We start from the raw sequence: 110,165 nt of genomic DNA, 5'->3' as shown, positions 1-110,165 counted from the left end.
GCTGGTCCTCAGCGGCTGGACTCCCGCCGCTCCCCGGGCAGGCCTGGCTGAAGAACTCAGCGATCGCCCCCAGCAGTTCAGCGCTCGCGAGCCGGACAGGCCGGTAGGGCCGCAGCGGCCAGATGGCCACCGCCAGCAGGGTGGCCCAGGCCCCTCCGGCCAGGTAGAGCAAGGAGAAGGACAGGGCCTTGGCTGGATCGGGACCGGCCACATTGATGCCGATCAGGAAGCACCAGGCGGTCACCAGACCGATCAGGGCACCGGCATTGCCGTAGAGCGAGAGCAGACCGCAGCCCAGCCCGACGGCGAACATGGCCGGCACGCACAGCCAGGGCCAGGTGGCCAGGCCGATCCCCCCGCCGAGCGCCCCGGCGCCCAGGAGGGAAGCGCAGGCCATCGCCGTTGCCCTGGTGCGGTAGGCGCCGCCCGTGTCGGCCATGTTCACGTAGAGCCCCCCCAGGGCCATCCAGATCAGGGCGGGCTCATGGAGCAGCGCGGCCGCCAGCAGCGGCAGCACGCTGGCCACGGTGGTGCGCAGGCCGAGCCGGAGGTTGGGGCCGATCCGCGGTGCCGCCAGCCAGGCAGCGGGGAGGGGAGGCGCTGCAGGCATCGACGCAATCCGGCCGCAGGCCCGACCGTAGGGCGGTTGTCAGCTCCGGGCGTGCTTGCCAAGCGGCAGGGCCAGCGCGGACGATGGCGCCATCCCTGTCTCACCTGCCCATGGCCACCGAACGCAGCTTCATCGCGATCAAGCCCGATGGGGTCCAGCGGGGGCTGGTGGGCGAGATCCTGGGCCGCTTTGAGCGCAAGGGTTTCAAGCTGGTGGGCCTCAAGCAGCTCACCCCCAGCCGTGAGCTGGCCGAAAGCCACTACGGCGTCCACCGCGAGCGCCCCTTCTTCGCCGGCCTCGTCGACTTCATCACCAGCGGCCCGGTGGTGGCGATGGTGTGGGAAGGCGACGGTGTCATCGCCAGTGCCCGCAAGCTGATCGGCGCCACCAAGCCCCTTGAGGCCGAGCCGGGCACCATCCGTGGCGACCTGGCGATCAACATCGGCCGCAATGTGATCCACGGCTCCGATGCTCCGGAAACGGCCGTCTTCGAGATCGGTCTCTGGTTCAGTCCCGAAGAGCTCAGTGACTGGACCCCCTCCGACCAGAGCTGGCGCACGGAAGGCTGAGTCAGCCAGGTTCGCCAGGGCTTGCCAGGCTGGGGGGACTTCGCTCTGTTCCTTTGACGATCGCCGCCCGTTCGTTCAGGTTGGCTACCGCCCTTGGGGCGGGGATCATCGCCGTTCCACTGCTCAGTCGGGCCCAGACCCCGAAGCCACCCGGCCCTCGCATCGTTGATGTGGCGGCCAGGCCGGCCTTCACCCGCGCGGTGGGACGGCCCGAAGTGATGGCTCAGCCGGGGCAGTTGCTTGCCCCCGGCACGGTGTTGCGCACCCAGAGCCCCGGCCGGCTGCAGGTGCGCATGGCCGATGGCCGCAGTTTCCGCCTCGGTGGTGACGCCGAGTTACGTCTTACGGGGCAGGAACTGGACCTACGCCGGGGTCAGATCATCGCCTGGGTCAACCCTGGCCAGAAGGGCCAGGCGTCACCCCTGCGCATCCGCACCCGGGTGGCCACCGCCTCGATCGTGGGCACCACCGTCTTCATCGAAGCCAGCCCCGACAAGGTGTTGTTTCTGAGCTGGGAAGGTCGCGTCAAGGTGGACACCGACACCGGCAAACTCGTCCAGCTCAAGGGCGGCCAGGTGATGGCCAAGACCGGTGAGCGCTGGGATCTGCCCCGCCGGCTCACCCCCGAAGAGGCCCGCAGCCGTCGGGCCCGTAATCCGTTGTTCAGCGCGTTCACCACGCCCATGGACACCCTGCCGTTGATCGATCGTCAGATTGACGGGCTCAGCGCAACCCCCGCCGCCCCCCGGTGAGACGGCCGCCCCTGTGGGGTCTGGCGCTGCTGGTGCCGCTGCTGCTGGCCCTGCCGGCCCTGCGGAGCTCCCCGGTGGGCGTGGCCCTGGTGGCGGCTGATGCCGCGATCGGGACCCAGTTCTTCAGGCTGCGGGGCGTGCGCCCTTCGGCGTCGTCCCTGGTGGTGTTGGCGGTGGACGGCGATTCGCTCGCCCTCGATCGCCTGCTGGGCCCCCAGGAACGCCGGCGCTCAGCCCTTTGGCGGCGGATGGGCCCCTGGCCCTGGCCCCGGGCCCTGCAGGCGGAGCTGGCGGCGGCGGTGCTGGAGCGGGGCGCGGCGCGGGTGGTGTTCAACGTCGTGTATGCCCAGCCCAGCCGCTTCGGCGCCGCCGATGACCGGGCCTTCAGCGATCGCCTTGCCCCCTGGCGCGATCGGGTGATTCTGGCCTCTGCCTACGGCCGCCAGATGCAGGACGGGGTGGAGCGCGCCCAGCTGGATCGACCGATTTACGCCTTCCCGCGCACGGGTCTGACCACCCTGCTGCAGAGCCCCCAGGGCCTCACCGATTCCATCCCCGGATCGGAGTGGCTGCGGAACAACCTGGAGTCGTTCGCTCCGCCCCGCCCTGACCCCCTGCCGTTCGTGGCCGCGGGGCGGAGGCCGCCGCCTCAGCCCCTCGGCATCAATTACCCAGGCCCCGCCGGCGTGGTGAGCAGCGTGCCGGCCTGGCGGGTGTTGGAGCAGCCCGCGGGTTTCTGGCGCGGGCGCACCGTGCTGCTTGGGGCGACGGCCCCCGAGCTCGGGGGCCTGCAGGAGACCGCTTTCGGTCCCCAGAGCGGCACGGAGGTGCAGGCCGCGGCCCTGGCCAGCGTGTCCGCAGGCGTGGGCCTCTGGCGGCTGGAGCCCACGCCGGAAACCCTGCTGCTGCTGGGCTGGGGCGTGACCACGGCGTTGCTGCTGCGCCGGAGCCCCAGCGCCTCCGCCGTCCTGGCGGCGGGTTGGGCCCTGGCGGCGGTGGCCCTGGCGCTGGGGGGGCTGCTCTGGGCCCAGGCGTTCCTGGTGCTGCCCTGGGCCGCCTTGATCGCCATGCCTCTGGTCGCGGGGTCGGTGCGTGGCGGGGGGCAGTGGCTCAGGGAGAGCCGCGAGCGTGCCTATCTGCACCAGGTGCTGGCCCGGCGCATCTCCCCCACCCTGCTCAAGGACATCCTGCGCGAACCGGGGCCGCTCTGGACCCAGGTGGGGGGGAGCCGCGCCGATTGCGTGGTGCTGTTCACCGACCTGGTGGGATTCACCCCCCTGAGCGCCCAGTTGGAGCCCCCGGCCCTGTTCGCCCTTCTCAATAACTACTTCGAAGCGATCGCCACCGCTGTGATTGAGGAGCAGGGGCTGCTGGACAAGTTCATCGGTGATTCGCTGATGGCGGAGTTCGGGGTGCCCCGCAGCCGCGGTGATCGGCAGGAGGCCCTGGCGGCCGCCCGCGCTGCCCTCGCCATGCGCGCCAGCCTTGGGGCTCTCAACGCCACGTTGGAGCGTGACGGCCGGCCGACCCTGCGCCAGGGCATCGGCCTGCACTTCGGTGAGGTGATCGCCGGAAATCTGGGCTCCTCCCAGCGTCTGGAGTTCACGGTGGTGGGCTCCACTGTGAATGTGGCCAGCCGGCTGGAGGGGCTCACCCGCCGTTTCCCGGAGCATTCGATCCTGATCAGCGGTGAGCTGCTGGCGTTGCTGGGGGAGCGGGCGGCGGTGGTGCCCCTCGGGGCGCACACGGTCAAGGGTTGGCCCACGCTGCTGGAGGTGTATGCGTTGGAGGGGCTGCGGCCCGAGAGGTGAGGGCCCGCCGTTGGGGCTTGTGGGCCGGGGCCAGAATGGCGACCCTGGCCTGGTTGACGATGGATGCTTCCGCACAGCGCCACTGGGCCAGCCCGGGCCATGCGTCAGCTGAAGCCGTCCTGCTGGGGCTGGTGCTGGCGGGGGGGCTGGCTTTGGGCACCGGCCCGGTCGCCCGCGCTGCCGAATCCGCCACGGTGCAGGAGATCCTCGATGGCAATGAGCTCTACATCGATCGCAAGCCGGCACGGGTCAAGGAGAAGGCCAGCACCCCCCAGCAGGTCAGCACCGGCGACAGCCGCGGACAACTGGCCTTCGCCGGCGGTGCCGCGGGCCGGCTGAACCGCTTCTCCCAACTCCGGCTCGGCGCCAGCTGCTTCCTGCTCGACAAGGGGCAGATCCTGGTCTCCGGCAAACAGAACGGCTGCACCAAATCGTCGCGGATGAGTGTGCGTGGCACCAACTACGTCATCGAGGTCTCCGAGAGCGGCGACGCCGAGCTTTCGGTGCTTGAGGGTTCGGTGGAGGTGGCCCCCAGCCGCGATGGCGAGCCCACGGGAGCCGCTCCCACCGTGGTGGAGGCGGGCCAGAAGGTGCGTCTTTCCCCGCTGGGGGTGGTGTTGGCTTTGCTCAAGCTCTCACCTTCCGACTACACCAATGTCCTCAACGGGCCCCTGTTCAAGGGATTCTCCACGACCTTGCCCGGGTTCGGATCCCTGGAGAGCTACATCCGCAGCTCTGTGCCCGGGGTCTCGATCCCCGGCGTACCTGGGATCCCGCTGGTTCCCTCCTTGCCCAGCTTCAGCCTGCCGCGCTTCTTCTGATGGTCATCCTGGACGGTCCAGGACCGGCGGGCTCAGCCTTCGCACGACCTGAGCACCCGCGATGAAGCGCTCCGCCGTGGTCGTCCTGGCTTCCGGTGCGATCGTGCTGCTGGTGGGGGGCCTTGCCGGCTGGCCTCCGGGCCCGTGGCGCAGCTGGGAGCGGGGGCTCGAGAACCAGTTGGTGCGCTGGCGGGGTCCGCGTCAACCGCCGAGGTCGGTGGTGGTGGTGGCGATCGACGACGCCACCCTGCAGCAGGGGGCCTGGTTTGAGGGGCACCGCGCCGCGCCCGCCTGGGCCCGGGGCATCGGCACCCTCCCCTGGCCGCGGGCCAGCTACGGCCAACTGGCCAGCCGATTGCTGGAGGCGGGCGCCCAGGCGGTGGCCCTCAACGTGGTGTTCGAGGGCTCCAGCAGCCGCGGGTTCGCCGACGACACCGCCCTGGCCCGCTCCCTGGCCTCGCAACGCGGCAAGGTGGCCCTGGCCGCCGAGATGCTCGAGCCCCAGGACGCCCAGGTGGGCAGTGGGCTCACCCTGGTGCGACCGGAGCGTTTCATCACCCCCGCCGGTGGACCGGGCGCCCTGGGGCTCACCAACACCCTGCCCGCCCAGGCGGGTGATCCCGACCGTCACCCGGAGGCCTACGGCCGCGGTCTGCTGCCGGCGAACGGCCTCAGGCCCCAGCCGTCCCTCGCGGCCACGCTGCTCCAGCTCGGGGGGCGCCCCTCCCGCCAGAACGATCCCGCCATGGCCCTGGATTTCTACGGGCCTGAGGGCACGTTCACCCGCCTCTCGGCCTGGGAGGTGCTGGATCCGGCCCGCTGGACCCGCCATCCCCTTCGGGGCTCTGTGAAGGATGCACTGGTGGTGGTGGGGCCCGTGGCCTCCCAGGGGGAGGCGGGCAACCCCACTCCCTTCGGCAACCTCTCCGGCCTGGAGCTGTTGGCCACCGCCACCGCCAACTCCCTGGCTGGAGAGGGCCTCGCCCCCTGGCCCACGGCGGCCCCCTGGCGGGCGCTGCTGGCCCTGGCGCCGGTGCTGCTGGTGGCCGCCCTCGGCTTCTGGCGCGGCGGCCTCGGCTGGCGCCTCGCCCTGGTGGGGGCCGCCCTGGCGCTGGTGGCTGGCTCCAGCTTCCTCGCCCTGCAGCGCAGTCACCGCTGGCTGCCGCTGCTGGCGCCCGCCTCCGGCCTGGTGCTGCTCGGGCTGCTCTACGGCGGTGATGCCTACCTGCAGGAGGAGCGGGAGCGGCGGCGCCTGCGGCGCACCTTCGAGCGCTATGTGGCCCCCAGCGTGGTCGCGGAGATCCTCTCCGATCCCAAGGCGGCCGACGGCATCCTGCGGGGCCGGGTGCTGCGGGTGACGGTGCTGTTCTCGGATCTCAAGGGCTTCACCCAGCTCACCCGCCAACGCACCCTCGACGGCCAGAGCGAGCTGCTGGTCAGCCAACTCAACGAATACCTGGGGGAGATGGTGGAGGTGATCACCGCCCACGGCGGCACCGTCGACAAGTTCATCGGCGATGCGGTGATGGCGGTGTTCGGCTCCCCCGTGAGCCGTGGTGAGCAGCAGGAGGCCCTGGCGGCGGTGCGCTGTGCCCGGGCGATGCGCGAAGCGCTCGAACGGCTCAATGGGGGGTGGGCCCAGCGGGGCATCGAGCCCTTGGGCAACGGGGTGGGGTTGGCGACGGGCGATGTGGTGGTGGGGCAGATCGGCAGCCCCCGCCGCCTCGATTTCACGGTCATCGGCGACACGGTCAACCTGGCCAGTCGGCTCGAGGGGCTCACCCGCACCCTGGAGGTGCCGGTGCTCTTCGATCAGGTCACCGCTGACCTGGTGCAAGGTGAGCTCACCCCTGAATCCAGGGGAACACCGCCGGTGAAGGGCATGGGGCCCACGCCGGTCTTCACCCTGCCGGCCTCCCCACCTCCGGCGCTCAGCTGAAGCGGTCCCAACGGAACGCCTCCAGCAGGGTCCGATCCACCGCCTCCAGCTCATCCCCCAGCAGCCGGGCGGCGATCAGCTGGGCGGTGATCGCCGCCAGCAGCACACCATTGCGGTGGTGGCCCGTGGCCAGCTCCAGCCCTTCAATCGGGCTGGCCCCCAGCAGGGGCCCCTGGTCGGGGGTGCAGGGGCGGAACCCCCACCAGCGCTCCATCGGCGGCCACTGGGCCGCCGATGGCAACAGCGCGTCGATTCCCGCCTGCAGCAGCCGCTGGCCGGCCGGGGTGAGGCCCTCAGCGAAACCCGCCTCCGGTTCACTGGTGGCGCCCACCACCAGCAACCCGTCGTCGCGGGCCACCAGGTAGGTCCCGGGGCCGAACACCACCCGCGCCAGGGCCCCGATTGGCCCCTGCAGTGACAGCATCTGGCCCTTCACGGGAAACACCGGCAGCTCGCTCAGCAACCGGGCGCTCCAGGCGCCGCAGGCCAGCACGGCCTGGCCACAGCGCAGCACCTGCTCATCCCCTTCCGCCCGCCGCAGCCGCACCCCCGTGAGCCGGGGGCCCGTGGCCTGGGCCTCCTGGTGCAGGTCCAGCACCTCGGCACCCTCCTGGAAGGCCACCCCTTGGGCGCTGCAGGCGCGTTCGAGGGCCCGCATCAGCTGGCGGCGGTTGTCGATCTGGCCGTCCTGCTCGAACAGCAGGGCCGCCTGGAAGCCAGGCCCGATGCCGGGGATCTCGCGCTCGAGGCCATGGCGATCCAGGGGCGTGCCGAGGGCGGCCGTGGGGTAGGCATCCCGCTCGTTGGCGCTGGCGAACGGCACGACGATGCCGCAGGGCCGCAGGCCGCAGCTCAGGCCGCTGTCGGCTTCGATCTGCTCCACCCAGGCCGGAATGGCCTCCAGGCTGCGCTGGCCCAGCGCCAGCAGCGCCCCGCTGAGCCCCTCCGCATGGGGCGCCAGCATCCCCGCCGCCACGAAGCCCGCCGCCTCGTTGCGGCGCCGGCTGAGCACGCTCACCGCCTGGCCGCGACGGGCCAGCTGGTGGGCGATCGCCAGCCCCATCAGCCCCCCTCCCAGGATAAGGATCGGTTCGCCCGCGGCCCCAGTCATGACGACAAGCTATCCACCCCATGGCCGGGGCTTGGCCGAGCTCATCAGTCTTCGGCTGGTCCCCGGCGACGACCTGCGTGGCGCCCTTGAAGTCCTGGTGCGGGAGCGCGCGATGGCGGCGGCTTGGGTGGCCTCGGCGATCGGCAGCCTCCAGGGATTGGTGGTTCGTCCCGCCGGCAGCGACCGGGCCCTGCAGCTGGCAGGCCCCTGGGAACTGCTCAGCCTCCAGGGCAGCCTGGGTTCCGGTGGCGTCCACCTGCACCTCACAGCCGCCGATGCGGAGGGCCATTGCCGCGGCGGCCATCTGCTGGCGGGCAACGTCATCCGCACCACCGCCGAGATCGCCCTGCTGCTACCTGGGGCGGTGCGCTTCGAGCGTCAGCTTGATCCCGCCACCGGCTACCGGGAGCTGCTTTTCGAGGCTGCTGCCTAGGATCGACGGCTAGCGATGGGAGCGGAGCGGTATGGCGTCGGCGATCGGCCACGAGGGCTGGGAGGCCGTGATCGGCCTGGAAACCCATGTGCAGCTGGCCACCGCCAGCAAAATCTTCTCGGCCGCCTCCACCAACTTCGGCGACGAGCCCAACACCCACATCGATCCGGTGGTACTGGGGCTGCCCGGCACCCTGCCGGTGCTGAACCAGAAGGTGCTGGAGTACGCGGTCAAGGCCTCCCTGGCTTTGAATCTGCAGGTGGCCGAGCACTGCAAGTTCGACCGCAAGCAGTACTTCTACCCTGACCTCCCCAAGAATTACCAGATCTCCCAGTACGACCGGCCGATCGCCGAGGAGGGCTGGATCGAGGTCGAGGTGGCGGAAAAGGGCAAGGACACTTATCTCAAGCGCATCGGCATCGAGCGCCTGCACATGGAAGAGGACGCCGGCAAGCTCGTGCACGCCGGCAGCGACCGCCTGGCGGGTTCCACCCATTCCCTGGTGGACTACAACCGCGCCGGTGTGGCGCTCGCTGAGATCGTGTCGAAGCCGGATCTGCGCACAGGCCGGGAGGCGGCGGAGTATGCCTCCGAGATCCGCCGGATCATGCGTTATCTGGGGGTTTCCGACGGCAACATGCAGGAAGGCTCCCTGCGCTGCGACGTCAACATCTCCGTGCGTCGCGGGCCCGATGAACCCTTCGGGGTGAAGGTGGAGATCAAGAACATGAACTCCTTCTCGGCCATCCAGCGGGCCTGTGATCACGAAATTGCCCGCCAGATCAAGGCGATCGAGGCAGGGGAGCCGATCGCCCAGGAAACCCGCCTCTGGGATGAGGGCAAGCAGCTCACCAAAAGCATGCGCAGCAAGGAGGGGGCCAGCGACTACCGCTACTTCCCCGAGCCTGATCTCGGCCCGATCGAGGTGACGCCCCAGCGGCGAGAAGCCTGGCGCGCCGAATTGCCGGAGCTCCCGGCCGCCAAGCGCCACCGCTACGCCGAACAACTGGGGCTCTCCATCTACGACGCCCGGGTGCTCACCGAGGAGCGGCCGATGGCGGAGTACTTCGAGGCCGTGGTGGCGGCCGGCGCCGACCCCAAGGGGGCAGCCAACTGGATCACCGGCGACATCGCCGCCCATGTGAATGCCCACCGCCTCGCCTACGGCGATCTGCCCCTGCGGCCCCAGCAGCTGGCTGAGCTGGTGAGGCTGATCGAGGGCGGCACGATCAGCGGCAAGATCGCCAAGGAAATCCTGCCGGAACTGTTGGAGCAAGGCGGCTCCCCCGCCGCGATCGTCGAGGAACGGGGGCTGGGGATGATCAGCGATCCTGCGGCGATCACGGCGATCGTCGAGGATCTGCTGAATGGCCATCCAGAAGAAGTGGAGGCGTTCCGTGGCGGCAAGACCAAGCTCCAGGGCTTTTTCGTCGGGCAGCTGATGAAGCGCACCGGCGGCAAGGCCGACCCCAAGCTCGCCAATCAGATCCTGGTGGCCAAGCTCAAGGGCTGAGGCCCAGCGCCCGCTCCACCTGAACCTCCAGGCCCCCGGGCGCGCCCCGGTTGTCGATCACCACGTCGGCCCGCGCCCGTTTGCGCTCCAAAGGCCACTGGGCCGCCAGGCGGGCCTCGGCCTCGGCGTGGCTGAAGCCATCGCGGCTGATCAGCCGCTCCAGTTGGTCCTTTGGTTCGCAGTCCACCAGCCAGATCTCGCTGCAGAGCCGCTCCAGCCCCGCCTCGAACAACAGCGGGACCATCAGCACCACCACGGGCTCAGCCGCCAGTTCAGCCAGTTCGGTTTCGAAGCGTCTCCGCACCGCCGGATGCACCAGACCCTCCAGCCAGGCCCGCTCGGAGGGGTCGGCAAACACGATGCGCCCCAGGGCGGCTCGGTCTACCCGCCCAGGTTCGCCAGCGGCCACGGGCGAGCCGTAACGCTCCGCCACCGCTCGGGCAGCGGGAGTTCCGAGAGCCAAGGCCTCCCGGGCATAGAGATCGGCATCAAGCACCGGCAGGCCATGCCGTTCGGCCAGCAGCCGGCCCACGGTGCTCTTGCCGCTGGCGATGCCGCCGGTCAGGCCGAGGCGGCGCTGGGGAAGGGCAGCCGCAGGCGGCATGGAGACACGAAAGCCAGACCGACCATCCCCATCATGAACTCGACAGACCCGGAGGCGATCGGTAAGGTCCAAGCCGCCGACGCCATGAACCTTGCAGCTGTTCAGTGCCTGGCCCGAGCGTCAGGCCCATCTCACCCGCTGGGTGCTGCTGCTGGGCTGGCTGGGGTTGATCGTCTCGCTGCTGATCCCGGACGTCGACCCCTGGCCCTTCGACATCAACCACTGCGGAGCGCTGCTGGATTGCCACACCCATGAGGGCAATCAGATCTTCTGGGGCCTGGTGGTGCCCAGCGGCCTGTTGATCCTGGTGGTCCTCAGCCATGAGGTCTGGCGCCGGATCTGCCCGCTGGCGTTCATCTCCCAGGTGTTCCGCGCCCTGCACTGGCAGCGCACGGTGCCGGGCAAGGGGGGGCGCCGGGAGGTGGTGAAGGTGGAGGCCAACTCCTGGCTGGGCCAGCACCACGTGCAGTTGCAGTGGACTCTGTTCATCGCCGGCCTCAGCCTGCGGCTGCTGGTGGTCAACAGCAGCACCCTTGGCCTGGGGCTGTTGTTGCTCACCACCCTGGCGGCGGCCCTGGTGGTGGGTTGGGCCTACGGCGGCAAGGCCTGGTGCCAGTACGTCTGCCCGATGGCGCCGGTGCAGACGATCGTCACCGGCCAACGGAGCCTGCTGGGCAGTCCCGCCCACATGGACACCAGTTCCAAGATCACCCAGTCGATGTGCCGCACCTACGGCGAGAAGGGCAAGCTCCAGAGCGCCTGCGTCGCCTGCCAGGCCCCCTGCATCGACATCGATTCGGAGCGTGCCTATTGGCAGACCTTCAGCGGCAAGCGGGGTCTCGACTGGGCCTGGTTCTCCTACCCGGGCTTGGTGCTGGGCTTCTTCCTGCTGATCCGCGCCGAATCCCGCGAGGGGGTGGATTATCTGCGCACGGGCCTATGGGCCTACGACGCCCGCCATGTTGATGCGATCCTTCAGCCCCTGCAGCTGTGGGGCTTGAACACGCTGCTGCCGCGGCTGCTCTCCCTGCCGGCGCTGCTGGTGCTCGCGGGAGCTGTTTCGGTGGCCCTGTTCTCCTGGCTGCAGCGGCAGCTGGAGCGGCGGCTGGTGGCCTTCGGGGAGCGGGCCGGAGAACGCGCCCTGCAGCGCACCCGTCTGCTGGCCACCGTTCTGGCGGTGAACATCTTTTTCTGGTTCGCGGACCCTTCCCTGGGGGCACTGGGGGGCAAGGGCGGTCAGCTGATCCGCTCCGTGGTGCTGATCGCCAGCGGCATGTGGCTCTACCGCGGCTGGTCCCGGGACAAGGCCACCTACACCCGCGAGAGCACCAGCGCCAGCCTGCGCAAGCAGCTCGAAAAACTTGTGCCTGAACTGGACGCCGTGCTCGAGGGGCGCTCGCTCCAGGAGCTCAGCGCCAACGAGGTGTTCACCCTCGCCAAGGTTCTGCCCGTGCAGATCAGCGCCACCAAGCGAGGGATCTACAGGGAGGTGATGTCCGATTTGTTCGACAGCGGCCGGCTGGACCGGGCCGCGGCCCTGGTGCAGCTGGAGGAGCTGCGCCAATCCCTGGGGCTGGTGGAGGAGGACCACCACGTGGCCGTGCGCGAACTGGCGATCACTGACCCGCGCATCCTGCAACTCGACTATCGCCAGCGGGAGATCCGCAGCCTGCGCCAGGAGGCCGCCGCCGAGGCGATCGAAGATCTGCTCGAGGCCAGCCGCACCCTCGATCTCAGCGCCGCCCTTGCGTCCCCCAGCCACCAGGAAGGGCTGGAGCGCATCCGCTCCGATTTCGTGCTCGACGAGGCCAGCTGGGGTGAACTGCTGGCCCGCTTCGGCCCGACGTCGGCCTACTCAACGCAGCGCCTCGAGGAGGAATGGGAGGAGCTGCGCGCCCAGCTTGCCGCCCGCGCCAGCCTGGAGCTTGCGGCCGCCACTGACCCGCTGATCCGACCCCTGTTGCCGGTGATTGATCGGCGCCTCACTAGCCTGTTCGTGGTCATCTGGCCCAGCCTTTCCCCCTTCGGTGACGACGACCCGCTGGTGCAGCGGTTCGCGGCGCTGCTGCCCCTGGCGCCTCCTTCAGTGCTCAGCCAGCTCCGGCGCCGGGAAGAACGCCTGCTGCTGGAGGCCGGGCATGCGGCCGGCAGCCTGGATCCCTTGCCCGAGCCCGCCGAAGCGCTCGAAGCCCTCTGGCTTGATCCCGATCCCGACACCGCCCTCTGGGTGCTGTGGGTGCAGGATCGGCGCGCGCCGGTGCGGGCCGCCGCCCTCCGCCGTCAGCCGCGGGTGGGCTTGCCGGACAGCCCGGCCCTGCGCCAGTTGCTGGCAGGGGTCGATGTGCCCCACAGCGAGCGGCTCACCCAGCTGCTGCAGGTCCCCTTGGGGGCCGACCTCTCCCCGGCGGCCCTGTTCAGCATGTTGCGCTGGGGGGACCAGCGCCGGCTGGAGCCGGGTGAGGTGCTGTTTGGCGTCGGCGATCAACCCGACATCGTCGCGATCCTGCTGGAGGGCCGTTGCGAGGTCTACCGCGACGACGGAGTGGGCAATCCGATGGCCCTGATGGCCCAGATCCGCGTGGGCGAGCCGATTGGAGAGGTGGCGTTCTTCACCGATCACCCCCGCCGTGCCCAGGTGCGTGCCGGCGCCGAACCCGCCACGGTGCTGGTGTTCACCGCCTCCCATTTCGAGGAGCTGCTCGCCCAATCGACTGAGTTCAGCCGCAGCCTGTTGCAGCAGTTGTCGCTGCGGTTGGAGGATCTGTACGCCAAGGTCGGCCCGGCCAGTGTGTCCCGCTGAGGGGCGCAGCGCGCCCCTCAGCGGCGATGCACGAACCGTGCCCCGGCAGGATGGCACCAGCGTGATTTGGCCCTTGGTGTCCTTCCCCAGCCCCTGGCGGTCCATCGGCGGCGGTGTCACGGCGCCGGCGGGGTTTCTGGCGGCCGGCTCCACCGCCGGCCTCAAGGCCTCCGGCAAGCCGGATCTGTCCTTGCTGCTGGCACCTGTTGGGGCCGTCTGCGCCGGCAGCTTCACCACCAACCGGGTGCGGGCCGCCTGCGTGGATCTCTGCGCTGGGCGATTGGTCGCCAGCGGTGGTCGCGCCCGGGCGGTGCTCACCAACTCAGGCCAGGCCAACGCCTGCACGGGATCGCGGGGCCTGGCCGACAGCCTCACGGCCACGGCCGAACTGGCCCGGCGCCTGGGACTCCAGCCGGCCGAGGTGCTGCTCTGCTCCACCGGCGTGATCGGGGTGCCGATCCCGATCGACACCCTGGTGGCGGGCCTCGATCCCCTGGTGGCGGCCCTGGGCCCCGAGGGCGGCGCCGCCGCCGCCACGGCGATCCTCACCACCGATCTGACGAACAAGCAGATCGCCCTGGAGGCCGACCTGGGCGGTCGCCGGGTGCGCCTCGGCGGCATGGCCAAGGGCTCCGGGATGATCCATCCCCAGATGGCCACGATGCTGGGCTATCTCAGCTGCGATGCCGGAGTGCCGGCGGATCTGTGGCAAGGGATGGTGCGGCGGGCGGTGGAGCGCTCCTTCAATGCGATCACGGTGGACGGTGACACCAGCACCAACGACACGTTCCTGGCCTTCGCCGCTGGAGCACCCCTGCCACCGGAGCAGTTCGAGGCCCTGGAGGCGGGCCTGACGGCGGTGTCCCAGCACCTGGCCCGCGCCATCGCCCGCGATGGTGAAGGGGCCACCTGTCTGATCGAGGTGCAGGTGGAGGGTGCCGCCAGCGACGCCGACGCCCGTGCGATCGCCCGCATCGTCTGCGGCTCATCGCTGGTGAAGTGCGCCGTGCACGGCCGCGACCCCAACTGGGGCCGGATCGTGGCGGCGGCGGGCCGGGCCGGGGCCGCCTTTGATCCGGAAGCGGTGGCCCTCTGGCTTGGGGCGCATCAGCTCATGGCCCGCGGTCAGCCCCTCGCCTTCGATCGCCCGGCGGCTTCGACCTACCTCAAGGCCCGGGCCGCCGGTGCCTACTTGGGTGGAAGCGGTCCCGGCGGTGACACCGTGCTCATCCGGCTGCGGCTGGGAGAGGGGCCCGGTGCCGGTGCCGCCTGGGGCTGCGACCTCTCGGATCAATACGTGCGCATCAACGCCGACTACACCACCTGAGGCGCTGGAGGTGGGATCGTCCGTCGTGCCTGGTTCCTGGAGATCACTCAGCCGATGCTTTGGTGCTGAGAACTGTCTGGCAATTGGGCTCGTTGGAGATGGCCCACTCGAGCAGGTAGGCGGCGAGATTGCTCAAGGACCGACCCTGTTCCCGGGAGATGGTAATCAGTCGCTCGTTGACACTTTCGGGAATGGTGATGCTGATGCGAGCGGGCGCTTTGAATTGGGTGTTGTGCCCAACGCGCGACTTTGCCATATCCTCCTCGCTTGCTTCGTTTATTGACCTTAGTTGGCTGGGGCACATTTGCCTGTGGGCTCGGTAGTCGGATCCCCGCCATCAGTGCGCAAGGCGGCAGGCGGCTTCAAGGCTGTGGCTGCGATCTCCGGTAGCTGGGCTATTCCCGGGAGAACGAACCCAACCACAACGACAGGACCAGGAGGGCCTTTGATGTCCCAGGGCTGGGGCAGGATGGTGCAACCTTCCCCGTCCCATCGCCCCACCGCCCGATGGCCCAGGCCCGTGTCGCCCCCACCCGCGTCGCCCGCCCAGGGAATCCCTGGATCGGCCCGCTGGTGATCGGGCTGTGTTTCTCCCTCGGGTTTGGTCTCACCCAGCGGTTGTTGGCCCTGAGTGAGACACCATCCCTCGATTTGGGCCACCGCTTCGACACGCAGCCTTTCCCCGGCACCAGCCTTGAGAGCCTGCGCATGCGTTACGGCAGCGCCAACGAATCACTGCGGGGCGATCCCAATCCTCCGGCCAAGCCAACTCCCACCGAGGGTCTTCCAGGCCCCCTGCCTGGGGCCGACCCCGCCAGCGGTGCAGCCGATGCCCTTGCTCCTAGTGGGGCGGTCCCGAGCGACCCGGCCCCCGGCGAGCCCGCCCCGGTCAAGTCGAAGGTCCCACCCGCCAACGGTGCAGAAGGAGAGGTTGCCCCGCAACCCTCTTCGGAGACCCCGGAGGCCCCCCCCCTGCCTGAGGCGGTGGCACCGGCCCGCTGAGCCCCGGCCACTGGATCCGATCTGCCACAGTTTGGCCAGCACCGCAGGACCTCGATGAGCGCCCCGCAATCCCTGCTTCAGGCCACGGTCAACCGGCTCTCGGCACGGCTTCAGAGTGGGATCGGAGATGTACTGGCCACCCTTGCCAGCTTGGCGGAGGCGGCGCCAGAGCGCCTGCAGCAGGAGTGGACCTTGTTTGTGGAGGAGGTGGAGCAGGAGGCCGAGCGGCTCGAACGTCGTGAGAATCCTGAGGCCACCCCAGCCGCCAGTCCCGGCAGCAGCCCCCCTTCGAGCGCCTCCGGCGCCGAGGCTGCCAGCACGGGCTTCGCTGGCGCAGGAACGGCAGCTCCGGGCAGCCCCCCCAGCACCCAGGAACAGATTGATGCCCTGCGGGCCCGGGTGGCCGGACTCTCCGGGCGGCTTGAGGAGCGGCCTTGATCACCCTGGTGCGGCGTCGGCTACGGGAACTGACCCGCAGCCTGCAGGTCTGGTGGGTGGTGGTGGTGATGGTGGTCGGTCTCTGGTGGGACGCGATCCCCTGGACCTACCCCGGTGGTGTGGATGACGAGCGCCGCGCCCAGCGTCAGCGCCGCCGGGCCCACTGGCTCACCGCCCGCCTGCTCGGTCTGGGCTCGGCCTTCATCAAGCTCGGTCAGCTGCTCTCGGCCCGTCCCGATGTGTTGCCTGCCGGCTATGTGGAGGAGCTGTCCAAGCTCCAGGACCAGGTTCCGGCCTTCCCCTTCGCGGTCGCCCAGGGGCTGCTGGAGCAGGAGCTCGGCGAGCGCTGCGCCGAGATCATCGATCTGGAGAGCGAGCCCCTGGGGGCCGCCAGCCTCGCCCAGGTGCACCGGGCGAGCCTGCGCAGCGGCCGCCAGGTGGTGCTCAAGATCCAGCGTCCTGGCCTGGAGCGGCTCTTTCGCCTCGATCTCGACATTCTCCAGCAGGTGGCCGCTGTGCTCCAGCGCCACCCCCGCTGGGGAGCGGGCCGTGACTGGGTGGGTATCGCCCAGGAATGCCGTCGGGTGCTGGTGCGCGAGCTGGATTTCCGCATCGAGGCTGAGCATGCGGCCCGGTTCCGCCAGCAGTTCCTCGATGACCCGCTGATCAACGTTCCGGCGGTGATTTGGGAGTTGAGCACCCGGCGGGTGCTCTGCCTCGATTACATGCCTGGAATCAAGATCAACGACCGTTCCGCCCTGGTCGAGGCGGGAATCGATCCGGCCGCCGTAGCCGAGCGGGGGGCGGCCAGCTACCTGCAGCAGCTGGTGCGCTATGGCTTCTTCCACGCCGATCCCCACCCCGGCAACCTGGCGGTGGCCGCCGATGGGGCCCTCATCTACTACGACTTCGGGATGATGGGGCAGATCTCCCAACGGCTGCGCAACCGCCTGGGGCGCATGGTCCGCGCCGCCGCCGCCCGCGATGCAGCCGCCCTGGTGGAGGAGCTCCAGGCAGCCGGGGTGATTGCCACCGATGTGGACCCCGGACCGGTGCGCCGCCTGGTGCGGGTGATGCTCAACGATGCGCTCACGCCGCCCTTTTCCAGCAACGTGATCGAAAAGCTCTCCGGCGATCTCTACGACCTGGTCTATGGCCAGCCGTTCCGGTTGCCGGTGGAGTTGATCTTCGTGATGCGCGCCCTCTCCACCTTCGAGGGGGTCGGCCGGAGTCTCGATCCCGCCTTTAGCCTGGTGGCGATTGCCCGCCCCTACCTGCTGCCCCTGATGTCCGCCAGCGGTAACGGCCCCAACGACTTCATCAATGAGCTGGGTCGCCAGGCGGCGGAGGTGGGCAGCCGCGCCCTGGGTCTCCCCCGGCGCCTTGAGGAAAGTCTGGCCCGGGTTGAGCAGGGCGACCTGCAGGTGCAGATCCGTGCCGGCGAAACCGACCGTCTCCTGCGGCGGCTCGCCGTCAGCCAGCAGTTGGGTGGGCAGTCGGTGCTGCTCGGCGCCCTGGTGGTGGCTGCTTCGGTGCTGGGCACCGGTGGCCGTCCGGCGTTGGCCGTCCTGCCGCTGCTCGCGGCCTTGCCCGTCGGCTACGGCTGGATTCGCCTGCAGGGAAGATTGCGCCGGGATGCCCGCCTGGAGCAGTTGCCCGGCGCCCGGCGCTGATCAGGCCTTGCCCCGGGGGCCCCTGTCTTCGACACCGGCGTAGACCGCCTGGCTGCCCAGCTCGTCTTCGATGCGCAGCAGGCGGTTGTACTTGGCGACCCGCTCGCTGCGGCTCAGGGAGCCGGTCTTGATCTGGCCGGCGCGGGTGGCCACTGCCAGATCAGCGATCGTCGTGTCCTCTGTTTCGCCGCTGCGGTGGCTGATCACGCTGGTGTAGCCGGCCCGGCCGGCCAGGTCGATCGCCTGCAGGGTTTCGGTGAGGGAGCCGATCTGATTGACCTTGATCAGGATCGAATTGGCGGTTCCCTGCTCGATGCCCCGTTGCAGGCGGCTGGTGTTGGTCACGAACAGGTCGTCACCCACCAGCTGCACGCGGCTGCCCAGCCGCTGGGTCAGCAGGGCCCAGCCCTCCCAGTCGTCCTCGGCCAGGCCATCCTCGATCGAGACGATCGGGTAGCGGCTGACCATCGCCTCCAGCTGATCCACCAGCTCGGCGCTGGTGTAGCTGCCACCGCCGAAGGCGTAGCGGCCGTCTTTGTAGAACTCGGTGCTGGCCACATCCAGGGCCAGTGAAATCTGATCGCCGGGGCGGTAGCCCGCCTTCTCGATCGCGGCCACGAGCAGATCGCCACCGGCCTCATTGCTGGTCAGATTCGGTGCGAAGCCGCCCTCATCGCCCACGGCCGTGGATAGCCCCTGCTCATGCAGCAGCCCCTTGAGGGTGTGGAACACCTCGGCGCCCATGCGCAGGGCCTCCCGGAAGCTGGAGGCACCGTGGGGCACCACCATGAACTCCTGGAAATCCAGGTTGTTGGTGGCGTGGGCACCGCCGTTGATCACGTTCATCAGAGGCACCGGCAGCAGGGTGGCCAGCGGTCCCCCCAGGTAGCGGTAAAGGGGCAGGCCCACGCCTTCGGCCGCGGCCCGGGCCACCGCCAGGCTCACCGCCAGGATCGCATTGGCCCCGAGGGCGGATTTGTTGTCGCTGCCGTCAAGCTCGATCATCGCGGCATCGACGGTGCCCTGGTCGGTGGCACTCAGCCCGCAGAGGGCCGGGGCGATTTTTTCCTCGATGTTGGACACCGCCTTGGTCACCCCCTTGCCGAAGTAGCGGCTGGGGTCGCCATCCCGCAGTTCGTGGGCCTCGTGGGCGCCGGTGCTGGCGCCGCTGGGCACGATCGCCATGCCGCGGGCGCCTCCCTCAAGCAGTACCTCCGCCTCCACGGTGGGGGTGCCGCGGGAATCAAGCACCTCGCGGGCCACCACGGTGTCGATGACGAGATCGAGGGAGTCGAACACGAATGCGTTTCGTTGATGGTGGCGATCTTATGGGCCGCCCCCATCCGTCCATTTGTGCCGGTTGGCACGGATCTCGGCCGGCGGCTCAGAATGGCCCTGCCCCACTCCCTGACCATGCGACTGCTTCACACCATGTTGCGGGTGGGGGATCTGGAACGCTCGCTCGTTTTTTACACCGATCTGCTCGGCATGCGCCTGCTCCGCCGCAAGGATTATCCCGGCGGCCGTTTCACCCTGGCCTTCGTGGGCTATGGCGAGGAGCGCGACACAACCGTGCTGGAGCTCACTCACAACTGGGACACGGCCAGCTACGAGATCGGCAGCGGCTACGGCCACATCGCCTTGGGGGTGGACGATATCCAGGCTGTGTGTGACCGGATCCGCACCAAGGGCGGCAAGGTGACGCGGGAGCCTGGTCCGATGAAGCACGGCAGCACCGTGATCGCCTTCGTGGAAGATCCCGATGGCTACAAGGTGGAACTGATTCAAATCTCCCCCCGGCCCGATGCGGTCTGACCCTTCCCCCCCGGGCAGCCTCACCAGCGAACCGGATCGCTTCAGCGACGCCGCCTGGGACCTGCTGTTGGCCAGCCAGGACCAGGCCCGCCGTTGGCGCCACGGCCAGCTTGACGTGGAGCATCTGCTGCAGGTGCTGTTCAGCGATGCACGCTTTGCCAGCTGGGTGGACCCGTTGCCGATCGATGTGGATCAGGTGCTTGATCGCATCGAGGCCTTCTGCGCCGAGCAGCCCACCGGAGGCGGCGATGAGCTGTTCATCGGTGAGGCCCTTGAGGACTTACTGGAGGCGGCGGATCGCCGCCGGGGCGGCTGGGGGTCGCGCCTGATCGATGGGCCCCATCTGCTCTTGGCGCTGCTGGAGGAGCCTCGGCTGGGGGCCGAGCTGCTCGCCGCCGAGGGCCTTCGTGAGGAGAGGCTGCTGCGGCAGCTGCGGCCTGGGGCGCCCCCGCGCCCCCCCGCGATTTCCCCGGTGCCGGCCCCCGGGAACGAAGCCAAGGGCCCTGCGGCGCCTCATCGCCCTCGGGCTCAGCAGCAGCGCAGCGACGACGACGACTGGATCGACACGACCCCCGCCGCCCCGGCCTTGTCCCGGTCCCAGCCAGCCGCCCCGCCCCCGCTGGCCGGCCCTGGCGCCATCGCTGCCCCCCCGGACGGAGGGCTCACCCTGGAGCGGGATCCTTCGCCCCTGGAGCAGTTCGGCCGCGACCTCACCGCCGCCGCCCGCGCCGGTCAGCTCGATCCGGTGATCGGTCGCGACGCCGAGATCCGCCGCCTGATCCAGGTGCTTTCACGTCGGGGCAAGAACAATCCGGTGCTGATCGGCGAGCCCGGGGTGGGCAAGACCGCCATCGCCGAGCTGTTGGCCCAGCGGATCGTGGCCGGTGAGGTGCCCGATTCGCTCAAGGGCCTGCGCCTGATCAGCCTCGACCTGGGGGCCCTGATCGCCGGCGCCAAGTTCCGCGGCCAGTTCGAGGAACGGCTGCGCAGTGTGCTGGCGGAGGTGAGCGACCCCGATGCCGGCGTGGTGCTGTTCATCGATGAGCTGCACACGGTGGTCAGCAGCGACCGCTCCAGCGCCGATGCCGGCAGCCTGCTCAAGCCGATGCTCGCCCGCGGCGAATTGCGCTGCATCGGCGCCACCACCCCCGCCGATTACCGGCGCACGGTGGAGAAGGATCCCGCCCTCGACCGCCGCTTCCAGCAGGTGATGGTGGGCGAGCCGAGCCTGGAGGTGAGCATCGACATCCTGCGAGGGCTCAAGGAGCGCTACGAGCTGCACCACGGCGTCACGATCAGCGATGGGGCGGTGGTGGCCGCCACCCGGCTGGCGGCCCGCTATATCGCCGACCGCTGCCTCCCAGACAAGGCGATCGACCTGATCGATGAGGCCGCCGCCCAGCTCAAGATGGAGGTCACGTCCAAACCCCAGCTGGTGGAGGACGCCGAGCTGGCGCTGCGGCGGGTGGAGCTGTCCCTGCTGGCGGCGGAATCGGCACCGATGGACGAGCGCCTGGTGCTGCAGGACCAGCGCCGGGAGGCCCAGGAGTGCCTGGGGGCCCTGCAGGAACGCTGGCAGGGGGAACGGGAGCAGCTGGCGGAGCTGCGGGAGCTCCAGCACCAGGACGAGGACCTGCGTCACGCCATGGCAGAGGCGGAGCGCGATGGCGATCTCGAGGAGGCGGCCCGGCTGCAGTACGACCAACTCCATGGGGTTCAGCAGCGGCGCCTCGCCCTGGAGCAGGCGATGCTCGACGACCAGCGCTCCGGCCAGTCGCTGCTGCGGGAGCAGGTGGAGGAGGGTGACATCGCCGATGTGGTGGCCCGCTGGACCGGCATCCCCGTGCAACGGCTGCTGGCCGGGGAACGCCAGAAGTTGCTGGAGCTCGAAAACCGGTTGGGGGAGCGCGTGATCGGCCAGCCCGAAGCGGTCACCGCCGTGGCGGCCGCGATCCGTCGCGCCCGGGCCGGGATGCAGGATCCGCGCCGTCCCGTGGGCTCGTTCCTGTTCCTCGGCCCCACCGGGGTGGGCAAGACTGAACTGGCCAAGGCGCTGGCGGCAGCCCTCTTCGATGAACCCGAGGCCCTGGTGCGTCTCGACATGAGCGAGTACATGGAGCGGAATGCCGTCGCTCGCCTGCTCGGGGCTCCGCCGGGCTACGTGGGCTATGAGGAGGGTGGCCAGCTCACGGAGGCCGTGCGCCAGCGCCCCTACGCGGTGCTGCTGCTCGATGAGGTGGAAAAGGCCCACCCCGAGGTGTTCAACGTGCTCCTGCAGGTGCTCGACGACGGCCGCCTCACCGATTCCCAAGGCCGCACGGTCGATTTCCGCCACACGGTGGTGGTGATGACCAGCAACCTGGCCAGCAGGGCCATCCTTGAGCACGCCCGCGCCGGCGGCGACAACCATGCCGAGCGCCAGGCCCAGCTCGATGCCGCCGTCGAGCAGGCCTTGGCCAGCCAGTTCCGTCCCGAGTTCCTCAACCGCATCGACGAGGTGATCCGCTTCCGCCCCCTGCGGCCCGAAGACCTGCAGCGGATCGTGCGCCTGCAACTGGCGGAGCTGGCGCTGCTGCTGGCGGACCAGGGGTTGGAGCTTGAGGTGGATGAGCCGGTGGTGGCCCGCCTGGCGGAGCAGGGTCACCAGCCCGAATACGGCGCTCGGCCGCTGCGACGTCTGTTGCGCCGCCAGATCGAAAACCCCCTGGCCACCGCCCTGCTCGCCGAGACCTTCAGCGGCGCCAGGGGCGTGCGCGTGCAGGCCGCCCCTGAACCTGCGGCGCCGCTGCTCTTCACCCCCCTGGCTTCGACCCGTGGGGACGTCCGGTAGGGTGATCGTTTGCCGGTACGTTTGATCGCACCGGTGCGCCAGCGCCTGTGACTCTCCAAACGCCCGAAGACACGGCTGAAACCACCGCCGCCCCAGCTGCACCAGCAGCGAAGACCGGTCCAGGCGGCTTCGCCGCCGCCACGGTCGAGGAGTTGCGCAAGGTGGTCTGGCCCAGCCGTCAGCAGCTGTTCAGCGAGTCGGTGGCCGTGATCTTGATGGTCAGCCTCTCGGCGGCCACCATCGCCGCCGTCGATCGCTTCTTTGGCTGGGGGTCCCAGCAGATCTTCCGCTGACCCCCCGCCCGCTGCTCCCCCTCCGCTGCGCCTCCCCGATCTGAACACCGTGTCCGAAGCCGAACTCGCCACCTTTGATCCCACCTCGGGCGCCGAGACCCCTGGGGGGGCCGCCGCGCCGGGCCCGGCGATCGACCTGAGCGAAGCCTCTGTCGCTGCCGGCACGTCGGAGGGCAAGAAGGCCGTCGCGCGCTGGTATGCCGTGCAGGTGGCCTCCAGCTGCGAGAAGAAGGTCAAGGCCACCCTGGAGCAGCGGGCCGTGACCCTCGGAGTCGACAGCCGCATCCTTGAAATTGAGATTCCCCAGACCCCGGCCGTCAAGATCAAGAAGGATGGCAACCGCCAGAGCACCGAAGAAAAGGTGTTTCCCGGCTACGTGCTCGTGCGCATGGTCCTCGATGAGGACACGATGATGGCGGTGCGCAGCACCCCCAACGTGATTAATTTCGTGGGGGCCGAGGAGCGCCGCGCCACGGGCCGGGTGCGTGGTCACATCAAGCCCCGCCCCCTCAGCCGCACCGAGGTGGACCGCATCTTCAAGCGGGCCGCCGAGAAGAAGGCCGTGGTCAAGGTCGACCTCACCGAGGGCGATCAGATCCTCGTCACCGCCGGTCCGTTCAAGGACTTCCAGGGCGAGGTGATCGAGGTCTCCGGCGAGCGCAGCAAGCTCAAGGCCCTGCTCTCGATCTTCGGCCGGGAAACCCCGGTCGAGCTGGAGTTCGCCCAGATCAGCAAACAGAGCTGAGTCCCAGCGGCCGCCTCCCTGCGGAGGGTGGCCGTCCATCGCCCGCCGTGGCCCCTGGCTTCGGCGATCCGCAGACCGTCCCGACGTCCCCCCCGGGAGTCCCCGTCCCCCAGCCCAGCCGATGGCCAAGAAAGTCGTAGCCGTGATCAAGCTGGCCCTCAATGCCGGCAAAGCCAACCCCGCACCGCCCGTGGGCCCCGCCCTCGGCCAGCACGGGGTGAACATCATGGCGTTTTGCAAGGAGTACAACGCCCGCACCCAGGACAAGGCCGGCTATGTGATTCCGGTCGAGATTTCGGTCTTCGAAGACCGCAGTTTCACCTTCATCACCAAGACCCCTCCCGCCTCTGTCTTGATCTCCAAGGCGGCCGGCATCGAGAAGGGTGCCGCCACCTCCGCCAAGGGTTCGGTGGGTGCCATCAGCCGCACCCAACTCGAGGAGATTGCCCGCACCAAGCTGCCCGATCTCAACACCTCCAGCCTGGAGTCCGCCCAGCGCATCATCGAAGGCACCGCCCGCAACATGGGCGTCGCCATCCGCGACTGAGCCCGAACCGGTCGGTTCCGGCCACCGATTCAGCACCGTTGTTCCACCCATCCACCCCACCGGGGGAGACCGCCCAGCGGTCGTTCGCACCCCACTTCCCCGCCATGCCGAAGATTTCCAAGCGTCTGTCCGCCCTTCAGAGCCAGATCGAAGACCGCGCCTACACCCCCGAGGAGGCGCTGGCGCTGGTGAAGGCCACCGCCACGGCCAAGTTCGACGAAACAATCGAAGCCCACGCGCGCCTGGGCATCGATCCCAAGTACACCGACCAGCAGCTGCGCACCACCGTCGCCCTGCCCAACGGCACCGGCCAGACCATTCGCATCGCCGTGATCGCCCGCGGTGAGAAGGTGGCTGAGGCCAAGGCTGCCGGCGCCGATCTCGCAGGCGACGACGAGCTGGTGGACGCCATCGCCGGCGGCCAGATCGATTTCGACCTGCTGATCGCCACCCCGGACATGATGCCGAAGGTGGCCAAGCTCGGCCGGGTGCTCGGCCCCCGGGGCCTGATGCCGAACCCCAAGGCCGGCACCGTCGCCACCGACCTGGCTGCGGCCATCAACGAGTTCAAGGCGGGCAAGCTGGAATTCCGGGCCGACCGCACCGGCATCGTGCACGTGCGCTTCGGCAAGGCCAGCTTCAGCGTCGAGAAGTTGCAGGAGAACCTCAAGGCCCTGCAGGAGACGATCGATCGCCAGAAGCCCAGTGGTGCCAAGGGGCGTTACTGGAAGAGCCTGTACCTCAGCTCCACCATGGGTCCCTCGGTGCAGGTGGACGTCAACGCCCTGCAGGACATCAAGCAGGAAGGCTGAGCTTCCGCTCCAGCCACTTGAACAGCAGGGAGGCGCTGGTGGTCATCACCAGATACACCAGCGCCACCGCGATGTAGATCTCAAACGCCCGGTAGGTGGTGGCCACCATCAGTTGCCCCTGCCGGAACAGTTCGTCGAATCCGATCACGGCCGCCAGGCTGGTGTCCTTGATCAGGGTGATGAATTCATTGGCCAGCGGGGGCAGCACGCGCCGGATCGCCTGCGGGGCGATCACAAAGCCCATCCGCTCGATCGGGCTGAAGCCGAGGGCATCGGCCGCTTCCCACTGACCGCGGTCGATCGATTCGATGCCGCTGCGCAGCACCTCGGCCAGGTAGGCGGCCACGTTGAGGCTCAGGGCGATCACGGCAGCGGGCAGTCGCTCGATCGTGAAGGCGATGCTGAGGCTCTGGATCAGCGCCGGCAGCCCGAAATAGATCAGGAACAGCTGCACCAGCATCGGTGTGCCGCGAAAAAAGTCGATGTAGACGCGGCAGAGGCGGTGGGCCATGGGCCACGGTGCCTGCAGCAGCATCGCCAGACCCGTGCCGCCGATCAGGCCGAAGCTGAACGACAGCAGCGTCAGCAGCAGGGTGATGCCGGCGCCCTTGAGCAGGTGTTGGGCCAGTTGCGCCAGCTCCAGCCCCGCCTTCGGCGCGCTGCTCCGCTGCAAGGCCGGCGCCGTCAGCGGCAGCAGCGGCGGTTCGGCTCCGAGCCATTGGCGGTAGATCCGGGCATAGCGCCCGCTCTCGATCAGGTCGCCCAGTGCCCTGTTGATCGTCGCTTCCATCGGGGAGCCGGCGGGCAGGGCGATGCCGTAATGCTCGGTGCTGAGGCGCTCGCCAACGATGCGCAGGCCGGTGAGACGGGCTTGCCGGGTCGCATACAGAATCGCCGGTACATCACTCACCACGGCATCGGCATTGCCGTTGGCAAGCTCCTGCAGGGCCAGCGGGGTGGAATCGAAGTTGATCACCCGCGCACCCGGCACCTCGGCCGCCGCGATGGCCCCGGTGGTGCCGATCTGCACGGCGATGCGGAGTCCCTTGAGCTGCTCGCGGCTGGAGGGTTGAGGTCCGTTGTCCCGCACCACGATCGCCTGGCCAGCCTCGAAGTAGGGGCGGCTGAATTCAATCGCCCGGGCGCGCTCGGCGGTGATCGTGATGGCGCTGATCGCGGCGTTGATGCTGCGGGCCTGCAGCGCCGGAATGATGCCGTCGAACGGCAGCGCCACCAGTTCGATCGGATGGCCCGCCTGCTGGCCGATCGCCTCGATCAGATCAACATCGAAGCCGCGGATCGTGCCGGTGGCGTTGTCGCGGAATTCGAACGGGGGAAAAGTGGGATCGGTGCCCACCTTCCAGAGGCTGCCCAGCCCTGGGGAAGCAGCGGCGGGAGCGCTGGCGGCCCGGCCCGGAAGCGCTCCCGCCGCCAGGGCGCTCAGCCATCCGGCGAGGAGCAGCCCCACGGCCAGCCGAACGAGACGGCGGTGCCGACGCCCGATGCACTCGATACTGAACCAGGGCCGCCTGCTCATGGCCTGCGCTGCCTGCACCTCTGACACCCGATGATCGCCACATCAGCTGCAGAACCCATCCTGCAGTGCATTGATCTGCACAAAAGCTATGGCGAACAGGCCGTGCTCAACGGCGTGAGCACCCGCGTCCAGGCAGGCGAAGTGGTCTCGATCATCGGACCTTCGGGCTGCGGCAAGAGCACCTTCCTGCGCTGCTTGAACCGGCTCGAGGACTTTGAGCGGGGCCAGCTGCGGGTGCTGGGCCGCGACATCGCCGGCGGTCCGCTGGGCTGGCGCCAGCTGCGCGCGCTGCGCCTTCAGGTCGGCATGGTGTTCCAGCAATTCAACCTCTTCCCCCACCTGACAGTGCTGGAGAACCTGGTGCTGCCGCCGCGCCGGGTGCTGCGGCTGCCCCTGGCCGAATGCCACGACCGGGCCCGGCGCCACCTCGCCCAGGTCGGCCTGGCCGAGCGGGCCGGCGCCTATCCGGGTCAGCTCTCGGGCGGTCAGAAGCAGCGGGTGGCGATCGCCCGCAGTCTGTGCATGAACCCGGAGGTGATGATGTTCGACGAGCCCACCAGCGCCCTGGATCCGGAGCTGGTCGATGAGGTGCTGCAGGTGATGCGCCTGCTCGCCGAAAGCGGCATGACCATGCTGGTGGTCACCCATGAGATGCGATTTGCTCGCGAGGTCTCGAGCCGGGTGCTGTTTTTCAACAACGGCCGGATTGAGGAGCAGGGCGCTCCTGAAGCCGTGTTCGGCGCCCCCCGCAGCGAGCGGTTGCGCAGTTTCCTCAGGCGCCGCTAGGCCCCGAGAGCCTGCCGGCAAGCGCTGAGGTAGGGTGATCCACTGGCTTCGGCCAGGAGGGCCCGCGCCCGACCCCAGACAGCAGGTGAAGCCAGGTTCCCCCTTCATGGCGGGAGCTGCCGGATTCATAAATCCTGCCGAGGTGAACGCGAAGGATCTTGCTCTCCACGGCCCCCGGCACTCCGGTGGGCCGGGTCCAGCCGGTCCCGCGGCCTCGAGGTATGGCTGCCGCATGACGCGGCTGCCTCTGGGCCGCGGTCCCAGCTTGTTCCCCCGATCCGTTCCAAACCTATGGGCCGCACGCTGGAGAGCAAGCAACAGATCGTCGAAGAGCTCAAAGGGCTCCTCGGTGAGGCCGACATGGCACTGGTTCTTGATTACAAGGGCCTGACCATCAAGGAGATGTCTGATCTGCGGACCCGTCTGCAGGCCAGCAACGGCATTTGCAAGGTGACCAAAAACACCTTGATCCGCCGGGCCATTGATGGCAACAGCGCCTGGTCGGAACTCGATTCCCTGCTCACGGGCACCAATGCCTTCGTCCTGGTCAAGGGCGATGTCGGTGGTGCCGTCAAGGCCGTCCAGTCCTTCCAGAAGGACACCAAGAAATCGGAAGTCAAAGGGGGCCTTTTCGAAGGCAAACTTCTGTCCCAATCCGAAATCAAGGCCATCGGTGAGCTGCCCTCCAAGGAGGTGCTTCTGGCGCAGATCGCAGGTGCGATCAACGCCGTCGCCACCAAGGTGGCCATGGGAATCAACGAGGTTCCGGCCGGTCTTGCCCGGGCGCTCAAGGCCCACGCCGAATCAGGCGAGGGCTGATGTGCTGCACCGGCCCTGCCGGAGCAGCCCCCAAGAGTTCGACCGATCCCCCTGTTCCCCAACAGATCTGTTGCTGATCCCCCCTAACCATGTCCCCGAAAACCGACACCATTCTCGAGTCGCTCAAGGAGCTTTCCCTCCTCGAGGCCTCCGAGCTCGTTAAGCAGATTGAAGAGGCCTTCGGCGTTTCCGCGGCTCCCGCCGCTGGCGCTGTGGTGGTGGCTGCCGCCGCCGCCGCCGAGCCCGTCGAAGAGCAGACCGAATTCGACGTCATCCTCGACAGCTTTGATGCTGCCGCCAAGATCAAGGTCCTCAAGGCCGTCCGCGAGGTCACTGGCCTCGGCCTGGGCGAAGCCAAGGCCTTGGTGGAAGCCGCTCCCACTCCCATCAAGGAAGGCATCGCCAAGGGCGATGCCGAAGCGATCAAGAAGGCTGTGGAAGAAGTCGGCGGCAAGGTCACCATCAAGTGATCCGGCCCGACGGGGGCCCCGGCCCCCGTCAATCCTTCCTGTTGTCTTCGCCGGCCCTGTGGGGCCGGCTTTTTCATGGCCGCTCTGGCCGGCCCCAACCCGACCCAAGCCGGGGGCTTGGCAGGGGCAGGCGTTTCAGTGGGTGGGCTGTGCCCTGTCGGGTGGCTTGGCGACTCGCCCCGCCCGCAGCCCTGCCGGGTCTTTGGCTCGGGCCTGGCCTGGCGTCGGGCTGGGATCGTTGGCCACATGGAGCGCCGCTTCTGCGGACGGACAAAAAAAAGCCCCGCCAAAGGCAGGGCTCTGAGATTGGAACGATCCTGGGAGTCTGTCCTCGTTTCGACCCCGGGAGAGCGTTCTGCACTCCTCACAGCCCAGACCTTAACGGCAGGGGATGGGGGTGTCGATCGGGAATCGGACGCTGTGGCAACTGTCCTCGGGTCCGGTGGCCTCACTCCCGGAACGGGATCACCCTCAGGGCGATGGGGCCGCTGCCATAGCCCCCTCGGCTCTGGCTCCGTCCTGCGCCGCTCGCGCTCCCTGGATCGGATTCAGGGGAGTCCGAGCGGGTCAGCAGGGTCCGGGGTGGGGCCGCATCCCCCCTGGTGAGCTGGGCAAGGTTGGCGTCGCTGGCGAAGTAGATGTGATTGAGGGTCTGGCCGCCGTAGACCCTGCGGCGCAAGTGCCAGCCAGGTTCCAGGGCGATTGCCGCGAAGCCGTCCCGGTCCCGGCGTAGCACCGAGCCCCTGCCCAGGAGCAGGTCCTGGCGGCTGTCGGGCGAAGACCCGAGGAGCTGCAGCTCCTGTCCCATCTGGCGCAGCTGCAGGCGGTAGCGGCTCGACAAATCCACCTCACCCACCCGCAGGGAATAGCCGTTGCTGTCGATGTAGCGGCTGCAGATGCCGCTGTAGTCGAAGCGGGTCAGGGCCGCGTCGATCAGGCCATCGGAGCGCTGCTGCCAGCAGGCGGGCGCCGGCCGCAGCTGCTCGAGCACCATGAGGCTCCAGTCGGAGCGGGCCACGGGCTTGGCCAGGATCGCGAAGCGGCTGACCTCCACGGGCCGGCTCTCGAACAGAGCGGCGGCCCGGGCCGCCGGCACCAGGGCGATGGGGGTGAGGACCAGTGTCGATCCAGCCGCCAGAAGGGCACCAAGGCCCAAGGTCGCGAGGTAAGTTCGCTGCATGCGAGGGACTCCCCTGGTCGAGATCGAAAGCGCGTTCTACCGAACTTTTGTGCCCGAGCCCAGTGGCGGCTGATCTGGCGCCGGTGGTGACGGCCGCCTGCGATGGCGCCTGCAGTGGCAACCCCGGCCCCGGCGGTTGGGGGGCCTTGCTGCGCTTTGAAGATGGCAGGGTCTGGGAATTCGGAGGCCGCGAGGCGGCCAGCACCAACAACCGCATGGAGCTGAGAGCGGCCCTGGCGCTGCTGGAGGTCCTCCCCGATCTGCCCCGGCATCCCAGCTTTTCGATTCGCACCGACAGCCGCTACCTGATCGACGGCTTCAGCAAGTGGCTCAACGGCTGGAAGCGCAAGGGCTGGCGCACAGCCTCGGGAGGCACCGTGCTCAACCGGGACCTCTGGGAGGCCCTCGATCGGGCTCGCCTGCCCGATGTGCCCTTCGTTCATGTCAGGGGCCACAGCGGCGACCCCGACAATGACCGCTGCGACGCCATCGCCGTCGCTTTTTCCCGCGGCGGACGGCCGCCCCTGGCGGGGCCCGGCGGCGCCGGCAAAGGCGGCGAGGCGGCATCCCTGGACCCGGTCAAGGCCTCGATCCTTTCGGTCTCAAGCGCTCGCGCATCAGCCGCAGGGACCGCCCAGGTTCCTGTGACGGCTGCCCCCGACCGGGCCGCCACCGATGGCGACGACGACGCCCCCGTGGAGCCAGCGCCACGCCCGCTGCAGGACCTGCTGAGTCGGCTTGAGCTGGCTGATCGGCTGGCGCGCGGGGGCTATGGCCTGAGTGCCATGGAGCTGGCCCAGCTGGTGGAGCAACCGCTGGCCAAGGTGCAAGCCCGCCAGCGCTCCTGGCACTGGCGGGACTGGCAGGTGCGCCCCCAGGGCGACGGCCGCTGGCGGTTGGTGCGGGAGGGCTCCGATGGCTGAGCTCCCCCCCCCGGATCTTGGGCCGGCGCCGGCAGCGCTGCTCCCCACCGAGGCGTTGTACCGCCGCTGGGTGGGTCCTCTTTTGGCCCGTGATGACGGCGCCGATGCCGAACAGCTCAGCGCGATCACCCTGGCGGCCCTGGGCCAGGCAGCCCTGCGGCGGAACTGGCCGATCGTGGCCGGCAGCCTGGCGGGGCTGGCTTCGGAGCTCCAGCGCCGGGACCCCCGCCTGGAGCAGACCCTCTTCGGTTGCCGCTTTGCCAACCCTTTGGGGTTGGCGGCTGGTTTTGACAAGAACGGTGTGGCGGCGGCGATCTGGCACCTGTTCGGCTTCGGTTTTGCCGAGGTGGGCACGGTCACCTGGCAGGCCCAGGCCGGCAACCCCCGGCCGCGGTTGTTCCGGCTGGCGGCCGAGCAGGCTGCCCTCAACCGCATGGGCTTCAACAACATCGGCGCCGAGGCGGTGCGTCGCACCCTCGAACGCCAGCAGTTGCCGCCGACGGGCCAGCGCCCGGCGGTCCTGGGGATCAACCTGGGCAAATCCCGGAACACCTCCCTGGAGCTGGCCCCCGATGACTACGCCTCGTCCCTCGAATGGCTGTCATCCCTGGCTGACTACGCCGTCATCAACGTCAGTTCCCCGAACACCCCGGGGTTGCGGGAGCTACAGGAGGAGGTGCAGCTGCGGCGATTGGTCGAGCGGTTGCGGCGCCTGCCCGCCTGCCCACCCCTGCTGGTCAAGATCGCCCCGGACCTGGAGGATGACGCCATCGATGCCATCGCCCGCCTGGCCTACGAGGAGGGGCTGGCCGGTGTGATTGCTGTGAACACCAGCTTGAACCGGCTCGGTCTGGAGCAGCGCCGGTTGGCCCAGAGCGGACGCACCCTGGCGGAGGAGGCGGGGGGGCTGAGTGGTGCTCCGTTGCGGGCCCGGGCCCTGGAGGTGATTCGGCGCCTGCGGGCCACCGCCGGTCCCTCGTTGCCTCTGATCGGCGTGGGCGGGATCGATTCACCCCAGGCGGCCTGGGAGCGGATCACCGCCGGTGCCTCGCTGGTGCAGCTGTACACCGGCTGGATCTACCGGGGGCCGGTATTGGTGCCGGCCATCCTTGAGGGTGTGTCCGCGCAACTTGATCGCCACGGATTCAGACAACTTGGTGAAGCGGTCGGCAGTGGGGTTCCCTGGCGCTGAATGACCGATACCCTTTAGTCACATTTGGTCGCCCTGGGTTTTGGTGCTCTCCGGTGTCCAGGATCGAATCAAGCCGCTGAAGGCCTGGCTGTTCCCACCCAGGGTTCTGCTGGAACTTGAGGATCGCTGGCTGACGCTCTCCGCCTTCCCCTCCCGTGGCAAGGTGCATCGGGCCACGGTGCTGCAACGGGTTCCCCTGCCTGCCGGTTCGATCGTGGCCGGCGAGCCCCGCCGCAATGAGGCCATCGGTGATCTGATCGGTGATCTGCTCCTGGAGCACGGGCTCAATGGGGCCCGGATCGTGGCCACACTCCCCCACCAGGCCACCCAGTGGCGATTGGTGCAGTGGGCGACTCCCGGCTGGCCGGCGAATGCGGAAAAGGAACTTGAGGATCTCAATCCAGATCTGGGCCTGTCCTACCCCCTCAAGACGGCCTATGTGACCTTGCTGCCCCTGGGCCGCTCCGATTCCAGGGATCCCGCCAGCTCTCTCCTGGTGACCGTTCGGCGCGCGGCTGTGCAGGCGTGGATCGATATCTTCACCCTGGCCGGGGTGGAGTTGGAGCGGCTGGAGTCGGCCCAATTGAGTGAATGGCGGGCCCTGGACCCTCTTTTGAAGCGCGTTCCAAGCGGCGGCTTGTTCGTTCAGGTGGATCTCTACGAGAGCGGTAGCCGTGTGGTGCTCTACTCCAACGGTGTGCCCGAATACGAGCAAGCCCTGCCGGTGGCGGGCCGTCCGGTCCAGGCGGATCTCAACAGGGAGCTCGTTCAGCGGGTCGAAGCGATCGTTCGTTATTGGCGGGAGCAGGAGCCTGGTCTCACCTCCGTGCAGCTGGGGCTTGTCGGAAGCTATGCGGAACGGCAGGATCTTGTCGATTTGTTCCGTCGTTCAGAGGCTTGGAGCTTGGAATCGGTGGATGTCTTCAAGCTTGGCTGGATCGTTCCACCAGGGACGGGCGGCGAGACCCCCCTCCCCAATGGTTCCCAGTTGTTGAGGGTGGCAGGTCTGCTCCAGGAGGAGATCAACCCATGACCCGATCGCCTGGTTCGGTTGATCTGCTGCGCCAACGGCGCCTGGAGTTGGGGTTGCCCGAGCGCCCCGAGGCTCCACCCGATTTGTCTCGACTCCTCGTCCTGGGGGGCCTGGCCGGAGCTGGCCTTGTGCTCCTCTCGCTTCTGGTTTGGCTGGGTCTTCGCTTCCGACTTCAGGTGCTGCAAGCCGAGGTGGCTCAGCTTGCAGATGTCCCTGCCCAGGTTCAGGGAATGAAAGGAGCGCTTGCGGCGTCGATCGGGCGCGTCAAGACCCTGAAGACGGCCAACAAGGGATTGACCGAAGGTCTGGTGGGTGTGCGATCAGGCTCGGCCTTGCTCACCCAGCTAGCCATGATCACCCCTGCTGGGGTTCAGCTCACCAACGGCGATGTGCAGGGCAACAGTCTCACCCTCAAGGGCGTTGCGGCCGATCCGCAGGCGTTCCGCCGAATCAATGCTCTGCAACTCCAGCTCGCCAATGCACCGATGTTTGAGGCAGGCGGCATTGAAGTGGTCAAGGTGAGCCGTGAGCCGGCGCCCGCGTCTGCCCAGGCCCCTCCAGGTTCTGCCCCACCCACCAAGGTGACCTTTGAGATGAAGGCTGAGTTCAGCCCGGCGGCCAAGTCCTCCAACCTCGCTGAATTGCAGCGGCTCGGGGCCGAGGGTATGGCCCAGCGCATGCGTGTGCTCGCCCGAGCGGGGGTGCTGCCATGACCAATCTGCAGGCAGGGGCATCAAGCAACACTGGGATCACGGGCATTTTCACCCGTGAGCGGTTGCTGGTCGGAGTTCCGGCTGTCATCGGCGGCGTGGTTGCTCTGGGTTTTCTTGGATTGGCGGTCGTTCCTCTCTGGCAGCAGGTACAGAAGGATCAGCAGCAAGTTGATGATCTTCGTCAGCAGAAAGAGTCGCTTCCGCTGCTCCGCAATCAACTGGCGGTACAGCAGACCAATGAAGAAGAGGCCAATGCCTTGAAGACCAAGCTACTGAGTTTGATTGCCGGCAGTGGCAGCATGAACACCTTCTTGGCCCAACTCAGCGCTGAAGGACTTCGCACTGGAGTTCAACTCGATGCTTTTGAGCCGATTGCAGTGGCTGCCCCTCTAGCTGCCACCACACCGGCTACCCCTCCTGCTCCAGCTACACCTCCGCCTGCGGGTCAAGCGGCTCCTGCTGCCCCCCCGGATCCTTTGCTTGCCCCAGGGATTCAGAAAACATCCCTGTTAATCGGCGCCAGGGGTCGCTACCCCCTGGTGCTGGCCTTCCTACGCCGGCTTGAGAGTTTGGGGCTCCTGGTGGTTCAGAGCGATCTCGTCCTTGGCCTTGAACCAGAACAGCCCACATCAAGCCCGTCTGCTGAAAGAGTCGCGCCACGGACGACGTTGAAGTTGAATGTGGCGCTCTATTCCAAGGCTCCTGAGCCTTCGGGAGGTAAAAAGCCTTGAATTGCTTCTCTCGCGATGGTTTATCAATCCGTTCAGCGGTACGATCCGCAGGTCTTGGAGGTTGTCAGAGTGGTGGTAGCTGTGGTTAGTCAGCGTTGGTTTCGTTGGGTGGCCGCCACCGCCGTGCCCGTTCTGCAGTTGGGCGCCCCCGGTGGCGCTGCCTTGGCCCAGGCGGTTCCGCTCACCGTTCAGTCTCAACCAGCGGCGCAAAACCTGGTGCTCAAAGCCCGGCGGCTGAGTGATTCAGTTGAGGTGTTGATCGAAGGCACGGGCCCGGCCCCGGTCCTGCAACAATCCAACAGCGGTGGTCTTTGGTTTGGTCAATTGTCCACCAGCCAGCCCTTGCGGCTGGGGGCTGGATCCCAACGCCTGGCCTTGCCAGAGGCGGGGATCGAATCGATCACTCTGCAGGGATCGGGTGGCAGCTATCAGATCCAGGTGAAACCGATGGGGGGGGCTCCTCTGGCGCGGCCACTGATCAGCGCCGACGGCCGCAATCTGCTCCTCTCGTTCTCCGCGAATCCCCTGGCTACGACCGTCACCGGACGGCTCGACCTCAATACGCCAGGGCGGGTGCCCCAGGTGGCCTTCGCTCCGCCGCTCCAGCCGCGGGCCGTTGCTCCACCTCTCGGCGATATGGCGGTGGGAAGCATGGTTCTGAGGAATCGCAGTTTTGTGAATGTGAGCGGACCTCGAGTCACGTTGACCTTGCGTAATGCCCCAGCCAAAGATGCACTGATGGCTTTGGCCCAGTTGGGTAATTATGGATTCGTCTATGTCGAAGGCCAGTCCAGTGGATCTGGTCTTGCTGGAGCATCAGCGGCAACGGCGGCTCTGCCCCCGCCGTCCGTTTCCATTGCGTTCCGCAATGAAAGTTATGCGCGTGCGATCAACTCTGTGCTCCTGGCTTCTGGTCTCCAGGGCAAGCTGGAAGGAAGCATGATTTTCGCGGGCCCTAATGTGGCCTCCAAGACATTCGGTTCTCAGATTTCCAAGATCTACCGCTTGAATCAGGCCTCGGCAGGATCAGCTGCCGATTATCTTGCAAGCCTAGGCGCAACTATTAACAAGGTTTCCGTCATTACAAATACCGTGTCCCAGGGTACATCTCAGGCCAATCAAGTCGCCGGAGGTGCCTCCACACAGCAAACTCAAACCCAGGAAGTCACCACGACAGAAACGTACGGTGCCAGTACTGGGCCCCTCAAGGGTCTAACGGGAACGACAGACTCCCGGCTTCAGACCATCACGCTTGTCGGCGATTCTGGGTTGGTGTCTGTGGCCGAGAACTACTTGCGCCAGCTTGATCTACGCCAGCGACAAGTTGCCTTGTCAGTGAAGATCCTGGACGTCACGCTCGACAACGATGCGGCGATTCAGAATAGTTTTGCCTTCCGCTACGGTAACAACTTCATCGTCAATGACAATGGCAAATTGCTGGGTGCCTTTGGATCTCAGTTGCCTCCCACTTCGAACGATTTTCGCCGGGGTGTTCCTGACGATCTCACGCAGGAAGTTACCTCAGGCACTGCTGCGGCCCCGGGAACAATCACGACCACTGGCACCAACCTCCCTGGGCTCAGTACGACAACCACAGGTTCGGTGAATGGTGCCCCCGTCAGCGGAAATCAGATTCTTGATGCCTTTCGCCGCAATCCCGGGGTGAACTTCCCCCGCGACAACTTCTACAACTTCATCCAGGCGAGCATCCAATCACAAACCACCAAGGTATTGGCCAGCCCAACTCTCATTCTCAGTGAAAATCAGGATGAACTGCGCGGAGGTGCTGAGACGGCTGCCACCTTGGCCACTGCCGGTGGATCCAGCACCGGTGGATCTTCCAGCGTAGGCGTTGCCAGTATCGGTCGACCGAGGGCTAACGAATCCTTCATCACCGTGGGTGAGCAGGTGATCACGAACTTCACCGTCACCGTGGGCACCAACGGCAACGGTAACTCCTGTCAGCCTCAATTTGGTATCGCCGGCTTAACTTTCGGTGCCCGGGTTTCTAAAATTGATGACAATGGCTTTGTGACCTTCTCCCTTTCACCTCAGGTCTCCGCGGTGACGAAGCAGCAGCCCGTTCAGGGTTGTGGGACGATCGACATTCTTTCGGTCCGTCGTCTGGATTCAGGCAGTTCCCGTGTGCGGGATGGTCAGACCCTCATCCTTACCGGTGTGATTTCTGATTCGGATACCCAGACTGTGACCAAGTGGCCAATTCTTGGAGATATCCCATTGATTGGACAATTTTTCCGTGCATCGAACGGATCCCGAAAGAAGCGCGAACTTGTGATCCTTGTTACTCCTCGAATTATAAATGATACTGAAGGAGGAACTTTTGGCTATGGTTACAACCCATCAACTCCTGAGACTCGTCAGCTATTGAGTTCGCCGTAACGGTCCATGGGCCGCTTCGCTTAAGTGCGTCTTTCTGGGGGTTCCTTCTCAGATGGCTCCCATCGCTTTAACGGCGAGGGGAGCGATGAATTGAAAGGCGGCCATTGCGCCCCCCAGTAGCTGGGAGCCAAGCCCATTTCCGCCTTTGCCTCCTTTCTTCCCGTTGAGCAATTCCGCTGAAGCTTTCTTCAGTTGCTCGGCTGGTTCTTTGTCTCCAGCCTGTTCGTAGAGTGTTGCGGCATAGGCGAAGTCCTGGGCGGCCAGTTCGTTTTTGCCCAGTTCAACCCGACTGATTCCCCTGGCCACCCAGGAGAGCGCTGCATCGGGCTGCTTGCGGATGGCGTCGCCGAAGAAACGCTCCGCCTCCGGGTACCGGCCTTGGATCGCCGAATCGGCTCCGGCGTTGTGCAGAGCGGCGTAGCTCTGGGAGGCGCTCGACACCCCCACCGCCTTCTCCCAGTGGGTGCGGGCCAGCGCATCGGGGTCGAACAGCGCGTCGCTGAGGTCGGACGAGCGCAGATCCGTTCCTTGCAGGAGCGCACCCCTCAGGTCGGCACCCCGCAGGCTCGCCCCGGCCAGACTGGTGTAGCTGAGGTCGGCGCCGCCCAGCTTGGCTCCATCGAGGCGGGCTCCACTCAGATTCGCCCGCTGCAGCTTGGCCTTGCGAAGGTCGCCATCGCGCAGATCTGCCTGCACCAGATCGGCGTCCTGCAGTTTGCAACCCACGCAGCTCCGGCTCTCCAGCAGCCGGATCAGTTGGGTCTGATCCGCTGCCTGGCCTGGGCCGGCGGCCAGGCCACCGACCAGGGTCAGGCTGATCAATGGGAGAACCTTGCTCATCGCTGGCGTGGAAGCTGCCAGTGTTCTAACCAGCTCGGCTGCAGGCGTCGAATCGCCGTTGCCAGGTCGTGGCCCGGCTGTCCTTTGCGCCGGGCCGCGCGTTGTCGTTGCCCCGGGGGAGCAAAGCGCCGTTCGCTATAGCGACGCTCGAGTTGCTTCAACGGCGGCGTCAGGCTCGGATGCCGCTCCCCCACCCGCGCGCAGAAGGCCTCCAGACTCTCGCCCGCCATCGGTGTGAGGCCGAGCCGGCCCAGGGGCCGCAGGCTGCGTTCCAGCTCGCGCCTGAGCCGATCTCCGGGCCGCTGCTGCCAGCGATCGAGCAGGTGCAGCACGAGCAATGTCCCGCCAACCGCTCCAGCCATGGTGACCAGCAGGAGCACCCCTTGCCAGTCCTTCCAGGGCCCCAGCCACTGGCCCAGCCAGGCCTGCTGGGCTGGTCCATCGAAGCCCAGCATCCAGCGGGTCCAGAGCAGATCGAGGCTGCCCCAGCGTTGGCCCAGTTGCCTCAGCCAGGCCGGGCCGAGGCGCAACAGAGCCAGCTCGCCGGGGCGGTCCGCCAGGCTGCCCGCCAGGCCACGTTCGATGCGGGCGGGGTCCACCCAGCCGGTGGGATCCACGCGCACCCAGCCCTCGGGGCCCAGCCAAACGTCACTCCAGGAGTGGGCGTCGCTCTGGCGCACGTCGAGGTAGCCCTCTCCGCCGCTGGCTGGCCCCACCCATTCGCCCCCCTGATAGCCCACCACCACCCGGGCGGGCACCCCAGCGGCCCGCATCAGGGCGGTGAAGCTTGCGGCGTAGTGCTCACAGAAGCCCTGCTGGCTCTGAAACAGGAAGGCATCCAGGGGGGCCAGCCTCGGCAGGCGGCCGGGATCGAGCGTGTAGCGGAACGGCCGCTGCCGGTACCAGCTTTCGGCGGCCTTCACACGCTCGCGGGGGCTGGCCAGCTGGCCCCAGGACTGCCCCAGGGCCTCCAGGCGCGGGTTGCTGCCCCAGGGGAGCTGCAGCTGCTGGGGGGAGGGGGGCCGCTGCCTCCAGCCACCGGCCTGCTCGGTCCGCCTGATCGTGTAGATCGGACGATCACCGATCAGGCGTTGGCTGCGAAGCACCCCCTGGTCGTTGGTGCGCAACTCAGGCGATGCAGGCACGCCTGCGCCTGACCACGGCAGCTGGGGCAAGGGCCAGGGCTCCAGCAACCACAGTTGAACTCCTTCCCTCGCCTCCGGCTTCGCTGCTGCGGGGGCGGTCGGGCTGGGCCGGGAGGACACCTTCGGCTGACGATCGGCCACACCCCAGGCCCAGCCATCGAAACCGTCGAGCACCAGCACCCGCCAGTAGCGCTCCCTTGCGGGTGGTGGCGGATCATTGCCGAAGCTCACCCGCAGGGCCGGAGAGGCGTCTCGCACCAGGGTGCTCAAGCCGCCTGGGTCGAGCTGGTCGGAGAGCCCGGTGCGGCCGGTCTGGTTCTGGGGCAATTGCCAGAGGGGTCCCAGCCGTGGCAGGAGCAGAAACAGCAGCAGCATCAACGGGATTGAGGCCCCCAGCAGCCGCAGGGTCTGGCCCAGCACCCGTCGTGCGGGCGGCACCGCCCCCAACTCCTGGCACACGATCGCCCCGATCGCCACAAGGGCTGTGGCCCCCTGCAGCAGGCTCGTGGCCAGGCCGGGGTTGACGACCGCCAGCACCCCCAGGGCGAGCAGCTGCGTGAGGGCGCTGTGCTGCAGCTCCGAAGGTCTGCGCGTCTCCCGCAATTTTAGGGCCGCCAGCACCACCAGCACCGTCACCCCCCAGAACAGGGGGTGGAGTCGATCGCTCATCACCACCTGCAGCACCAGGCTGCCCAGGCCGATCTGCTGGAGCCGGATCGCCCGGGGGCTGAGGGGGCCGTGAGCTGGTCTCATGGCAGGACCTCGCCCATGGCTGACGGGCCATTCATGCCTTGCCATCGGTGACGTGCCATCAGAGCCGGGCCAGGGCCCGCAGGCAACGCTCCCGCTGGCCCTTGCCGCTGCCCATCGGGATCGTCAGGTCCCCCAGCCGCAGGCCGTAGGACGCCTGGCCCTGGCCCAACTGGGCGATGCGAGCGCTCAGGTGACACAGGCCCCGTTCCCTGGGGACCTCCGGGTGGAGTGCGAGCAGGCCGTGGCGGGGCACCGGATCCTCGAAGCGCTTGCTGTAGCGGCCTCCGCTGCGGGCCAGCTGTTTCCAGGCCAGCCGCCCGAGGCCCTCCTCGGGCCGGTGGGGCCGCAGGTCGCTCCAGTCATCACTGCCGGCAGGGCGCGCGCCCGTGCGCGCGGGTTGATCCGCGGTCTTTTCCCCCTCTGCCACCACCGCCACGGGCCCGTCCAGGCGCTGGGGGTAGACCAGTTGGGGGACGCTGGGCTCCCAGACGCTCCAGCAGTGGAACAGCCCCAGGGGCGCCGTGGACCAGATCCGCAGGCGCCCGGGCCTGAGCTCCCCCCGCTGGGGGCTGCTCCAGGCCACATTGATCAGCTGTTCGCCTGGGGTCAGCGTCACGGCAGTGATCGACCCACCGCTGGAGCGGAACTGGAGCTGCAGGGCATAGCGGTTGACCCGGCTGTTGAGCCAGAGGGGATAGGACAAGGTCTCGCCGGCGAAGCCCCCCGCCGGCTCACCGCAGCGCAGGCGCAGCCCCTGCAGGTTGAACTGGGTGAGGTGCAGGCTGATCAGAAGCAGGCCCGTGCCCAGAAACCCCAGCAGCAAGGGGCCATTGCTGCCGCCGTTGATGCCCAGCAGGTAAAGCACCAGGCAGCTCAGCAACCACAACCAGCCGAAGCGGGTGGGGAGGATGTAAAGGTTGCGCAGCCCGAGCACCAGTCCATTGCCCTGTCTGGGGCGGATCAAGCGGTCGGGGAAGCGCTCACGGGCCTTGGTCATGGACGATCGGTCCCCTCAGCGCAGGCCATCCACCGCCTCCAACAGCGGACGGCAGAGGGCGTCCTCCGCCCCCTGGGGCGCGCCGCCATCGAGCCGGTGCTCGCACACCGCCGCGAACACTGCCTGAATGTCGTCGGGTTTGACGAAATCGCGCCCCTCGATCAGCGACCAGGCCCGGCCCGCCTGCAGCAGCGCCTGGGCGGCCCGGGGTGAGAGCGCCGCACCGTTTCCGGCCAGGGTCCCGGTTCCGGGCCCCGCTTGGCGGCTCTGGGCCACCAGATCGAGCACGTAATCGAGCAGTGCGGCGGAGGCGTGCTGCTGGCGACAGCGTTGTTGTTCCTCCAGGAGTTGCTGCGGGCTCAGCAAGGCGTGCAGCTCGGCCAAGGCCAGGCCTTCCCCCGCCAGCAGGGCCCGCTCCGCCTCCCGGTCGGGGAAACCCAGGCTCAGGCGCATCAAGAAGCGGTCGAGCTGGGATTCCGGCAGCGGCGCGGTGCCGGATTGATCGAGGCCGTTCTGGGTGGCGATCACGAAGAAGGGCTGGGGCAGTGGGTGGCTGGTGCCATCCACGCTCACCCGTCCGGCCGCCATCGCCTCAAGAAGGGCGCTCTGGGTGCGCGGGCTGGCCCGGTTGATCTCATCGGCCAGCAGCACCTGGGCGAACAGGGGGCCGGGCTCAAAGCGGAATGCGCCCTGGTTCTGATCGAACAGGCGGATGCCGGTGAGATCGGCCGGCAGCAGATCGCTGGTGAAGTGCACCCGGCGGAAATCCAGATCAAAGCTGCGCGCCAGGGCCTCAGCGAGGGTGGTCTTGCCCATCCCGGGCAGGTCCTCGAAAAGCAGGTGCCCGCCGGCCACCAGGCCGCTCACCGCCAGCCGCACTTGGCGCTCCTTGCCGAGCAGCACGCGGCTGATCTGGGCGACGACAGAGACCAGGGAGGTCATGGGGCGGCGCAGGTGGCGTCAGGCTAGGGGGATTGGCCCCTTTCCCCTTGTCCAGCGCACGCCCCGCTCCGATCGAGCGCCATGGCGGCAACCTCGAGGCCACCGCCCGGCGCCTGGGCTGCCGCCCAGACCAGCTGCTGGATGCCAGCGCCTCCCTGGTGCCCTTCACCCCCGCCGCCGCCCTGCGCCGGGCCCTGCGCAGCGCCCCGCTTCGCGCCTATCCCGATCGCACCTACACCTCCCTCAGGGAGGCGATGGCCCGCCTGCACGGGCTGGATCCCGCCCAGGTGCTGCCGGGCAATGGCGCCGCTGAGCTGTTCACCTGGGTGGCACGGGAGGCCGCGGCCGCCGGCGTCAGCCTGCTGCCCGCCCCGGGCTTCGCCGACTACGAACGTGCCCTGGGCTGCTGGGGGGGTGCCTGGCGGCACCTGCCCCTGACCCTCGATTGGCCTGCCGTCTGGCCCCTGCCGTTTCCGGATCCCGGCCTTGCGCAGGTGCCCGCCCAGGTGCTTTGGATCACCAACCCCCACAACCCCACGGGCCAGCTGTGGTCGCGCGCCAGCCTTGAGCCTCTTCTGGATCGCCTGGCGCTGGTGATCGTCGATGAGGCCTTTTTGCCTTTGGTGCCGGGGGGGGAGGCCGAATCCCTGATCCCTCTGGTGGCCGAGTACCCCAACCTGGTGGTGATCCGCAGCCTCACCAAACTGTTTGCCATGGCTGGCCTGCGCTTGGGCTATGCCGTCGCCGCGCCCGAGCGCCTGCGGCGCTGGAGCGGCTGGCGCGATCCCTGGCCCGTGAACGCCCTGGCCGCCGCCGCCGGTGAGGCCCTGCTCACCGATGGGCACTGGCCCCGGCGGGTGCGCCGCTGGGTGGGCTCCGAGGGCCCCTGGTTGCACCAGCGCCTGGCGGCCTTGCCGGGTCTGCACCCCCTGCCCTCGGCGGCGAATTTCCTGCTGGTGCGTGGCGAGCGCTCGTTGGTGCCCCTGCGCGAGCGCCTGGAGGACCAGCACCGGGTGCTGTTGCGCGATGGCCGCTCCTTCACGGGCCTGGGGCCCGAATGGCTGCGGATCGGGCTTCAGGACCGCCCTGGCAACCAACGGATCCTCAGGGCCCTGGCCTGGGAGCTCAGGGCCCTGGCCTGAGCGCTTCGAGCAGGGCCACCAGCTGCCTGTCGGCGTCGCGCACCGCCAGGCGTCCCATGCCATGGCGCAGCGTGAGCAGGGGATCAGCGGCGCCATCGGTACCTCGCAGACGGGGCCCCAGCAGGTGCCAGATCGCCTCGCCCAGGGCTGTTTCGTCGGGCGAGTGCTGCCAAACGATCACCGCCGCCCCCAGGGCCGCCGCTGCTGCTGCATTGGCATCCTGGTGGCGGTCGGCGGCCTGGGGAAAGGGCACCAGGATCGCGGGTGCCCCGCTCACGGCCAGTTCCGCCAGGCTGCCGGCCCCTGCTCGACTGAGCACCAGATCGGCGTGCTGCAGCAGGCCCGGCATCTCCTCGCTGAAAGGGAGCTCCAGGTAGAGGGGGTGCTGGAGGCGGCCCGCCTCCGGATCGCTGCTGCCGCTCAGGTGCACCACCCGCACACCGGCGGCCAGCAGGGCGGGGAGCCGGGGGCGCAGCATCCGGTTGAGCCCCACGGCCCCCTGGCTGCCCCCCATCACCAACAGCAGCGGGCCCTCCCCGCGGGGCACCCAGCCGGGCAGGGCGGCGGGCTCCAGGAACGCTCGGCGCACGGGGGTGCCCGTGAGCAGGGGGTGGCAGTTCGGCAGCCGCCGCTGGGCCTCCGGGAGCCCCACGGCCACCCGCGTGCACAGCCGACCCAGCAGACGGGTGACGCGCCCGGGGACACCGTTGGATTCGTGCAACACCACCGGCACGCCGCAGCTTCTGGCGGCCAGGATCACTGGGGCGGCGATGTAGCCACCGGTGCTGAACACCAGCTGAATCCGCTCCCGCCGGATCAGCCGGCGGACGTCGCGGCTGGCCAGCAGCAGCCGGAGCAGTTGGCAGAGCTTGCGCAGGCCCCGGCCCTGGAGGCCGCCCGCCCGCACGGTGTGCAGTGGGTAGCGGCTGGGCACCAGTTCGCGTTCGAGCCGGTCGGGCACCCCCAGCCAGCACACCGACCAGTCGGAGGGCAGGGCATCGGCGACGGCCAGGGCGGGGAAGAGATGGCCCCCCGTCCCGCTGGCGGCGATCAGAAGCCGGGTCATGGATGTCAGCTGAGGCGCCGCTGGCGCGGGTGAGCGCGCCTAACTTAAAGGCCACCTCCGGTGTGCCCGATGTCGCTGCTTCGCCCCTGGCTGCCCGCGTTGCTGGCTGCTGCGGCCCTGGTCCTGCCGACGGCGACGGGGTCTGCTCAGGCGGCCACCCCTTCCGCTTCCGCTGCGTCGCTGCTGACTCCTGCCCTACAGAGCCTGGAGACGGCGCTCAACAGCGGGGCCCCTGGGGCCCTCGCCGCCGTGCTGGTGCCCGGTCCCGGCCTGGTGCCGGCCTTGATCGAGGGCCGCCGCCGCAGCTTCAAGGAGCGCTTCCCCGATGCCCGCTGGCAGGTGCTCAGTGGCCCGCCCCTGGCCGATGGCCGCGCCAGCCTCACCCTGCGCATCACAGGTTCGCGCACGGAGGGCCCCTTCAAGTACCGCCTTCTGGCGGAGCAGGTGCTCGCTGTCAGCACCAGCGGCGCGAGGCTCTCCGCCCAGGAGGTGATCCAGGAGAGCTCGATCCTGCGCAGCGGCGACGCCGATCTGAAGGTGAGTCTGCTGATCCCCGATGCGGTCCTCACCGGCCAGCGTTACGACGTGGACGTGGTGTTCGATGAACCCCTCAACGGCGCCGTCGCCGCCGGGGGCCTCTCGGCCGTCACGCCCGAGCAGGCGGCGGCCCAGGAAAGCCCCGAGGTGCGTCTCGCCGCCCTGGGCGGCGGCGGGCTGTTCAAAACGGTGCTGGCGCCCGATCAACCCGGAGGCCAGATCTGGGCGGTGCTGCTGGTCCATCCCGATGGCATCGTCAGTGCCAGCAAGCGCGTGCGGGTGGTGAGCAGCGCCGCCGCCCTCAAGATCTGAGCGTACCGGGGGCCGTCCGCACACTCCCGGTTGGCCCCTGGCTCTGGCCGTACCAACGGGCCAGGGCGGCGACGTCCTCTGTGCCGAAGCCCGCTGCGATCAGTTCGTCCTCGATGGCGGCCACCTGGGCGCTGATCGGCAGTTCCAGCTGCAGGGCGCTGGCGGCGGCGAGGGCGATGCCGAGATCCTTGCGGTGCAGTTCGAGTTTGAAGCCGAGGGGAAAGTGGCCGCTCACCATGGCGCCCGAGCGGTGCTCCAGGGCCCAGGAACCGGCAGCCCCGCCCTTGAGCGCCTCCACCAGGAGATCAAGCGGCAGCCCCAGGCGCTTGGCCAGGGAGAGGCCTTCGGCCACCGCCGTGTAGCTGCCGGCGAGCAGCACCTGGTTCACGGCCTTGGCCTGCTGGCCCGCTCCCACCGGTCCGAAGTGGGTGATCCGGCCCCCCACCACCTCCAATACGGGCCGGGCCCGCTCCAGATCGGCCGGGGCACCGCCCACGAGCACTGAGAGGCTGCCGGCGCGGGCCCCTTCGGTGCCACCGGTCACCGGGGCATCGAGGTAGGCCACCCCCTGGAGCCGCAGCCGCGCCGCCAGCTGCTGGCTGACGGCCGGATCGATGCTGGAGAAATCCACCACCAGGGCGCCGGGCCGGAGGGCCTCGGCCGCCCCGTCCGCTCCGAACAGCACCGCCTCCACATCGGGGCCATCGCTGACGCAGATCGCCAGCAGGTCGGCGTCCGCCGCCGCCGCCGCCGCCGTGGCCGCCCGCCGGGCGCCCCTGGCGGCCAGGGGTTCCTCCCTCGCCCGGGTGCGGTTGTGGACCGTGAGCGCCACGCCCGCCGTCAGCAGGTTGGCGGCCATCGGTTCCCCCAGGGCTCCAAGGCCGAGAAAGGCCACCTTCAGAGGGTTGGAGCCCATGGTGCCGGGGGGGCGGGAAGATTCGGTCATGGTCGCCGCAGCCGCGGTAGGGATTCAGTCGGATGGGTCCTACAGGATGGGCTCGTTTCTCAGGTCAACGCCATGCGCTCTCTGTCTTCCCTGTCCGTTCAACGCTGGCTGCTGCCGCCGGTGGCCGCCGCCCTCGCCCTGGCCCTGCAAACGGGGGACGCCCAGGCCCAGATCGCCCCGACGCCCCAGGGGGCAGCGGGCCCCCGCACCGAGAGACTCAACCTGACCCCCGCCCAGAGCCAGGAGTTGTTCAGTGGCCGTAAGTCGATGGCCCTGCGCACCACATCAGCCCGCCTGACCTTTCTTCAGCAGAGTGAGCGCTGTCTCTCGGGCGCCAAGGATCTTGATGGCCTGCGCTCTTGCCAGCAGCAGGAACGGACCGCCCAACGGGAGTTGATGCAGCGCAACCGCACCGAGGTGGCTGCTCTGTATCAGCGCCTGGGTCTGCCGGTCCCTCAACCGCGCGGTTGGAAGGGCCAGAAGCGGGCTGGCACCGGGGCTGAGGGCGCCGGCAAGCCCACCTGGTGACCTGGGCTTGCCGGCCCTGGAGGTCGAGGCGTATACGGTCATGGCTTGAGCGCCTTCCGGTCAGGATGCAGTCACATCCAGCCGACAGTCTGGTGTCCACCTTGTTGACCCACCGATGGCACCCCGTACTCCTTTCAGCCGGCAGCCCCTCGACCTGCGGCGTTGGTTGGTGCAGCCAGCGTTCGTTGCTCTGTCACTGGCCCTGCCGATCCATGGCGGGGTCTCCCTGGCCCAGACCGGCCCTGCCGTCGGGCAGGGCCGGCTCAGTCTGAGCCCTGCCCAACGGCAGGAGTTGTTTTTGAAGCGAAGGGCGCTTGAGCAGAAGAGCCATGCCGGGCGCATTGCCATCCTGCAGCAAGCGGATCGCTGCATCAGTGCCGCTCAGACCATGGAGGTCTTCAAAGACTGCGAGCAGAAGGAGAACCAGGCCCGTCAGCAGCTCCGGGGCCAGCTCCGGGCCGAGGCAGCCCAGGTGCGCGCCCAGTACGGCCTGCCCCCCCGGCCCGAACGGGGCAGGTCTCCAAGGCAGGGCCTGGGCACCGGTCAGCAGGGCGTCTAGGCGAGCTCCGGCTCAGGCCTCGTCGAGGGCCGCCACGCCGGGCAGCACCTTGCCCTCCAGGAGTTCCAGGCTGGCGCCGCCACCGGTGGAGATGTGGGACATTTTCTCGGCCACGCCCACCTTCTCGACGGCCGCCACCGAATCACCGCCGCCGATGATCGTGCAGCAACCTTTGCCGCCCAGGCCGGCCAGGGTATGGGCGATTCCGTTGGTGCCGGCGGCGAATTTGTCGAACTCGAACACGCCCATGGGGCCGTTCCAGATCACGGTCTTGCAGTCAGCCAGGGCTTCCTGGAAGGCTTGGAGCGAGTCGGGACCGATGTCCAGGCCCATCCAGCCCTCAGGAATGGCCTCGATCGACACGGTCTGGCTGTTGGCGTCCGGGGCGAAGGCGTCGGCCAGCACCACATCGGTGGGCAGCAGCAACTGCACGCCCTTGGCGGCCGCCTTGGCTTCCAGCTCCTTGGCGAGCTCAAGCTTGTCTTCCTCCACCAGGCTCTTGCCCACTGCCAGGCCACGCGCCTTGTAGAAGGTGAAGATCATGCCGCCGCCGATCAGCACCTTGTCGCACTTGTCGATGAGGGCTTCGAGCACGCCAATCTTGCTGCTCACCTTGGAGCCGCCCACAATCGCCGCGAGCGGCCGCTTGGGCTCGTCAATGGCGCCCTGCAGGTATTGCAGCTCCTTCTCCATCAGGTGGCCGGCCACGCTGGGGCTGAGGAGCTTTGTCACGCCTTCGGTGGAGGCGTGGGCGCGGTGGGCGGCGCCGAAGGCGTCGTTCACATAAACGTCGGCCAGAGCGGCGAGCTGGGCGGCGAAGCCAGGCTCGTTCTTCTCTTCCTCGGCGAAGAAGCGGACGTTTTCCAGCAGCACCACGTCGCCGTCAGCCATGGCAGCCACCTTGGTCTCGGCATCGGGGCCGATGCAGCTGTCTGTTTTCACCACGGGCTTGGCGAGCAGCTCAGCGAGGCGTGCCGCCACCGGGGTGAGACGCATCGCTTCGTTCACCTCGCCCTTGGGACGGCCGAAGTGGGCCGCCAGGATCACCCGGGCTCCCTTGCCGGTGAGGTCGTTGATCGTGGGAAGGGCGGCGCGGATGCGCGTGTCGTCGGTGATCGTCCCTTGGTCATCGAGCGGTACGTTGAAGTCGACCCGGACCAGAACACGCTTGCCGCGCAGGTCGTCGGCGGAGAGGCTGGCCAGGGAGCGCTTCGCCATGGGGGGAGGGCTGTGGGATAAGGGATGGGCGAGATTAACCCGGAGCCCCCTTCCGCCCGGGGCCCCGGGCGCTAGGACAGCGCTAGGACAAGCGAACCCGGGGCCAGGCGATGTTCGAAACCGTGCTCTTTCCCATTGACCAGAGCCGCCAGGCACTCGATGCGGTCGCCACGGCCCTGAAGCTGGCCCAGCGGCACGACAGCCACCTGGTGGTGCTCTCGGTGGTGGAGGAGGAACCCGGGGCGATGCACGACCCCGCCGCCGTGGCCCAGTTGCTGGAGCAGGCCCGCAGCAGCTTCGTGGAGGCGGGGGTGCCCACCCAGGTGATTGAACGGGAGGGCAAGCCGGCCTTCGTGATCTGTGATGTGGCCGACGAAATCAACGCCGATTTGATCGTGATGGGCACCCGGGGGTTGACCGTGGAGGCCGACGTGCCCAGCACCGCCGCTCGGGTGATCCAGCTCGCCCCCTGTCCGGTGCTGGTGGTGCCCTGATGGAGGCGGCCCCAGAACCGGGATCGCGCGCCCCGGCGATCCAGTGGTACCCCGGCCACATCGCCCGGGCCGAGCGTCAGCTCAAGGCGCAGCTGGCCAAGGTCGACCTGGTGATTGAGGTGCGCGACGCCCGCATTCCCCTCTCCACCGGCCACCCCCGTCTCAAGCGCTGGACGGATGCCAAGCAGCGGCTCCTGGTGATCAACCGCCGCGACATGGTGGGCGAGGCGGCCCGGTTGGCCTGGGACCGCTGGTTCCGCGCCAGAGGCGAGACCCCCTGGTGGTGCGACGCCAAGGTGGGAACGGGGGTGAAACAGCTCCAGGACGCGGCGATCCGCGCCGGTGAGCAGCTCAATGCCCGCCGCCGACTGCGGGGCATGCGCCCGCGGCCCGTGCGCGCCCTGATGCTGGGTTTTCCCAACGTGGGCAAGTCGGCGCTGATCAACCGGCTGGTGCGCCAGAAGGTCGTGGACAGCGCCCGCCGGGCGGGGGTGACCCGCAGCCTGCGCTGGGTGCGGCTGGGGCAGGCCCTCGACCTGCTCGATGCCCCGGGCGTGCTGCCTCCCCGGCTGGATGACCAGCGGGCCGCCCTGCTGCTGGCCCTCTGTGACGACATCGGCCAGGCGGCCTACGACGGCGAGGCCGTGGCCAGGGCCTTCCTGCGCCTGCTGGAGCGGCTGGAGGCCGAGCCTGCCCACGGCGTCGCCGCCGGATTGCTCGAGACGCGCTACGGGGTCGCGGCCCCTCCTCCCGGCGCCGATGGGGCCGAGTGGCTGGAGGCGGCCGCGGCGCGCCACACCAGCGGCGACACCGCCCGCCAGGCCCAGCGCCTGCTCGATGATTTCCGCCGCGGTGTGCTCGGGTCGATTGCCCTGGAGTGGCCGCCGGAACCCCTTGGGGAGCTCGCCGCCCCGGCGTTGGGTCCGGCGTGAGTGGCTTCGGGGAAGGGGAGGGGGAGCTGCTGACGCTGGCGTACCCCAGGCCGCTGCCGATGAGGCTCGACCGCTGGCTGGTGAGCCAGCGGCCCGAGCAGAGCCGCGCCCGGATCCAGAAGTTCATCGACGCCGGCTATGTGCGGGTCAACGGCGTCACCGGCCGCGCCAAGACCCCCCTGCGCCAGGGCGATGCGGTGCAGCTCTGGATGCCGCCCCCGGAGCCCCTGCCTTACCTGATGCCCCAGGACATCCCCCTGGATGTGCTCTTTGAGGACGAGCACCTGATCGTGCTCAACAAGCCCGCCGGTCTCACGGTGCACCCGGCTCCGGGCAACAGGGACGGCACCCTGGTGAACGCCCTGCTGCACCACTGCCCTGATCTGCCGGGCATCGGCGGCGAGCTGCGCCCGGGGATCGTGCACCGCCTCGACAAGGACACCACCGGCTGCATCGTGGTGGCCAAGAGCCAGGAGGCGCTGGTGAAGCTGCAGGGCCAGATCCAGAGCCGCGTGGCTTCCCGGGAGTACCTGGGGGTGGTGCACGGTTCCCCGGGGGCCGAGGGCGGCACGGTGGTGGGGGCGATCGGGCGCCACCCGGTCGATCGCAAGAAGTACGCCGTGGTGGCCGACGCCTCCGGGCGCCATGCGTGCACCCATTGGCGGCTGCTGGAGCGCCTGGGCGACTACTCGCTGCTGCGCTTCAAGCTCGACACCGGCCGCACCCACCAGATCCGCGTCCACTGCGCCCACATCGGCCATCCGATCGTCGGGGATGCCACCTACGGCCGCTGCCGCAAGCTGCCGATCGAGTTGCCAGGCCAGGCCCTTCATGCCGTTCAACTGGGGCTCGACCATCCGATCAGCCGGGAGCGCCTGTTGTTCGAGGCGCCGTTGCCGCCGGTGTTCGAGCGCCTGCTGGCGAAGCTGCGACGGGGAACCTGAGTCTGGTCAACCGCCAGAGGGCGCCTCAACGACCCCCTCCGACAGCTCAGATCAAGCTGGCGGCCTGGGCGGCGAAGGCCAGGGCGCCTGTGAAACCGGCGTTGTAGTCGATGGCGACCTCGTTGGTGATGTAGTTGTCGCGACGATCCACATAGCTGAAATCGCTGGCCGAGCTGGGACCGCCCACCAGCGCCCCATTCAGAATGTGGGCGTTGGGTTGGCCGTTACGGAAACCGTCCCAGCCCACCCCCGAGGCGGCGCGGTGATGGGGCTGCTTCGGGTAGTTGTCGCCGTAGCCGACCAGATAGCTGAACCGGTTGGGGTTGTCCCCCAGGATGTAGTCGACGGTGTCGATGGCCAGCTGGCTGTAGGCCCCCTTGGGGTTGGTGACTTCGTCGGCGTAGGTGGCCGCCAGGAACGCGGTGTTGGCGGCGTAGCGCAGGGACCCCCACGGACTGATGTACCGCAGGCCGCCGTCCGTGCGGGTGACTCCGTTGGTGCCCGTCACCCAGCTGTTCAGCCAGCCCTCCACATCGTTGCTCACCTTGGCGTTGCCCGTGTCGGCGGCCAGGAGCACGGCGGTCGCGTAGGAGGCGTCATCCCAGTTGTGGGTCCAGCCCTTGGCGAGGCCGCCGATGGTTGTGTTGTAGAGCTGAAGAGCTTTGTTGCGGTAAGTGCTGCCATTGCCACCAGCGGCCTCCACGGCCCGGGCCAGCCAGGCCGCCCCGTAGGCCAGTTCGTCCTGGTAGCCGCTCCAGGAATTGTAGTAATCGCGCACCTCGGTGATCGCGTCGGAATAGCGGCCGCGGTAGCGATCGGCGAAGGTATAGAGGGCTTTGGCGTTGTCGAGCAGCTGGTTGGCGTAGGCCACCTGTCCGTTCTCGCGGAACAGGATCGAGGCGGAAGCCAGGGCCGCGGCGGTGGCACCGGCCACGTCGGAGCCCGGTTTGGAGGGGGTGACCGCCAGGGCCGGGCGGGGGATGGTCTGGGTTTCGGGGGCGCCCCAGAGGGCATGGTCGGCGGAGACGTTTCCCACCTGGGCCACCAGGTAGAGGGTGGTGCCCTTCGTGTTGCGGCCGTGGGCCTTGAGCAGGTAGTCGGTGCCCCACTTCACAGTGGAGAGCAGTTCGTCGAGCTGCCCGCTGGCCGCGTAGCTCTCTTTGAAGGTGAGGCCGCCCCAGGCCAGGGTGGAAAGGGTGGAGGCCAGGGGCAGGCCGAACTTTCCGTGGTCTCCGGCGTCGTGATAGCCACCGGTGAGATCGCGCCTCAGGCCCAGCTGTAGATTCTCCGGCTTGCGGTCACCGAAGTAGATGCCGTCGAAGCCGTCACGCAGGCCGGAATCCCCCCGCCAGGGGACCCGATTGGTGGCCTCGTTGAGGTTGCCGGAGCGGTTGGCTTCGTAGAAGAGGAAGGAGAGCCCGAGGGCCTTGCCGTAGTCGCCTTCCGAGGGCTGAGGGTTGGGCGTGGGCGTCGGGTTGGGGGTTGGAGTGGGGACCGGCGTTGGCGTTGGAGTTGGCGTGGGTGTCGGCGTTGCAGCGGAGGTGATGAACAACTGGCGGGCCTCGAGGGCGCCGCTGTTGCCGATGGCCACCCCCTGGGAGCCGTTGAAGCCGACGGTCAGTGAGGCCCCGGCCTTGAGGCCCGTGGCCCAGCCGCTGCCGGTGAGGGTGTAACGGCTGAGGCCGCCGCCCAGGTCGGTGCGGCTGACGCGTGCCCCCCAGGGGTCGCCGGTGAGGGTGTGGCGCGTGACAAAGCTGGTGCTCCAGGTCCTGAGGTCGGCGCCGCTGGTGTTGGTGATCGTGAGCTCGGCGGTGAATCCGTTCCACCAGCGGTTGCCCCCCACCTGGACGCTGACGTCGCCGTTGGCGGCTGGGGGTGATGGCGTTGGCTCGTCGCCGCCGTCATGGTCATGGTTGTCACCGTGACCATGACCGGGGTTCGGTCCGTGGCCGCCGGCGCTGCCGTTGAAGGCACCTCCCCCCAGGGGTGTCAGGCCGGTCCCCCTTCGAACCTGGAGTCCATCGGTGATCTGTCCGGCTGGTCCCTGCGGTGTCAGAAGCCCGGCGCGGCTGACGAGGCTCACCTGCCGGTCGCTCACGCCGAAGGCGTCTTCGAGTCGGTCTTCCACCACCTGGTCGTTGTGGAATTCGAGATGGGCCGGAATGAGCTGGCTGCGGCGGATCCCCGCCAGCAGCAGGCTCTGGCCCGTGGGTTCCACCGCGATCAGCAGCCCCTCGGGTGTATCGGTCACGCTCAGGCGCTCCCGGGTGCCGAAGTAGAGAAAGCTGAGCTTCATGGTGGAGGGATCAAAGCCTTCGACCCGCTCTTTCACCCCATATTCATGGGAGCGCACATACACCGTGCCGGGCTTTCGTTCCCCCATGCCCTGTTCCCAGGAGATCGCTCCACCGATGTCCTGGCGAAGGTGCTCATTGGCCACGGTGCCGAAGTTGGCCGGGCTCAGCCGATCGAGCCCGATGCCCTTGATCACCTGGACCTCAGGCGTCCAGGCCCAGGGGTTGATCAGTGCCGCTTCACCTTCGGCGGTCTGGCCCACGATCAGGTTGTGGACCGAAACGTCGCCGAAATCGAGTCGATCGCGCCGGGGATCGAAGCCTTCGATGTCCGCCTTGGTGGGATCGACCCTGAAGGCCCGGCCCCCCTGGGTCAGGGGGGCGACGATCGGAGCCGCAGTGCGAGCTGGTGCCGAGGTGGTCCGCAGCGACGCGGGGGGTGACGGGAGCACTGGCCCAGGGGCTTGGATGGGTGGCCTGGAGTCGCCTGCGGCCAGGAGCAGGCCCGCATCCAGGGCGCCGCTGGTGCCGATCGCCGCCCCCTGGATGGCGTTGAACCCAACGGTGATCGAGGCTCCCGGGTTGACCTTGGCCCCCCGGCCCGCTCCAGTGAGGGTGTAGTGCCAGAGCCCGCTGCCAGGGTCCAGCCGCTTCAGGCTGGCCCCCCATGGAGCGCCGGTGATGGTGTGGGGGCTGTCGCAATTGACGCTCCAGTCCCTGAGCCTGGCTGCCGTGGCGTTCGTGACCGTGAGTTGGCCCGCCAGACCGCCGGACCACAGCTCGCCCCCCACGGCCACCGTCAGTCCACGGGTGGCGCGGGTTCTTGAGGATGTGGCAATGGTGCTGGCTGTGGTCGTGGCTGGACGGGCCATGGGTGCGCTAGTGCTTGATCTCAGCTAAATGATTTTCAACGCTGGACTCAATCCGTCATCTGCAGGATTTGGCAGCAGCTCCTCAACGCAGGTACCCACGCCTCAGCCCCTCGACCGCTGCCGCCGCGCGGCTCTTGACCCCCAGGTTGCTGAGGATGTTGCCCACGTGGTCGCGGGCTGTGCTGGGGGCGATCTGCAGGGCGGTGGCGATGTCCCTGTTGCCGAGGCCCTCGGCCACCAACTGGAGCACTTCCACTTCCCGGCCGCTGAGTGGGCGTACCGGGTTGCCGCCTGGGGGCTCGGGGGTCTCCAGAGCTGGATCCAGGAAGCGTTCCCCGCACAGCAGCCGCTCCAGGGCGTAGGCCATCGCGCCGCTGCGGCCGATGCTGTCTTCGAGCACAAGGGCATCGGTGCCCAGGGCCTGGGCCTCCTCCAGCACCACGCGATGGTTGTGGGTGAGCATGAGCAGGCAGGGATGGTTTCTGGGTGCCCGCTTGGCCCGGCGGATGAGCTCCAGGCCGTTCCCATCTTCGAGGTGCTCCGTGGTCAGAAGGATCCAGGGGCGGGCCGATCCCTCAAGGATCGTCTGCCCTTCCGCCAGGGAGGAGGTGATGCACAGTTGGGCCTCGCTGGCCTTGCGTTCCGGGTTGGCTCCCGCCGCCAGCGACAGGGCCAGCAGCCTGGGGTACATGCACACCAACACGTCATGGGGCCGCAGCAGCACCTTGATCAAATCGCCCCGTGCCCGGAGCAGGTCGCCGGAACCGTGGCCTTCAGAAGGGACCACGAAGCTAGTGCGTCCCATGGCGCTCGGCCCCGAAGTATTTGAACGCCAGCAGGGCTCCGGTGACCAGGGCCACGCCCGCTCCGGCATAGAGGATTTCGCTGCCGTTGGAGTGGTTTGTCTTCACCGTTTCCTCCAGGTGGCCGAGGTTCTCCAGAAACGACACGGCCAGCGAGAGGATCAGAAAGTTGGCAAACATGCTTTTGACCTCGTGGAAGCTGCGCACACGCACGGGTTCGGGCAGGGGCAATTCCTTCACGAACAGGGAGAACATGCCGATCCCCAGGGCCAGGCAGCCGGTGCCCACCAGGAACATGTCGATCGCCTGGAGGATCTGCAGTTCGAAGCCGGTGATGTTCTTGAACTCACCCCAGAAGGCCTCATCCAACTGGTCCACCACCAGGTGGGCGCCCATCAAATAGAAGGCGATGCTGGCGGCCAGAAGGCCCAGCACGGCGATCACGATCAAGTAGCGCGCCTGCAGCAGCAAACGGTTGATCATCAGAGGCTCAATCAGGACGCCAATGTCGGCAGTCTGGGGCAAGCCTCCACCAGGAGCTGGGTGATGGCGGCCTGGGGATGGGCCAGCAGTTGATCGCCGGGACCCTGCTCCACGATCTTCCCCCCCTCCAGCACGATCACCCGCTGGCAGAAACCGCTGGCCAGGGCCAGATCGTGGGTGACGAACACCATTGCCAGCCCCAGGCGTGTTTGAAGGTCGCGCAGCAGCTCCAGCACGTCGGCCTGCACCTCGGCATCGAGCATGCTCACGCTCTCGTCGCAGAGCAGCACACGGGGTTCCAGCACCAGGGCCCGGGCGATCGCCACGCGCTGCTGCTGGCCCCCTGAGAGCTCCCGGGGCAGCCGACGCTCGTAGTGCTCGGGCGGTGTGAGCCCCACGGCGGCCAGCTGCTCCCGCGCCCGGGCCCGTGCTTCGGCGCGCTTCGCCAGGCCATGGATCAGCAGCGGATCAGCAATCGCTTCGCCCACGGCCATGGCGGGGTTCAAGCAGGCCAGGGGGTCTTGAAAAACCATCTGAATCCGGCGCCGCGCCCGCTGGCGCTGGCGGCCCCGTAGGGCCAGCAGCTCCTGGCCCTGCAGGCGCACCGAGCCGCCGCGCACCGGAGTCAGCCCCATCAGTGCCCGGCAGAGGGTGCTCTTGCCGCAGCCGGAGGCCCCCACCACCCCGAGGGTTTCCCCTTCGCGCACCTGCAGGCTCACCCCGTCGACAGCCTTGAGCCAGCGCCCCTGCCAGGGCAGCGACGGCAGCGGGTGCCAGCAGCGCAGGTTCTCCAGTTCCAGCAGCAGCGGCGTGGCGCTCGGGGCCGGAGTGGGGGTGCCCTCGCGGGCCCGGGCGGCCGCCACCAGCCGCTGGCTCAGGGGGGCCCCAGGCCGTGTCAGCAGTTGTCTTGCGGGGGCCTCCTCCACCAGTTGCCCCCCATCAAGCACGGCGATGCGTTCGCACCAGCGGCCTGCGAGGGCCAGGTCGTGGCTGATCAGCAGCAGGGCGCTACCCACCTCCTGGCAGAGGCGGCTGAGTTCGGCCATCACCTGGGCGGCCACGGCCACGTCCAAGCTGGTGGTGGGTTCATCGGCAATCACCAGCGGCGGCTCCAGGGCCATGGCCAGGGCCATCGCCAGCCGCTGGCGCATGCCACCGCTGAACTCATGGGGATAGCTGCCGTAGCGCTCCGGCTCGATGCCCACGCGCGCCAGCAGCTCCTGGGCGCGTTCCCGGCGCTGGCGCCGTTTCCAGAGGGGACGGTGGGCGACCAGGGTGTCGCTGAGGTGCTCGCCCACCGTGAGCAGGGGGTTCAGGCGGGTCATGGGGTCTTGGAAGACCAGCCCCACTGCCTCGCCCCGCAGTCGGCGCAGGGCTCCCTGGCTGAGCTGACGCGGATCGTGGCCCGCCAGCCGCAACTCCCCTTCGCAGCGACTCCCGGGCGGCAGCAGCTGCAGCACGGCCCTGGCCACGGTGCTCTTGCCGCAGCCCGATGGGCCCACCAGGGCCAGCCGCTCGCCGCGAGCCAGGCCGAGGGTGAGGCCATCGAGGGTGGGGGCCATCTGCTCCCGCCCCGTGCCGGCGGAAGACGGGTAGTGCACCACCAGATCACGGATCTGGAGCACCGGATCGGAGTTCGGGGCGCTGGCCATCCCCCCAGCTTGGATGCCGGGAAGCGCACACACGGCCATTTGTTTCGGCAGCTGAATACGATGGCTGCATCCGCAGGGTGGAATGCTCGAGGCGGCCCAGGCCACGGTTGTTGACGTCACCGAAGAAGACGAACCGGCGGAATGGCTGCCCGAGCCGTCCTGCGGCCGAACCTTTCGAGCGCCTGAGGCCTACGCGATTCCCCTGCCGGACTGGTTGCGCAGCGCCTTGGAGCAGGCGCAGGCACCACTCTCTGCCGCCGTCTCAGCCGAGTCTGGCCCAACGGCCAAGGGATCTTCGCTGGTCCCAACCAGCCCCCACGCCGCCGCGAATCAACGGCTGCTTGCCAGTGCCTTCGACTTCGCCTACCAGCTCCACGATGGTCAGAGGCGGGCTAGCGGCGAGCCCTACATCGTTCACCCGGTGGCGGTTGCCGATCTGCTTCGGGACATCGGTGCCAGCCCCTGTGTGATCGCCGCCGGCTTTCTCCACGATGTGGTCGAGGACACCGACGTCACCCCGGAGCGGTTGGAGGAACAGTTCGGATCAGAGGTCCGCGCCTTGGTGGAGGGGGTCACCAAGCTGGGGGGCATCCATTTCACCAACCGCACCGAGGCCCAGGCGGAGAACCTGCGGCGCATGTTCCTGGCCATGGCCAGCGACATCCGGGTGGTGCTGGTGAAGCTGGCCGACCGGCTGCACAACATGCGCACGATCAGTGCCCTGGCCCCCGAAAAGCAGCAGCGCATTGCCCGCGAAACCCGGGAGATCTACGGCCCCCTGGCCAACCGCCTCGGGATTGGCCGGCTGAAGTGGGAACTGGAGGATCTGGCCTTCAAGGTGCTCGAACCCGAGGCCTTCCGCGAGATCCAGCAGCAGGTGGCCAGCAAGCGCAGCGACCGGGAGGATCGGCTGGGGGTCACCGTTCAGTTGCTGCGCGATCGGTTGGCGGCGGTCGGCCTCAGCACCTGTGAGGTGAGTGGCCGCCCCAAGCACCTCTACGGCATCTGGAGCAAGATGCAGCGCCAGCAGAAGGCCTTTCATGAGATCTACGACGTGGCCGCCCTGCGGATCCTGACCCCCAGCGACGAGGCCTGTTATCGCGCCCTCGCCGTGGTGCACGACACTTTCCGCCCGATTCCCGGCCGCTTCAAGGATTACATCGGCCTGCCCAAGCCCAACGGTTACCAATCCCTGCACACGGCGGTGATCGGTCGCCACCGGCCGATCGAGGTGCAGATCCGCACCGCCGAGATGCACCAGGTGGCCGAGTACGGCATCGCCGCCCACTGGAAGTACAAGGAGGGGGGCTCCCCCGCCGCCGGTGACACCGAACGCTTCAACTGGCTGCGGCAGCTGGTGGATTGGCAGAAGGACGACGGTGGCGCCGACAGCAGCGACTACCTGGCTTCGATCAAGGAGGACCTGTTCGATGAGGAGGTGTTCGTGTTCACCCCCACCGGCGATGTGGTGGGGTTGCGCAAGGGCTCCACGGCGGTGGATTTCGCCTATCGGATCCACTCGGAGGTGGGCAACCACTGCCAGGGGGTGCGCATCAACGACCGGCTTTGTCCCCTGGCTACGCCGCTCCAGAACGGCGACTTCGTGCAGATCCTCACCGCCAAGGCCGCCCACCCCAGCCTCGATTGGCTGAATTTCGTCGCCACGCCCACGGCGCGCAACCGCATTCGCCACTGGTACAAGCGCAGCCACCGGGAGGAGAACATCCTTCGGGGCCGGGACCTGCTGGAGCGCGAACTTGGCCGTGAGGGCTTCGACGCCCTGCTCAACGGACCTGCCCTGGCCAAGGTGGCGCGCCGTTGCAACCTCATCGGCACCGAAGACCTGCTGGCGTCCCTGGGCTTCGGGGGGGTCACCCTTCAGCAGGTGGTCAACCGGCTGCGGGAGGAGATCCGGCTGGCGACTGCCGCCGCCGCCCCGGTGCTCAGCAACGAGGAACTGGCCCGCGCGGTGTCGGTCCAGGCGGAGAGTTCCCCGGCGGTGGGCGAGGCCACAGGGAGCAGTCCGATCCTTGGCCTCGAGGGGCTCGAATACCGCATCGGCGGTTGCTGCAGCCCCCTGCCCGGGGAAGCGATCCTGGGCACGGTCGCCCTGGGCAACCACGGCATCACCATCCATCGCCAGGACTGCCCCAACATCGGCCAGGTGCCCGTGGAGCGCCGGCTGCCCGTGCGTTGGAATCCGTTGGGGGATCCCCAGCGCCGCCGGTACCCGGTGCAGCTGCGCATCGAGGTGCTCGATCGCGTCGGGGTGCTCAAAGACATCCTCACTCGCCTCTCCGACAGCCGCATCAACGTCTGCGACGCGCGCGTGCGCACCAACCCCGGCAAACCGGCACGCATCGACCTGCGCGTGGAGCTCACCAGCGCCGCCCAGCTGGGCACCACCATCGATCAGATCCGCTCCATGGCCGATGTGCTCGATCTCTGCCGCACCGGCATTGGTTGAGGGCAACCCCCTCCTCGCCCTCCCCTTCGAGCCCTCGATCGAAACCTTGGGCTCGGCTTACTGGGATGTGGTGGAGGCGGCCCGTTTTCCGCGCACGACCCTGCGCTTTCGCAACGATGCCCTGCTGGAGCAGCTGGGGCTCGATCCCGTTGCCGTCAGTGACGCCGATGTGGAGGAGGCCTATGGACGCTTCGAGGCGCGGACACCCCTGCTGGCCCTGCGCTACCACGGCTACCAGTTCGGCACCTACAACCCCTTCCTCGGCGATGGCCGCGGCTTTCTTTACGGCCAGCTGCGCGACCGCCAGGGCGACCTGCAGGACCTGGGCGCCAAGGGCTCCGGCACCACCCCCTGGAGCCGGGGCGGCGACGGACGGCTCACCCTCAAGGGCGGCGTGCGCGAGATCATCGCCAGTGAAGCCCTGCACCGCCTCGGGGTGACCACCAGCCGCACCCTTTCGTTGGTGGAAACGGGCGAAGACCTCTGGCGCGGCGATGAGCCTTCCCCCCACCCGCAGCGCGGTGATGGTGCGCCTGGCGCGCACCCACCTGCGTTTCGGCACCTGTGAGCGCCTGCTGCATCTGGGTCAGCCCCAGTAATTGGAACGGCTCCTGCGCCATGGGGTGGCGGTCTACTACCCGCACCTGGCCCGGGCCCATCCGGCCGCCGGCCCCGCGGGCTCCGAACCGCAGCTGCTCGCCTTCTATGGCGAGCTGGTGGAGCGGGTGGCGCGGCTGGCGGCCGAGTGGATGGTGGCGGGCTTCACCCACGGGGTGCTCAACACCGACAACATGTCACTGGCGGGGGAAAGCTTCGATTACGGCCCCTTCGCCTTCCTGAAGACCTGGGATCCCGGCTTCACCGCCGCCTCCTTCGACCACAGCGGCCTCTATGCGTATGGCCGCCAGCCTCTGACCTGCCACCACAACCTGCGGCTCTTGCAGGAACCCCTGGCGCTGCTGCTGCCCCGCGCCGAGCTGGAGGCGCGCCTGGAGCGCTTCGCCCCCGCCTACGACAGCCACTACCGCGCCCGGCTCCTGCGGCGCCTCGGCTTCGAGGCCGAGGCCATCGGGTCCCGGCAGGGGGTGGACCTCCCCGATCCGGTGCGCCTCACCCTGCAGCTCCTGGCCGTTTGGCCTGTGGCCTACGGCGACTTCTTTTCCGCCCTCGCCTTGCGGCTGGCCCAAGGGGGTGTGCCGCCCGAGCCGGAGGCCCTGACGCCGTTCGTGGCCGGTGCCCCTGAGCCTCCTCGCGAGGCCTGGCTGGCCTGGCGCGACGCCTGGTGGATCCAGGCCCAGGCCCTGCCGGCGGAGCAGCAGGCGCGGGTGCCGGCCTGCGCCCAGCGCTGGAATCTCGTGGAAACACCGGTGCGCCCGATGATCGAGCGGATCTGGGAGGCGATCGATCGCCGCGACGACTGGCAGCCCCTGCGGGCCTGGCTGGCCCAGGTGTCGACCCCCTGAAGCCGTGCTTTTGGTCACATCAGCACCTGGATGCGCTGGCTAGACAAGCTCAACCCTTTTCAGGAGTCGATGCCCATGACCTCTGAGCAAGCCGCCGCCCTGCTCGATGACACCCTCGATCTGGTGCATCTCCGCCTTGAGCATCTGCATCGACGCCAGCAAGGGGCGGATGGCCGAGCCCTGGAGGCGGAGTTCCGCGAGTGGCGCCACCCCAGCGGCCCTGAGATCGATCTGGTGCTCTGTCCTTCCCCCTCTTGAGGTACGGATCCGGCGCCGCCGCCCGCCCAGCGGCAGCCGAAACTGGAGCGCTCCGGCCCAGCAACGCAGTTGATTCCCCAGGGCACCATCGCCACCGCCACGACCGCTGTCGAGACCATCGCTGCGGTGGCTACCGCCGTGGCACCGGGGGCGGGCAGTGTGGCGATCGTGCGGGTTTCAGGGCCCCGGGCTGAGCCGATCGCCCGGGCCTTGTTTGCGGCCCCCGGAAGCCAGGAGTGGGAGAGCCACCGGGTGCTCTACGGCCACGTGATTGATCCAGGCAGCGGCGAGCGGCTCGATGAGGCCCTCTTGTTGTTAATGCGCGCCCCGCGCAGCTTCACCCGCGAAGACGTGGTGGAGTTCCACTGCCACGGAGGCTTGGTGGCGGTGGCCCGGGTGCTGGAGCAGGTGCTGGCCGCGGGGGCCCGCCGGGCTTTGCCCGGGGAGTTCAGCCAGCGGGCCTTCCTGAACGGTCGCCTCGATCTCACCCGTGCCGAGGCGATCAGCGAACTGATCACAGCCCGCAGCCGCCGGGCGGCCCAGCTGGCCCTGGCGGGCCTTGATGGCGGCCTGGAGCGGCGCATCGGCGCCCTGCGCGCCCGCCTACTGGATCAGTTGGCGGAGCTGGAGGCGCGGGTGGATTTCGAGGACGACCTGCCGCCCCTCGAGGTCGATGCCGTTGCCATGGAGCTGGCGGCCGTGCGGGCGGAACTCCTCGCCCTGGTGGCCGAGGCCGCCCAGGGCCGGGTGCTGAGGGAGGGGTTGAAGGTGGCGATCATCGGTCGCCCGAACGTGGGCAAATCCAGCCTGCTCAATGCCCTCAGCGGCAGCGCGCGCGCGATCGTCGCCGACCTGCCCGGCACCACCCGCGATCTGGTGGAGAGCGAACTGGTGTTGCGCGGCGTACCGCTCACCCTGCTGGACACCGCCGGCATCCGCCCCACTGACGATCGGGTCGAACAGCTGGGGATCGAGCGCAGCTGCGCCGCCCTGGCGGCCGCCGATGCGGTGCTGCTGCTGTTCGATCTCCGCGAGGGCTGGGGCGACGCTGACGCCGCCCTGCGGGAGTTGGTGCCCGCGGGGGTGCCGCTGCTGCTGGTGGGCAACAAGGCCGATGCGCTGCCCCCTGCCGCCGCGGACGTCGGCGTGCCGGCCGGATCCAAACCCAACCACGTGGCCATCAGTGCGTTGGCCGCGGAAGGGCTTGAAGCCCTGGCGGCGGCCCTGCTGGAGTGCTGCGGGGCCAGCCTCGGTCCGGGGCTGGAGGTGGCCCTCAACCAGCGGCAGCGGGACCTGGCCGCCGAAGCGGCCGTGGCGCTGGGGCGCTCCCTGGAGGCCGCTGATCAGGCCCTCCCCTGGGACTTCTGGACCATCGACCTGCGCCAGGCGCTGCGCAGCCTCGGGGCGATCACCGGCGCGGAGGTGAACGAGGCCATGCTCGATCGGGTGTTTTCCCGCTTCTGCATCGGCAAGTAGGTGGTCACACCGCCGGCGCCACCCCGTGGGCCTTGAACCAGGCCTGCAGCCGCTGCCAACCCGCCGCCGCCGCCTCTGCCCGGAAGGTGGGGCGGTAATCGGCATGGAAGCCGTGGGGCGCCCCCGGGAACACCTCGATCCGGCTGGGGCTGCCGGCCGCCTTCAGCGCCGCCTGCATGCGCTGCACTGAGTCCAGGGGGATGCCGTCGTCGTCGCCGGCATAGAGCCCCAGCACGGGGGCCTTGAGTTCAGCGGCCAGGTCGATCGGAAAGCGTGGTTGCAACGGGGTGGCCGTGCCCACCAGGCGGCCGTACCAGGCCACACCGGCCTTGAGCCGGGGGTTGTGGGCGGCGTAGAGCCAGGTGATCCGCCCGCCCCAGCAGAAGCCCGTGATCCCCAGCCGGCTGGTGTCGCCGCCCTGGCCCTCGGCCCAGGCCACCGTGGCATCGAGATCGGCCAGCACCTGGGCATCCGGCACCTGGGCCACCACCGGCAGGATCGAGGGGATGTCGGGAAGCTGGCTCACGTCCCCCTGGCGTTCGTAGAGGCTGGGGGCGATCGCCACGTAGCCCAGGCGGGCCAGGCGGCGGCAGACGTCCTGGATGTGGGCATGCACGCCGAAGATCTCCTGCACCACCAGCACCACCGGGTGGCGCTGGCCCTTGGCCGGCTGGGCGCGGTAGGCGGGAATCGAGCGATCTCCCGCCGGCACGCTCACGAAGCCCGCCAGCAACCCATGGGCCGGTGTGGTGATCGTCGCCGCCGTGATCGGCCCGGCGGCGACGGCGAACCCGGTGGCCAAGCCCGCCACCAGGACCTGTCGGCGCCGCAGGTTGAACGTGAAACCGGAACCGTTCACAGGGGATCCCATGGGGCTGGTTGGAGCTGGGTCAGTCTGGTCGACAATGTCCTCCAGCGCTGCTTCCGCGCCCCCGGTCCGCGGCGGTGCCGCCCCCGACCATGCCCCCAGGATCTCCCACCCAAAACAGCCCTCTCACCGACCCAGGCCTGAGCGAGCGCCTACGCGGCTGGCTGACCGAGGACATCGGCAGGGGCGATCTGACGGCGCCGGCGTTGGCGGGAGCTCGGGGCCAGGCCATCTGGATCGCCAAACAGCCGGGGATCTTCTGCGGCGGTGTGCTGGCGGAGCCGCTGTTTCGGCTCCTGGATCCGGCCGTGCGGGTGGAGGTGCTGGTGGCCGATGGCGCCCCGGTCAACGAAGGAGAGCGCTTGCTGGAGCTGGAGGGCAGCGCGGCGGCCCTGGTGGCCGGCGAGCGCACGGCCTTGAACCTGGCCATGCGGCTCTCGGGCATCGCCACCGCCACGGCGGCCCTAGTGGCCCAGCTTGCCGGCAGTGGTGTCCGCCTGGTGGACACGCGCAAGACCACCCCGGGGCTGCGGCTGCTCGAGAAGTACGCCGTGCGCTGCGGGGGTGGCCACAACCACCGCCTCGGCCTCGATGACGCCGCCATGCTCAAGGAAAACCACCTGGCCTGGGCCGGAGGCTTGGAGCGGGCCCTGGTGAGCGTGCGCGCCTCGGCCCCCTGGCCGGCGCGGGTGATCGTCGAGGCGGAGACGGCTGCCGAGGCTGAGGCGGCCGTGCGTGCGGGTGCCGATGGAGTGCTGCTCGATGAATTTCTTCCCGAAGCCCTCGCGGCCCTGGTGCCGCAGCTGCGGACCCTGGCTCCGTTGGTGGTGCTGGAAGCGTCCGGCGTTCAGCCCGAGCAGCTGCAGATCTATGCCAGCACCGGCATTGATTTGATTTCCACCAGCGCCCCGATCACCCGCAGCTCCTGGTTGGATCTGAGCATGCGCTTCGTGGTCTTGCCCTGAGCGGCCCAGGCGCCGAAGCCACTGGAGCCGGGTCCTAGATTCGTCCCATTCCTCAGGGTCGTGACCGTGGGTCCTTCTGTCCCCAGCCGCTTGCGCGCCCTCCTCCTGGGAGCGCTGGGCGCCGTTGTGCCCCTGGGCGCTCTGCTGCCGGCTCCTGCCGCCGCCGAATCCGTGCTGGAGCAGGTGGCCAAGACCGGCGAGGTGTTGATGGTCGGACCCTCCGACATCCCTCCGTTCATCCGTCTGGGGGCGAAAGGTGAACCGGAGGGCTATGCCGTTGATGTGGCCCGCCGCATCGACCGCCAGCTCAAGGCCGAACTGGGCCGTCAGGTGCAGATCCGTTTTGTTCCCGTCGACAACGCCGCCGCGATGGTGGAGGCCGTGGCCAGTGGGAAGGCCGCATTGGCCTGCGGGGTGCCCTTCAGCTGGGAGCGGGACCGGGTGGTGGACTTCTCCCTGCCCATCGGCCTTTCCGGCCTCAGGTTGCTCAGCCGCAGCGGCACCCTTGATGGTTCCCCAGCCTCCCTGGCCGGCCGTTCCATCGCCGTGGTGGAAGGTTCCATCGGTCAAGATGCCTTGACGGGTTTGCAACCCAAGGCCCGGGCGGTGAGCTTCCCCACCGTCGCCCTGGCGGTGACCGCCCTGGAGCAGAACAAGGTGGCAGGGGTGTTGGGTGATTCCAACGTGCTGGCCGGGCTGCGCCAGCAGCGCCGGATCAACGGCCTGGCGCTCGTGCCAGAGACCCCCTACCTGACCTACGGGGTGGGCTGCATCGTGCCGGAAAACAATTCCACCGTGCTGAACGTGGTCAACCTGGCGATCGCGGGGCTCTTCCAGGGCTATCTGGAGGGTCGCCCCGAGGCCGTGGCCAGCGTGGACGCCTGGCTTGGGCCGAAGGGCGTGCTCGCGGTGCCCACCGATCGGGTGCGCGCGTTCTTTCAAGCCGTGCTGCTGAGCCGCGAAGGCCTCATCCTTGGATCACCTTCCGGGGCGTCGCCCCGCTGACCGATGCGCTTCCGCCCTCCGGCGGCGCCCACTTGTTTCGTTTCGTCCTTTCCCCTGGCGGCACCCCGATGGCGATTTTCTCCCGCTCCGGCCTGTTCGGCTTCCTGCTCCTGCTTGCCGCCCTGGCCCCCTCCGGCGCTGGAGCCACGGCATTGGCCGAGTTGGTCTCACCGTCTTCGGCGCGGACGATTCCTGAAGGGGAGAGCGCCCCAGGCTCGGTCGATGCCCGTCTGAGCCGACTCTCGGCCGCCCTGCGGGAGCGGGTCGGTGAGCAGGCGGGGCTCGACACGGGCGCGGCAGGCCCCGATGGCCGCCTTGCTTTCGTGTTCGCGAACGGCGGCGGGCGCGGCATTGGCTGGGGCAATGGCGGCTTCCGCAACGGTGGCTTCGGCAACGGCGGCTTCCGCAACGGTGGTTGGGGCAACGGTGGTTTCCGCAATGGGGGCTTCCTGAACGGCGGCGGTTTCCGCAACGGCGGCTTCCGTAATTACTGGTGACCCCAGCCGCCACGTCCCCGGGCAACCCCGAAGGGTTCGGGCCCTTGCAGCTCCTGGTGGTGCAGCCCACCCCCTACTGCAATCTCGACTGCGACTACTGCTACCTTCCCAACCGCAACGACCGCCAGCGCCTGCCCCTGGAGATCCTTGAGGCGGCCCTGGTGCGGGTGCTTGAGAGCCCCTATGTCAGGGGTGATTTCACCCTGCTCTGGCATGCGGGCGAGCCACTCACCGTGCCGATCGCCTTCTTCGACGAGGCCACTGTGCGCATCCGCGAAGCCTTGGGGCGTTGGCAGGGGGAGGGGGAGCCGCTGTCGATCCATCAGTCGGTGCAGACCAACGCCACCTTGATCAACGAGGCCTGGTGCGACTGCTTCGAGCGCAATGGCATCTCTGTAGGGGTGAGCATGGATGGGCCGGCTTTTCTCCATGACGTCCACCGCCGGACGCGTACGGGTCTGGGCACCCACGCCGCCACCCTGCGTGGCATCGAGCACCTGCGCCGCAGGGGGATCCCCTTCCAGGTGATCGCTGTGATCACCGAAGAGGCCCTGGGCCATGCCGAGGCGATGTTCGCCTTCTTCTTGGACAACGGCATCACCGATGTGGCCTTCAACATGGAGGAGACGGAGGGGGAGAACCGGGTCTCGACCTTGAGTCGGCCCCATGCCGAGGTGGCCTATCAATCTTTCCTGCAACGGTTCTGGGAGCTCTGGCGGGAGCGGCCCGAGCTGATGCGGGTGCGGGAGTTCGAGGGCATCTGCAGCCTGGTTGAGGCGGATGCCCGGCTGGAGCAATCCGACATGACCCACCCCTTCGCGATCGTGAACGTCGACGCCCGCGGCTCGATTTCCACCTTCGATCCAGAATTGCTGGCGGTGGAAACCGACACCTACGGCGACTTTGTTCTGGGGAATGTGCTCCACGACAGCCTGGAGTCGATTGCGGCCAGTGCCAAGTTCCAACGCATCCACCGTGACATGCGCGCCGGGATTGATCGCTGCCGGAGTGAGTGTGCCTACTTCGGCCTCTGCGGCGGCGGCGCCGGCAGCAACAAATACTGGGAGCACGGCAGTTTCGATTGCACGGAAACCCAGGCCTGTCGTTATCGGATCAAGCTCACGGCCGATGTGGTGCTCTCAGGACTTGAGCAGTTGTTGGAACTCACGGCCTGAGCGATGGCCGCCGTTGCTGCCCTCCGCTGGCGGTGGGCTGAGGCGACGTTGATCGACTGGCTTCCCGCAGGCCAAGCCGATACACTCCCACCATGGATCAGGGGTCAATCGGCGCCATGCCGTGCGGAAGAGCTCCCCAGCTGGAGTCATGACAAGGCCGTCGATTTTTTCCCGGTTCCTGAAAGCAGACGGCAGCCTCCCCTTGGCTCGGCAGTTGTCGTTGACCTTGGCCTTGATCTTCGTCGCCGCAACCCTGGTGGCGGGGGTGCTGCTTCATGTCATCTTTTCCGCCCAGGCCTCGGCACAGATCGAGCGGCAGTCCCAATTCTTCATGGACAGCATGCTTGCGGTCCGTGAGTACACCAGCCGTCAGGTGAATCCGATCGTGGCGCCCCTGAACGATCAAGGCACGGAGTTCAGGCCTGAGGCGGTGCCGAGTTACGCCGCCACCAGTGTGTTCTCCTATCTGCGCTCGAACCCTGCCTATCAGTCCTTTTCCTACCGCGAAGCCACCCTTAACCCTACGAATCTCAAGGATAAAGCTGATGGCGAAGAGACCCAGATCGTGGAAGCCTTCAAGGCCGATCCTTCCCTGAAGGTGCTCTCCGGTAACCGCACCATGGCCCTGGGCACCTTTCACTACGTCGCCAAACCAATTCGCATCACCAAGGCGAGCTGTCTGGTCTGCCATTCAACCCCTGAACGGGCTCCCAAGAGTCAGCTGCTCACCTATGGCAACAGCAATGGTTTTGGATGGGGACTTGATGAGATTGTTGGCGCCCAAATTGTGACAGTGCCAATCGAGGAGATCGAGAATGCACGTCATCAATCCCTGGTCATCACTTCGGGGCTGATCATCGTTGCGTTCACATTGGTGGGACTGGTCACCAACGCGGTGCTCAAACGCCTGATCCTTCGCCCCATGCGTGCCATGAGCCTCAAGGCTGATGAGGCCAGTGTCACTCCAGGCACGGTCGAGTTCGGTGAGCGCAGGCGTGCCGATGAAATCGGCTTGTTGGCACGAAGCTTCGAGCGAATGAAACAAAGTCTGGTGATTTCGATGCAGATGCTCAAGGATCGCCAGCCCTGATGGCCGGCGACTGTCGCGGTTCAGGCCGTGTCGCGGCAGCCGTTGTTGCCAGCGTTGTGGTGCTGGGCTTGGTGGTGGCCTGCCGAGGCAGCACCGATTCGACCCGCTTTCACCTCTGTGGTAGCGACGGCCCCCTCGCCATTGGTCTGGTGGCCGAGGGCGAAGGGGGAGGGACGGTGGCGGCTGCTCGGCTGCAGGAGGCCCAACTGCCGCCCCTGCGTCAGGTGCTCACCAAGGCCAGTCGCTGCGAGCTGGCGCTGGAGCCCGTGCGCTCCCCGGAACTGGGCCGCCGCCACCTGGAGCGCGGCCGTTGGGATGTGGCCTTTCTGCCTCCGGCTCTGACGGCTTTCGCCCTGGCCGGGGGACAGTACCGGGCCGTGCGGGTCCTGGGCCGGGAGGCGCCCCCCCGCGGCTTGATCGTCGGCATGGGTTCCTCCGTCCTCCAGCTGGACGATCTGGAGGGGCGACGTCTGGGGCTGCTGCCCCGGGGGTCATTGCTGGGTTTTTATCTCCCCCTCTACAACCTGCACGGGTTGAGGCTCGCCAAAGTTGTCTATGGCCTCACCTTCGAGGAACTGGCCGGCGCCCTGGGCCGCGGTGACCTGGACGCCATCGCCTGGGACAGTCGCCGAAGCCTGCCGCAGCCGGGGAGCCGCGTGCTGCACCGCGATGCCCATCGCCAGCCGCCCGGTGCCCTCGTGGTGCGCCGGGGGCTGGATGAGGGTTCGCTGGCCGTCTTTCTGGCGACGCTCGATGGCAGCGCTTCCCAGTTGCCGTCCTTTCTGGGCTATGACGCCTCGACGATTCCTGACTCCCAGCGGATGATGCCGTTGCAGCGCATCGTTCGGACCGTGGAGAGCTGGAGTCTGCCCACCAACGGTGCGGCCTACCCCGCGGCCAGACCCGCCCCGGTGCCGCGATGAGCACCAGCCGACGCCACCTCAAGGTCGTCGTCTTCAGCGACGTGGTCGACTCCTCGGAGCGCATTTTTGCCGATGAACTGATCGCGATTCAGCACATCCAGGAGGATCTGGCCTTCCTGCAGGAGCAGCTTCAGCGCCATGGCGGCAGCTTGGTCAAGACGCTGGGGGATGGTCTGCTGGCCACCTTTGACGCCCCCAGTCAGGCGCTCGAATTCGTGCAGGAGGTGTCGCTGCTGCTCAGCAAGCGAGGCCAACGCAGCCTGCAGCACCGCTTCGGTCTGCACACCGGCGAAATCTATGCCGACGGCGACGACATCCTGGGCCAGGGGGTGCATCTGGCTTCGCGGCTGCAGACCATCAGCCCGGCCAATGGGGTGGCCTTCGTGCAATCCACCTTCGAGATCATCGACGATCGCTTCAGGAACTGCGCCGAGTTGATCGGCAACGTCAACCTGCACGGCTTTCGCAGGCCGATGGTCTGCTACAGGATCACGGCCGAGGCCTTTCGCTGGCGTGAGTCCGGTGATCAGGAGGCGTCCAACCCCCAGGCACCGGATCTGCTGGAGCGCCTGTTGGAGGGCAGCTCCTACCGGCCGGAACGGGGCCTGAGCCGCTCCGGTGGCCATTCCAGTTTCCTGGTGCGGGACAGCCGCCGGGACCGCCTGGCGGTGTTCAAGTTGTTCCCCGTTGCCACGGAGTTCCTGGCACGGTTTGAGCTTGAGGCGGCCTGCCTGGAGCGCCTGCGTCACCCCCGCATTCCTCGCTTCATCGACGCCTATGCCCGTGAGGGCTGGTTCTGCCTGCTTCAGGAGTACATCGCGGGGCCGTCGCTGCGGGGGTCACTCGAGTATCTGGGCCGGCCGGAGCGGGTCGGCGATCTGGTGCGGCAAGTGCTCGACACCCTCGAGGCGGCCCATGGGGCTGGGGTGATCCATGGCGACATCAACCCCGCCAACCTGATCCTCTCAGCGAAGACCGGCCAGCTCATTCTGGTGGACTTCGCCCTGATGAAGGCGCGTCTGGCGACCTCCGGTCACCGCCCGCTGGACCCCCGTCTGCTGGAAGAGGTCTTGCCCGCTTCGCTGTTGCAGCGGGAGCGGGACCGGGCCGATCACACGTTTTTCCGTGCTCCTGAACTGGTGCGCTTCGCCCGTCTCTGGCCGGGGAGCGATCTTTTCGCCCTCGGGGTGACGGCCCTGGTGCTGGCCACGGGCCAGGAGCCCCGCGATCTCTATGACCAGGTGCAGGGCACCTGGAACCTCGAGGCACTGGAGTCCTCCCTGGCCTCACGGCTGCTTCCCCTGCTGGAGGAAGCCCAGGGGCGCCGTCTGCAGGACGTGGCCGCAGCCCTGCGCCTGTTCGCTGGCCCTGCACCCCCAGCGCCGCCCCGGTCCCGGGCGGCCGCTTCCCGTTCGGCCACAGCCAGTGCGGCCTCGGGCGCCATCGAGAGCGAACCGCCGGCGGCCACGATCCTGGGCCCGAAGCGGTTGCTGATCGAGGCGCTCACCCAGCACTACGGCCCAGTGGTCGAGTTGTTGCTGGAGAGCTGGTCCACCACCCTGCTGGACCATGAGGAGGGGGCGATCCGGGCCCGGCTGATCGCAGCGGGATTGGGGGCAGACGATGTGGATGGGGCGTTGCTGCAGCTGCGGGCGGCCGGCGTGTCGGCTCTGGCGGATCCAGGACCTTCCCAGGTCGTTGAGCGTCCCCATGGGGTCGGCTGGTCCGACCCGCCGGCGTTGGTTGCCCTGCGCCGGGAGATCGGACCGGTGGCTGAGGTGGTCTGGAGCGCGATGCTGGAGCGCGCTCTGGTGGAGGACCCCGTTGCCGCCGCCGCACTGCTGCGGCGTTCTTTCGTGCCGGAGGCGGTGATCGCTCGGGTGTTGGCGGAGCAGGCCATGGCCCCTGATCCACCACTGCCGCCACAACCACTGCCACAACAACCACAGCCATCACCATCCGCATCGCCCCAGCCGTCCCAGGCAGCGCCGCCAGCGGAACCAGCCCAGGCCTCCACCCCCTTGGTGGTCTCGCTGCGGGCGCTGCGCAGCGCCCTGCTCGATGTGGTCGGACCGATGGGGGAGCGCATCTTCGAATCGGTGCGGGGTCTGCCCGAGGGCGATCGGTTGGGGGCCACCCTTGAGCGCCTGCGCTCCTACGGCGTCAGTGATTCCGTGCTCTCCGAGTTCGCCCTGCGGGTGCTGCGGGCCTCCTGAGGGCGGCGCGGGATGATCGCAGGCAACAACCCGCGCCGTCTCGGCCCACTCCGCCCATGTTGCGCATCGCCCAGACGCTGACCCAGCAGCTGCAGGAGGCGATCACTCGGGCCTATCCGGAGGCAGCCGAACCGGCGGCGGCCTCCGGGCAGCCCCTGGACCCCCAGTTGGCCCCGGCCAGCAAGCCCGAGTTCGGTGATTTCCAGGCCAATGGTGCCCTGGCCCTGGCCAGGGGCCTCGGCCAGTCGCCTCGCGCCATCGCCACCGCCATCGCTCGGCAACTGACGGTCGATGCCGCCTTTGCCGAGCTCTGCCTGGAGCCGCAGATCGCCGGCCCCGGGTTCATCAACCTCACCCTGCGCCCCGAACGGCTGGCGGCGGAGCTGGCGGCGCGGCTGGGGGATCCCCGGCTGGGGGTGGAGCGGGCCCAGGCCCCAGGTGGGGGCTCTGCTGCGCCGGTGATCGTGGATTTCTCCAGCCCCAACATCGCCAAGGAGATGCACGTGGGGCACCTGCGCTCCACGATCATCGGCGACGCCCTGGCACGGGTGCTGGAGTTCCGCGGCCATCCGGTGCTTCGCCTCAACCACGTGGGCGACTGGGGAACCCAGTTCGGGATGCTGATCACCCACCTCAAGCAGGTGGCTCCGGAAACCCTCACCACGGCCGATGCGGTCGATCTGGGCGATCTGGTGGCCTTTTACCGCGAGGCCAAGAGGCGCTTCGACGACGACGAGGTCTTCCAGGCCGCCGCCCGCGAGGAGGTGGTGAAGCTGCAGGGGGGCGACCCGGTGTCGCTCAAGGCCTGGGGCCTGCTGTGCGAGCAGAGCCGCCGGGAGTTCCAGGCGATCTACGACCGCCTCGACATCCACCTGAGCGAGCGCGGCGAATCGTTCTACAACCCCTATCTGGCGGCGGTGGTGGCCGATCTGGAGGCCACCGGGTTGCTGGTGATCGACGACGGCGCCGGCTGTGTGTTCCTTGAGGGCATCAAGGGCAAGGACGGCCAGCCCCTGCCCCTGATCGTTCGCAAGAGCGACGGCGGCTTCAATTACGCCACCACCGACCTGGCGGCGATCCGCTATCGCTTCGCCGTTCCCCCCTCAGGCGATGGCGCCGGCCGGGTGATCTACGTGACCGATGCGGGCCAGGCCAGCCACTTCGCCGCCGTCTTCCAGGTGGCGGGGCGGGCCGGCTGGATCCCTGAAGGCGGCCGGCTGGAGCACGTGCCCTTCGGGCTGGTGCAGGGCGAGGACGGCAAGAAACTCAAGACCCGCTCCGGTGACACCGTGCGGCTCAAGGACCTCCTGGATGAGGCGGTGGAGCGCGCCGAAGCCGACCTGCGCCGGCGTCTGGCGGAGGAGGACCGCAGCGAGGATGAGGCCTTCATCGCCCATGGGGCCACCACCGTGGGCCACGCGGCGGTGAAGTACGCCGATCTGAGCACCAACCGTGGCACCAACTACCAGTTCAGCTTCGATCGGATGCTGGCTCTGCAGGGCAACACGGCCCCCTATCTGCTCTATGCGTTCGTGCGCATCCAGGGGATCGCCCGCAAGGGCGGCGCCCTGGAGGCCCCAGCCCAGGACCCGCTGGTGTTCGATCAGCCCCAGGAGTGGGCCCTGGCCCGCCAGCTGCTGCAGTTCGATGCGGTGATCGTCGAGGTGGAGGAGGAGCTGCTGCCGAACCGGCTCTGCGCCTACTTGTTTGAGCTCTCGCAGATCTTCAACCGCTTCTACGACCAGGTGCCGGTGCTCAAGGCCAATGGGCCCGCCAGAGCCTCGCGCCTGGCCCTCTGCCGCCTCACCGCCGACACGCTCAGACTGGGCCTGGGCCTGCTGGGCATTCCCACCCTCGATCGGATGTGATGGTGAATGCGCGCCCCGAGGTGGAATCGCTAACGGCCTACTCCGCGCCGCTGGAGGGACGCCGGGGGTTGCTGCGGCTGGATTTCAACGAGAACACCGTGGGCCCCAGCCCGGCGGTGGTGGAGGCGATCCGCGCCATCCCCGCCGATCACTACGCCATCTACCCGGAGTACGACGGCCTGCGGGAGGCGGTGGTGGCCTCACTGAACTCAGAAGCTGGCTTGCCGGCGGGACCGTCGCCAGCGAAAGGTCTCGTGCCCGCCCAGGTGGGCCTGTTCAACGGCGCCGACGCCGCCATCCATGCGCTCTTTCAGGCCTACGGCGCCCCGGGCGACACCCTTCTCACCACCAGCCCCACCTTCGGCTACTACAGCCCCTGCGCCCGCATGCAGGGCATGGCGATCGAGGCGATCCCCTACGAGGGCCCCGCCTTCGCCTTTCCGCTGGAGGCGATCCAGCTGGCCCTGGCGGCCGGGCCCCGGCTGCTGCTGATCTGCAACCCCAACAACCCCACCGGCACGCGTCTGGCGCCGGAGCGGATTCTGGAGCTGGCGCGTTTGGCCCCCGGCACCCTGGTGGTGGTCGATGAGCTCTACGAGGCCTTCACCGGTGACAGCGTGCTGCCGCAGCTGCTGCGGGCGGCGGGCGTTGGCGGTGATCCCTTCGCGGCGCTGCCCAATCTGCTGGTGCTGCGCTCCCTGGCCAAAACCGCCGGTCTGGCCGGGCTGCGGATCGGTTTCGCGATCGGAGCCGCCGCCGTGGTGGATCGGGTCAGCCGCGTCACCGGCCCCTACGACATCAACAGCTTCGCGGTCACCGCCGCCCGGGCGGCCCTGGCGGATTCTGCCTACGTGGACGCCTACGTGGCCGAGGTGCTGCGGGCCCGCGATTGGTTGGTGCAGCAACTGAATCGGGTCGGGGTGCGGCACCACGCCGAAGGCGGCAACTACCTGTTGATCTGGCCCACGGCCCCAGCGGCCCGGGTGGAGGAGCGGCTGCGCCAGGCCGGCATCCTGGTGCGCTCGATGGCGGGCAAGCCCCTCATTGATGGCTCCCTGCGGGTGAGCCTCGGCACCCTTGAGCAGATGCAGCGCTTCTGGGCGGCCTATGCCGCGATCGATGGGCTCAGCGCAGCACCAGCACCTGGGTGGCGTCGCTGAGCTTGCCCGGCAGGCTCACCGAGCGGCCGACGCGCTTCACGGGCGTGCCCGCCAGGGCCTGCAGGAAGGGCTCGACACTGCCCTGGTCGCAGTCGGCTGGGGTCTTGCCGCTCACGTACTGCACGGGGATCACCCGGCGCGGTTGCAACTCCTTGACCACCGCCGCCGCCTCGGCGCCGTCGTACACCTTCGCTCCGCCGCCGACACCAATGATCAGCAGGTCGGGGCGGCCGAGCAGCACCTTGTCTTCGGGTCGCAGTTCTGACGCCGTGCCCCCGACGTGGGCGATCTCCAGGCCCCCCTGTTTCCACCGCCAGAGAGTGGAGGGGCCAAAGCGACGACCGTCGAGGCGGTCGTGGGGAACCGAGACCCCTTCAATGCGTAGGCCAGCCACCTTGTAGGAGCCTGGGTTCACCAGGAACTTTCCACGGGCCACCGGCGCCCCTTCATCCAGCAAGCGGCTGCTGGCCAGGATCACATCGGCGCTCACGCGGGGCTCAGAGAGCCCTGCGGCGCAGGCCACGGCTTTGAAAGGGTTGATCAGCACCGTGGCGCCGCCGCCCTGGATCAGCAGGGCGCTGTGGCCGTAACTGGTGACATTCACGCCGCCGCCTGCCTGGGCGGCGGCGGGCCAGGGACTACCACCGAGGGCCACCGTCGCCGCCAGCGACGTGCCGCCCAGGGCTCCCGCGCAGCGGCGCAGCAGGGACAGGGGGGGAAGGGCCATGGGGGGTGGGGGGCGCCCGCTGACGCCTGGGCTGGCGCGAACTTAGCAGCGTTGCCCCGGCTGGGTTCAGGCCGGCGATCCGGTCGCGGCTGTGGCGGAGGCCAGGCGCAGGAAATTGCCCAGCAACTGATGGCCGCTTTCGGTGAGCACGCTCTCGGGGTGGAACTGCACCCCCTCCAGGTGGGGGTGGTCCCGGTGCCGCAGGCCCATGATCGTGCCGTCCTCCAGCCAGGCGGTGATCTCCAGGCAGTCGGGGAGGCTGGCGCGCTCCGCGATCAGGCTGTGGTAGCGGGTGGCGGTGAGTGGGTCGGGCAACCCCTTGAACACCCCCTGGCCTCCGTGGCGGACCGGGGAGGTCTTGCCGTGCATCAGCTCCGCCGCCCGCACCACCCGGCCGCCGAACACCTGGGCAAGGCACTGGTGGCCCAGGCACACCCCCAGGATCGGCACGCTGGTGCCCAGCTGCCGCAGCACCTCAAGGCAGATCCCCGCCTGGTTGGGATCGCCCGGGCCCGGCGAGATCACGATCGCAGCGGGCGCCAGTTCACGGATGTCTTGGACGCTGAGGGCGTCATTGCGCTCCACCCGCAGCTCTGCCGCGATCGGATGCTCTGCCGCCAGCTCGCCGAGGTACTGCACCAAATTGAAGGTGAAGCTGTCGTAGTTGTCGAGCACCAGCAGCATCAATCCTCAGCGGCCATGGGGCCCTTGTCTGGACCCATTCAAAGGCCGAGCCGGACCCAGAGCGGCGGGATCAGCAGCAGCAAGGCAATCAGCATCGATGCCAGTGACGCCACCAGCACGGCGGCGGCGGCACAGTCCTTGGCGATGCGGGCCAGGGGGTGGAACTGGCGCCCGATGGCCAGGTCCACCACCGACTCGGTGGCGGTGTTGAGCAACTCCAGCACCAGCACCGCCGCCACGGTCAGCACCAGCACGGCCAGCCGCTCCGTGCTCAGGCCCAGCCACAGCCCCAGCAGGAACACCACCAAACCGGTGATCACATGAATGCGGAAGTTGCGCTGGCTGGCGAAGCCGTAGGCCAGCCCCTGGGCGGCGTAGCGGAAGCTGGCGGGCAGATCGCCGGCCACCCGCCAGGCCCCCACCCGCAGGCTGCGCCCCCGTCGGTGCACGTCGGAGGAATGGGCGGGGATCGTCGTAGGGGGTTCGTGCGGCAACAAGGTGGTCACGCGGCGCAGTGCCTCAAGACTCCTGAGCTGAACCATACCGCCGTTATCTGGGTTCAGCCCGTCAGCAACCGCTCCTGGCGCGCAAGCATGGCCGCCAGGCTGGCCTCATCCGGGTGGTCCCAGCCCAGCAGGTGCAGAAGGCCGTGGCTGGCGAGGAAGCGCAGTTCCTGCTCCACGCTGTGGCCGTGCTCGGGGGCCTGGCGGGCAGCGGTTTCCAGGGAGATCACGATGTCGCCCAGTTCGAGCTCGCCTGTCTCGGGGCCCACGGGCAGGGGCGGCACGTCACCGGCGGCCTCGTCCAAGGCTGCGAAGGCGAGCACGTCGGTGGGGCCGCTTTGCTGGCGCCAGTCAGCGTTGAGCTCGGCGATGGCGGCATCGTCCAGGAGCTGCAACCCGAGGCTGTAGGCCGGCGCGTGCAGGGCATCGGCCAGTTCAGGGCTCAGCTGGGCCAACCAGGCGCCGATCAGCCCGTGCCAGCGCTCGGCCCCCTCCAGGGGGTCGGCCAGGGCACCGGCGGCGCCCAGTAACTCCGGCGCCAGCGTGCCCTCGACGGCGAAGGCCAGGTCGAGATCGGGCAGGGTCACGGGATCGGACGGGGTGGGAAGGGTCATTGGTGCACGATCGGCCGCCCCAGCCAGGCCAGCAGCAAAAGGAAGCCCATCAGCCCAAGGGCGGTGAGGCCGAAGTGCAGCAGGCTCTGGCGCCCCTTGCGCACCATGTTGCGCATGGCCAGCTTGACGAAGCTGGGGGGCGCACTGGCCGGTTGAGGGCTGGTGGGTTCAGTCATGGATCTCTCAGGCCGCCGTTTCCGCCGCCACCTCCACACCCTGGCGCAGCAGCGCCTGGATGAACGGATCGAGATCGCCATCCATCACCCCCTGCACATCGGTGGTCTCCTCGGCCGTGCGCAGGTCCTTGACCATCTGATAGGGGTGAAAGACGTAGTTACGGATCTGGTTGCCCCAGGCCGCCTCGACGATGTCACCGCGGATGTCGGCGATCTCTCCGGCGCGCTGCTCCTGGGCGATCACCAGCAGCTTGGCCATCAGCAGCGCCATCGCCTTTTCTTTGTTCTGCAGCTGGGAGCGCTCCTGGGTGCAGCGCACCGCCAGCCCTGTGGGGATGTGCAGGATGCGCACCGCCGTTTCCACCTTGTTGACGTTCTGGCCGCCGGCGCCGCCGGAGCGGGAGGTGGTGATTTCCAGGTCCTTGTCGGGGATGTCGAGTTTGACGTCCAGGTCGATCTGGGGCATCACCTCCACACCAGCGAAGCTGGTCTGGCGTTTGTCGTTGGCGTTGAACGGCGAAATGCGCACGAGCCGATGGGTGCCTTTTTCGTTGCGCAGGTAGCCGTAGGCGTAGCGCCCGTCGATCTCGATCGTGCAGCTCTTGATCCCCGCCTCCTCTCCTTCCGAGAGCTCATCCACGGACACCTTCATGCCGTGGTCTTCGGCCCAGCGCGTGTACATGCGCATCAGCATCAGCGCCCAGTCCTGGGCATCGGTGCCGCCGGCACCGGCGTTGATCGAGATGACGGCGCCTTCCTTGTCGTAGGGGCCGCTGAGCAAACGCTCCAGCTCCCAGCGATCCAGGTCGGCCTTGAGGCTCTGGAGGCCGCCATTTGCCTCGGCGAGCAGGTCGTCGTCGGCTTCGAGGGCGTAGAGCTCCAGGGTGGCCTGGCCGTCATCGACGGCGCCTTGCCACTGCCGCAACTGCTCCAGCTGGGCCTTCACCTCATCGAGCTGGCGCATCGATTTCTGGGCCTGCTGCTGGTCGTCCCAGAAGGCCGGTTGGGAGGCCAGCTGCTCAAGGTCCCGCTGGCGGGCGGTCAGGGCCGGTACGTCAAAGGCAGTCCTGGGCATGGCCCAGGCGGTCGGTGAGCTCGGAGAGGTCGCGCTTGAAGTCGGTGAGATCGAGCACCGGCGTTCGGGAATCGGTGTGGACGACCGTACCAGCGCGCCGCTGGAACCGTTCTTAGGATTCCATCTAATCGGCACGGCGCAATGGCGGCGGGAGAGACGACGAAGGTCGAGATCTACACCTGGCGGACCTGCCCGTTCTGCATCCGGGCCAAGGCGCTGCTCAGCCTCAAGGGGGTGGTCTTCACCGAGTACGCCATTGATGGCGATTCGGCTGCCCGGGCGGCCATGGCCGAGCGCGCCGGGGGGCGCCGCAGCGTGCCCCAGACCTTCATCGACGGCACCCACGTGGGCGGCTGCGACGACCTGTTCGCCCTCGAGCGCTCCGGCCAGCTCGATGCTCTGCTCGCCTGAGCGTGGCGGACTTCCAACTCTTCGTGCTGGATCCGATTCAGCGCCTGCGCCCCACCAAGGACAGCAGCGTCGCCCTGATGCAGGCGGCCCAGCGGGCCGGCCAGGAGGTGTGGGTGGCCACCCCGGCAGACCTCTCCGTCGTAGGTCGGGATTCAGGCCAGGAGCCGCTGGTGCGCGCCCAGCCCATTACCTTGGCCGCCATCCGTCCCACCGCCGACGGCTGGGAGCTGCCCGAGCCCTGGTGCACCCTGGGGGAGCCCACCTGGTTGTCCCTTACCCATTTCCCGCGGGTGTGGATGCGCAAGGACCCGCCGGTGGATGAGGCCTTCCTCTATGCCACCCACCTGCTGGATCTGGCGGTGCTCAAGGGTGTGCGCGTGCTCAACGCTCCCGCCGCCCAGCGCACCTGGAACGAAAAACTGGGTGCCTTGCGCTACAGCCACCTGATGGCGCCCACCCTGGTGAGCGCCCAAGTGGAGCAGTTGGCCGCCTTTGCCGCCGAGCAGGGGGACGTGGTGCTCAAGCCCCTGGGGGGACGGGCCGGTCAGGGGGTGGTGCGCACGGCCGCAGGGGCCCCCGGGCTGCGGGCGCTGCTGGAGCTGGTGACCCAGCAGCAAACCCTGCCGGTGATGGCCCAGGCGTTCCTGCCGGCGGTTACCGCCGGTGACAAACGCATCCTTTTGGTGGACGGGGAGCCCCTGGGGGCGATCAACCGCCGCCCCGCCGCCGGTGAGTTCCGCAGCAACCTGGCGGTGGGGGGCGCCGCCGAGGCCACGGAACTGAGCCCGCGCGAGCGTCAGATCTGCGCCGAACTCGCACCGGCCCTGCGCAGCGAGGGCCTGTTCTTCGTGGGCATCGATGTGATCGATGGACGCCTCAGCGAGATCAATGTGACCAGCCCTACGGGGGTGCGGGAGGTTGAGCGGCTCGGGGGCGTGCCCCTGGCCGATCTCACCATGGAGCGGCTGCTCGCGGGCTGACGGGCAGGTTCAACTGCTGCTGCAGGACCCCCAGCTTCAGGGCCACCTCCTGCAGTTCGCGCTCGGGTTCGGAGCCCCGCACCAGGCCGGCGCCGGCGGTGAGCTCCAGGCGCCGGCCCCGCAGGGTGCCGCTGCGGATCGCTACGCGCAATTCGGCGTCCCCTTCGCTGTCGATCCAGCCGATCGGGGCGGCGTAATGTCCGCGCTCAAACGGCTCCAGGCTGCGCAGCCAGGCCATCGCCTCCCGTCGGGGCAGGCCCGCCACCGCCGGGGTTGGATGGAGGGCGGCAGCCAGGGCCAGGGGTTGCTGGCCGCCCAGATCGGTGGTGATCGGGGTGTGCAGATGCAGCAGCTGACCGTGGCGGGCCAGGCGCGGGTGGCGGGGTCGGCGGGGGGTCAGGCCGCTCTCGCTCAGCACCTGGGTGATCGCCTCCACCACCAACTCGTGCTCATGGCGGTCTTTGATGGATTCGGTGAGCTGGCCTGGGGGCGATCCGATCGGCGCCGTGCCCGCCAGGGCATCGCAGCGCAACTGCCCCTGGCGCACCGCCAGCAGCCGCTCGGGGGAGGCGCCGATCAGGGCTTCCCCCGGCCGCTGCTGCCAGAGGAAGCGGCAACTGCCGGGCTGGCGCCGGCGCAGCTGGGTCAGCAGGCGCAGGGGATCGAGGGGCTCCTCCAGCTCCAGGTCCTGGCGCACCGCCAGCACAAGCTTGCGCAGCTCTCCTGCCTCCACTAGCTCCAGGGCGCGCTCCACGGCGCCCCGGTAGCCCGCTTGCCAGCTAGAGCGTCGAATCACCCCCGGGCCCAAGGACGGCTCGGCCCAGGCCTCCGGATCAGCGGGGAGGGCAGCGAGCCGCTGGGCCTCCTCCCAGAGTTCCTCGGCGACGGAGCGGGCGGTGACGGCGCCGCCGAGGCTGCGTTGCAGCCGCAGCCAGCTGTGGCGTCCCTGGCGGCTCAGTTGCCAGCGGGGCAGCACCGCCTGCACCCCCGGCACGCCCGAGCGCTCTTGCAGGGGGCTGTCGAAGAAGGAGAAGGCCAGCAGCACCCGGGGCCGTGCCAGGGGAGGGCAGCTTTGGGGGAGGGCCACCAGGCGGCTGAGGCTGATGGCGCTGAAGCGCTGGGCCAGCTCGAAGCGCCGGGGGCCGCTCAGCTCCAGGTGATGGGCCTTGCCGCTGGCGGCCAGACTCAGCCCCGGTGCCCCGTCCCAGAGGAAGCGAAAACCCTGGCCGCCGCCGCCCAGATGCGGCAGCAGGGCCAGGGGATCGCACCGGTGGCTGCCCTCGGGCTCCGCCAGGGGCACCGCCAGACTCAGAACGCCTTCCTCCTCCAGCTGCCGGGCCCCCTGGGCCGCCGCCGCCAGCAGTTCTGGGAAGGAAGGGCTGGCCTGCACCGGTAACGGGTTGGGGGAGGGGGCCATGAAGGCTGCTCAAATGTATGGGCCTTCCCGCGTCGTCCAGCGCCGGTCGCCATGTCCGAGCCCCAGGTCGTCGCAAGCCGTTACGCCTCCACGGAGCCTCTTGAGGCTTCCCCCGCGCCCGATCGCCGACGCCTCTGGAAGGCGGCGATCAAGTGGCCGATGTACTCGGTGGCGGTGATGCCGGTGCTGTTGGCGGCCGGTTGGTGGCTGGGTCAGGGCCAAGCGTTGCGGTTCGAGCAGCTGCTGGGGTTTCTGCTCGGCGCGGTACTGCTGCTGGCCTGGGAAAACCTGGCCAACGATGTGTTCGATGCCGACACCGGCGTGGACCACCAGGGCAAACCGCATTCGCTGGTGAACCTCACCGGCCGCCGCGACCGGGTGGCCTGGATCGCCCATGGCGCCCTGGTGGCGGGCCTGGCCTTGATCGCCCTGGTGGCCCTGCGCAGCAACCCCGCCGTGCTGGCGCTGGTGCTGGCCTGCTGCGGCATCGGCTACGCCTACCAGGGGCCACCCCTGCGTCTGGGCTACCGGGGGCTGGGGGAGCCCCTCTGCTGGCTGGCCTTCGGGCCCCTGGCCACGGCTGCCGCCCTGCTGGCCCTGGCGCCGTCGGGGGCGCCGTCGGGGGTGCCCTGGCGGGCGGCGATCGAGCTGGGCAGCGGTCCGGCCCTGGCCACCACCCTGGTGCTGTTCTGCTCCCATTTCCACCAGGTGCAGGAAGACGCCGCCCACGGCAAGCGTTCGCCCGTGGTGCGCCTGGGCACGGGCCGGGCCGCGGCCCTGGTGCCCTGGTTCGTGGCCGGCACCCTGGCCTTCCAGTGGGCGCCAGTGTTGGCGGGCCAATGGCCCCTGACGGCCCTGCTCGGAGCGGCGGGGCTGCCGGCGGGCACAGCCTTGATCAGCCTGCTGCGGGAGCACCACCGGGTGCCCGAGAAGATCCATGGCAGCAAGTTCCTCGCCCTGCGCTTCCAGGCCCTCAACGGCCTTGGGTTGGCCCTGGGCCTGGCGATCGGACCCGCCCTGGCGGCCCTGAGGTGAGCCGGCTGGCCCTGGCCTGGCGTCCATTCGCCTTCGAGCTGCCCCGGGCGATGGTCACCGCCCATGGGGCGCTGGAGGGCAAGCGGGGCTGGTTGCTGCGCTTGGAGGGCGCCGGTGACGCGCTGGGTTGGGGGGAGGCGGCACCGCTGGCTGCTGAGGGGGCGCAGCCTGATGGAGGCCGCCCGGATGGGCCCGACCTGGAGGCGGCGATCCGGGGGCTGGGGGAGACGATCGAGCGCTCCGATCTTGAGCTCGCCGTGCCAGGTCTGCCCTTGCCCCTGGCCTTTGCCGTGGGTTCGGCCCTGGCGGAGCTGGAGGGTTGGCCCGCCATGGATGGCCGCACGCTCCAGGTCCGTGGGGTGGAGAGCGCTGCCCCCGAGGGTGGATGGCTCAGTGCCCCCGCCTCGGCCGTGCTGCTGCCCGCAGGGGCGGCCATGCCCGAGGCCCTGGAGGGGGCCCTTGCAAGCGGGGCGTCAACGGTCAAATGGAAGGTGGCCTCTGCGGCCGACCGGCTGGAGCGGGAGCTGCTGGAGCGGTTGCTGGGGCGGCTTCCGGCCGCTGCCCGGCTGCGGCTCGATGCCAACGGCGGCTGGGATCGCCCCACGGCCTTCGCCTGGGCCCAGCGGCTGGTGGGGGAGACGCGGCTGGACTGGCTGGAGCAGCCCCTCCCCCCCAGCGATCAGAGCGGCTTGGAGGCGTTGGCGGCCCAGGTGCCCGTGGCTCTCGATGAATCCCTGCGGGCCTTCCCCGAGCTCCGCAGCACCTGGGCCGGTTGGCAGGTGCGTCGCCCGGCCCTTGAAGGCGATCCCCGGCCCTTTTGGCTGGAGCTCCGTCAGGGGGCACCCCGGCGGATGCTCAGCACGGCTCTGGAAACGGGCCTGGGCCAGAGGCTGGTGGCGCACCTGGCGGCCCTGCAGGCCGGGGGGCCCACCCCCACGGCCCCAGGACTGGCGCCGGGCTGGTGCCCGGGCGGGCCGTTGTTCGAAAGCGATCCGGCGCGGGTGTGGGAGGCCGCGGCGTGATCAGTCGCCTGAGCATCGGCGCCGATGCAGCGGCCACGGCCACCGCCCTGGAGGCGCTCTGGGCCGAAGGGAGCCTGGTGGGCCTCGCCTCGCCGCCGGATTGGAGCGCGTTGGCGGCGGCCCTGCCCCCCCGCCTGGGGACCCCCTCCCCCTGGGGGCCGGGGGTGGTGATCGCCAGTGGCGGCAGCAGCGGCCGCCGGGGTTGGTGCGTGCAGCCTCTCGCTGGGCTGGAGCGGGCGGCGGCGGCGGCGGCGCTGTGGCTCCAGGCCCAGGGCCTTGATCCGGCGTCGGCCACCGTGTTCAACCCCTTGCCCCTGCAGCACGTCAGCGGCCTGATGCCCCTGGTGCGCGGGCGCCGCTGGGGGGCCGAGCTGCGCTGGCTGGAGCCCGCCTTGATGCGTGAGCCGGAAGCGCTCGCTGGGCGGGCACCCCTCCCCGACTCGGGGGCGGCGCTGCTGTCGCTGGTGCCCACCCAGCTGCAGCGGCTGCTGGGCGATCCCGCCGGGATCGCCTGGTTGCGCGGCTTCGCTGTGGTCTGGATCGGCGGGGCGGCCCTGGCCCCGGCGCTGGCGGCAGCGGCCCGGCGGGCCGGGGTGCCCTTGTCGCCCTGCTACGGCAGCACCGAAACCGGGGCGATGGTCACCGCCCTTGCGCCCGGGCGTTTCCTGGCGGGGGAAGGGGGCTGCGGACACCCCCTGGCCCATGCCCAGGTGCGCCTCGATCCGGCGAGCGGTGCCCTGCAGGTGAAGGCCACAAGCCTCAGTCCCGGGGCCTTCGACGCCGGGGCCTTTCAACCCCTGGAGGCACCGGAGGGGTGGTGGAGCAGCGGTGATGGGGGCCGGCTGAGTCCGGCCGGACTGGAGCTGCTGGGCCGGCTCGATGGGGCCCTCAGCAGTGGCGGCGAGACGGTGTTCCCCGAGGAGGTGGAGGGCCGTCTGCGGGCCCTGGCGGCTGCGGCCGATCTGCCCCTGCAGGCGGTTCTGGTGCTGGGCCAGAACGACCCGCTCTGGGGGCAGCGACTGGTGGCGTTGGTGCGGGCCCAGAGCGGCGCCGATGCCAGCGCGCTGGTGGCGGCGTTGGAGCGGGTCGCGGCGGTCCTCCCCCCCGCCCAGCGCCCCCGGAGCTGGCTCCTTTGCCCGGAGCTGGCTCCCAATGGGTTGGGGAAATGGGAGCGCGGGCGCTGGGGACGGTGGCTGCGGGAGGCCCCAAGGAACGCCTCCAGCGATGGCCTCACTCAGTGACGCCGAGGTGACAGCGATGAACGGTTCGGCTAGAAGCGTGGGGCCTGCCCTGCACCCATGACCGAAAGCGATCACACCGAGGTCAGTAACAAGAAGCTTGCCGCCGGACTGCTGGGCATTTTTCTGGGGGCCTTCGGCATTCACAAATTCGTGCTGGGTTACACCACTCCCGGCGTGATCATGCTGGTGGTCACCGTGGTGACCTGTGGATTCGGAGGGTTCGTGATGGGTGTGATCGGCCTGATCGAGGGGATCATCTACCTCACCAAGACCCCCGAGGAGTTCAAGGCCACCTACATCGACGCCAAGAAGGAGTGGTTCTGAGCCGCTCCAACTTCCGCCCGCCCGCCCCTGCCGCCAACCGGGCCGAGCGCCCCGCCCTGCGGCTGATCCTGGCGGTGGCGGCCCTGGTGAGCTTCAGCCTGGCCGGGGTGACGATCCAGGACGGCCCCCATCCCCTGGCTTTGCTGGCCAGCCTGCTGCCCCTGCAGCTGGCGGCGCTGCTCTGGGCGCTGCGCCGCTAGACCCCAGAGGGATGGTGGCGTTTAGGGCTTGGCCCCGGAACCGCCACCCAGCTTTCCGCCCAGGTCGCTCTCCAGGAAAGCGCTCACCACACTGCTGAGGCCGCTGATGCGGCTGACGGCCGCCTGCAGAGCCGGCAGGTTCACGGCCAGGTCGGTGGTGGGGTAGGCCTGCAGGAAGCCGATGGGGGAAAGTTTGCCGTCGCCGGCGTTGATCCCCAGCACCGTGGCGGCCCGCAGGGCGGGCACCCCCGCCTGGGGAGCCTGGAGGGGGTAGAGGATTCGGGCCACGCGGGAGAGGGCCACACCACCGAGGCGGGTGGCCAGCAGACGGCTGGTGGTGACGAGAGGCAGGCTGACACTGCGGTTGAGCAGATCGGCCACGGTCTGGGGTTGCTGGCGGCTCAGGCGGATCACATCGGCCAGCAGGCCCCGGGCCTCGCCTGTTTGGGCCAGGTGCGCCAGGTCGGCCACGGAAATCGAGCGCCGGAAGGCGCCGGTCACGAACACCACCTGCTCGGCGGCGGGGGCAGGCAGGGGCAGCAGGCTCAGGGAGGTGCCCAGCAGGGCAAGGCTGAGGGTGGAGGCGCGGCGCATGCTCGGCAGGTCCAGGTGCAGACCATCCCTAGCGCCGTTTCGTCCCCAAGGGCTGTTTCCGCCCACTCCGGTCAGACTTCTCACGATGCTTGATCCGGTGGCCAATCGCCTGACCCTCTGCTTTCGCCCCCAGGGGGTGGGTCGTGTCCCCGAGGCGCTTTTCCTGGCTGTGTGGCTGCTGGGCTGGGCCGTGGGTGAGGTGGTCGTCCTGGCCGCCCTGGGCCACAGTCTGGTCGCCTGGCTGGGCCTGGGAGCCCCGGGCATGGCGTCGGTCGCGGGAGGTCCACCGGCCCTCTTCATGGCGGGCTTTCTGCTGCTCTGGCTCACGTTCTGGACCCTGGGGGGCCTGGCGGCGATCCGGCAGCTCCTCCGCCTGCTCTGGGCCGTCGATCGCGTTGAGCTCGATGGGCACCATTTGGTGTCCCTGCGCCACCTGGGTCCCTTCGCCCACCGTCGCCGGTTCGAGTTGGCGGCGGTTCGTTCCTTCTCCGTGCGCCTGCGCGGCTCAGCCGCTGGGGCCCTGGTGGCCAACCTGACGCACGGGGCTGTGGAGCTCACCGACCTCGGGCGCCCGCGGCACCGGGCTGAGGCGGCGGAGCAACTGAACCAGGCGCTGCAGCTGGTGGAGGGACGCCCATCGGCCGGTTCCTCAGCCGTTGCCGGTCCACCCGGGGGGTGGCAGGAGTTGGCCGATCGCTCGGGGGAGCGTCTGCTGATAAGCGATCCCCGCGCCCGGCGCCGGGAGGCGGTGGTGATGGGCCTGCTGACGGTCGTCTTTGGAGGCGGTGCCCTGCTGCTGGCCCGGTCAAGCCAGACGGAGCCGGTGCTGTGGGCGCTGACTTTGATGATTGCCGCTGTCGCGGGCCTTTGCCTCTGGGGGGTCGTTTGGCTGGCATTCGGGCGGATCGAATGGCGCCTCGGTCCGCGCCAGCTGGTGCAGCAACGCCGTTTCGGCGCCGGTGTGCAGGAGCGCTGGACTGCCCACGCCCTGGAGCTGCTCGAAACCTCCGACAGCGACAACGACCGTTGGTACGACCTGCGGGCAATCGAGCTCAGCGGCGAGGGCTCCCGTGAGCCGCCCGGGGCGATCTCGATCACCAAGGTGATCCACCACCCGAACCAGCCCCGCGACCTCGGGCTGTGGCTGGCCCATCAGAGCCGCGTGCCTTTCCATGACCGGGTGCCCAGCGAGGCGGAGCGCCTGGCCGAGCACCAGCTCAGCCTGGAGCAGGTGCGCGACAAACTGGATCGCTCCGGCCGCGCAGGTCGTTGGCTGCTGGGGGCGCTGGAGGGTGTCCTGGAGGAGGCCGTGGGCCCTAGGACACCCCCTGAGGAGTCTGCGGGTTCCCGCCGGCCGCCTCTGCGGCGCTCGAGGCCTTCAGCCAACGCTCGATCGGTTCCGGAAGCCCGCAGCGCTGACGGGTCGCCGCCTCGATCGCCCTGTGGCGGGTGAGGGCATTGGCGGCCTCGAAACCGCCGGCCTCGAAGCGATAGCGCACCTCGAAGAGGCCTCCCTCTAGGACCACCGGGGCCAGGGTGATCGCCAGGGCATCGCCGGCGAGCATGGGCCTGTGGAAATCGGCACGGGTGTGCACGATCGGCAGCGCCACGGCCGGGTTGGCCCGCCCGCCAGGCAACTCCGTGCGCCAGGTCGGCCCCGGGAAGATTTCGGCGGAGCTCAGTCCGAAGGCCTCCAGGCTCTGCTCATAGGCCTCGTGGCACCAGCGCAGCAGCTGGTGAAAGTGCATCACCCCGGCGGCATCGGTGTCACCGAAACGAACGGTGCGGCTCTGGTGCAGCCAGTGGCCGGGGATGGGGGGATCCTTGAAAAAGTTGTCGAACAACCGTCAGCGGTCCACCGAGCCCATGATCACGTCGATCGAACCGAGGATCGCCATGATGTCGGCCACCTTGGCCCCGGTGAGGATGTGGGGCAGGATCTGAAGGTTGTTGAAATCGGCCGCGCGGATCTTCCAGCGCCACGGGGTCACATCATCGTTGCCCATGATGAACACGCCCAGTTCGCCCTTGCCTGACTCGAGCCGGGCGTAGAGCTCACCGCCGGGGATCTTGAAGGTGGGGGCCACTTTCTTGGCGATGTACTGCATATCGAAGCTGGAGGCTTCGCCGCCCTTGCCTTCGGTGATCCGCCGCGCCTCCAGGCTCTCGGTGGGGCCGCCGGGAATGGCCGCGGCGGCCTGGCGCAGGATCTTGAGCGATTCGCGCATCTCCTGGATTCGCACCCGGTAGCGGGCGTAGCAATCGCCCTCGGTGGCGGTGGCCACGTCCCAGTCGAAATCGTCGTAGCACTCGTAGTGATCCACCTTGCGCAGGTCCCAGGGCACGCCGGAGGCGCGCAGCATCGGCCCCGAGAGGCTCCAGTTGATCGCCATCTCGCGGCTGATTACCCCGAGGCCCTCGATGCGGCGCTTGAAGATCGGGTTGTTGGTGATCAGCTTTTCGTATTCGTCGATCTTCGGGCCGAACCAGTCGCAGAAATCCAGCAGCTTGTCGAGCCAGCCGTAGGGCAGATCCACCGCCACCCCACCGATGCGGAAGTAGTTGTTGTTGATCAGCCGCTGGCCCGTGGCCGCCTCCCAGAGGTCGTAGATCATCTCCCGCTCGCGGAAGATGTAGAAGAACGGGGTCTGGGCGCCCACGTCCGCCAGGAAGGGGCCGAGCCAGAGCAGGTGGTTGGCGATGCGGTTGAGCTCCAGCATCAGCACCCGAATGTGGCTGGCGCGCTTCGGCACCGGGATGTCGGCCAGCTTTTCGGGCGCGTTGACGGTGATCGCCTCGTTGAACATCCCCGCCGCGTAGTCCCAGCGGCTCACGTAGGGCACGAACATCACGTTCGTGCGGTTCTCGGCGATCTTCTCCATGCCGCGGTGCAGGTAGCCGATCACCGGCTCGCAGTCCACCACGTCTTCGCCATCGAGGGTCACCACCAGCCGCAGCACCCCGTGCATGGAGGGGTGATGGGGGCCGAAGTTGATCACCATCGGCTCCGTGCGCGTTTCGAGCTGCGTCATGGCGCCGTTGGCGGGATCGAGTGGGCGGATCTTAGGAAGGGAGCAGCGCTCCTTAGGTCCATTTCTTTCTCGTTTGGCTGAACGTCCCCCCACGGCGGCTGCTCCTGCTGCCTCTGAGCCCCCCGGCGCCACGGCCTTCGAGCACATCCCCGTGCTGGCGGAGCCGCTGCTGGCGGCCTTCGCCGGCCTGGGCGCCGGCGGTCTGCTGCTCGACTGCACCGTGGGCGGTGGCGGCCACAGCGCCCTGCTGCTGGAGGCCCATCCGGGCCTGCGTCTGATCGGCCTCGACCAGGATCCCGCCGCCCTGGCGGCCGCCGCCGAACGCCTGGCCCCGTTCGGGAATCGCGTGAGCCTGGTGGCCGGCAACTTCGCCGCCTTCACACCGCCGGAGCCGCTGCTGGGGGTGCTGGCGGACCTGGGAGTCAGCAGCCCCCAGCTGGATGGGGGGGCGCGGGGCTTCAGCTTTCGCGCCGATGGTCCCCTGGACATGCGCATGAATCCGGGGGCCGGCGAGACCGCCGCCGCGCTGATCGATCGCCTCACCGAAGGCGAGTTGGCTGACCTGATCTACGCCTACGGGGAGGAGCGGCTCTCACGGCGCATCGCCCGCCGGATCGTGGAGCAGGGGCCCTGGGGCGGCGCGGCTGCCACTGAGGCCGATCGGGGCACGGCGGCGCTGGCCTACCTGGTGGCGGGTTGCTATCCGCCCAAGGCCCGCCGCGGCCGGATCCACCCCGCCACGCGCACCTTCCAGGCCCTGCGCATCGCGGTCAACGACGAGCTAGGGGCCCTCGACACCCTGCTGAGGCGCGCCCCCGACTGGTTGGTGCCCGGTGGCCTGCTGGCGGTGATCAGCTTCCATTCGCTTGAGGATCGCCGGGTGAAAACCGCTTTTCTCCGTGATGAACGGTTGGAGCGGATCACGCGCAAGCCCCTGGTGGCCGGTGAGGCGGAGCAGGAGCTCAACCCCCGCAGCCGCTCCGCCAAGTTGCGGGTGGCCCGGCGCCCCCTTGAGGCGAGCCCATGAACCAGCAGGACGTGATCTGGTGGCTGGCGCTGTTGATCCAGCTGGTGGCGATCCCGGGCACCCTCTTTCCGGTGCTGCCGGGCCTGGCCCTGCTGCCCCTGGGGGCGGGCCTCTGGACCTGGTCGGTGGGCTGGGCCGTGGGTTTGCCGGCCCTGGCGCTGGCCAGCTTGATCCTGCTGTTGGGCTGGGGAGCTGACGCCCTGGGGATGCTGCTGGGGGCGGCGCGGCTGCAGGCCACCCGCTGGGCCTACATCGGCGCCGGTCTGGGGCTGGTGGTGGGGCTGCTGGGGCTGCTGCCGGCCCTGCCCATCGGTGGCCCGCTGGTGGGGGCCCTGGTGGGGCCGCTGCTGGGAGCCGCGCTCGGCGAGCTGCTGAGTGCCTCGGGCGAGCTGGGGCCCTTCGGTCTTGAGCGTTTGAAGCGCTCGCTGCTGGTGGGCCTGGCGGTGGTGGCCGGGATGCTGTTGAGCCGCCTGGCCCAGGTGATCCTGGCGGTGGTGGGGGTGGTGGGTTTCGTGCTGATCAGCCGGCTCCTGGTCTGATCAGCTCGCCCCGCAGCTCCCGCACCGTGGCGGCCACCGCCTCGATGGCCTGATCGATCTCGGCGTCGGTGGTGCCGCGCCCCAACCCGAAGCGGATCGAAGCCGCCGCCTCGGCGCGGCTGCGCCCCAGGGCCGCCAGCACGTGGGAGGGGCTGCCGCTGCTGCAGGCCGAACCGCCGCTCACCGCCAGCTGCCGCCGCAGGGCGCCGTGCAGCTGGCTCCCCTCCACCCCGCCGATGGTCACGTTGAGGTTGTGGGCCAGGCGCTGGCTCGGGTGGCCGTTGAGGCGCACGTCGCCGAGGGCTTCCAGGGCGCCCCAGAGCTGATCTCGCAGGGCCCCCAGGCGCTCGCTGCGCGCCTCCCGGTCGCCCTCTGCTAACTCCGCCGCCTTGGCCAGCCCCACGATCAAGGGCACTGCCAGGGTGCCGGCCCGCAGGCCCCGCTCCTGGCCGCCGCCGTGCTGCTGGGGCGCCGGCCGCACCCCGCCGACCAGCACCAGGGCGCCGATGCCCTTGGGGCCGTAGAGCTTGTGGCCGCTGAGGCTCAAAAGGTCGATGCCCAGCTCCCGGGGCCTCAGGCTCAGGTGGCCCATGGCCTGGGCCGCGTCGCAGTGGAAGCTGATGCCCCTGGACTGGCAGAGGGCCCCGATCGCCGCCAGGGGCTGGAGCACGCCAATCTCGTTGTTGGCGGCCATCACGCTCACCAGCACGGTGTCGGGGCGCAGGGCCGCCTCCAGCTGGTTCAGGTCCACCAGACCGTCGGGGTTCACCGGCAGCACCGTGAGCGCGAAGCCCTGGGATTCCAGATGCCGCAGCGTGTCGAGCACGGCCCGGTGCTCGGTGGCCACGGTCACCAGGTGGCGGCCCTGGCTTGATCGGGCTTCGGCGATCCCCTTGAGGGCCAGGTTGTTGGCCTCGGTGGCGCCACTGGTGAACACCAGCGCCTCAGGTTCCACCCCCAGGCCAGCGGCCAGCGAGCGGCGCGCCTGCTCCACGGCGGCGCTGGCCGTCAGCCCCGGGCGGTGCAGGCGGCTGGCGGGGTTGGCGAACTGCTCGCTCCAGTGGGGCGCCATGGCGGCCACCACCTCCGGGGCGCAGGGGGTGGTGGCCTGGTGATCCAGGTAGGGGAGGACACGGGCCAGGGTTTCGCCTGATGCTTAGGACAGCTCCATGCTGACAAGATCGAAGCGACGGTTGGTGAGGGAGCGATGGGCATCAACAGCCAGAACGCGCGCCGTGGCTCCCTCTGGAGGCGGCCCGTGGCGGCCTTCTCCCGGCTCGTTCCGCTGCTGACGCTTGCACTGCTGCCACTGGCCGCCCTGGCCCCGGTGCGGGCCCAGAACGTGATCCGCACCCCGGAGGAGTCCCGGCCCAAAGGTCTGGTGATCATCCAGGACACCCCCACCCGGGAAGGACGCAGGATCGTGGGGGTCTACGCGGTCACCGTCGATGGGAAGGAACCCAGCCTGCGGCAGATCAAGGTCTGGAACGAGTTGCCCAACGATGTTGTCGTGCGCACAGAGACCATCCGCTGCGCGCCGGCGGGCCCGATGCGGATCACCCACGACGGCACGAACCTGGTGATGCGGGAGCTCAACCCTGGGGGGCTGATCACACCCTTCAACCGCCAGGACCACCGCATCTGGTGGACCGCCTGCTTCCCGGAGCAGGCCAATGCCGACCCGGCCACCCTGCGACCCCTGGCTCTCCAGCTCGGCTACAACGGCAACCTGCAGGAGAAGGAAACCCTGTTGCCCAGCCCTTCCGGTCGATAGATTTCCCTTCCCCACCCCCCGGGCATGCCGCACCCTGAATCCCTGCCCGAGCAGGAGCCCGCAGCAGATCCGCTGGCCGCTCCTGCCCCCGGCCCGGCGCGGTTGCTGTTGGTGGACGATGAACCCGGCCTGCGCACGGCGGTGCAGGCCTACCTGCAGGACGAGGGCTTTGAGGTGACCACCGCCGGCGACGGCGAAGAGGGCTGGGAGAAGGCCCAGGAGCTGCTGCCGGATCTCGTCCTCAGCGACGTGATGATGCCGCGCCTCGATGGCTACGGTCTGCTGAAGAAGCTGCGGGCCGATGAGCGCCTGGGGGGCACACCGGTGATCTTCCTCACCGCCAAGGGCATGACCGCCGATCGCATCGAGGGCTTCCAGGCGGGTGTCGATGACTACATCCCCAAGCCTTTTGACCCCGATGAGCTGGTGGCGCGTGTCCGCAACGTGGTGCGCCGCCAGGAGCGCTTGCTTGCCGAGGCCGCCCGCTACGCCGATGCGGACATCGGCCAGATGGCCAAGCAGATCACCGAGATCCGCTCGCTGCTCCAGACGGGCGGCAGCAAGAAGGCCGCCGGCGGCCCCGTGCACCATGAATTCACCCCTCGTGAGGGGAGCGTGCTCCAGCTGGTGGCCGAGGGCCTGATGAACAAGGAGATCGCCCGCCGGCTCGAAACCTCGATCCGCAACGTCGAGAAGTACGTCAGCCGTCTCTTCACCAAGACCGGCACCGCCAGCCGCACGGAGCTCGTGCGCTATGCCCTCGAAAACGGCCTGGTGGATTAGGGGGCGACGGTGGCCGAGGCCTGGCTGTCGGCGGCGTTCAACCAAGGTTGGATCTACCGGAATCGGCTGGGTCCGGCGGAAACCGGTCTCTCTCTGCTGGCGTTCTATGGGACCCGTTACCGCCATTCCGACCGGGGGGTGTGGGCGGAACGTCTGGCGGCGGGGGAGCTCCACAGGAACGGCACCAGGCTCCGGGCCGATGTCGCCCTCCAGGCCGGAGAGCAGTTGCAGTGGCATCGGCCCCCCTGGCAGGAGGCCGCCGTGCCGGGGTCGTGGCAGCGCGTGTTCGATGACGGAGACCTGCTCGTCATCGACAAGCCCAGCGGCCTGCCGGTGTTGCCCGCCGGGGGCTTCCTGGAGCACACCCTGCTGCGGTTGCTGGAGCGGCGCCACGGCGGCGAGGCCGGCGGCGTTCCCAGGCCCGTGCACCGGCTGGGGCGCTTCACCTCCGGGCTGTTGGTGTGTGCCCGAAGATCCGCCACCCGGGCCTGGCTGAGCGCCCAGCTGCGGGAGAGCACGGCGGGCGCAGACCAGCGGCGGGGCGCTGGTCTGACGGCTGGAGAACAGCCCTGCTGCCGCAAGCTCTACCGGGCCCTGACGGCGCCTCTTCCCGTTCCCTTGGAGCCCGGCGCCTCCCTCACCCTCACCACCCCGATCGGTCGCCGGCCCCATCCGTTGCTGGGCCAGGTCTGGTGTGCCGCAGCCGAAGGGCAACCCGGCGCCCTGGCGGCCCGGAGCACCCTCACCCTGCTGGAGCGCCGCCCCGGTGCCGACCTGGTGGAGGTGGCCATCGCCAGCGGCCGCCCCCATCAGATCCGTCTCCATGCCGCCGCCCTGGGCGCGCCCCTGCTGGGGGATCCCCTCTACCTGCCGGGGGGCCTGGCCCGCGCCGAGGTGCTCCCGGGGGAAGGCGGTTACCGGCTCCATGCCCATCGGCTGGTGCTCCGGCGCCCGGAAGGGGAGACGCTGGAGCTGGAGGCGCCGCTGCCGGAGGGGCTGAGGTGCTCGGGCCCCAGCCGTTGACAGCTCCCGGCGATGGATCAACGCATCCCGGCTCGCGAGCTTGGCGGGCGAACGCCTGAGACCTTCACGCAAAGGAGCCGATCGACCACCCTCCCGTTGGCGATGCGTTGACCATCAGGCTAAGCGCGGGTCGGCCAGCTCCGCTGATGCCATCCCGTCGGCATCGCAGGGTTCCGTGGCTCCCGGGGCGCTGCCCGTGCCAGTGGGATCAGCGAAACCTGGTGAGCTGCTCTGTTCCGCCGGGAGGCTTCGGTTTGGCAGCAGACTGCGGCAAGGGTCCCCTGACCTCGCCCTTCAGGGTTCCCAGGGCTGTGCACCGAGGTAGGTCAGCTCGACGACGGAGCTGGCGTCGTGGTCCTTTGGTCCCAGTTGCAGGCGGAAGCCCCCCAGATCAAGGTTGCGGATCGATTCCAGGCCGGCCACCAGGGCGGCGCGGCTGGGGTTGGGACCGGCCCGCCGCAGCCCCTCGCTCATCAGCTGGGCGGCCAGGAAGCCCTCAAGGCTGTTGAACCCATAGCTCGGTCGTTGCTGCACGCGGGCCATCAGCCGCTGGTAGGAGGCCACCACCGGCACACGGCGATCCCAGGGGAACGGCACCACCTGGGCGACGCCGATGCCGTTGGCCTGGCCGCCGGGCAAGGCATCCTGCAGCGCCCGGGTTCCCACGAACGAGACGTTCATCAGCTGGGCGCTGCTGCCGCGGCGGTACAGCTCCCGGCTGAAGGCGGCCGAGCTGGGGTAGGAGCTGACCACGATCACGCCGTTGGGATCCCCGGCCAGGATGTCCCGGGCGGCGCCGCCAACCTCCCGGGAGTTGCGCTGCACAGCGGCCATGGCCACAGGCTTGAGGCGATGGCGAACCAGGGCGCGGCGGACACTGGCCAGTCCGTCTGCTCCGAAGGCATCGTTCTGGTACAGCACCGCGATGCGAAAGCGGCCTTCCCTCACCAGATCATCCACCATGCGATCGATCTCCGCCTGGTAACTGGCCCGGAGGTTGAAGACCAGGGGCTGCAGCGGCTGGCGCAGCAACCGCGCCCCAGTCAGCGGGGCGATCAGGGGAATGCGGGTCGCTTCCACCAGCGGCAGCACGGCCTTCACCGTGGGGGTGCCCACATATCCGAACAGGGCGAAGGCCCCATCGTCCTGGATCAGTCGACGGGTGTTCGCCAGGGTCAGGTCCGGCTCGTAGCGGTCATCGCGGCTCACCAGGCGGATGCGGCGCCCGTGGATCCCGCCCCGCCGGTTCACCTCCGCGAACCAGGCCTCCGCTCCGATCCTGTATTCCAGGCCCAGTTGGGCGGAGGGGCCGCTGAAGGGGGCCGATTGCCCCAGCACCAGCTCCCGGGGACTGGCCCCTGCGCCACCGGGCCGCCCCCCGGCCGGAACCGCCTTGGCTACCACCACCCCAGCCAGCAGCGCTGCCGCGAGCAGAAGCGCCGGCAGCAGAAGCGGCGGCGGCAGGGGCCTTAGCGTCCGACGATTCCCCGTGTTCAGCATGGCTCTGTCGCCGCGACGACGCTGGAACATCGGCGCCATCGTCGCAGTCCTGCTGGCCTTGGCGCTGGTCCTGATCGGCCTGGCCCAGATCGATATGAGCCAGGTGCGCAGCCGCGACGGGCTACGGCTTTCCTCCTCCTCCCGGGCCCTGAACACGAATCCGGCGCTCCTGCCCGCCAGCGGTTGGACCCCCCAGCGGGGCGGGGGGCTCAGCGACGCGGAGATCCGGGTCGATCAGGCGGATCGAGAGGCTGCCCCTTACATCGTGCAGGTCGGGGTCTATGCCACCAGCACCTATGACCTCGACCTGCGCGTCCCCAGCTATTCCGGCAACGGCTACATCTGGTTGCGCTGGGAGGAGCCGCTGCAGCGGTATCTCCAGGAGCGCAATGTGACCATGTCCGAGCGCTTCAACCTCCTCAATGGCCTGCTCTCGGATCAGCTGCCCGTGATCACGCCTGTGGGGGGCGGGGCCCAGCTCCAGGCTGATGGGAGCTATTACCAGCTCTTCACCTTCGTGGGTCGCTTCTACATCGACCGCGACAGTTTCCGGCATTACCCCTTCATGAACGTGAGCCTGCCGGTGGTGCTGGAGGCCAATGATGTCGACGGTGAACTGGATTACAGGCAGCTGCGGCTGCAGCCCGACATCCGCAACAGCGGCATGGGCCTCTACTCCAACATCAGCGGCTGGCTGAATGGCGGCTGGTCAATCGCTGAATACCGCCACCATTACGCCACCAATTTCGGCCTTGGCGGTGGTGAAAATGACTACAGCCAGGTGGTGTTCGAGATTTCCTTCGGCACCTCGTCCTGGTCGGTCGTCTGGCGGCTGATCCTGCCGCTGGTGGTGCTGATGGCCATGGTGCTGCTGGTGTTCAAGGTGCGCTCCGATGAGCAGGATGCCCGCGCCAGCATTCCGGTGACCGTGCTGCTCACCCTGGTGTTCCTGCAGCAGGGCTACCGCGACGAACTGCCCAGCCTGCCCTTTCTCACCTTTCTCGACAGTGTCTACGTGGTGGCCTACGGGGTGACCCTGACGGCCTTCGTGCTCGTGCTCTGGATCGGCCGGCGCTATGCCGTGATGGAGGACATGGCCGAGGGCCCGGCCCGCGAGGCCCTGCAGCGGCGACTGCACTGGCTCGACGACATCTGGCCGGTGCTTGTGGTGCTGGTCGGCATCTGCAGCCTCACCGCCTGCTGGATGGCCATTCCTCCCGGCACCTGAGCGCCGCAGGGCCTGGGGGTGTGATCAGGCGCCACCCCGCCGCCTTCGGTCCAGCGGGTCCTGGCGCATTCGGTGGCCGTGGGCTCCATCCGGGGGCGGTTCCCTAGCCCCGCTGAAACTCCACCAGGCGCGAGAAGTAGAAGGGCGCCTGATTGAGGCTGCGGCGCACGGGCGCAAAGCCGCAGCGCCCGGCCGCCGCCACGATGCCGTCCTCCCTCAGGGTGTAGGCGCGGGTGGTCTTGCTGGGGCCGGGGAACAGCTCGCCGATGCGCTTGAGCACCGCCAGCAGCGGGGTGTAGGGGGCGAAGCTGACGATCAGCCGCCGCTCCGCCAGCCCCGCCAGGTGCTCCACCATCTGCTCGGCCGCCTCCTGGGGGTAGTGGATGAACACATCCAGGCAGATGACGGTGTCGTAGCGGCCCTGGAGGCTCTCAAGATCGGAGGCGCTGAAGCCCAGCCGAAGCGGATCCAGGCCCAGCTCATGGGCCCGGCGGCTCGCTTCGGCCACCATCGCCTCCGACAGATCACTGGCGGCGATGCGGCCGGCCCCGAGCGCCGCCAGAGGCAGGCTGAGGCTGCCCACGCCGCAGCCGGCATCGCAGAAGCTGCGCTGGGCCAGATCGCCCTCCTCCTGCAGCCAAGCCAGCACCTGGTCCACCGTCTTCTGGTGGCCGAGGCGGATGTTGCGCTGCACCTTGTTGACGTCGCCCGAATCGCTGTAGATGCGGTTCCAGCGCTCGAAGCCGGTGCTGTTGAAGTAGGCCTGCACTTCCGCCTTCTCGGCCGCCTTCGGGCAGGGGTCCAGCAGCTGATCGGCGGGCATGGGGACGGGGCCGACAGCGGCCAGGGCGGTGTGGCGCGGATCCTAGGCAGCACGCCGGTTCGCCCACGGTCGCGTCCACGGCGGCTGAGTGTCAGGTTCAGCCGGGTCTGCTCCAGTCCAAGGTGCCATCTGAGCCCACGCTCCAGCGCAGGCACTCCCCAATCGGCATCCCCATCAGCAGCTCCTCCAGGGGGCGTTCGTCCCCCAGCACCCGCCGGGGGGTCACGGTGGCGGCCCGGATCGCCCCCTCCACCGCTCCGCCCCAGGCCGCCAGGCGCTTCACCCCCTCCAGCAGAGGCAGGGTCACGCCCGCCAGGGTGCCGTCCTCCAGCCGGCAGCTGCCGTCTTCGACCAGCAGGACGCGTTTATCCCAGCGGTGGCGCCCTTCCGCCAGGCCGTAGGGCGCGAGGGCATCGCTGACGATCACCAGCTGCTCCGGCCCCAGCCGCTGCAGCAGCAGCGCCATCGAGGGGGCCACGTGCACGCCGTCGGCGATCAGCCCCAGGGCGACATCGCCCCGCAGCACCGCCGCCGCCAGGGGCCCTGGGCTGCGGTGGCCCAGGCCCGCCATGGCGTTGAAGCTGTGGGTCACCATCGTCACCCCCGCCGCAAACGCTTCCCCCGCCTGGGTTTCATCCGCCTCGCTGTGGCCCAGGCTGACCACGATCCCGTCGGCGCGGAGGGCTTGAATCAGCTCAGCGGCTCCTGCCAGCTCCGGCGCCAGGGTGACCAGGTTGATGTCGGCTTCAAAGCCGCCGATGCGCTCCCGCAGGCCCGCCAGGCTGGGTTCGGCCAGGTGCTGGCTGGGGTGGGCACCACGGCGTGCAGGGGCCAGGAAGGGCCCCTCCAGATGGGCCCCCAGGAGCTGGCAGCGGCCCCGCTGGTGCCGGGTGCGCGCCTGCTCGAGCACCGCCAGGGCCTGGCGCAGGGGAGCCACGCCGCAGGTCACCAGGGTGGGGCAGATTGCCTCCACTCCATCGCTCCAGAGCCTCTCCAGCAGCTCCAGCAGCCGGGGCAGGTCGGCGTTCTGCAGTTCCGGGAAGGCGAGCCCGAGGCCGCCGTTGATCTGGAGGTCCACCGCGCCAGGGCTGAGCCGGTCGCCCCGCCAGTCGTCGCCGGCGGCGCGGCTGCCTGGGGCGAGGGGCCGCAGGGCGGCGATCTGATCCTCGCCGTCGAGGCCCACCCGCCACCGGCGGGGGTCGCCAGGGAGGCACACATTGCTGAGCCAGCGCATGGGACGAGATGGCGGCGGGCCGCGCCGGAGCGGAGAATGCCATTCTCCGTCCCCCGTCCCCGTGGTCGCCGCCCCCACCCCTTCCCGAACGCCGCTGGTGGCCGTCGTCATGGGCAGCGATTCCGATCTGCCCACCCTGGAACCGGCGCTGCGCATCCTCGAGCGTTTTGGCATTGCCAGCGAGGTGCGCGTGCTTTCGGCCCACCGCACCCCTGAGGAGATGGTGGCGTTTGCCCGCTCCGCCGTGGGCCAAGGTTTCAAGGTGGTGATCGCCGGTGCCGGGGGCGCTGCCCATCTGCCGGGCATGGTGGCCGCCCTCACCCCCTTGCCGGTGATCGGGGTGCCCGTGCCGAGCAAGGCCCTCTCGGGGGTGGATTCGCTGTACTCGATCGTGCAGATGCCCGCCGGCATCCCCGTGGCCACCGTCGCGATCGGCAACGGCACCAACGCCGGCCTGCTGGCCGCGCAGATTCTCGCCACCGCCGACCCCGCTTTGCTCAGGGCCGTGGAGGCCTACCGCCGGGAGCTTCATGACCAGGTGACGGCTAAGGATGAGCACCTCAAGGCCCTCGGCAGCGCCGCCTACCTGCGCCAGATGGCCCCCTGACCCATGGGCCCTGTTGTCGCTCTGGTGGCGCCCAGTTGGCTTCGGCTGGCCCTGGCCCTGCCCCTGCTGGTGCTCAACCTCTACGTGCTCCGCCAGTTGCTGGTGCCCCTGGCACCTTTCCCCGCCCTGTTCCTGGGGGCGGCCTTGATCGCCTTTCTGCTCGACCTGCCCAGCCGCTGGCTCACAGGGCGTGGCCTGCCCCGGCCCCTTGCCCTGCTGCTGGTGGTGGGCCTCACCCTGGGTCTGGGGGTGCTGGCGGCCCTGTGGCTGGTGCCGCGGCTGGTGCAGCAGCTGGGGGAGCTGCTCGCGGCGCTGCCGGGCTGGCTCACCGAGGCTGAGGGGCTCCTCGATGAGCTTCAGGTGCGCGTCGCCACCTGGGGCCTGCCGGCGGATTTCGGCAACCTCAGCAACGAGCTGCTCACGCGCTCCACCCAGCTGGCCACGCGCTTCAGCCAGCAACTTCTCAGCGTGTTGGGGGCCACCCTCAACCTCACCGTCAACACCCTGATCGTGGTGGTGCTGGCGGTGTTCCTGCTCCTGGGGGGCGAGTCGATCAGCCGCGGCCTCGCCCGCTGGCTGCCGGAGCGCTGGCGTGATCTGTTGCTCAGCACCGTGAACCGCACCTTCCGCGGCTACTTCGCCGGCCAGGTGGTGCTGGCGCTGATTCTCAGCGGAGCCCAGATCATCGTCTTCACCCTGCTGGGGATTCCCTACGGCGTGCTGTTCGCCGTAGCGATCGGCTTCACCACCCTGGTGCCCTACGCCAGCGCCCTGACCATCACCCTGGTGAGCGCTCTGCTGGCCCTGGAGGACCCGCGCACCGGATTGGAGGTGCTGGCCGCGGCCATCTCCGTGGGCCAGGTGGTGGACCAGGTGATTCAGCCGCGGCTGATGGGCAGCATCGTCGGCCTGCAGCCCGCCTGGCTGCTGGTGAGCCTGCCGATCGGCGCCCGGGTGGGCAGCCTGCTGGGGTTGGGGGAGCTGCTGGGACTGCTCCTGGCCGTGCCCGTGGCCAGCTGCCTGAAGACCTTCCTCGATGCCTGGGCCCAGCGGCTGGGGCTGCCGGAGCCCGCGGCGATCAGGGTGCCGCTGGAATGATCCCGGCGGCCGCGAGGTAATCCATGACGTCCCGCACACAAGCTTCCAGGGTCTGGTCACCGGTGTCGATGCGCAGCTCGGGGGCCTCCGGTTCTTCGTAGGGGCTGGAGATGCCGGTGAACTCCTTGATGGCTCCGGCGCGGGCCTTGGCGTAAAGCCCTTTGGTATCGCGGCCTTCGCAGACCGCCAGATTCGCCGCGCAGTGGATCTCAACGAAATCGCCGGCCCCCACGAGGGCCCGTGCCCGGCGCCGGTCGGCCTTGAACGGTGACACGAAGGCGCTCAGCACCACCACGCCGGCGTCCAGAAACAGCTTGGCCACTTCGCCGATGCGGCGGATGTTCTCCTCACGGTCGGCGTCGGAGAAGCCCAGGTCGCTGCAGAGGCCGTGGCGCACGTTGTCGCCGTCGAGCACATAGCAGCTGAGCCCCTGCTCGAACAGGGCCGAGTTCACAGCGTTGGCAAGGGTGCTCTTGCCGGCGCCGGAGAGCCCGGTGAACCAGAGGATGGCGCTGCGGTGGCCGCGCTGGTGGGCGCGGGCGGCCCGGTCCACCGCGGAGTGATGCCAGACGATGTTTGTGGCCCTGGAGGTGGTCATCGGCGCCTTGCGGTGGAAGCGATCGGGTCATTGTCCCTGCCGGTGGGCCAGACGCTTCTGGGGGGAGCGGTGCTCAGCCACCCGCCCGCTTGGGACGGAAACCCTCCTGCTCCAGCAGCGCCAGGGCCGCAGCCACCTGGTCGCCCTGGAGTTCGATCAAGCCGTCCTTGAGCGTGCCGCCGCTGCCGGCGCGAGCTTTAAGGGTCCTGAGCAGGGCTTTGGCGTCCGCTTCCGGCAGGTCCAGGCCATGGATCAGCGTCACCGTTTTGCCGCCTTTGCCCGCTTTGGTGCGTTGCACGCGCACGCGCTGCTGTGCCCGGGGCGTGGTCGCTGACTCCCCTGGCTCCGGCCGCCGCAGGCTCTCGCCCTGCGTGAACTCCTGCCAGCCGTTCCGCTTCTCCATGCCCGGACCATAAACAGTGGAAACCCCCTGCCAACCCAGCAGGTCAGCCGATCCAGAGCCCATGGGCCAGCCGCAGGGCATAGAGCACCAGCTGCAGCGTTCCGAAGCCGAGCAGGAAGACGAGCCAGCGGGGATGCCGCTGGAGCTGGGCGCCGTAAAGCATCAGCAGGGGCGCCGTGGCGAAGACGTGCCGCTCCAGGCTCATCGTGTTCTGTTTCATGAGGTACAGAAGCAGGCAGGCGGCCGCAAAGCCCCAGAGCTCCAGGGGAAGGTCTCGGCGTCCCAGCAGGAGCAACAGGATCGCCCCCACCACCACCATCAGGTTGAGGGCGGACATGCCACCCACCAGCCAAGCCCCGACAAACGCCACGAGGGAAAGCGCGAAGCCGGTTGTGGGGCGCCGGTGGCGCAGCTGGAAGGCGATCCCCCCGAGCAGCACGGTGATCGTCATCAGGACCGGCTGGAGCAGAGGCTGCGGGGCTGCCCCCCCTGCTTTGGGGGCACCGAAAAACACCTTCGTCAGATCCTTCCCCCAGTAGGAGAGGCCCGAGAAGTTGAGCCCCGGTTGGTTGCCCCAGGCCTCCTGGGCATGCAGGAAGGCCAGCGGGTCAGCGCGCAGGTGCAGGCCGATCAAGGCCACGGCCGCCAACCCGCCCAGGCTCGCTATCGCCACGAGCAGGCCGGCGCCCAGGCGCCGCTGGCGGCCATAGGCGAGCAGGATCGGCACCACGATCGCCACCCCGTTCGGACGGCTCGCAGCGCAGAGTGCGGCGATCGGTGCCAACCGCAGGGATGGGATCGGATCCTGTCCCAGCCAGGTGAGCGAGAGGGTGCTGAAGAGCAGGAAAAATGATTCCGTGTAGGGCAGGGAGAAGAAGAGGCTGAGCGGATTCAGACAGGTGAGCAGCACCGTGGCGCGGGCGGCCTCGGCTCCCAGCCAGCGCTCACTGAGCCGGTGCAGGAGTGCCAGGGCGATCAGGAAGGCCCCGTTCGACAGCATCAGGGCCACCACCAGTGGCGGCAGCGGCAGCAGATCGCTCACCAGCCGCACCGTGGCCGGAAACGCCGGGAAGAAGGCCAGGTTGCTGTCGGCATAACCCTGCTGGGCGATCCGCAGGTAGTGGGCTCCGTCCCATGACGAGAGTCGTTCGGCCAGCTGGCCCGGTGCTGTGACCGCCACCGCGACGGCGAGGGATCCGAAGAACAGCAGCCGACTTCCCAGCCAACTGACCACCACCAGCCGTGACAGGAGGGGCCCGTCACTGGGGCTTCCGGGTCCGGGTGGGGCGGGCGGCACGAGCTCGGGAGCGTGTCCGCCGATCCTGGCAGCGCCGGCAGGGGTCGTTTCACTTCGTACCGACCCATGGGCCGGTGATGTCCTGGGGAACGCCCTTGCCCAGGACGAGCGTCCCCGCTAGTTGTGCCATCACTGCGAGCGATGTCCTTGGATCTGCCTCCGTTGCATGTCGAGATGGTGCGGGTGGCGCTGCCAGGCCGTATGGGTCCCCCCGCCTGTCGCCAGCCCCCCTCCCCCGAACAGGACGTGCTGATCGGTTCGATGGCCGGGGTGCCGCTCTGCCAGGCCAGACGCATCAAGGTGCCGATGCCGCCGGGCTGGCCGGTGACCTCGCCGCCGCCGCCGCCGTCAGCGCAATCTGCCGCGCCCAAGCCCAGCGCCAGAACCAGCGCGAGCAGCCGCTGAGATCTTCCTCCGACCGCCGCCCCCGCCCTTCTCTGCCGCACCCAGGACTGGCGGAGATGGCAGAGAGCAGGTTCCAGCCCGGCTCCCTGGCGGGGCAGCGGGCCGTGGCCCGGTACCGCAGGGCTGGTGCCGCGGTCATCGGGGGGGCGCCAAATCGCTGGCGGCCATCCTTGCCCGGGCCCACGGTGATCGCCCCCCTGCCACGCCGCACCTGGCGGAGAGAAGGGTTTCGTGGTTCCGACCACCGCAGGCCTCCCAGAGCCGGGCGCTCACCATCACCGCCAGCAGGGGCTGGCGGTGGATCGGGTCCATCAGGGCCTCGCCGCGGGAGTGGACGCCGCCGTTGGCCTGGGTGGCGGCCATCAGGGCCAGGTCAGCGGCGCAGACGCTTCAGGAGCGCGGGCGGGTCAGGAGATCGGTGGCGGGTTCGGTGTCGAAGGAGAGGCGCGCGGCGCTGCTCAGCCGGCTGGCGCTGCGGGAGAAGTGCTCAAGGATGAAGGAAAGGAGCTACGCCCGGGGTCATCGCCCGGCGGCTGGGCGGGGGTGGCGCAGGCTTTCAGCATCGGGCTGTTGAGCCGATCCTCCGGGCGCCCCATGGCGATCACCGCGCTGAGCGGCAGTCCCCGAGCCGTTGACCCCAGCATTCAGTGCCGCCTCTCCTGGCTTGATCGCCGGGCCGATCAGGGCGCACATCAATGGACTGGAGAGGTTTTGTCAGAACCTTCACTGCCGATGCACTGGGCCAACGACCCTTGGAGAGGCGGTGGCCGGCGACCGTCACCGCCTCAGACCTGGGCCGTTGTGGCCGGGCTTTCCCAGGCGAAGCGCGGCAGCCGATGCAGCCCGTCCCGCTGGATCTCCGTCCAGACCTTGATGATCTGGGAGAGTTCGGGGGCGCCACGCTCCAGCTTCAGTTGCTGGGAGAGGGCCATGCTCCCCGCGGGATAGAGCACCAGCTCGAAGGGAGGCCCGACGGTCAGGTTCGAGCGGCGGGTGATCACCTGGGAGAGCAGCAGCAACCGCGCCGCGTCCTCCAGCGACAGGGTGCTCTGGGCGGCGTAATCGAGCGGTGGCTTGCCGTACTTGCTCTCGCCGATCTGCAGGTAAGGGGTTTCGGGGGTGGCCATGATCGTGTTCCCCTGGGGGTAGATCAGGTACAGCCCGTGGGGCTGGCCTTCGATCTGGCCGCCGAGGATGAAGGTGGCCTCGCCGCTGGCCCCGGCCTGGCGAAGGGCCTGGGCGTTCTCACGCTGCTCCGCCACGTTGAGCCGGCCAATGTAGGCAGCGGCTTCGAACAGGTAATCGGCGCTGAGCAGATCGGCCTGATCCCCCTCGCTCCCGCGTTGGTGCCCCTGCTTCGCCGCCCGACCGAGGTCGCGGTTGATCCGGTTCAGCACCCCCTGGGTGGTGGCCAGGTTGCCGGCGGCCAGGAGCACGAACAGCCGGTCGGGGCGGGGTTGAAAAACGTGCAGCTTGCGGTAGGTGGAGATGTAGTCCACCCCGGCATTGGTGCGGGAATCGGAGGCCAGCACCAGCCCGGATTCCAGCCAGAGGCCCACGCAATAGGTCATCGAGGCGAGCGGCCCTGGGGAGGAAGATCGTAGTCAGAGGGCCCCTCTTCCTAGGGTGATCGCCTTGACCGCGCCCGGCCCGTGACCACCACTCAACCCACGCCGGCGGAACTGTCACAGCAGGCCCGCCCCAACGCCCTGGGGCGCTTCGGGCGCTTCGGGGGCCAGTACGTGCCGGAAACGCTGATCCCGGCGCTGCTGGAACTGGAGGAGGCCGCCGCCGAGGCCTGGGCTGATCCGGCCTTCACAGGGCGCCTTCATCACCTGTTGCGCACCTATGTGGGCCGGCCGACACCGTTGTACGAGGCCGAGCGGCTCAGCGAGCACTACCGCCGCCCCGAGGGTGGGCCGAGGATCTGGCTGAAGCGAGAGGATCTCAACCACACCGGCGCCCACAAGATCAACAACGCCCTGGGCCAGGCCCTCTTGGCCCTGCGCATGGGCAAGAAGCGGATCATTGCCGAAACGGGCGCCGGCCAGCATGGGGTGGCCACGGCCACGGTCTGCGCGCGTTTCGGCCTGGAGTGCGTCGTCTATATGGGCGCCGAGGACATGCGTCGCCAGGCCCTCAATGTGTTCCGCATGCGCCTGCTCGGGGCCACGGTGCAGCCGGTGACCGCCGGCACCGCCACGTTGAAGGATGCCACCAGCGAGGCGATCCGCGACTGGGTCACCAACGTGGAAAGCACCCACTACATCCTTGGTTCGGTGGCCGGCCCGCATCCCTACCCGATGCTGGTGCGCGATTTCCACGCCGTGATCGGCGAGGAGGCCAGACGCCAGTGCAGCGAGGCCTTCGGCCGCCTGCCCGATGTGCTCCTGGCCTGCGTGGGTGGTGGCTCCAACGCCATGGGCCTGTTCCACCCCTTCGTGGGCGACACGGCTGTGCGCCTGATCGGTGTGGAAGCCGCCGGCGAGGGGGTGGCCAGTGGTCGCCACGCCGCCACGATCACCGAGGGCCGTGTGGGGGTGTTGCACGGGGCGATGAGCCTCTTGCTGCAGGACGCCGACGGCCAGGTACAGGAGGCCCACTCGATCAGTGCCGGCCTCGATTATCCGGGGGTGGGCCCGGAACACAGCTACCTGCGCGAGATCGGCCGGGCGGAGTACGCCGCCGTCACCGATCAGCAGGCCCTCGACGCCCTGCAACGGCTCTGCCGCCTGGAGGGGATCATCCCCGCCCTGGAAACGTCTCACGCCCTGGCCTGGCTGGAAACCCTCTGCCCAACTCTGGCTCCTGGCACCGAGGTGGTGATCAACCTCTCCGGCCGGGGCGACAAGGATGTGAACACGGTGGCCGATCGCCTCGGCGATGACCTGCGGCCAGCGGTTTAACCACGACCTTGCCGGGTTCCTTCAGGTGAGCAGCCGGCTCAGGCTGGCGGCCACCGTGCGCACGGCGGCCCGAGCGGTGGCGTAGGCCATGCGCATCGGACCGACCACGGCCACCTGGCCGCCGCTGCCTTCACCGGTGCTGTAGCTCGCCTGCACCACCGCACATTCCTCCAGTGCCTTGTGGGGGTGTTCGGCGCCAATCCAGATGCCCCCCAGGGCGCTGAGGCCCCCCGGCTGGAGCAACTGCTGGGGCTGTTCCTCAACCAGCTGCAGCAGTGGCCTCAGGCTGGCGGTGCGGCTGAATTCCGGTTGCTCCATCAGCCCCCCGAGGCCCAGGGCCAGGGCGCTCTCGCCATCGTTGCCGCGGGCGCGCCGGTGGCGCTCGAGGGCCTGGCGCAGCAGGCTGCCGCTGCGTTCCAGCTGGGGGGGCAGGCTGTTCCAGTCGAGGCCGTCGCCCTCGTGCTCCTCGGGGGTCTGGAGTTGGCCGGCGGCCCAGCGTTCCAGGGCCGACACCTCGTGGGCGGCCCCCACGGGCAGGCGCAGATTGAGGCTGGTGGCGGTGGTGGAACCTTCCACCAGGAGCACCAGGAGCCGGTCGCCGCTGGGCACCAGCCGCAGGGCCTGCAGGCTTGGTTTGCTGCGCTGGGGGCGGGTGATCAGGCTGAGCAGGCCGGTCATGTCCGCCAGCCGCCGGGCCAGGTGCAGCAGCAGATCATCGAGGGCCGCCCACTGCAGGCTGAGGCTGGCCATCTCCCGCTCCAATTGCAGGGCTGCGGCGCCTGGGGCGGGCAGCAGGCAATCGACGTAGAGGCGGTAGCCCTGCTGGCTGGGCACCCGGCCCGCCGAGGTGTGGGGCTGGGTGAGCAGACCCTTTTGCTCAAGGGCCCCCATGGCCGAGCGCACCGTGGCTGGGCTCGCGGGCAAGCCGAAGCGGCGCACCAGGGTGTGGCTGCCCACGGGCTCCATGGTGTCCACGTAGTGACGCACGGTGGCCTGGAGCACCTCCTGTTGGCGGCGCGGCAGCGGCGGCAGGCCGGAGCTCAGCAGGGGCGGATCATGCGATGGCCTGGATCGTAGGAGCGCTGACCTCGGGTGGCGTTGGTGGGCCCCGGCTGTTGGTGTTCAGAAACGGTTGCGGGTCCGGAGCGGGCCTTCAGTAGCGGGGCACGGAGGGGTCCACTTCGACGCTCCAGGCTTCGATGCCGCCGTTGAGATTCCACACGTCGCTGAAGCCCTGGGCCTCCATCAGCCAGGAGCCGAACTGCCAGCTGCGCACCCCCGCGTGACAGAGCACCACCACGGGCCTGCTTCGATCGAGCACGGTGTCGATCCGCTCCACCCATTCACCTGATCGGCCCAGGGCCAGGTGGATCACCGGATGGGGCAGGGCGGCAAGCTCCAGTTCCCTGGCCTCGCGCACATCCACCAGTTGAAGGTCCTCCCCCCGCTGCAGGCGGCTGTGGAGATCGGTGGCGCTGAGGTTGGCGGGCTGGGGCATGGGGTTGGTTGGGTTGTTCGCTGGCTGGGTGTCAAACAGAGCCTTCATGCACAAAGATGAGGCCTCTGCCGTGATCGCTGCGTGAAGCTTCGCCCCTTCCTTGCGGTTGTGCTGGCGGTGGCGCTGCTTCTGCTTTCGCTGGCGGCCGGAGGCTGGTGGCTGCTGCTGCGGCAGAGCCCCCTGGCGCTCCAGAGCCACAGTCTGCGGGTACCCCTGGCCTCCCGCTTCATTTCCAGCAACGCTCCCCTGAGCGTCCATCTTCAGGTCAACCCCGACCAGGCGGTGGCCTATGCCCGGGCGGTGGCGCCCCCCCGCCTGCGCCGCCAGGCGGCGGCCGTCCTGGAGCGGCTGCGGGATGGGGCCTTTGCCGCCGTCGGCCTCGATTACCCCGGAGAATTGGCGGGTTGGCTGGGGAACGACCTCAGCTTGGCCTTGCTGGAGCCCCCGTCCGAGGGGAGCCCGCCCGGCTGGGTGCTGGCCCTGGCCAGCCGCGACCCGCAGGGGGCGCGCAGCTTCCTGCAGCGCTTCTGGCAGACCCGAAGCCTCGCGGGCACGGACCTGCAGATCAGCAGTTACCGCGGCATGGGCTTGATCAGCGGCCGTGGCGCCCTGCTGGGCCAGCGGCCCCAGCCCCTGGCCACGGCCCTAATTGACGACGACCTGGTGCTGATCGCCTCGGGACGGATGGTGCTGGAGCAGGCCCTGGACGTGTCCCAGATCGAGGCCCTCAACCAGGCGGGCAGCGGCGCGTTCCGCGCCGCGATCGAGCATCTGGGTCAAGGTGTCGCCCTGATCACCGCCCGGCCTGGCGCCCTGCCGTTCGATCTGGGCCTGGCCGCCGCCGGGGCGTCCGTCTCTCCGCCGCAGGGTCTGGTGGCCTCCCTGGCCCCCTCTGGCTCGGGCGTGGTGCTCGAGGCCAGCCTGGGGGGCGAGGGTTCCCTGGCGCCAGCCGCCGGCACCTTGGGCCTGCCGCTGCTGACGGCCCTGCGCGGTAACCCCGCCAGCCTGCTTCTCCTGGCCGATGGGGCTGATCTTCTCGAAAACGGGGATGGCGAGGCGCCAGGTGGCAACGCCCTGGTGGCCTCTGGGCTCAGGCAGGCGCTGGCGAGCCTGGCCGGTGGCCCCCTGCCAGCCCTGCTGGCCCAGCAGACCGCTGGGCCCCTGCTGTTGGCCACCCAGCCCGGGGGCTGGTTGATTGGCACCGCCCCCGATCAGCCCCTCCCCTCCGACCTCCAGCCCGCTCTGGCCAGCGCCGGTTTTCTGGAGGCGCCCCTGGAGGTGGATGGCCACGACCTGACCGTCTGGACCCAGCTCCAGGCCAAGCCGATCAAGGGCGACCCGGATCAGTTGCGCGCCAGCCTGGCCGGTGCCCGGGGCGTCGAGGCGGGGTTGGCCTGGTGGGGTGAGGGCCTTGCGGTGCTCCAGGAGCAGTGGCAAGGCCACTCCCCTGCCCGCGCGCGCCTGGCTCAATTGGAGGCTCTTGGGGCACCCCAGGCGCCGATCCAATGGGCCCTGGCGCCCGTGCCCGCCCGGGCTCTGCTGGGCCGCTGGCAACCCTGGCAGCTGCTGGGCGGCCTCGCCAGCGCCCCATTGACAGAGCGGGTTCAGGGTCTGGCCCTGGGCCTGGAGGGGAGTCCGGGAGCCGCCGCCGGGGCCTCAGCAGGGACTCCCGAGAGGTCCGAAACGGGGGGCCTGCGGCTCAAGGCTCGCCTGGAGCTGGCTTGAATCCATGGGGGCCCATCGCGAACTGCTGTTGCTGCGCCATGGCCGTGCCCAGGAGCGCACCTCGGATCTGGACGACACCACGCGCGCCCTCACGCCCGAGGGCCGCCGCCGCAGCGGGCTGGTGCTGGAGCGGCTGCTGGCGATCGGTCTGCGCTGCGACCACATGGTCAGCAGCCCCCTGGTGCGGGCCCGTCAGACCGCCGAACTGGCGCTGGCGGCGGGCCTGGTGGACCGCCTGGAGATCAGCTCCTCCTTGGCCCCTGGCGGTAGCCCAGAACCGCTGTTGCGTGGACCTTGGAGGCGCCTGGCCCTGGTGGGCCATGAACCCGATCTCAGCGAGCTGGCGGCCAGGCTCCTGGACGCACCCGCCGGCAGCCTGCGGCTGCGCAAGGCGGGGGTGGTGCTCCTGGGGCTGGTCGATGCCCCGGCCTCAGCGGCCCAAGCGGGTGATGCGCCATGGCCCCCCGGGGGGGCCACCCTTCAGTTGCTGCTCAGTCCCCGCAGCCTGGGGCTCTGAGCGTTCAAGGTCGTTGGAAAGGCACCTCCGCCGGTCGGTAGCGCTACTGCGAGCCTCGGGCCCTCGGTCCTAGGTTTCAGGGCCCCCCGCACACCGCGCCGCCATGGTTGTCGAGGCTTCCCCCCAGGCCGCCACGGGCAATGGAGTGGTCTTCCGCCCCGGCCTGGAGGGGGTGCCCGCCACCCAATCGGCGATCTGTGACATCGACGGCACCCAGGGCCTGCTCACCTACCGGGGCTATCCGCTCGAGGAGCTGGCGGTCCACAGCAGTTTCCTGGAAACCACCCATCTGCTCATCTGGGGCGAGTTGCCCAATGCCGAGGAACTGCGGGCCTTCGAGCGGGAGGTGCAGATGCACCGCCGGGTGAGCTTCCGCATCCGGGACATGATGAAGAGCTTCCCCTCGGGGGGGCACCCGATGGATGCCTTGCAGGCCAGTGCCGCTTCCCTGGGTCTGTTCTATTCCCGCCGCGCCCTCGACAACCCCGAATACATCTACGGGGCCGTGGTCCGGCTGATCGCCAAGATTCCAACGATGGTCGCGGCCTTCCAGCTGATCCGCAAGGGGCAGGATCCGATCCAGCCCCGGGACGATCTGGCCTATGCCTCCAACTTCCTTTACATGCTCACCGAGCAGGAGCCCGATCCCCTGGCGGCCCGCATTTTTGATGCCTGTCTGATTCTCCACGCCGAGCACAGCCTTAACGCCAGCACCTTCAGCGCCCGCGTCACCGCCAGCACCCTCACCGATCCCTACGCCGTGGTGGCCTCGGCCGTCGGCACCCTGGCGGGGCCCCTCCACGGCGGCGCCAACGAAGATGTGCTGACAATGCTTGAGGAGATCGGCAGCGAAGACCAGGTGGAGGCCTGGCTGGATCGGGCCATCGCCGGGAAGCAGAAGATCATGGGTTTCGGCCACCGCGAGTACAAGGTCAAGGATCCCCGCGCCGTGATTCTCCAGAAGCTGGCGGAGCAGCTCTTCGATCAGTTCGGCCACGATCCGCTCTACGACCTGGCCCGCAAGTTGGAGCAGGTGGCCGCCGAGCGGCTGGGCCCCAAGGGCATCTATCCCAATGTGGATTTCTATTCCGGCCTCGTCTACCGCAAGCTCGGCATCCCGGAAGACCTGTTCACACCGCTCTTCGCCATCGCCCGCACCGCCGGTTGGCTGGCCCACTGGAAGGAGCAGCTGGGGGCCAACCGCATCTTCCGGCCCACGCAGATCTACACCGGTGCCAGCCGTCGGGCCTGGGAGCCCATCAGCGCCCGCCCCGCCCACTCCTGACCACTTGCGCCTAAGTTGCCTCCACAGCAGCTGCCCCCATGGTTCCTGCCCTCGCAGACCTCACCCCTTTGATCTCCGCCGCCGTGACTCCCGGTGTGGTGAGCCCTGGCCTGGACCTGGAGTCCAGTTTCAGCGCCGCTCTTGAAGGCTTCGGCTTCACCCCTGCCGCCGCCCATCTGCTCTGGCTGCCCCTGCCGATGCTGCTGGTGCTGGTGGCGGCCGTCGTTGGCGTGCTGGTCACCGTGTGGCTGGAGCGAAAAATTTCGGCGGCGGTGCAGCAGCGCATCGGCCCCGAGTACGCCGGGGCCCTGGGCGTGCTTCAGCCGATCGCCGATGGACTCAAGCTCCTGGTCAAGGAAGACGTGATTCCTGCCAAGGCCGATGGCCTGCTCTTCACCCTCGGACCGATCCTGGTGGTGGTGCCGGTGATCCTCTCCTGGCTGGTGGTGCCCTTCGGCCAGCACCTCCTGATCAGCAACGTGGGCGTCGGGATCTTTCTGTGGATCTCCCTGAGCAGCATCCAGCCCATTGGCTTGCTGATGAGCGGTTACTCAAGTAACAACAAGTATTCGTTGCTCGGGGGGCTGCGGGCGGCGGCCCAGTCGATCAGCTACGAGATTCCCCTGGCCCTGGCGGTGCTTGCGATTGTGATGATGAGCAACTCGCTCTCCACCGTCGACATCGTCGATCAACAGAACGGTGCGGGGATTTTGAGCTGGAACATCTGGCGTCAGCCGGTTG

General features: G+C 69.1%; 108 protein-coding genes and 1 pseudogene (2 of these 109 only partly in view). 69 read left to right on the top strand and 40 right to left on the bottom strand.

Annotated elements, in window-relative coordinates; all coding sequences use genetic code 11:
• Window positions 1–610 carry the 5' end (the start) of an FUSC family protein gene (locus KBY88_RS09590; protein ID WP_254939702.1) on the bottom strand. 1,544 nt of this gene lie to the left of the window's left edge, so only the first 610 of its 2,154 coding nucleotides appear in the window; the start codon lies at window positions 608–610; its stop codon lies beyond the left edge, outside the window.
• A 110-nt stretch (window positions 611–720) separates the two neighbouring features.
• Here KBY88_RS09590 and ndk point away from each other — a divergent pair, with 110 nt between their 5' ends.
• The 5 genes from ndk (at window position 721) to KBY88_RS09565 (ending at window position 6,502) form a co-directional block, all read left to right on the top strand.
• Entirely contained in the window at window positions 721–1,179 is a 459-nt protein-coding gene (gene ndk / locus KBY88_RS09585) for a nucleoside-diphosphate kinase (protein ID WP_254939701.1), read from the top strand.
• A gap of 80 nt (window positions 1,180–1,259) precedes the next feature.
• Window positions 1,260–1,931: a FecR domain-containing protein gene (locus KBY88_RS09580; protein WP_254939700.1), complete on the top strand. Its 672-nt coding sequence runs from the start codon at window positions 1,260–1,262 to the stop codon at window positions 1,929–1,931.
• A complete protein-coding gene (locus tag KBY88_RS09575; RefSeq protein ID WP_254939699.1) occupies window positions 1,928–3,742 on the top strand; it encodes an adenylate/guanylate cyclase domain-containing protein in 1,815 nt (604 codons plus the stop codon). Before KBY88_RS09580 ends, KBY88_RS09575 begins: the two co-directional genes overlap by 4 nt.
• Window positions 3,743–3,801: 59 nt before the next feature.
• Entirely contained in the window at window positions 3,802–4,563 is a 762-nt protein-coding gene (locus KBY88_RS09570; RefSeq protein WP_254939698.1) for a FecR domain-containing protein, read from the top strand.
• A 61-nt stretch (window positions 4,564–4,624) separates the two neighbouring features.
• Window positions 4,625–6,502 (top strand): adenylate/guanylate cyclase domain-containing protein, encoded by a 1,878-nt coding sequence (locus KBY88_RS09565; RefSeq protein ID WP_254939697.1) that lies wholly within the window; start codon window positions 4,625–4,627, stop codon window positions 6,500–6,502.
• Here the strand turns inward: KBY88_RS09565 and KBY88_RS09560 are convergent.
• A complete protein-coding gene (locus KBY88_RS09560; protein ID WP_254939696.1) occupies window positions 6,495–7,613 on the bottom strand; it encodes an FAD-dependent oxidoreductase in 1,119 nt (372 codons plus the stop codon). The genes KBY88_RS09565 and KBY88_RS09560 overlap by 8 nt on opposite strands.
• On the opposite strand from KBY88_RS09560, the gene KBY88_RS09555 reads away from it, so the two are divergent.
• Both KBY88_RS09555 and gatB read left to right on the top strand, forming a co-directional pair.
• Window positions 7,612–8,046 (top strand): PPC domain-containing DNA-binding protein, encoded by a 435-nt coding sequence (locus tag KBY88_RS09555; protein ID WP_254939695.1) that lies wholly within the window; start codon window positions 7,612–7,614, stop codon window positions 8,044–8,046. The genes KBY88_RS09560 and KBY88_RS09555 overlap by 2 nt on opposite strands.
• 31 nt (window positions 8,047–8,077) lie before the next feature.
• Entirely contained in the window at window positions 8,078–9,559 is a 1,482-nt protein-coding gene (gene gatB / locus KBY88_RS09550; RefSeq protein ID WP_254939694.1) for an Asp-tRNA(Asn)/Glu-tRNA(Gln) amidotransferase subunit GatB, read from the top strand.
• Here the strand turns inward: gatB and coaE are convergent.
• Window positions 9,549–10,163 (bottom strand): dephospho-CoA kinase, encoded by a 615-nt coding sequence (gene coaE / locus KBY88_RS09545; protein ID WP_254939693.1) that lies wholly within the window; start codon window positions 10,161–10,163, stop codon window positions 9,549–9,551. The two genes, gatB and coaE, sit on opposite strands and share 11 nt — an antisense overlap.
• Window positions 10,164–10,254: 91 nt before the next feature.
• Between coaE and KBY88_RS09540 the strand changes: the two genes are divergently transcribed.
• Together KBY88_RS09540 and argJ are read left to right on the top strand one after the other, a co-directional pair.
• On the top strand, window positions 10,255–12,963 hold the full coding sequence (locus KBY88_RS09540; protein ID WP_254939692.1) for a cyclic nucleotide-binding domain-containing protein: 2,709 nt from the start codon (window positions 10,255–10,257) through the stop codon (window positions 12,961–12,963).
• Window positions 12,964–13,036: 73 nt separating this feature from the next.
• A complete protein-coding gene (gene argJ, locus KBY88_RS09535) occupies window positions 13,037–14,290 on the top strand; it encodes a bifunctional glutamate N-acetyltransferase/amino-acid acetyltransferase ArgJ (RefSeq protein WP_396102888.1) in 1,254 nt (417 codons plus the stop codon).
• Between the two features lie 43 nt (window positions 14,291–14,333).
• Here argJ and KBY88_RS09530 read toward each other — a convergent pair whose 3' ends face one another.
• On the bottom strand, window positions 14,334–14,546 hold the full coding sequence (locus tag KBY88_RS09530; protein WP_254939690.1) for a ribbon-helix-helix domain-containing protein: 213 nt from the start codon (window positions 14,544–14,546) through the stop codon (window positions 14,334–14,336).
• A gap of 251 nt (window positions 14,547–14,797) precedes the next feature.
• Between KBY88_RS09530 and KBY88_RS09525 the strand changes: the two genes are divergently transcribed.
• From KBY88_RS09525 to KBY88_RS09515, 3 genes are all read left to right on the top strand, one after another.
• Window positions 14,798–15,292, top strand: a complete 495-nt coding sequence (locus tag KBY88_RS09525; protein ID WP_254939689.1) for a hypothetical protein — start codon at window positions 14,798–14,800, stop codon at window positions 15,290–15,292.
• Window positions 15,293–15,346: 54 nt separating this feature from the next.
• Entirely contained in the window at window positions 15,347–15,730 is a 384-nt protein-coding gene (locus KBY88_RS09520) for a hypothetical protein (RefSeq protein ID WP_254939688.1), read from the top strand.
• A 68-nt stretch (window positions 15,731–15,798) separates the two neighbouring features.
• Window positions 15,799–17,403, top strand: coding sequence for an ABC1 kinase family protein (locus KBY88_RS09515; protein ID WP_254939722.1), 1,605 nt, complete (start codon window positions 15,799–15,801; stop codon window positions 17,401–17,403).
• On the opposite strand, the gene eno is transcribed toward KBY88_RS09515, so the two are convergent.
• Window positions 17,404–18,702: a phosphopyruvate hydratase gene (gene eno / locus KBY88_RS09510; RefSeq protein WP_254939687.1), complete on the bottom strand. Its 1,299-nt coding sequence runs from the start codon at window positions 18,700–18,702 to the stop codon at window positions 17,404–17,406. It lies immediately after the preceding gene.
• Window positions 18,703–18,816: 114 nt separating this feature from the next.
• Here eno and gloA point away from each other — a divergent pair, with 114 nt between their 5' ends.
• From gloA to rplA, 6 genes are all read left to right on the top strand, one after another.
• Window positions 18,817–19,218 carry a lactoylglutathione lyase gene (gloA, locus tag KBY88_RS09505; protein ID WP_254939686.1) on the top strand — a complete coding sequence of 134 codons (402 nt, stop codon included), beginning with the start codon at window positions 18,817–18,819 and terminating at the stop codon, window positions 19,216–19,218.
• Window positions 19,208–22,048 (top strand): ATP-dependent Clp protease ATP-binding subunit, encoded by a 2,841-nt coding sequence (locus KBY88_RS09500; RefSeq protein ID WP_254939685.1) that lies wholly within the window; start codon window positions 19,208–19,210, stop codon window positions 22,046–22,048. Before gloA ends, KBY88_RS09500 begins: the two co-directional genes overlap by 11 nt.
• Before the next feature lie 47 nt (window positions 22,049–22,095).
• Window positions 22,096–22,341 carry a preprotein translocase subunit SecE gene (secE, locus tag KBY88_RS09495; protein ID WP_254939684.1) on the top strand — a complete coding sequence of 82 codons (246 nt, stop codon included), beginning with the start codon at window positions 22,096–22,098 and terminating at the stop codon, window positions 22,339–22,341.
• A 130-nt stretch (window positions 22,342–22,471) separates the two neighbouring features.
• A complete protein-coding gene (gene nusG, locus KBY88_RS09490; protein ID WP_254939721.1) occupies window positions 22,472–23,086 on the top strand; it encodes a transcription termination/antitermination protein NusG in 615 nt (204 codons plus the stop codon).
• A gap of 121 nt (window positions 23,087–23,207) precedes the next feature.
• Window positions 23,208–23,633 carry a 50S ribosomal protein L11 gene (rplK, locus tag KBY88_RS09485; protein ID WP_254939683.1) on the top strand — a complete coding sequence of 142 codons (426 nt, stop codon included), beginning with the start codon at window positions 23,208–23,210 and terminating at the stop codon, window positions 23,631–23,633.
• A 104-nt stretch (window positions 23,634–23,737) separates the two neighbouring features.
• Window positions 23,738–24,445, top strand: coding sequence for a 50S ribosomal protein L1 (gene rplA, locus KBY88_RS09480; RefSeq protein WP_254939682.1), 708 nt, complete (start codon window positions 23,738–23,740; stop codon window positions 24,443–24,445).
• Here the strand turns inward: rplA and KBY88_RS09475 are convergent.
• Window positions 24,429–25,982 carry an ABC transporter permease subunit gene (locus KBY88_RS09475; protein ID WP_254939681.1) on the bottom strand — a complete coding sequence of 518 codons (1,554 nt, stop codon included), beginning with the start codon at window positions 25,980–25,982 and terminating at the stop codon, window positions 24,429–24,431. The genes rplA and KBY88_RS09475 overlap by 17 nt on opposite strands.
• Window positions 25,983–26,012: 30 nt before the next feature.
• Here KBY88_RS09475 and KBY88_RS09470 point away from each other — a divergent pair, with 30 nt between their 5' ends.
• The 3 genes from KBY88_RS09470 to rplL all read left to right on the top strand — a co-directional run bounded on the left by KBY88_RS09470 (window position 26,013) and on the right by rplL (window position 28,057).
• Entirely contained in the window at window positions 26,013–26,768 is a 756-nt protein-coding gene (locus KBY88_RS09470; RefSeq protein ID WP_254939680.1) for an amino acid ABC transporter ATP-binding protein, read from the top strand.
• A 291-nt stretch (window positions 26,769–27,059) separates the two neighbouring features.
• Window positions 27,060–27,587 carry a 50S ribosomal protein L10 gene (rplJ, locus tag KBY88_RS09465; protein WP_254939679.1) on the top strand — a complete coding sequence of 176 codons (528 nt, stop codon included), beginning with the start codon at window positions 27,060–27,062 and terminating at the stop codon, window positions 27,585–27,587.
• 89 nt (window positions 27,588–27,676) lie between these two features.
• Window positions 27,677–28,057, top strand: a complete 381-nt coding sequence (gene rplL, locus KBY88_RS09460) for a 50S ribosomal protein L7/L12 (RefSeq protein ID WP_254939678.1) — start codon at window positions 27,677–27,679, stop codon at window positions 28,055–28,057.
• Between the two features lie 448 nt (window positions 28,058–28,505).
• On the opposite strand, the gene KBY88_RS09455 is transcribed toward rplL, so the two are convergent.
• Window positions 28,506–29,237 (bottom strand): DUF3747 domain-containing protein, encoded by a 732-nt coding sequence (locus KBY88_RS09455; RefSeq protein WP_254939677.1) that lies wholly within the window; start codon window positions 29,235–29,237, stop codon window positions 28,506–28,508.
• Window positions 29,238–29,299: 62 nt separating this feature from the next.
• Between KBY88_RS09455 and KBY88_RS09450 the strand changes: the two genes are divergently transcribed.
• The 6 genes from KBY88_RS09450 to KBY88_RS09425 all read left to right on the top strand — a co-directional run bounded on the left by KBY88_RS09450 (window position 29,300) and on the right by KBY88_RS09425 (window position 36,229).
• Window positions 29,300–30,160: a ribonuclease H family protein gene (locus KBY88_RS09450; protein WP_254939676.1), complete on the top strand. Its 861-nt coding sequence runs from the start codon at window positions 29,300–29,302 to the stop codon at window positions 30,158–30,160.
• A complete protein-coding gene (locus KBY88_RS09445) occupies window positions 30,153–31,352 on the top strand; it encodes a quinone-dependent dihydroorotate dehydrogenase (protein ID WP_254939675.1) in 1,200 nt (399 codons plus the stop codon). The genes KBY88_RS09450 and KBY88_RS09445 overlap by 8 nt, the downstream gene beginning before the upstream one ends.
• A 43-nt stretch (window positions 31,353–31,395) precedes the next feature.
• On the top strand, window positions 31,396–32,385 hold the full coding sequence (locus KBY88_RS09440) for a type IV pilus biogenesis protein PilM (protein WP_254939674.1): 990 nt from the start codon (window positions 31,396–31,398) through the stop codon (window positions 32,383–32,385).
• Complete coding sequence (locus tag KBY88_RS09435; protein ID WP_254939673.1) at window positions 32,382–33,098, top strand: PilN domain-containing protein; 717 nt, start codon at window positions 32,382–32,384, stop codon at window positions 33,096–33,098. Before KBY88_RS09440 ends, KBY88_RS09435 begins: the two co-directional genes overlap by 4 nt.
• Window positions 33,095–33,829, top strand: coding sequence for a hypothetical protein (locus KBY88_RS09430; RefSeq protein ID WP_254939672.1), 735 nt, complete (start codon window positions 33,095–33,097; stop codon window positions 33,827–33,829). The genes KBY88_RS09435 and KBY88_RS09430 overlap by 4 nt, the downstream gene beginning before the upstream one ends.
• A gap of 108 nt (window positions 33,830–33,937) precedes the next feature.
• Window positions 33,938–36,229, top strand: a complete 2,292-nt coding sequence (locus KBY88_RS09425; RefSeq protein WP_254939671.1) for a type II secretion system protein GspD — start codon at window positions 33,938–33,940, stop codon at window positions 36,227–36,229.
• 48 nt (window positions 36,230–36,277) lie between these two features.
• Here KBY88_RS09425 and KBY88_RS09420 read toward each other — a convergent pair whose 3' ends face one another.
• The 4 genes from KBY88_RS09420 to KBY88_RS09405 are packed head-to-tail and all read right to left on the bottom strand — an operon-like array spanning window position 36,278 to window position 40,906.
• Entirely contained in the window at window positions 36,278–37,069 is a 792-nt protein-coding gene (locus tag KBY88_RS09420; RefSeq protein WP_254939670.1) for a pentapeptide repeat-containing protein, read from the bottom strand.
• Window positions 37,066–38,967, bottom strand: a complete 1,902-nt coding sequence (locus tag KBY88_RS09415; protein WP_254939669.1) for a transglutaminase TgpA family protein — start codon at window positions 38,965–38,967, stop codon at window positions 37,066–37,068. Before KBY88_RS09415 ends, KBY88_RS09420 begins: the two co-directional genes overlap by 4 nt.
• A 58-nt stretch (window positions 38,968–39,025) precedes the next feature.
• Window positions 39,026–39,964 (bottom strand): DUF58 domain-containing protein, encoded by a 939-nt coding sequence (locus KBY88_RS09410; RefSeq protein ID WP_254939668.1) that lies wholly within the window; start codon window positions 39,962–39,964, stop codon window positions 39,026–39,028.
• Window positions 39,965–39,979: 15 nt separating this feature from the next.
• Window positions 39,980–40,906, bottom strand: a complete 927-nt coding sequence (locus KBY88_RS09405) for an AAA family ATPase (RefSeq protein WP_254939667.1) — start codon at window positions 40,904–40,906, stop codon at window positions 39,980–39,982.
• A gap of 47 nt (window positions 40,907–40,953) precedes the next feature.
• Between KBY88_RS09405 and KBY88_RS09400 the strand changes: the two genes are divergently transcribed.
• Window positions 40,954–42,048 carry a pyridoxal phosphate-dependent aminotransferase gene (locus KBY88_RS09400; protein ID WP_254939666.1) on the top strand — a complete coding sequence of 365 codons (1,095 nt, stop codon included), beginning with the start codon at window positions 40,954–40,956 and terminating at the stop codon, window positions 42,046–42,048.
• Here KBY88_RS09400 and KBY88_RS09395 read toward each other — a convergent pair.
• The gene (locus KBY88_RS09395; RefSeq protein WP_254939665.1) at window positions 42,032–43,114 is read right to left on the bottom strand and encodes a UDP-N-acetylglucosamine--N-acetylmuramyl-(pentapeptide) pyrophosphoryl-undecaprenol N-acetylglucosamine transferase; all 1,083 of its coding nucleotides are present in this window, start codon (window positions 43,112–43,114) and stop codon (window positions 42,032–42,034) included. The two genes, KBY88_RS09400 and KBY88_RS09395, sit on opposite strands and share 17 nt — an antisense overlap.
• 69 nt (window positions 43,115–43,183) lie before the next feature.
• Between KBY88_RS09395 and KBY88_RS09390 the strand changes: the two genes are divergently transcribed.
• Window positions 43,184–43,963 (top strand): DUF8623 domain-containing protein, encoded by a 780-nt coding sequence (locus tag KBY88_RS09390; protein ID WP_254939664.1) that lies wholly within the window; start codon window positions 43,184–43,186, stop codon window positions 43,961–43,963.
• On the opposite strand, the gene KBY88_RS09385 is transcribed toward KBY88_RS09390, so the two are convergent.
• Window positions 43,953–44,909, bottom strand: a complete 957-nt coding sequence (locus KBY88_RS09385; RefSeq protein WP_254939663.1) for an NAD(P)-dependent oxidoreductase — start codon at window positions 44,907–44,909, stop codon at window positions 43,953–43,955. The two genes, KBY88_RS09390 and KBY88_RS09385, sit on opposite strands and share 11 nt — an antisense overlap.
• A 72-nt stretch (window positions 44,910–44,981) precedes the next feature.
• On the opposite strand from KBY88_RS09385, the gene KBY88_RS09380 reads away from it, so the two are divergent.
• A complete protein-coding gene (locus KBY88_RS09380; RefSeq protein ID WP_254939662.1) occupies window positions 44,982–45,437 on the top strand; it encodes a hypothetical protein in 456 nt (151 codons plus the stop codon).
• A 115-nt stretch (window positions 45,438–45,552) separates the two neighbouring features.
• Window positions 45,553–45,996, top strand: coding sequence for a hypothetical protein (locus KBY88_RS09375; RefSeq protein WP_254939661.1), 444 nt, complete (start codon window positions 45,553–45,555; stop codon window positions 45,994–45,996).
• A gap of 12 nt (window positions 45,997–46,008) precedes the next feature.
• Here KBY88_RS09375 and KBY88_RS09370 read toward each other — a convergent pair whose 3' ends face one another.
• Window positions 46,009–47,214, bottom strand: coding sequence for a phosphoglycerate kinase (locus tag KBY88_RS09370; RefSeq protein WP_254939660.1), 1,206 nt, complete (start codon window positions 47,212–47,214; stop codon window positions 46,009–46,011).
• 110 nt (window positions 47,215–47,324) lie between these two features.
• On the opposite strand from KBY88_RS09370, the gene KBY88_RS09365 reads away from it, so the two are divergent.
• From KBY88_RS09365 to KBY88_RS09355, 3 genes are read left to right on the top strand one after another with little or no spacing between them, the layout of a single operon-like run.
• A complete protein-coding gene (locus KBY88_RS09365; RefSeq protein ID WP_254939659.1) occupies window positions 47,325–47,708 on the top strand; it encodes a universal stress protein in 384 nt (127 codons plus the stop codon).
• A complete protein-coding gene (ylqF, locus tag KBY88_RS09360; RefSeq protein ID WP_254939658.1) occupies window positions 47,708–48,640 on the top strand; it encodes a ribosome biogenesis GTPase YlqF in 933 nt (310 codons plus the stop codon). The genes KBY88_RS09365 and ylqF overlap by 1 nt, the downstream gene beginning before the upstream one ends.
• Window positions 48,637–49,584 (top strand): RluA family pseudouridine synthase, encoded by a 948-nt coding sequence (locus KBY88_RS09355; protein WP_254939657.1) that lies wholly within the window; start codon window positions 48,637–48,639, stop codon window positions 49,582–49,584. Before ylqF ends, KBY88_RS09355 begins: the two co-directional genes overlap by 4 nt.
• A 46-nt stretch (window positions 49,585–49,630) precedes the next feature.
• Here KBY88_RS09355 and KBY88_RS09350 read toward each other — a convergent pair whose 3' ends face one another.
• From KBY88_RS09350 to KBY88_RS09335, 4 genes are all read right to left on the bottom strand, one after another.
• Window positions 49,631–52,750 carry a glycoside hydrolase family 9 protein gene (locus KBY88_RS09350; protein ID WP_254939656.1) on the bottom strand — a complete coding sequence of 1,040 codons (3,120 nt, stop codon included), beginning with the start codon at window positions 52,748–52,750 and terminating at the stop codon, window positions 49,631–49,633.
• Between the two features lie 82 nt (window positions 52,751–52,832).
• Complete coding sequence (locus tag KBY88_RS09345) at window positions 52,833–53,555, bottom strand: response regulator transcription factor (protein ID WP_254939655.1); 723 nt, start codon at window positions 53,553–53,555, stop codon at window positions 52,833–52,835.
• A complete protein-coding gene (locus tag KBY88_RS09340; protein WP_254939654.1) occupies window positions 53,542–54,036 on the bottom strand; it encodes a YqhA family protein in 495 nt (164 codons plus the stop codon). Before KBY88_RS09340 ends, KBY88_RS09345 begins: the two co-directional genes overlap by 14 nt.
• A gap of 11 nt (window positions 54,037–54,047) precedes the next feature.
• A complete protein-coding gene (locus KBY88_RS09335) occupies window positions 54,048–55,688 on the bottom strand; it encodes a dipeptide ABC transporter ATP-binding protein (protein WP_254939653.1) in 1,641 nt (546 codons plus the stop codon).
• A gap of 82 nt (window positions 55,689–55,770) precedes the next feature.
• Here KBY88_RS09335 and KBY88_RS09330 point away from each other — a divergent pair, with 82 nt between their 5' ends.
• The 5 genes and pseudogenes from KBY88_RS09330 to mnmE all read left to right on the top strand — a co-directional run bounded on the left by KBY88_RS09330 (window position 55,771) and on the right by mnmE (window position 61,352).
• Complete coding sequence (locus tag KBY88_RS09330) at window positions 55,771–58,155, top strand: RelA/SpoT family protein (RefSeq protein ID WP_254939652.1); 2,385 nt, start codon at window positions 55,771–55,773, stop codon at window positions 58,153–58,155.
• Window positions 58,121–58,723 (top strand): protein adenylyltransferase SelO family protein, encoded by a 603-nt coding sequence (locus tag KBY88_RS16405; protein ID WP_514130639.1) that lies wholly within the window; start codon window positions 58,121–58,123, stop codon window positions 58,721–58,723. The genes KBY88_RS09330 and KBY88_RS16405 overlap by 35 nt, the downstream gene beginning before the upstream one ends.
• Window positions 58,650–59,618 (top strand): annotated as a pseudogene (locus KBY88_RS16400) (protein adenylyltransferase SelO family protein). Before KBY88_RS16405 ends, KBY88_RS16400 begins: the two are co-directional and overlap by 74 nt.
• Before the next feature lie 75 nt (window positions 59,619–59,693).
• Window positions 59,694–59,876, top strand: coding sequence for a hypothetical protein (locus tag KBY88_RS09320; RefSeq protein ID WP_254939651.1), 183 nt, complete (start codon window positions 59,694–59,696; stop codon window positions 59,874–59,876).
• Window positions 59,877–59,945: 69 nt separating this feature from the next.
• Window positions 59,946–61,352, top strand: a complete 1,407-nt coding sequence (gene mnmE, locus KBY88_RS09315; RefSeq protein WP_254939650.1) for a tRNA uridine-5-carboxymethylaminomethyl(34) synthesis GTPase MnmE — start codon at window positions 59,946–59,948, stop codon at window positions 61,350–61,352.
• A gap of 4 nt (window positions 61,353–61,356) precedes the next feature.
• Here the strand turns inward: mnmE and KBY88_RS09310 are convergent, their stop codons facing one another.
• Window positions 61,357–62,223 carry a dienelactone hydrolase family protein gene (locus tag KBY88_RS09310; protein WP_254939649.1) on the bottom strand — a complete coding sequence of 289 codons (867 nt, stop codon included), beginning with the start codon at window positions 62,221–62,223 and terminating at the stop codon, window positions 61,357–61,359.
• An 89-nt stretch (window positions 62,224–62,312) separates the two neighbouring features.
• On the opposite strand from KBY88_RS09310, the gene nadC reads away from it, so the two are divergent.
• The 9 genes from nadC to KBY88_RS09265 all read left to right on the top strand — a co-directional run bounded on the left by nadC (window position 62,313) and on the right by KBY88_RS09265 (window position 73,119).
• Entirely contained in the window at window positions 62,313–63,185 is an 873-nt protein-coding gene (nadC, locus tag KBY88_RS09305; RefSeq protein WP_254939648.1) for a carboxylating nicotinate-nucleotide diphosphorylase, read from the top strand.
• A 90-nt stretch (window positions 63,186–63,275) separates the two neighbouring features.
• Window positions 63,276–64,190: an extracellular substrate binding-like orphan protein GrrP gene (gene grrP, locus KBY88_RS09300; protein WP_254939647.1), complete on the top strand. Its 915-nt coding sequence runs from the start codon at window positions 63,276–63,278 to the stop codon at window positions 64,188–64,190.
• A gap of 32 nt (window positions 64,191–64,222) precedes the next feature.
• Window positions 64,223–64,687, top strand: coding sequence for a GrrA/OscA1 family cyclophane-containing rSAM-modified RiPP (gene grrA, locus KBY88_RS09295; protein ID WP_254939646.1), 465 nt, complete (start codon window positions 64,223–64,225; stop codon window positions 64,685–64,687).
• Complete coding sequence (gene grrM, locus KBY88_RS09290) at window positions 64,684–65,862, top strand: cyclophane-forming radical SAM/SPASM peptide maturase GrrM/OscB (protein ID WP_254939645.1); 1,179 nt, start codon at window positions 64,684–64,686, stop codon at window positions 65,860–65,862. Before grrA ends, grrM begins: the two co-directional genes overlap by 4 nt.
• Window positions 65,863–66,088: 226 nt before the next feature.
• Window positions 66,089–66,952, top strand: coding sequence for a c-type heme family protein (locus KBY88_RS09285; RefSeq protein ID WP_254939644.1), 864 nt, complete (start codon window positions 66,089–66,091; stop codon window positions 66,950–66,952).
• A complete protein-coding gene (locus tag KBY88_RS09280) occupies window positions 66,952–67,875 on the top strand; it encodes a PhnD/SsuA/transferrin family substrate-binding protein (protein ID WP_254939643.1) in 924 nt (307 codons plus the stop codon). Before KBY88_RS09285 ends, KBY88_RS09280 begins: the two co-directional genes overlap by 1 nt.
• The gene (locus KBY88_RS09275) at window positions 67,872–70,091 is read left to right on the top strand and encodes a protein kinase domain-containing protein (protein ID WP_254939642.1); all 2,220 of its coding nucleotides are present in this window, start codon (window positions 67,872–67,874) and stop codon (window positions 70,089–70,091) included. Before KBY88_RS09280 ends, KBY88_RS09275 begins: the two co-directional genes overlap by 4 nt.
• 56 nt (window positions 70,092–70,147) lie before the next feature.
• Window positions 70,148–71,959, top strand: coding sequence for an arginine--tRNA ligase (argS, locus tag KBY88_RS09270; RefSeq protein ID WP_254939641.1), 1,812 nt, complete (start codon window positions 70,148–70,150; stop codon window positions 71,957–71,959).
• Window positions 71,959–73,119 carry a pyridoxal phosphate-dependent aminotransferase gene (locus KBY88_RS09265; protein WP_254939640.1) on the top strand — a complete coding sequence of 387 codons (1,161 nt, stop codon included), beginning with the start codon at window positions 71,959–71,961 and terminating at the stop codon, window positions 73,117–73,119. The genes argS and KBY88_RS09265 overlap by 1 nt, the downstream gene beginning before the upstream one ends.
• On the opposite strand, the gene KBY88_RS09260 is transcribed toward KBY88_RS09265, so the two are convergent.
• The 6 genes from KBY88_RS09260 to prfB form a co-directional block, all read right to left on the bottom strand.
• Window positions 73,085–73,846, bottom strand: coding sequence for an MBL fold metallo-hydrolase (locus KBY88_RS09260; RefSeq protein WP_254939639.1), 762 nt, complete (start codon window positions 73,844–73,846; stop codon window positions 73,085–73,087). The genes KBY88_RS09265 and KBY88_RS09260 overlap by 35 nt on opposite strands.
• A 66-nt stretch (window positions 73,847–73,912) precedes the next feature.
• The gene (locus KBY88_RS09255; RefSeq protein ID WP_254939638.1) at window positions 73,913–74,530 is read right to left on the bottom strand and encodes an anthranilate synthase component II; all 618 of its coding nucleotides are present in this window, start codon (window positions 74,528–74,530) and stop codon (window positions 73,913–73,915) included.
• A 38-nt stretch (window positions 74,531–74,568) separates the two neighbouring features.
• Window positions 74,569–75,072 carry a diacylglycerol kinase family protein gene (locus KBY88_RS09250; protein WP_254939637.1) on the bottom strand — a complete coding sequence of 168 codons (504 nt, stop codon included), beginning with the start codon at window positions 75,070–75,072 and terminating at the stop codon, window positions 74,569–74,571.
• A 17-nt stretch (window positions 75,073–75,089) separates the two neighbouring features.
• The gene (ybeY, locus tag KBY88_RS09245; RefSeq protein ID WP_254939636.1) at window positions 75,090–75,647 is read right to left on the bottom strand and encodes an rRNA maturation RNase YbeY; all 558 of its coding nucleotides are present in this window, start codon (window positions 75,645–75,647) and stop codon (window positions 75,090–75,092) included.
• The gene (locus tag KBY88_RS09240) at window positions 75,644–75,823 is read right to left on the bottom strand and encodes a DUF3285 domain-containing protein (RefSeq protein ID WP_254939635.1); all 180 of its coding nucleotides are present in this window, start codon (window positions 75,821–75,823) and stop codon (window positions 75,644–75,646) included. The genes ybeY and KBY88_RS09240 overlap by 4 nt, the downstream gene beginning before the upstream one ends.
• A gap of 7 nt (window positions 75,824–75,830) precedes the next feature.
• Window positions 75,831–76,956, bottom strand: a protein-coding gene (gene prfB / locus KBY88_RS09235; RefSeq protein ID WP_254939634.1) for a peptide chain release factor 2 whose coding sequence is annotated in 2 segments (ribosomal slippage) — window positions 75,831–76,880 and window positions 76,882–76,956 — 1,125 coding nt in all. Because the reading frame shifts where the segments join, the coding sequence is not laid out codon by codon here.
• Between the two features lie 83 nt (window positions 76,957–77,039).
• Between prfB and grxC the strand changes: the two genes are divergently transcribed.
• The gene (gene grxC, locus KBY88_RS09230) at window positions 77,040–77,309 is read left to right on the top strand and encodes a glutaredoxin 3 (protein WP_254939633.1); all 270 of its coding nucleotides are present in this window, start codon (window positions 77,040–77,042) and stop codon (window positions 77,307–77,309) included.
• Window positions 77,310–77,311: 2 nt separating this feature from the next.
• Entirely contained in the window at window positions 77,312–78,289 is a 978-nt protein-coding gene (gene gshB, locus KBY88_RS09225; RefSeq protein WP_254939632.1) for a glutathione synthase, read from the top strand.
• On the opposite strand, the gene KBY88_RS09220 is transcribed toward gshB, so the two are convergent.
• Window positions 78,261–79,706 carry an isochorismate synthase gene (locus KBY88_RS09220; protein ID WP_254939631.1) on the bottom strand — a complete coding sequence of 482 codons (1,446 nt, stop codon included), beginning with the start codon at window positions 79,704–79,706 and terminating at the stop codon, window positions 78,261–78,263. The two genes, gshB and KBY88_RS09220, sit on opposite strands and share 29 nt — an antisense overlap.
• Window positions 79,707–79,757: 51 nt before the next feature.
• Between KBY88_RS09220 and menA the strand changes: the two genes are divergently transcribed.
• From menA to KBY88_RS09195, 5 genes are read left to right on the top strand one after another with little or no spacing between them, the layout of a single operon-like run.
• The gene (gene menA / locus KBY88_RS09215) at window positions 79,758–80,741 is read left to right on the top strand and encodes a 2-carboxy-1,4-naphthoquinone phytyltransferase (protein ID WP_254939630.1); all 984 of its coding nucleotides are present in this window, start codon (window positions 79,758–79,760) and stop codon (window positions 80,739–80,741) included.
• Window positions 80,742–80,791: 50 nt separating this feature from the next.
• Entirely contained in the window at window positions 80,792–81,763 is a 972-nt protein-coding gene (locus KBY88_RS09210; RefSeq protein WP_254939720.1) for an enolase C-terminal domain-like protein, read from the top strand.
• Window positions 81,760–83,004, top strand: coding sequence for an AMP-binding protein (locus KBY88_RS09205; RefSeq protein ID WP_254939629.1), 1,245 nt, complete (start codon window positions 81,760–81,762; stop codon window positions 83,002–83,004). Before KBY88_RS09210 ends, KBY88_RS09205 begins: the two co-directional genes overlap by 4 nt.
• A 57-nt stretch (window positions 83,005–83,061) precedes the next feature.
• Window positions 83,062–83,328: a TM2 domain-containing protein gene (locus tag KBY88_RS09200; RefSeq protein WP_254939628.1), complete on the top strand. Its 267-nt coding sequence runs from the start codon at window positions 83,062–83,064 to the stop codon at window positions 83,326–83,328.
• A complete protein-coding gene (locus KBY88_RS09195) occupies window positions 83,319–83,528 on the top strand; it encodes a hypothetical protein (RefSeq protein ID WP_254939627.1) in 210 nt (69 codons plus the stop codon). Before KBY88_RS09200 ends, KBY88_RS09195 begins: the two co-directional genes overlap by 10 nt.
• 21 nt (window positions 83,529–83,549) lie before the next feature.
• Here KBY88_RS09195 and KBY88_RS09190 read toward each other — a convergent pair whose 3' ends face one another.
• The 3 genes from KBY88_RS09190 to KBY88_RS09180 form a co-directional block, all read right to left on the bottom strand.
• Window positions 83,550–84,122, bottom strand: coding sequence for an alpha/beta hydrolase (locus KBY88_RS09190; RefSeq protein ID WP_254939626.1), 573 nt, complete (start codon window positions 84,120–84,122; stop codon window positions 83,550–83,552).
• Window positions 84,123–85,438: 1,316 nt separating this feature from the next.
• Window positions 85,439–85,966: an acyl-CoA thioesterase gene (locus KBY88_RS09185; RefSeq protein ID WP_254939625.1), complete on the bottom strand. Its 528-nt coding sequence runs from the start codon at window positions 85,964–85,966 to the stop codon at window positions 85,439–85,441.
• 3 nt (window positions 85,967–85,969) lie between these two features.
• Window positions 85,970–87,154, bottom strand: a complete 1,185-nt coding sequence (locus KBY88_RS09180) for an NAD(P)H-quinone oxidoreductase subunit H (RefSeq protein WP_254939624.1) — start codon at window positions 87,152–87,154, stop codon at window positions 85,970–85,972.
• A 73-nt stretch (window positions 87,155–87,227) separates the two neighbouring features.
• Between KBY88_RS09180 and rsmH the strand changes: the two genes are divergently transcribed.
• Together rsmH and KBY88_RS09170 are read left to right on the top strand one after the other, a co-directional pair.
• On the top strand, window positions 87,228–88,181 hold the full coding sequence (gene rsmH / locus KBY88_RS09175; protein WP_254939623.1) for a 16S rRNA (cytosine(1402)-N(4))-methyltransferase RsmH: 954 nt from the start codon (window positions 87,228–87,230) through the stop codon (window positions 88,179–88,181).
• Window positions 88,178–88,720: a DUF456 family protein gene (locus KBY88_RS09170; RefSeq protein ID WP_254939622.1), complete on the top strand. Its 543-nt coding sequence runs from the start codon at window positions 88,178–88,180 to the stop codon at window positions 88,718–88,720. The genes rsmH and KBY88_RS09170 overlap by 4 nt, the downstream gene beginning before the upstream one ends.
• Here the strand turns inward: KBY88_RS09170 and KBY88_RS09165 are convergent.
• On the bottom strand, window positions 88,701–89,861 hold the full coding sequence (locus KBY88_RS09165) for a cysteine desulfurase family protein (protein ID WP_261348654.1): 1,161 nt from the start codon (window positions 89,859–89,861) through the stop codon (window positions 88,701–88,703). The two genes, KBY88_RS09170 and KBY88_RS09165, sit on opposite strands and share 20 nt — an antisense overlap.
• Before the next feature lie 66 nt (window positions 89,862–89,927).
• Here KBY88_RS09165 and KBY88_RS09160 point away from each other — a divergent pair, with 66 nt between their 5' ends.
• Genes KBY88_RS09160 through KBY88_RS09150 form a run of 3 tightly spaced genes read left to right on the top strand, consistent with a single transcriptional unit; the run spans window position 89,928 to window position 92,300 of the window.
• Window positions 89,928–90,494 (top strand): hypothetical protein, encoded by a 567-nt coding sequence (locus tag KBY88_RS09160; protein ID WP_254939620.1) that lies wholly within the window; start codon window positions 89,928–89,930, stop codon window positions 90,492–90,494.
• A 24-nt stretch (window positions 90,495–90,518) separates the two neighbouring features.
• Window positions 90,519–91,277, top strand: a complete 759-nt coding sequence (locus KBY88_RS09155; protein WP_254939619.1) for a response regulator transcription factor — start codon at window positions 90,519–90,521, stop codon at window positions 91,275–91,277.
• Window positions 91,278–91,286: 9 nt separating this feature from the next.
• Window positions 91,287–92,300, top strand: a complete 1,014-nt coding sequence (locus tag KBY88_RS09150; RefSeq protein ID WP_254939618.1) for a pseudouridine synthase — start codon at window positions 91,287–91,289, stop codon at window positions 92,298–92,300.
• Window positions 92,301–92,594: 294 nt separating this feature from the next.
• On the opposite strand, the gene KBY88_RS09145 is transcribed toward KBY88_RS09150, so the two are convergent.
• Window positions 92,595–93,800 carry an ABC transporter substrate-binding protein gene (locus KBY88_RS09145; protein ID WP_254939617.1) on the bottom strand — a complete coding sequence of 402 codons (1,206 nt, stop codon included), beginning with the start codon at window positions 93,798–93,800 and terminating at the stop codon, window positions 92,595–92,597.
• Here KBY88_RS09145 and KBY88_RS09140 point away from each other — a divergent pair.
• A complete protein-coding gene (locus tag KBY88_RS09140) occupies window positions 93,799–95,028 on the top strand; it encodes a ligand-gated ion channel (protein ID WP_254939616.1) in 1,230 nt (409 codons plus the stop codon). The two genes, KBY88_RS09145 and KBY88_RS09140, sit on opposite strands and share 2 nt — an antisense overlap.
• A gap of 103 nt (window positions 95,029–95,131) precedes the next feature.
• Here the strand turns inward: KBY88_RS09140 and bchM are convergent, their stop codons facing one another.
• Both bchM and KBY88_RS09130 read right to left on the bottom strand, forming a co-directional pair.
• Complete coding sequence (gene bchM / locus KBY88_RS09135) at window positions 95,132–95,851, bottom strand: magnesium protoporphyrin IX methyltransferase (RefSeq protein WP_254939615.1); 720 nt, start codon at window positions 95,849–95,851, stop codon at window positions 95,132–95,134.
• 97 nt (window positions 95,852–95,948) lie between these two features.
• The gene (locus tag KBY88_RS09130) at window positions 95,949–97,085 is read right to left on the bottom strand and encodes an N-acetylglucosamine-6-phosphate deacetylase (RefSeq protein ID WP_254939614.1); all 1,137 of its coding nucleotides are present in this window, start codon (window positions 97,083–97,085) and stop codon (window positions 95,949–95,951) included.
• A gap of 109 nt (window positions 97,086–97,194) precedes the next feature.
• On the opposite strand from KBY88_RS09130, the gene purE reads away from it, so the two are divergent.
• Both purE and KBY88_RS09120 read left to right on the top strand, forming a co-directional pair.
• The gene (purE, locus tag KBY88_RS09125; RefSeq protein ID WP_254939719.1) at window positions 97,195–97,692 is read left to right on the top strand and encodes a 5-(carboxyamino)imidazole ribonucleotide mutase; all 498 of its coding nucleotides are present in this window, start codon (window positions 97,195–97,197) and stop codon (window positions 97,690–97,692) included.
• A 3-nt stretch (window positions 97,693–97,695) separates the two neighbouring features.
• Window positions 97,696–98,790: an AI-2E family transporter gene (locus KBY88_RS09120; protein WP_254939613.1), complete on the top strand. Its 1,095-nt coding sequence runs from the start codon at window positions 97,696–97,698 to the stop codon at window positions 98,788–98,790.
• Here KBY88_RS09120 and cysC read toward each other — a convergent pair.
• The 3 genes from cysC to KBY88_RS09105 form a co-directional block, all read right to left on the bottom strand.
• The gene (gene cysC, locus KBY88_RS09115) at window positions 98,771–99,388 is read right to left on the bottom strand and encodes an adenylyl-sulfate kinase (protein ID WP_254939612.1); all 618 of its coding nucleotides are present in this window, start codon (window positions 99,386–99,388) and stop codon (window positions 98,771–98,773) included. The two genes, KBY88_RS09120 and cysC, sit on opposite strands and share 20 nt — an antisense overlap.
• A 73-nt stretch (window positions 99,389–99,461) precedes the next feature.
• Entirely contained in the window at window positions 99,462–99,791 is a 330-nt protein-coding gene (locus KBY88_RS09110; protein WP_254939611.1) for a translation initiation factor, read from the bottom strand.
• Between the two features lie 43 nt (window positions 99,792–99,834).
• Window positions 99,835–101,088 carry a mannosyltransferase family protein gene (locus KBY88_RS09105; protein ID WP_254939610.1) on the bottom strand — a complete coding sequence of 418 codons (1,254 nt, stop codon included), beginning with the start codon at window positions 101,086–101,088 and terminating at the stop codon, window positions 99,835–99,837.
• A 141-nt stretch (window positions 101,089–101,229) separates the two neighbouring features.
• On the opposite strand from KBY88_RS09105, the gene KBY88_RS09100 reads away from it, so the two are divergent.
• Entirely contained in the window at window positions 101,230–101,493 is a 264-nt protein-coding gene (locus KBY88_RS09100; protein ID WP_254939609.1) for a hypothetical protein, read from the top strand.
• Window positions 101,494–101,628: 135 nt separating this feature from the next.
• Here KBY88_RS09100 and KBY88_RS09095 read toward each other — a convergent pair whose 3' ends face one another.
• Window positions 101,629–101,856: a hypothetical protein gene (locus tag KBY88_RS09095; protein WP_315858118.1), complete on the bottom strand. Its 228-nt coding sequence runs from the start codon at window positions 101,854–101,856 to the stop codon at window positions 101,629–101,631.
• Window positions 101,857–102,278: 422 nt separating this feature from the next.
• Entirely contained in the window at window positions 102,279–103,064 is a 786-nt protein-coding gene (locus KBY88_RS09090) for a proteasome-type protease (RefSeq protein WP_254939608.1), read from the bottom strand.
• 81 nt (window positions 103,065–103,145) lie between these two features.
• Between KBY88_RS09090 and trpB the strand changes: the two genes are divergently transcribed.
• Window positions 103,146–104,399: a tryptophan synthase subunit beta gene (gene trpB / locus KBY88_RS09085; RefSeq protein ID WP_254939607.1), complete on the top strand. Its 1,254-nt coding sequence runs from the start codon at window positions 103,146–103,148 to the stop codon at window positions 104,397–104,399.
• Between the two features lie 21 nt (window positions 104,400–104,420).
• Here the strand turns inward: trpB and KBY88_RS09080 are convergent, their stop codons facing one another.
• On the bottom strand, window positions 104,421–105,431 hold the full coding sequence (locus tag KBY88_RS09080; protein ID WP_254939717.1) for an HrcA family transcriptional regulator: 1,011 nt from the start codon (window positions 105,429–105,431) through the stop codon (window positions 104,421–104,423).
• A gap of 121 nt (window positions 105,432–105,552) precedes the next feature.
• Window positions 105,553–105,945, bottom strand: a complete 393-nt coding sequence (locus tag KBY88_RS09075) for a rhodanese-like domain-containing protein (RefSeq protein WP_254939606.1) — start codon at window positions 105,943–105,945, stop codon at window positions 105,553–105,555.
• Between the two features lie 33 nt (window positions 105,946–105,978).
• Here KBY88_RS09075 and KBY88_RS09070 point away from each other — a divergent pair, with 33 nt between their 5' ends.
• The 4 genes from KBY88_RS09070 to nuoH all read left to right on the top strand — a co-directional run.
• Window positions 105,979–107,622 carry a DUF3352 domain-containing protein gene (locus tag KBY88_RS09070; protein WP_254939605.1) on the top strand — a complete coding sequence of 548 codons (1,644 nt, stop codon included), beginning with the start codon at window positions 105,979–105,981 and terminating at the stop codon, window positions 107,620–107,622.
• Window positions 107,623–107,626: 4 nt separating this feature from the next.
• Window positions 107,627–108,139, top strand: a complete 513-nt coding sequence (locus KBY88_RS09065) for a SixA phosphatase family protein (RefSeq protein ID WP_254939604.1) — start codon at window positions 107,627–107,629, stop codon at window positions 108,137–108,139.
• Window positions 108,140–108,242: 103 nt separating this feature from the next.
• Complete coding sequence (locus KBY88_RS09060; RefSeq protein WP_254939603.1) at window positions 108,243–109,424, top strand: citrate synthase; 1,182 nt, start codon at window positions 108,243–108,245, stop codon at window positions 109,422–109,424.
• A 98-nt stretch (window positions 109,425–109,522) separates the two neighbouring features.
• A protein-coding gene (nuoH, locus tag KBY88_RS09055; protein WP_254939716.1) for an NADH-quinone oxidoreductase subunit NuoH crosses the window boundary here: on the top strand, window positions 109,523–110,165 show its 5' portion. It continues 476 nt past the right edge of the window; 643 of the gene's 1,119 nt are visible here — the first part of the coding sequence; the start codon lies at window positions 109,523–109,525; its stop codon lies beyond the right edge, outside the window.

Origin of the sequence: Cyanobium sp. Morenito 9A2 (genome assembly GCF_024345575.1) — a bacterium.
GTDB lineage: Bacteria > Cyanobacteriota > Cyanobacteriia > PCC-6307 > Cyanobiaceae > ATX-6F1.
The sequence above is the reverse complement of the archived record's forward strand: the minus strand, read 5'-3'. Positions and strand labels throughout refer to the sequence as shown.

Excerpts from the sequence above, each read along its gene's own strand:
- KBY88_RS09335 (WP_254939653.1), bottom strand. The coding sequence starts at position 55,688 with ATGGCCAGCGCCCCGAACTCCGATCCGGTGCTCCAGATCCGTGATCTG.
- nadC (WP_254939648.1), top strand. The coding sequence starts at position 62,313 with ATGCCCCCAGGATCTCCCACCCAAAACAGCCCTCTCACCGACCCAGGC.
- KBY88_RS09410 (WP_254939668.1), bottom strand. The coding sequence starts at position 39,964 with ATGACCAAGGCCCGTGAGCGCTTCCCCGACCGCTTGATCCGCCCCAGA.
- KBY88_RS09260 (WP_254939639.1), bottom strand. The coding sequence starts at position 73,846 with ATGGCCCTTCCCCCCCTGTCCCTGCTGCGCCGCTGCGCGGGAGCCCTG.
- KBY88_RS09415 (WP_254939669.1), bottom strand. The coding sequence starts at position 38,967 with ATGAGACCAGCTCACGGCCCCCTCAGCCCCCGGGCGATCCGGCTCCAG.
- KBY88_RS09075 (WP_254939606.1), bottom strand. The coding sequence starts at position 105,945 with ATGAAGGCTCTGTTTGACACCCAGCCAGCGAACAACCCAACCAACCCC.
- KBY88_RS09405 (WP_254939667.1), bottom strand. The coding sequence starts at position 40,906 with ATGACCTCCCTGGTCTCTGTCGTCGCCCAGATCAGCCGCGTGCTGCTC.
- KBY88_RS09385 (WP_254939663.1), bottom strand. The coding sequence starts at position 44,909 with ATGACCGAATCTTCCCGCCCCCCCGGCACCATGGGCTCCAACCCTCTG.
- KBY88_RS09065 (WP_254939604.1), top strand. The coding sequence starts at position 107,627 with ATGGGGGCCCATCGCGAACTGCTGTTGCTGCGCCATGGCCGTGCCCAG.
- KBY88_RS09095 (WP_315858118.1), bottom strand. The coding sequence starts at position 101,856 with ATGGCCGCCACCCAGGCCAACGGCGGCGTCCACTCCCGCGGCGAGGCC.
- KBY88_RS09435 (WP_254939673.1), top strand. The coding sequence starts at position 32,382 with ATGACCCGATCGCCTGGTTCGGTTGATCTGCTGCGCCAACGGCGCCTG.
- rplJ (WP_254939679.1), top strand. The coding sequence starts at position 27,060 with ATGGGCCGCACGCTGGAGAGCAAGCAACAGATCGTCGAAGAGCTCAAA.
- gatB (WP_254939694.1), top strand. The coding sequence starts at position 8,078 with ATGGCGTCGGCGATCGGCCACGAGGGCTGGGAGGCCGTGATCGGCCTG.
- KBY88_RS09340 (WP_254939654.1), bottom strand. The coding sequence starts at position 54,036 with ATGATCAACCGTTTGCTGCTGCAGGCGCGCTACTTGATCGTGATCGCC.
- KBY88_RS09180 (WP_254939624.1), bottom strand. The coding sequence starts at position 87,154 with ATGACGCAGCTCGAAACGCGCACGGAGCCGATGGTGATCAACTTCGGC.
- KBY88_RS09190 (WP_254939626.1), bottom strand. The coding sequence starts at position 84,122 with ATGCGCCGCGCCTCCACCCTCAGCCTTGCCCTGCTGGGCACCTCCCTG.
- KBY88_RS09280 (WP_254939643.1), top strand. The coding sequence starts at position 66,952 with ATGGCCGGCGACTGTCGCGGTTCAGGCCGTGTCGCGGCAGCCGTTGTT.
- ylqF (WP_254939658.1), top strand. The coding sequence starts at position 47,708 with ATGGAGGCGGCCCCAGAACCGGGATCGCGCGCCCCGGCGATCCAGTGG.
- KBY88_RS09430 (WP_254939672.1), top strand. The coding sequence starts at position 33,095 with ATGACCAATCTGCAGGCAGGGGCATCAAGCAACACTGGGATCACGGGC.
- KBY88_RS09130 (WP_254939614.1), bottom strand. The coding sequence starts at position 97,085 with ATGCGCTGGCTCAGCAATGTGTGCCTCCCTGGCGACCCCCGCCGGTGG.
- KBY88_RS09380 (WP_254939662.1), top strand. The coding sequence starts at position 44,982 with ATGCGCTCTCTGTCTTCCCTGTCCGTTCAACGCTGGCTGCTGCCGCCG.
- KBY88_RS09445 (WP_254939675.1), top strand. The coding sequence starts at position 30,153 with ATGGCTGAGCTCCCCCCCCCGGATCTTGGGCCGGCGCCGGCAGCGCTG.
- coaE (WP_254939693.1), bottom strand. The coding sequence starts at position 10,163 with ATGCCGCCTGCGGCTGCCCTTCCCCAGCGCCGCCTCGGCCTGACCGGC.
- KBY88_RS09555 (WP_254939695.1), top strand. The coding sequence starts at position 7,612 with ATGACGACAAGCTATCCACCCCATGGCCGGGGCTTGGCCGAGCTCATC.
- KBY88_RS09210 (WP_254939720.1), top strand. The coding sequence starts at position 80,792 with ATGGTCACCGCCCATGGGGCGCTGGAGGGCAAGCGGGGCTGGTTGCTG.
- cysC (WP_254939612.1), bottom strand. The coding sequence starts at position 99,388 with ATGACCACCTCCAGGGCCACAAACATCGTCTGGCATCACTCCGCGGTG.
- KBY88_RS09220 (WP_254939631.1), bottom strand. The coding sequence starts at position 79,706 with ATGGCCCCCTCCCCCAACCCGTTACCGGTGCAGGCCAGCCCTTCCTTC.
- KBY88_RS09395 (WP_254939665.1), bottom strand. The coding sequence starts at position 43,114 with ATGACCCGGCTTCTGATCGCCGCCAGCGGGACGGGGGGCCATCTCTTC.
- KBY88_RS09420 (WP_254939670.1), bottom strand. The coding sequence starts at position 37,069 with ATGAGCAAGGTTCTCCCATTGATCAGCCTGACCCTGGTCGGTGGCCTG.
- argS (WP_254939641.1), top strand. The coding sequence starts at position 70,148 with ATGTTGCGCATCGCCCAGACGCTGACCCAGCAGCTGCAGGAGGCGATC.
- purE (WP_254939719.1), top strand. The coding sequence starts at position 97,195 with ATGGGCAGCGATTCCGATCTGCCCACCCTGGAACCGGCGCTGCGCATC.
- KBY88_RS09250 (WP_254939637.1), bottom strand. The coding sequence starts at position 75,072 with ATGGTTCAGCTCAGGAGTCTTGAGGCACTGCGCCGCGTGACCACCTTG.
- KBY88_RS09090 (WP_254939608.1), bottom strand. The coding sequence starts at position 103,064 with ATGACCTATTGCGTGGGCCTCTGGCTGGAATCCGGGCTGGTGCTGGCC.
- KBY88_RS09145 (WP_254939617.1), bottom strand. The coding sequence starts at position 93,800 with ATGCTGAACACGGGGAATCGTCGGACGCTAAGGCCCCTGCCGCCGCCG.
- KBY88_RS09520 (WP_254939688.1), top strand. The coding sequence starts at position 15,347 with ATGAGCGCCCCGCAATCCCTGCTTCAGGCCACGGTCAACCGGCTCTCG.
- KBY88_RS09525 (WP_254939689.1), top strand. The coding sequence starts at position 14,798 with ATGGCCCAGGCCCGTGTCGCCCCCACCCGCGTCGCCCGCCCAGGGAAT.
- KBY88_RS09475 (WP_254939681.1), bottom strand. The coding sequence starts at position 25,982 with ATGAGCAGGCGGCCCTGGTTCAGTATCGAGTGCATCGGGCGTCGGCAC.
- KBY88_RS09200 (WP_254939628.1), top strand. The coding sequence starts at position 83,062 with ATGACCGAAAGCGATCACACCGAGGTCAGTAACAAGAAGCTTGCCGCC.
- KBY88_RS09375 (WP_254939661.1), top strand. The coding sequence starts at position 45,553 with ATGGCACCCCGTACTCCTTTCAGCCGGCAGCCCCTCGACCTGCGGCGT.
- KBY88_RS09515 (WP_254939722.1), top strand. The coding sequence starts at position 15,799 with ATGGTGGTCGGTCTCTGGTGGGACGCGATCCCCTGGACCTACCCCGGT.
- KBY88_RS09060 (WP_254939603.1), top strand. The coding sequence starts at position 108,243 with ATGGTTGTCGAGGCTTCCCCCCAGGCCGCCACGGGCAATGGAGTGGTC.
- KBY88_RS09530 (WP_254939690.1), bottom strand. The coding sequence starts at position 14,546 with ATGGCAAAGTCGCGCGTTGGGCACAACACCCAATTCAAAGCGCCCGCT.
- KBY88_RS09120 (WP_254939613.1), top strand. The coding sequence starts at position 97,696 with ATGGGCCCTGTTGTCGCTCTGGTGGCGCCCAGTTGGCTTCGGCTGGCC.
- KBY88_RS09560 (WP_254939696.1), bottom strand. The coding sequence starts at position 7,613 with ATGACTGGGGCCGCGGGCGAACCGATCCTTATCCTGGGAGGGGGGCTG.
- KBY88_RS09320 (WP_254939651.1), top strand. The coding sequence starts at position 59,694 with ATGACCTCTGAGCAAGCCGCCGCCCTGCTCGATGACACCCTCGATCTG.
- KBY88_RS09370 (WP_254939660.1), bottom strand. The coding sequence starts at position 47,214 with ATGGCGAAGCGCTCCCTGGCCAGCCTCTCCGCCGACGACCTGCGCGGC.
- KBY88_RS09345 (WP_254939655.1), bottom strand. The coding sequence starts at position 53,555 with ATGGGACGCACTAGCTTCGTGGTCCCTTCTGAAGGCCACGGTTCCGGC.
- rplL (WP_254939678.1), top strand. The coding sequence starts at position 27,677 with ATGTCCCCGAAAACCGACACCATTCTCGAGTCGCTCAAGGAGCTTTCC.
- KBY88_RS09240 (WP_254939635.1), bottom strand. The coding sequence starts at position 75,823 with ATGACTGAACCCACCAGCCCTCAACCGGCCAGTGCGCCCCCCAGCTTC.
- bchM (WP_254939615.1), bottom strand. The coding sequence starts at position 95,851 with ATGCCCGCCGATCAGCTGCTGGACCCCTGCCCGAAGGCGGCCGAGAAG.
- KBY88_RS09565 (WP_254939697.1), top strand. The coding sequence starts at position 4,625 with ATGAAGCGCTCCGCCGTGGTCGTCCTGGCTTCCGGTGCGATCGTGCTG.
- rplA (WP_254939682.1), top strand. The coding sequence starts at position 23,738 with ATGCCGAAGATTTCCAAGCGTCTGTCCGCCCTTCAGAGCCAGATCGAA.
- KBY88_RS09310 (WP_254939649.1), bottom strand. The coding sequence starts at position 62,223 with ATGGGATCCCCTGTGAACGGTTCCGGTTTCACGTTCAACCTGCGGCGC.
- menA (WP_254939630.1), top strand. The coding sequence starts at position 79,758 with ATGTCCGAGCCCCAGGTCGTCGCAAGCCGTTACGCCTCCACGGAGCCT.
- KBY88_RS09500 (WP_254939685.1), top strand. The coding sequence starts at position 19,208 with ATGCGGTCTGACCCTTCCCCCCCGGGCAGCCTCACCAGCGAACCGGAT.
- KBY88_RS09390 (WP_254939664.1), top strand. The coding sequence starts at position 43,184 with ATGTCGCTGCTTCGCCCCTGGCTGCCCGCGTTGCTGGCTGCTGCGGCC.
- KBY88_RS09365 (WP_254939659.1), top strand. The coding sequence starts at position 47,325 with ATGTTCGAAACCGTGCTCTTTCCCATTGACCAGAGCCGCCAGGCACTC.
- KBY88_RS09330 (WP_254939652.1), top strand. The coding sequence starts at position 55,771 with ATGCTCGAGGCGGCCCAGGCCACGGTTGTTGACGTCACCGAAGAAGAC.
- KBY88_RS09100 (WP_254939609.1), top strand. The coding sequence starts at position 101,230 with ATGTCCTTGGATCTGCCTCCGTTGCATGTCGAGATGGTGCGGGTGGCG.
- KBY88_RS09160 (WP_254939620.1), top strand. The coding sequence starts at position 89,928 with ATGGGCATCAACAGCCAGAACGCGCGCCGTGGCTCCCTCTGGAGGCGG.
- KBY88_RS09350 (WP_254939656.1), bottom strand. The coding sequence starts at position 52,750 with ATGGCCCGTCCAGCCACGACCACAGCCAGCACCATTGCCACATCCTCA.
- grxC (WP_254939633.1), top strand. The coding sequence starts at position 77,040 with ATGGCGGCGGGAGAGACGACGAAGGTCGAGATCTACACCTGGCGGACC.
- KBY88_RS09140 (WP_254939616.1), top strand. The coding sequence starts at position 93,799 with ATGGCTCTGTCGCCGCGACGACGCTGGAACATCGGCGCCATCGTCGCA.
- KBY88_RS09155 (WP_254939619.1), top strand. The coding sequence starts at position 90,519 with ATGCCGCACCCTGAATCCCTGCCCGAGCAGGAGCCCGCAGCAGATCCG.
- KBY88_RS09255 (WP_254939638.1), bottom strand. The coding sequence starts at position 74,530 with ATGCTGCTGGTGCTCGACAACTACGACAGCTTCACCTTCAATTTGGTG.
- ndk (WP_254939701.1), top strand. The coding sequence starts at position 721 with ATGGCCACCGAACGCAGCTTCATCGCGATCAAGCCCGATGGGGTCCAG.
- rplK (WP_254939683.1), top strand. The coding sequence starts at position 23,208 with ATGGCCAAGAAAGTCGTAGCCGTGATCAAGCTGGCCCTCAATGCCGGC.
- KBY88_RS09275 (WP_254939642.1), top strand. The coding sequence starts at position 67,872 with ATGAGCACCAGCCGACGCCACCTCAAGGTCGTCGTCTTCAGCGACGTG.
- KBY88_RS09470 (WP_254939680.1), top strand. The coding sequence starts at position 26,013 with ATGATCGCCACATCAGCTGCAGAACCCATCCTGCAGTGCATTGATCTG.
- KBY88_RS09570 (WP_254939698.1), top strand. The coding sequence starts at position 3,802 with ATGGATGCTTCCGCACAGCGCCACTGGGCCAGCCCGGGCCATGCGTCA.
- KBY88_RS09455 (WP_254939677.1), bottom strand. The coding sequence starts at position 29,237 with ATGCAGCGAACTTACCTCGCGACCTTGGGCCTTGGTGCCCTTCTGGCG.
- gloA (WP_254939686.1), top strand. The coding sequence starts at position 18,817 with ATGCGACTGCTTCACACCATGTTGCGGGTGGGGGATCTGGAACGCTCG.
- ybeY (WP_254939636.1), bottom strand. The coding sequence starts at position 75,647 with ATGACCCTTCCCACCCCGTCCGATCCCGTGACCCTGCCCGATCTCGAC.
- KBY88_RS09170 (WP_254939622.1), top strand. The coding sequence starts at position 88,178 with ATGAACCAGCAGGACGTGATCTGGTGGCTGGCGCTGTTGATCCAGCTG.
- KBY88_RS09110 (WP_254939611.1), bottom strand. The coding sequence starts at position 99,791 with ATGGAGAAGCGGAACGGCTGGCAGGAGTTCACGCAGGGCGAGAGCCTG.
- KBY88_RS16405 (WP_514130639.1), top strand. The coding sequence starts at position 58,121 with ATGTGCTCGATCTCTGCCGCACCGGCATTGGTTGAGGGCAACCCCCTC.
- KBY88_RS09265 (WP_254939640.1), top strand. The coding sequence starts at position 71,959 with ATGGTGAATGCGCGCCCCGAGGTGGAATCGCTAACGGCCTACTCCGCG.